This window comes from Neorhizobium sp. BT27B (genome assembly GCF_050455485.1).
Lineage (GTDB): Bacteria > Pseudomonadota > Alphaproteobacteria > Rhizobiales > Rhizobiaceae > Neorhizobium.
The window spans coordinates 55,722-139,556 of sequence record NZ_JBCIYT010000016.1 but is presented as its reverse complement, the minus strand read 5'-3'; the positions used below and the strand labels follow the sequence as shown (position 1 = coordinate 139,556).

Below are 83,835 nucleotides of genomic sequence, written 5' to 3'. Positions count from 1 at the left end.
CGACGGATTTGTCGACGACAAAGAGCTTGTTGCTCGCATCAAAGCAAAATCTCCGCGGTAACAACCGGGCGGTTACCTTTGAACTTCGGTGTCTTCGAATTAGATCGGCCTGACTTTTTAAAAACACTGAGGCTTGGTCAATTGGAGAAGCTTGGCCTCATTGAAAACCGCAAGCGGAATTTCGACCTTTCGCCGCTGGCCGAATGTAAGTCACTGCAAAGTCTTTTCGTTAACGGCCACTCGAAGAATATCGATGTATTGGTGGGGTTGCAGCAACTCAGAAAACTGAGCTTAGGTGCCTACGCAAAGAAAAACCGGCTTGATTTTCTCAATGGCATGACGTCGCTCAAGGATCTGACACTGATCCTTGGTGGTCGTTCGGACATTAACGACCTGATGAGCGAAACGCTCGAAATTTTACAAATTCTCCGTGTGCAAGGCGTTGAGACACTGGGCGATCTGTCTCGTATGCCGGCGCTAGCTGCACTTCGGGTCGAAGACCAAATTAAACTCAGGCATCTAGATTTGACCGGAGCGAAACTGCAACGACTTGCGCTATTCAACTGCAAAAACCTGACGGAATTGTCGGGGCTGGATATGCAGGGTGATATAGAGGAATTCGCTGTCTCTCGCACGGCGCTCGATCTCGATAAATTGCGTGACAGGGACTGGCCTGTATCGGCGCGATCCGTGCGGCTTTTCTCGGGAAGCAGAAAATGGAACGATGCTGCCGAAGCTCAGATGAGCGCCCGGAATCTGAACCAGAAGCCTGACTACTGGTTTTAGCGTGATTAACGACAGCAGCCCTAACGTCTCGCCGCCTCCAGCAATGCCACCATTTCCCCATATCCGCGCGCCTTCGCGTGCTGCATCGGCGTCACGCCATCCTTGTCGGCAAGGTTTTGCCTTGCGCCGGCATCCAGCAGCAGTTTGACGATCTGCTGATGGCGCAGGCCGCCGTCGCTGAGAATGATCGCCTCCAGAAGTGCGGTCCAGCCGAGCTTGTTGACGTGGTTCACGTCCACGCCCGCCTCGATCAGCGTTCGGACCGTTTCCACATGGCCGCGTTCGGAGGCGGGAATGAGCGCCGTACCGCCGTAACGGTTGGTGCTCTTGAGATCGGCGCCATGCGACAATGTCAGTTTCAGGATTTCGAGATGGCCGCGTGCGCCTGCATAGAGATAGGGACTGTCCTCTATCTCGTCCCTGGCGTTGACGTCGGCGCCGGCCTCGATGAGCAGCCTTGCCGCCTCGATCTGGTTGGCATGGGTGGCGATGAGGAGGGCGGTCTGTCCATGGGCGTTGCGGCTGTCGATGCCGGCGCCTTCGCCGATCAGCGTGGTGACAGACTGCGTGTCGCCGTGGCGCGCAGCATCCATGAGTGCCGCATCCTTCGTGTCCGACATGGCAGGCTCCTTCATCATCGACAATGTCAGGGCAGCGAAGATCAGGACATGAAGCGATGTTTTCAAGTCCGGTCTTTTTGATCGCATCGTTTTCATCATGATCTTAGGGGCATTCGGTTCGCGTCTACGAATATGTGCGGATGAAAGCGCATGGTCGCAGGCGTTGCAAGCGGCAATGACCGAGGCGAGCCGATCTGCCCGCGAACACCGGTATGCCTTCAGACAAATACGGGAAAGCATGATGCCAAAATGCGGTGGCTGGTGGTAACGTTGCTTCGATAGGGCTTTGGCGATGGATCGGGGGGATATCATGAAACTTCTGCTGGTGGGGGCAAGCGGGCTTGTCGGCAGCCATGTGCTGAAGCTGGCTCTCGCCGATCCGCGCGTCACGCATGTGGTGGCGCCCGGCCGCAAAGCCCTGGCAGCCCATGCCAAGCTCGAGGCACCCATATGTGATTTCAGCGGGATGACCGGAGACGAGCCTTTCTGGCAGGGCGGTGCGGTGATCTGCACGCTCGGCACGACGATCAAGGTGGCGGGGTCGCAGGCGGCATTCGAACGGGTCGATCATGACTATCCGCTGACCGTGGCCCGCCTGATGCACAAGCGCGGCGCGCAGGTTTACGTGCTCAATTCGGCGATCGGTGCCGATGCGAATTCGCGTTTTTTCTACAATCGGGTGAAGGGCAGGCTCGAACAGGATCTGGCAGCGATCGGCTTTCGATCGCTGGCTTTTGTGCGCCCCGGCCTGATCGGCGGCGAGCGGGCGGAACGCCGTCGTGGTGAAGGCATCGCCGAAGCGGTTCTGAAAATCGCCGCGCCGGTGCTGCCGAAGCGTTGGCGCATCAATCCGGCGCCGGTGATCGCGCAATCACTGCTGGATTGCGCTCTTGCAGCAAAGCCCGGCATTCGCATCGTGCCGTCAGAAGAACTGACCGGACAGGTATAACGTCCGCTTTACTGGAATTCCGGCGGGCGCGGTCTTGGCAGCGGCACGTCCGCGACATTTTCCGTGGCCCATGTGTTGATCGTGTGCACGAGGCTCGGCAATTCGCCCTGCAAAAAGCTTTCGTGGCCGGGCAGGCCCATCGGGTACATGGCGTTGCGCTCGGCCTCATAAGCGACACTTGCGCCGGTGCACAGTTTGACGCGCATGTCGGGTGCCGACAGGTCCGTGCGGTTGACGATGGTCTCGACCCGGCCGGTGCCGGTGGGCAAGCGGTTTTCAAAGGCCTGCGTGAGATATTGGGCGGCGCGCTCGTTGCGCTCGCGTTCGGTGGTGGCGCCCATCATGACGACCATGACGCTACGGCCATTGCGCTCGGCAAGGCCGACATAGTTGCGGCCGGAGGCACAGAGAAAACCGGTCTTCATGCCGACCGTGCCGGGATAGCGGGTGAGCAGCAGATTGTTGGCCTTGATCTCCTTGCCATCAATGCTGACCGCCGTTGCCTGGAAGAAGCGGCGGTATTCCGGGAAAACGCGGTTGATCTCCATGGCGAGAATCGCGAGGTCGCGGGCGGTGGTGTAATTGTCCTTGTCGAACAGACCGTTGGGGCTGGCGAAATGCGTGCCGGTCATGCCGAGGCGGGCCGCTTCCGCATTCATGCGGCGGATGAAGGCGGGCAGATCAGCGCCGACCTTTTCGGCCAGTGCCACGGCGACATCATTGGCGGAGGCGACGATGGTGGCGTAAAGCGCGTCTTCCAATGGCATGGTACGGCCGAAGGTGAGGCCGGATTCGAGAAAGGCCTGTTTTGCCGCGTTGCGGGTGATCATGACCGGCGTGTCGAGACGCACGTCACCGGCGCGTAGCGCTTGGAAGGTGATCAGCGCCGTCATCAGCTTGGTGGTGGAGGCCGGATACCATGGCGCACCGGCATCTTCCTGATAGAGCACTTCGTGGCTGGCGGTATCGACGACCAGCACGGGCGTGGCATTGGCTGCCGTTGAGGACAGAAGGGTGGCCACCGCCAGAAGGGTTTTCAGCGAGCGTCCGGGATGAAAATTCTTGATCATGCGCAGTCTCCGACAGGAGACCTGTCCTAGGGAAAATATCAGCGACTGGCAACGGTCTGACGCCGGCCGCATTGTCGGCAAAGTTATGGATAAATTTGTGGTTTAGAATAGGTTAGGAATATCGCTATGAAAATATCCGCAAGTCTGTTGTCGTTGCTGCTTGCCGCAACGTTGGTTCCCGTTACGGCAGGTGCTGCACCGGCCAAGCCAAAAATATGCAACGCGCAGGCGGCGCAAAAGCTGATCGGCAAGAAAAAACCCAGCGATGCGCAGGCGAAAAGGCTGACGGGCGCGACAAACGTGCGGCAGATCGGGCCGGGCGACATGGTCACGCGCGATTTTCGGCAGGACCGGGTGACGATCGAGACGGATCCTGCAACCGGCCGGGTGACGCAGGCAAGCTGCGGGTGAGGGCGTCTGCGACATGGGGGTCACGCAGGCCATAGCGTTCATTACCTTCAACATCATCGCGATTGTCGTGGCCTGCTGGGTTGCACGCCAGCCGAAAAGCACTCCCGCCGGCGTGGCTTTGGGGGCCGGTTGTGGGGTGGTCCTGATGGCGGCTGGCTCCGCATTGGTGGGGCTTTTCGCGCATGTCCTGCCATTCGGACAGATGGATTTCTGGCTGGCCAGCTGGATCGGCCCTTTGTGATGTGAGGGATGGACGGCCCAGCCGTTGCCGGTGGCGAGGTCGCACCGGAGCATTGCCGGGATGTTCGGCTGAACCGTCGCAGGCCACATGTCGTTAAGCGTGCGCGCAGAATTATGATCCGGATAGGTTGTAAAACACCTTCCGCCGGGAGATGCTCGACCTGCCATTTGCTTTGGGAAAGGGGAGCCCTCTCGCATGTCGGAAAAACGCCCGCGCCGCCTTGCCGTGCTGATCGACGCAGATAATGCGTCGGCCAGGATCGCCAGTGGATTATTCGAGGAGATCGCCAAGATCGGCGAGGCGAGCGTCCGGCGCATCTATGGCGACTTTTCCGCGCCCCAGACAAAGTCATGGACCGACGTTCTGGCAAAATTCGCGATCATTCCGCAGCAGAATTTTGCCTATACGACCGGCAAGAACGCCTGCGATATCGCGCTCGTCATCGATGCCATGGACTTGTTGCACAGCGGCCGGTTCGACGGGTTCTGCCTCGTCTCGTCCGACAGCGATTTCACCCGGCTGGCGGCGCGCATTCGCGAACACGGTGTCGATGTCTTCGGTTTCGGGGAGCAGAAGACACCGGAGAGTTTTCGGCAGGCATGTCTTCGGTTTATCTACACTGAGAATTTGTTGCCGCCGGTGGCGACGAACGAGGCGGCAACTGTTCTGGCCGTAACGCCGCTAAAGCCGCCGAAAACTGCGACGGCGCTGATCAAGAAAGCGATCGCCCAACTGGAGAGCGAGGACGGTTGGGTGCATCTGGGACCGGTGGGCGCACAACTGTCGAACTTGACCTCCGATTTCGATCCGCGAACCTATGGCGCCAAAAAACTGAGCGATCTCGTGCGTCAGACCAATGCCTTCGATTTGGAACAGGCTGATGGAAGACCTTTGAGAATTCGCATCAGGCAACCTTTGCCACAGAAAGTCATTGCCTGAACAGGGCGGTCTGTTTTGTCCGCTGGCAATTGCTTGAGCAGGGAGAAGCACGATGTCCGAGATCACCGGTGGCTGCCGCTGCGGCAATGTCAGGCTCGTTGCGACCGGCAATCCCTATCGCGTCGGGATCTGTCATTGCTTCGATTGCCGCAAGACCCATGGCGCGCTGTTTCATGCCTCGGCGATCTTTCCCGAGGCGGCGGTGACAGTGCAGGGCGAGACACGTGACTATCGTGGCCGGCATTTTTGCCCGCATTGCGGTTCGCAGGTTTTCGGGCGCAGTGAGGACGAGGTGGAGGTCAATCTTGGTGCGCTGGACGAGATCGACCGGTTTGAGCCGACCTATGAATTATGGACCGTTCGCCGCGAAAGCTGGCTGCCGGATTTTCCGGTCAAAAGGCGGTATGAGCGCAATCGTGAGGGAGAAGGCCGCAGCGAGGATTAACCCCGCACGGCCGCTTCTATTGCCGCAACATCGATCTTTTTCATCGTCATCATCGCGTCAAAGGCACGTTTGGCCGGTGCGCCGCCTTGGGTCAGTGTTTCCATCAGGATGCGCGGGGTGATCTGCCATGACACGCCCCATTTGTCCTTGCACCAGCCGCAGTCGCTGGTCTGCCCGCCATTGCCGACGATGGCGTTCCAGTAGCGGTCGGTTTCGGCCTGATCCTCGGTGGCGATCTGGAAGGAGAATGCTTCCGACTGCTTGAAATGCGGGCCGCCATTGAGCCCGATGCAAGGGATGCCAAGCACGGTGAATTCCACGACAAGTACATCGCCTTCGTTTCCGTCCGGATAGTCGCCCGGTGCCCGCGTTGCCTTGCCGACGCTGCTGTTCGGAAAGGTGTCGGCGTAGAAACGGGCCGCATCTTCCGCGTCCTTTTCGTACCAGAGGCAGATGGTGTTCTTTTCCATGACCGGTCCTCCCTGTCATCGCTGAAATTATCCTCTGTAATGGAGGTAAGGAGCATGCGGCATTTCGCCAGTGCAAATGGAGCACATTAGACTTTTCGGCTGTGGGAAAGCCGGAAAGGCCCGATGACAGTGCGGCAAGTTCGGATTAACCAAGGTTTTTGCGAGCCGATAGACGCCACCGACGACTGATGCCGGTCGCCTATCCGCGAAGCGCAGTTTTAAAAAGATCAACGCCTCCGACCGAAATGCAAAACAGGTGCGCCGTCAAAACGCATGCCCGGTCGTCTGGCGAAACCAAGAGATGGGGCGAAACATGAGCGAGACGGGTGGTTATTTTCCGCGGTGGCGGCTGAAGACGGAAGGGCGCATCCTGCCCGACGAACGTCTGCCGGCAGGCCAGACAGTGGTGCTGGGTTTTCAGCATGTGGTGGCAATGTTCGGCTCGACCGTTCTTGCGCCGATGATCATGGGGTTTGACCCGAACGTCTCGATCCTGTTTTCCGGTATCGCGACGCTGATCTTCTTTATCGCCGTCGGCGGCCGTGTGCCGAGCTATCTCGGTTCGTCCTTCGCCTTCATCGGCCCGGTTCTGGTGGCAACCGCTGCCGCAGCCGGCGCCCCCAATCCGAATATCGCGGTGGCGCTGGGCGGCATCATCGCCGCCGGTGCGCTTTACACGATGATCGGCATCATCGTGATGATGGCCGGTCACCGCTGGATCGAAATGCTGATGCCGCCGGTTCTGACCGGTGCGATCGTTGCCGCCATCGGCCTTGTGCTCGCGCCGATCGCCATTGCCAGTGCATCCGGCACCGGCGCGGCCTCGCCCGATGGCAGCCAGCTGTCGCGCTGGGTGGCCATCGCCACCGTCACCGCTGTTGGCCTTGTCGCCGTCTATGCGCCGGGCCTGACGCGCCGCCTGCCGATCCTGATCGGTGGCGCCTTTGCCTATCTGCTCTATCTCGTGCTGGCCAACGGCATGGGTTACGGCACGCCGATCGATTTTTCCGGTGTTTCCGCTGCCGCATGGTTCGGCCTGCCGACCTTCACCGCACCGGTCTTCCACGCCTCGGCAATCACCCTGATTGCCCCGGTCGTCGTCATCCTGGTTGCTGAAAACCTCGGGCATATCAAGGCGATCGGCGCCATGACCGGCCGCAATCTCGATCCTTATCTGGGTCGCGCCTTCATCGGTGACGGCGTCGCCACGATGTTTTCCGGCGCCTTCGGTGGCACCGGCATGACCACATACGCGGAAAACATGGGCGTCATGGCCGTGACCCGCATCTTCTCGACGCTGGTCTTCCTCGTCTCGGCCTTCGTTGCCATCCTGCTCGGCTTCTCGCCAAAATTCGGCGCACTGATCCAGACCATTCCGGGTCCGGTTCTCGGCGGTCTGTCGATCGTCGTGTTTGGTCTTATCGCTGCCACGGCCGGCCGTATCTGGGTGGAAAACAAGGTCGATTTTTCCGAGCCGCGCAACCTGATCACCGTCGGTGTGGCACTGGTTCTGGGCGCCGGCAATTTCAAGCTCGATGTCGGTGGCTTCACGCTCGATGGTATCGGCACGGCGACGATCGGTGCGATCGTGCTTTACCACGCGCTCGGCTGGGCAAGCCCGCGCAAGGATGCCGACAACGTCTGATATTTCGAAGCGTTAAGATCGGTAGGGGCCGGCTTGTCCGGCCCTTATTCTTTTCTGGAAGGCGTCATTCCCCGCCGATCAGTTCCTTCACCCGGCGACCGAGCGCATCGGCCACGAACGGTTTGGTCATGACCTGCATGCCGCGCTCCAGATGGCCGTGGTTGAGGACGGCGTTTTCGGCATAACCGGTGACGAACAGCACATTGAGGTCCGGGCGTTCGACGCGCGCGGCATCGGCCAGCTGGCGGCCGTTCATGCCGTTCGGCATGCCGACATCGGTGATCAGCAGGTCGATGTCGGGTCGGGTGTTGAGGATTTTCAGTGCCGTTGGGCCGTCTTCGGCTTCCAGAACCGAATAACCGAGATCCTGCAAAATCTCGACCGCCACCATGCGCACCAGCGGCTCGTCATCCACCACGAGGATGAGGTTCTGGCCGCTGGCGACCGGCACTGGTGCATCCTCGACCGGCATGTCCTCGAAATCGCCATCGACGGTGTGGCGCGGCAGGTAGATGCAGATCATCGTACCCTTGCCGAGTTCCGAATAGATGCGCGCGGCACCACCCGACTGACCGGCAAAACCATAGACCATGGAGAGGCCAAGCCCGGTGCCCTGGCCAATGGGTTTGGTGGTGAAGAACGGATCAAAGGCGCGCTCGATGATATCTGCCGGCATGCCGGTGCCGGTATCGCTGACGCAGAGCGAAATATACTGGCCCTGCGGCAGGCCGCGCTGGGCGGCGGCCCGTTCGTCGAGCCACCGATTGCCGGTCTCGATCGTCAGTTTTCCGCCTTGCGGCATGGCATCGCGGGCGTTGATGCACAGGTTGAGAAGCGCATTTTCCAGCTGCCCGGCATCGACGAAGGCGGTCCACAGCCCGCCGGCTGCCACCGTTTCGATGGCGACGCCCGGGCCGACGCTGCGGGCAATCAGATCCTGCATGCCGGCAACGACGCGGTTGACGTCCGACGGTTTCGGATCGAGCGTCTGGCGGCGCGAGAATGCCAGCAGGCGCTGGGTGAGGGCGGCGGCGCGTTTTACGGCCGACTGCGCGCCGGTGAGATATCGGTCGATATCGCCGATGCGGCCCTGCGCAAGCCGTGTTTTCATCAGCTCTAGGCTGCCGCTGATGCCGGCGAGAATGTTGTTGAAGTCGTGCGCAAGACCGCCGGTAAGCTGGCCGACGGCCTCCATCTTCTGGGCCTGACGCAGCGCTTCCTCGGCCGCTAGCAAGGCGGTGGTGCGTTCTTCGACGCGCTGCTCCAGCGTATCATTGAGCGTGCGCAGGGCGGCAAGCGCCCGGTCGCGTTCGGCCTCGACGGCACGGCGGTTCTCGATGTCGAGCAACACGCCGGGAAAGCTGAGCGGCTTGCCGTCCGGCGAAAGATCGACGCGGCCGTTGGCTTCCAGCCAGTAATATTTTCCGTCCTGTCGGCGGGTGCGGTACTGATGCGCATAGGCGCCGCCGCGCGACAGAGCTTCGCGCATGGCGGCGGCAAGTCCCGCCTGGTCATCCGGGTGCACGGTTTCGACCACCTGTTGCAGGCTCAGCCCGACACGCCCGAGCGCCGGATCGATGCCGAAGGCGATGGCAAAGGCTTCGTCGACGGTGAACTTGTTGTTCGGCACATCCCAGAACCATGTGCCGATAATGGCGCCGGCTTCGAGCGCAAGCTGAACACGCTGTACGGCATCACGGGCGCGGGTTTCGCTTTCGCGCAGGGCCTTTTCGGCATTCTTCCGTTCGGTGATATCGCGAAACAGGACCGAGACCTGCCGCAGGCTGGCCGGTTCGACGCGGGTTGCCGAGACCTCGATAAAACGGCCGATCGACACGAATTCCTGCTCGAAACGCACGACATTGCCGGTCTTCAGCACGCCGCCATAGATATCCAGCCAGACGTCGGCATTGTCCGGCTCGATCTCGCGCAGCCGCTTGCCGATGATATCGGCAATGCCGGTCTGGCGTTCATAGCCGGAATTGGATTCGATATGGACGTAATCGCTCAAGGGACCATGCGGACCGTCGATGAATTCGATGATGCAGAAACCGTCGTCGATGGCCTCGAACACGGCGCGGCGGCGGGATTCGCTGCCTGCCAGTTCTGTTTCGGCGATGGTGTTCTGACTGGCCTGCAATGCCCTCAGGCGGACCACTTCGTCTTGAAGCTCTTCGCGAGAGAGCGATGCAATGTCTGGATTCACAGGGCAACCTTTCGAGCAGGCGTTTTGATTAGCATATACGCTTGAAGAGGGAAGCGGGTTGCATGCGCAGGGGCGCCGTAGTGCTGATTTTCGGCGAAAATTTACCGGAATAACTGCGCCCGACACGCTGGCCGTGCCGCCGCGTGGTGTTGCGCGCGCGGATGGTGTGGAGTGTTGCAAAATTCATATATTGTTCATTTCTAATTGATGAAGTTATCACTAATTAAGCGATTGCTGAAATGATAGCGGTGTTCTTCACCTGCGAGTGTCTTCAGCATGCGACATGTCCGACAGAAAATCCGCGCTCTCGTATTGGGCCGGGATGGCAATTTCAGCGTCATGACGGCGCTGATCATGCCTGTCCTTCTTGGTGTGGCCGGCATGGCCATCGATGCCACCAGCATGGTGCTTTCGAAGGCGCAGTTGCAGGACGCCACCGATGCGGCGGCGCTGGCGGTGTCGTCACGTCTGGCGGATAAAAAGATCGACGGCACGACCGGCTCTGATTACGGCAAGAATTTCGTGGCGGGACGTTTTTCCGGCACGGCGGATGCAGCCACGGTCACCGCGATCAAGGCGGCCACGACGGTATCCATCACCACGACGGCGCAAGGGTCTTCGGGGAAATCCTTCACTGTGGCGGTCAATTCGCGGCTGCCGGTGCCCTTGAACCCTCTGACCCGGCTGATTTTCGGGCAGCAGGTCAATGTTGCGGCAGCCAGCAAGACAGTGAGCGGTTACGGCGGCCCGCAGGGGCTCTCGATGGAAGTGCTGCTGGATACGTCCGGTTCGATGGTGCAGCCAACCACGACGCAGCGAACCAAATGCACACTGCAGATCCTCAACATCTGCCTAAGTTATACGACCTTCTACCTGACGAAAATGGACGCTGTGAAAGAAGCGGCAACGGCGATGTTTGACGGGCTCGACAAGGTTGACCCAACGCCGAAATTCATCCGCACCGGCGTCATAACCTATGCCAACGGCATGGTCGGGCAGTCTGCCATGGCATGGGGAACGACCAAATCCCGCAGTCAGGTGAACGCCATCGCAACACCGGTTGGCGGTACGGATGCGACCAACTCGCTGGATACGGCAACCAGCAACATCAAGGTCAACACCGGTAAAACCGATACGGAAAGCGTGGAGCAGAGGAAAAATGGTAACGATCCGGTAGACCGCGCGATCGTCCTCATGACCGATGGCGAAATGACCGGTAACAGCGCATTGTGGGATTCGACCATCGACAACAACGTCCGCCTGAAATGCGCAGCTGCCAAGACGGCCGGTATCAAGATCTATACCGTGGCCTTCATGGCGCCGTCGAAAGGTCAGGATCTCTTGAAATATTGCGCCACCACCGAGGCGAATTATTATGAGTCGAATTCGGTGGATGCGCTCGTTGCTGCTTTTGCCGACATCGCCGCAAAGGTGACAGCCCAGCCGAGCCGACTGACAAACTGATTGCTGGCCTGCCAGTCATTTCGCCAGCAGGCCTACTTTCTCCGCGATGAAGTCAGCGATCATATTCGTATCGTCGAGATCGAAAACCGGGATCGTACTGCCCTCGACGGCATGGTCGGCGGCAATGGCGACGATATGCGGGTCGTTCGGGGCAAGCGGCTCGCGATTGGCGGATTCCAGACGGCGTGCCTCGATCTTCGGCACCGGCTCGCGTTTGTAGCCTTCGATCAGAACGAGATCACAGGGCGCGATGCGGGCGAGAATGTCTTCAAAGCTCGGTTCCGGTTCTCCCCGCAATTCGTGCATGATGGCAAAGCGCGTGCCCGACACGATTGTGACCTCATGCGCGCCGGCCTCGCGATGGCGAAAGCTGTCGGCGCCGACCTTGTCGATATCGAAATCATGATGCGCGTGCTTGATCGTCGAGATGCGGTAACCGCGGCGGGTGAATTCTGCAACGAGGCGGACGGCAAGCCCGGTCTTGCCGGAATTTTTCCAGCCGGAAATGCCAAAAATGCGCTGGGTCATCACTGCTCCAGAAATGTTTGCGCCAGAGTAAAATCCTCAGGCGTATTGACGTTGAAAAACGGATCGCGCGAGCCTGCCGGCGTGTCCTCCGGTTCGAAAGAAACCGTGACATTCGGGTGGCGGGCCAGAAACGCCTTGACGCGGCGATTGCCGGGATCCTTCAGCCACTGTTCGAGATCGTCGGCGAGGCCAAGCGGCCAGAGCGCATAGACCGGATGCATATGGCCTTCGGACGCTGCGATGGCGATCGTCTCACCATTGGGGCAGGCGGCGACGAGGCGGGCGACGAGGTCGCGCGGCAGGAATGGACCATCGCCGGCAGCGCTTGCCATATGTGTATGGATGCCCTTTGCGGAAAAATGGCGAAGGCCTGCAAGAATGCCGGCAAGCGGCCCCTGATGATTTTCGAGCGTATCGGCCACGACCGGCAGGTTCTGGTGCTGCGCGAAATCGGGAAGGGCGTTTACGGCAAGCGCTGCGACCTGCGGCATCAGGCGATCGGCGACATGGGCGATCATCGGTCGCCCCGATAGCGCCATCGCCGTCTTGTCACAACCCATGCGGCTGGAACGGCCGCCCGCGAGAATGAGGCCTGCGATGTTTTCGGGACGTGGTGTTTCAATGGTCATGACGGCGTCTCATCATGCCGGTGGTGCCGGATCGGTTTCGCCGGCCGTTACCTGCCGGCGGCGGCTTTCACGGTAGAAGGTGTAAAGACCGGAGCCGATGACAAGGGCGATGCCGAGGAACATCCACGCATCCGGGATTTCACCGAAAAACAGGAAGCCGATGCCGAGCGCCCAGACCAGTGCGGTGTAACGGAAGGGCGCAACGAAGGAGATTTCGCCGGTGCGCATGGCAAGGATGATCGATTGGTAGCCGGCTAAGACAAGCAGCGATGCCAGTGCGAGAAGACCGAATGCACCGCCATCAAGCGGCTGCCAGCCACCCATCGGCACGATCAGCAGTCCGCCCAGCACGGTGATGACGGTGGTAGTGAACATGCTGACGGAAATGGAGGGAATGGACGGATCGACACGTTTGGTGGCGAGGTCGCGACCGGCGGTGAAAAACACGGCGGCAACGGCGAACAGGGCGTCGGGCACAAAACCGGCAGGGCCGGGTTTGAGGATGATCAGCACGCCGATAAAGCCGACGGCGATGGCCGACCAGCGGCGCCAGCCGACCTTTTCGCCGAGGAACAGCGCCGCTCCCAGCGTCACGGCAAGCGGCAGCGATTGCAGGATGGAGGAGGCATTGGCGAAGGGGATGCGGCTGAGCGCGGTGAGATAGGTGAGCGTTGCGCCGATCTCGAAGAAAACGCGCAAAAGCATGATCCTGTCGGTCAGCATGCGGCGGGTCGGAAGTGCGCCGAGATGGCGGGCGATCAGGAAAACGAGGATCAACGTCATGGCGCCGCGCACGAACATGATCTGTGCGACCGTTGCCTGCGAGGAGACGGCTTTGACCAGCGCATCGTTGCAGATGAACACCGCCATGGCGAGCACCATGAAAAGCGCGCCCCTGGAATTCGCCGATCGTACCATCCGTCCCACTCCCCCACGCCGAATCACGCATCATCGGCCTGAACTGAGAATCGGTGGCCGCAGCGATGGCGTGAAGGCCGGCTCTCCTTAAAGTGGTTTTGGCGAAATGGAAACGGCTGGTCTGCCGATCGTCAGGTGGCGACGATCTGCCGCCGGAAAATGAAGCTTTTCCGTGCATTGTTAACGGTTGCTCAATCCAATTTTCCGAGTGTTGCTAGAATTTCGCATGAGGCGAAAATAATGGCTGTGCGTCGCCGATGGGAGGCTGGTGTACGGGCACATTCGCGGGGGGAACCGCATGTCCTTTATCGACCGGCTTTTGCAGAGCCGCAGGATCGTCACCAAAGTTCTTCTGTTCGTCGTGCCACTGGTGCTGCTGATCGCCGGCGTCGGGCTGGCGGGCTATTACACCTCGACGACGCTGAACGGCCATATGACCGTCACACGCGCGACGATCGAAAATATCGGCGACTTCGAGCGCCTTCAGACCAGTCTGCAGGATTTTTCCAATGCGCCCGGCGACAAGACGCTGGCGGCCTTGAAGGCTGATATCGATGCCCAGGAAAAGGGTGTTGGCGCATTGCAGGGCCTGCTGGTCTCCGACGGTGACCGGGAACGTATCGCCCCGGTGATCGGCCTGGCGGCGGCCATGCGGGCGCATGCGGATGCGCTGTGGGCCGTCAAGGGCCGGCGCGACCAGAACGGCCGCGAGATGGATCTCGGCATGTCCAAGGTTCGTGCTCTCGGCACCGGCGTGCAGGGGCAGGTGGGCACGCTGCGCAAGCAGATGGAAGGCAAGGAAAAATTTGCCAAGGGTCTGCTGCTGGAAGCTTTTGCCTATAACGCCGTCTCCGGCCGCATCGGTGATCTGCGCGAAGCCATGCGCCGCGCCGAAAGCGATGATGCCGCCGTCAATACGGCAAAACTCTATCTCGCCACACTGAATGCCGAATTCGACAAGGTCATCGGCCTTGTGCCCGAGCGGGCCCAGAAGGGTTTTGCACCGGCACGGGAGGCCGCCGCCAATCTCGACAAGGTTCTGGCGAGCGATGCGCCGATCGCAGAAAAGGGACAGGCAGCCCGCGTCGGCACCAGTGCCTTCATGCGCATCCAGGGCGACCTCTCCAACCTCGCCACCACCAAGGCGGTGACGGCAGCCGAACGATTCGTCGGCCTCGAGGCCGACGTGGTGGCGCAGCGTGAACTGCTGACCCAGAGCGAGGAATCGCTGCGGCGGATCGATGAATTGCAGCTTCTCGTCGAGCGCCTGCGCATGACCGCCACCGAGGACAGCCGCAAGGCGGTTCTGGGCGGCATGACGACCCTGCGCAAGGCAAGCACACGCGTTTCGGAACTGTCGGCCACCAATGTCACATTGGCCGAGTTTGCCGGAAAGACCGAGGCGCAGCTTACGGCACTCGATAAATCCTCGGTCAAGCTGATGGACATCACGGCCGACTGGCAGAAACAGAAGGCCGAGGCCGCGCAGACGCTTGTCAACGGCATGGCCGGTCTGAAGGCTTTTGTGGCGCAGGCGCAGGAAACCGGCAAGCAGGACAGCGAACGTTCTGCGACGCTGTCCGTCATCGCGATGGTTGTCGGCACCGTGCTGGCGATTGCAGGCGGCCTGATGCTGGTCGAGACGCTGCGTGGTCCTCTGCGCCGCGTCAACGATGTGATGAAGCGTCTTGCCAATGGCGACCTCGATGTGTCGATCGAAGGCCGCGAGCGTGGCGACGAGATTGGTGACATGGTGCGTTCCGTTACCGTGTTCCGTGATGCCGCTGTCGAAAACGTGCGGCTGGAGCAGGAAGCGGCATCTGCCCGTGAGCTTTCGGCCGAAGAGTCCGAGCGTCGCAATGCCGAGCGTGCCCACGTGGCATCGGAGCAGCGCCGCGCGCTCAACGCCCTGTCGCACGTGCTCGGAAAGCTCGCGGAAGGCGATCTGGAAGAGGGCATGGCCGAGGATCTGGCGGAAGACTTTGTCGAGATGGCCCGCACCTACAATCAGGCCGTCGAGGCTCTGCGCACGACGCTTGCCGATGTGCGCAGCACCGCCGACGAGATCGAAGGCGGCACCGGCAATCTGGCAAGCTCCGCCGATGATCTGGCCCGCCGCACCGAACAGCAGGCGGCGGCTCTGGAGCAGAGTTCGCGGGCGCTGCGGCACCTCAGCGAGATCGTCGTGTCGACGGCCGAAAATGCCAAGCGCACCTCTGCCTCCGTCAGCGAGACGGAAGAGTTCGCGGTACGCTCCGGTCAGGTGGTTGAACGGGCCGTCGGTGCCATGGGCGAGATCAGCAAGTCGTCAGCCAAGATTGCCACCATTATCGGCGTGATCGACGAAATCGCCTTCCAGACCAACCTTCTCGCCCTCAATGCCGGTGTGGAAGCCGCGCGGGCAGGCGAGGCTGGGCGTGGTTTTGCCGTCGTGGCGCAGGAAGTGCGTGAACTGGCGCAACGGTGTGCCGGTGCTGCCCGCGAGATCAAGGATCTGATTTCGGCCAGTGCGACGCAGGTGAAGAGCGGCGTGCATCTGGTCGAAGAGACCGGACAGGCGCTATCATCGATCATCACCCATGTCGGCGAGGTGCGCAAACTCGTCTCCGACATTTCGGCAGCGACCGGCGAACAATCCACCGGCATCCGCGAAGTGACGCATGCGGTGCAGGAAGTGGAGCTGATCACCCAGCGCAACGCCGCGATGGTCGAAGAAAACAACGCTGAGATCCATGGTCTGCGCCGCCGTGTTGAAATGCTGTCGGAGAAGATCGAGCATTTCAAGACACGCGATCCGCAGATGCAGGTGGAACTGGGCGATTACGATCGCCGGCCGGGCTGGGGGCGTGAGGTGGCGTAATATCCGATAGCTTTATAAATGGCCGGGACGATGTTTCGGCCATATTTTTTGTCGGCTCGATGGTGCCGGAGTTGCGAAGACGGAGGTGTTCGAGTTACCACCGCTTTCGAACGTTCCAGAGTTCACCGATTAGCCGAACTCACGATGCGATCAATATCCGGCCTCACGCTGATAGCGAAACGCCAGAATATAACCGGTATTGTCCGCCGGCTCGAACCGATACAAGGCGACATAACCACTACTACCGAAGGGAATCAGCAACTCTCTCAGAGGTTCGTTGTCTGAAAATGGGCGACCGATATGCGGCGTCTGCGATAGTAAAGAAAAGTGGCGGGAGATTGCACGCTTGGCCTCGGCGGAAGACCGTCGCCGGCCTTATCCAGAAAACGCCGGCATCGCTCAAGCCCGGTCAACGCACCGCGAGTGACAATTACCTGTGGCACTCCGGAGGACCCTTTTCCTGGTCTGTGCCCCAACTCTCAAGCCAGTCCTGAACTTCTTGTCCGGTGAGGTGAAGTCCGCTCTCCTGATAGTCGGCCCAAGCGGCATGGGCCTCCTGACGAAAACCTTCTCGGTATTCTTCGCGCTCGACATATTGCCAGATGGCATCGCCGATCATGCCATCGGTTGATTGGTTGCGGACTTTCGAAAGCTTGTCGAGCCTTTCGCCAAGCTCATCGTCGATTTGGAGTGATGTGCGCATGATAATCCTGCCGCGTAAGGCTTGCAGCCTAACAAAATGGACAGCACAAATCCACCAGCCTCAGCCGCCCGTCACGCTCATATGCCGTGACACCGCCGGCCGGTTATTCCGGTCGATGATGAAGTCATGGCCCTTCGGCTTGCGGGCGATCGCCTCGTCAATTGCCGCGGCCAGATGCGTCGGGTCGTCACTTTCGCGCAAGACTTCGCGCAGGTCGGCGGCGTCGTTCTGGCCGAGGCACATGTAAAGCGTGCCGGTGCAGGTGAGGCGGACGCGGTTGCAGCCCTCGCAGAAATTATGGGTCATCGGTGTGATGAAACCCATGCGGCCGCCGGTTTCCATCACTTCGACATAACGGGCAGGGCCGCCTGTCTTGAACGGGATATCCTTGAAGGTGAATTGCTTCTCGAGGTTTTCGCGCAACACCGAGAGCGGCAGGTAACGGTCGGTGCGGTCTTCCTCGATCTCGCCCATCGGCATGGTTTCGATGACGGTCAGATCCATGCCGCGACCATGCGCAAAACGCATCATCTCGGGGATTTCGTCTTCGTTGAAACCTTTCAAAGCCACCGCATTAAGCTTGATCTTCAACCCGGCCTTCTGGGCGGCATCGATACCTTCCATGACCCTGGAAAAGTCACCCCAGCGGGTGATTTCCTTGAACTTTTGCGGATCGAGCGTATCGAGCGAGACGTTGATGCGGCGCACGCCGGCATCGTGGAGTTCCTGCGCGAAGCGGGCGAGCTGCGAGCCATTGGTGGTGAGCGTCAGCTCGTCGAGATGGCCGGTTTCGATATGGCGGCCAATCGAGCGCACCAGATGCATGATGTTCTTGCGCACCAGCGGTTCGCCGCCGGTCAACCGCAGTTTGCGCACGCCCTTGGCGACGAATGCCGAACAGAGACGGTCCAGCTCTTCGAGTGTCAGCAAATCCTTCTTCGGCAGAAACGTCATGTTTTCCGCCATGCAATAGGTGCAGCGGAAATCGCAGCGGTCGGTGACGGATACGCGCAAATAGGTGACCGCACGACCGAACTTGTCGATCATCGGAGCGATGCTGGCGGCCGGGGCGGCGACAAGCGGTGGGGTCACGAAAGAATTCACGTCGTTCTACTCCTGTACGTCAAATCTGGTGATTGTCCTGATCGACGTCAAGCATGCATATGGTCTGCGACTTTGGATCGTCTTGCTGCCGTCAACGCACTTGCAGCGAATTGACGAAATCCATAATCGTGAGCGGACAAAATTGGAAGAGCAGAGATGACCGACCCCATCACAGATAGTTGGCCGACCGAGATCAAGGTATCGCAGGACAAGCTCGTGCTGACGGTAACCTTCGACGATGGCGCAAGCTTTGCGCTGCCGGCGGAAATGCTGCGCGTTCTGTCTCCCTCGGCCGAAGTGCAGGGGCATGGCCCCGGCCAGAAGGTGACGGTGCCGGGCAAACGCCTGGTCGGCATCCGCAATGTGGTGGCCACCGGCAATTACGCGGTGCGCATCGCCTTCGACGACGGCCATGACAGCGGTATCTTTACCTGGCGATATTTGCGTGAGCTGGGCCTCGAGGGCGACGATAAATTCAGGGAATACGAGGGTGAGCTGTCAGCCAAGGGGCTGAGCCGCGAGCCTGTCATAAAAGCACGATAACAGATCGAAACGAAACAGAGGGGTAACAGAGTGGCGGCAGAATCGAATGCGGGAGAACTGGTCCAGGTCGTGGCACTGCTGGGGGCGGGCGTCATTGCCGCGCCGCTGTTCAAGCGGCTGGGCCTGGGTTCCGTTCTCGGCTATCTCGCTGCCGGTCTGGTCATCGGCCCATTCGGGCTGAAACTGGTATCGGATCCGCAGGCCATACTGCATATCGCCGAACTCGGCGTGGTGATGTTCCTGTTCATCATCGGCCTTGAAATGCAGCCGTCGCGGCTGTGGAACATGCGCAAGGACATTTTTGGACTGGGGGCTTTGCAGGTTCTCGTCTGTATCGCAGCGTTGATGGCAGTGGGCCTTGCCTTCGGGCAATCGGCGCCGGTCGCCTTCGTTGCCGGTACCGGCTTCGTTTTGACCTCGACGGCGATCGTGATGCAGATGCTGCAGGAGCGCAATCACCTGCATACGCCCAAGGGGCAGCGGATCGTTTCGATCCTGCTGTTCGAGGATCTGGCCATCGTGCCTCTGCTGGCCATCGTGGCGCTTCTGGCGCCGCAGGGCGAGACGGTGTCGTTTGTCGAGCGGCTGCAATCGCTGGGCATCGGTTTTGCCGCGCTCGCCGCGCTGGTGATCGCCGGGCGTTACCTGCTCAACCCGTTCTTCCGTCTGCTCGCCCAGTCCGGCGCCCGCGAAGTGATGACGGCGGCCGCCCTGCTGGTGGTGCTCGGGTCGGCATTGCTGATGGATTTTGCAGGTCTTTCCATGGCCATGGGCGCGTTTCTGGCCGGCGTGCTTCTGTCGGAATCCTCGTTCCGCCATCAGCTGGAAGCGGATATCGAGCCGTTCCGTGGCATCCTGCTCGGCCTGTTTTTCCTGGGCGTCGGCATGGCCGTCGATCTGGCGGTGATCTTTGCCAACTGGAGCCATGTGGTTCTTGCCGTGATCGCCTACATGATCGTCAAGGGCGTGATCATCTATGGCGTGGCGCGGCTTTTGAGGGCGCCGCATGCGGAAAGCCTGGGACGTGCGATCCTGATGGCGCAGGGCGGCGAGTTCGCCTTCGTGCTTTATGCCGCGGCTGCCTCCGTCGGCATTCTCGATGCCGATACCAATGCAGTGCTGACGGCGACCGTCGTGATCTCCATGGCGGTGACGCCGCTGGTGGTGGCGATCTACGTGCGTCTGGCGCCCAAGCCGACCGTTGACACAAGCGGTCTCACCGAGCCGGAAAACATCGAGAACACCGTGCTGATCATCGGTTTCGGCCGTTTCGGCCAGATTGTCAGCCAGCCTCTGCTGGCGCGCGGCTATACTTTGTCGATGATCGACAAGGATGCCGAATTCGTGCGCGATGCGGGCGATTTTGGGTTCAAGGTCTATTACGGCGACGGCTCGCGGCCGGAAATCCTGCATGCCGCGGGTGCGGCCACCGCCAAGGCGATCCTCATCTGTATCGATGACAGGGAAGCCGCCATCAAGATCGCCGAAATCGTCAAGGAAGAATATCCCTTGGTGCCGGTTCTGGCGCGCGCCTATGACCGCGGCCACGCCATCGATCTGCTCAAGGCCGGCGTCGATTACCAGATCCGCGAAACCTACGAATCCGCACTCGATTTTTCCGGCGAGGTCATGCAGGTGCTGGGCGAGGAGGAAGAGCTTGTGGCTCAGATGGTGGAGGAATTCCGCGAGATCGACCGCGAGCGTTTTGCCATGGAACAGGTCGGCGGCATTTATGCCGGCCGTTCGCTGATCAAGGGCAATGCCCAGCCCGCCGATATCATCGCCGCCAAGACGGCGCGAGAACGCGAACGCAAGGCAGCGGAAAAGGCAGCAGTCAAAGAGGCGACGACATGAGTGCGAGTGCGCAGGACGGAATCATTACCTCGATCGAGGGGCTGCGCGAGATCTACGGAGAGAGCAGCCCGGCATCGATGGTCAAGGTCACCGATTACCTGACGGCTGAATACCGGCAGATGATCGAGGCCTCGCCCTTCGTGGCGCTGGCGACTGTCGGGCCTGAGGGCATGGACTGTTCGCCGCGCGGCGATCTCGGTGGCGTAGTGCGCGTCGAAAACGAGCGCACACTGACGCTGCCCGATTGGCGCGGCAACAACCGTATCGACTCGCTGGAAAACATCGTGCGCGATCCGAGGGTAGCTCTGATGTTTCTCGTGCCCGGATCGAACACCACGATGCGCGTCAACGGCCGCGCAGTGGTGTCGGCGAAACCGTCGCTGCTCGACAGTTTTGAAATGGATGGCAAACATCCGCGCAGCGTGACGGTCGTCACGATCGAGGAGGTTTATTTCCAGTGCGCGCGGGCGCTGATGCGATCGGAATTGTGGAACCCGGAACGGTTCGTCGATCCGAAGAACCTGCCGACGCCGGGTACGTTGCTGAAAGCGGCCAAGGCGGATTTCGACAAGGAAACCTATGACCGCGAATGGGCGGCAAGGGCTGCCGCCACGATGTGGTGATGGAAGGCCGGCTGGTCGATCACTTCTTGTAGATCAGCCAGCCTTTGCCGAGATAATCCTTGCGCATGCCCTCTTCGAAGATCTGGGTGCGGTTGCGGCCATTGCCCTTAGCGCAATAAAGCGCGACGTCGGCCTGCTCGTAGAGTTGGCCCGGATCCTCGGCCTGGACGGCCATGGAAAAGCCAAGCGAAATGGTCACCGGACCGTAATCGACGCCGGTGCGCGAGTTGCGGAAGGGGCGGCTTTCGAGCGCGTGGCGCACGCGTTCGCAGTTGGCAAGGACCTCCTCGGGCGTATTGCCCTGAATGATCATTGCGAATTCCTCGCCGCCCGTGCGGGCGACAAAGACATCCTTGCGGACATTGCTGCGGATGACAGAGGCGACCGTGGCGAGTATCTTGTCGCCGACCGGATGGCCGTAAGTGTCGTTGATGCGCTTGAAATGGTCGATGTCGACCAAAATCAGCGCGGTCACCGCAAGGCTCATCTGATCGTCGTAAAGCGATGCCAGTTTTTCGTCGAAGGCGCGGCGATTGGCGAGCCGCGTCAGCGAGTCCGTGTTGGCTATGCGCTTGTATTCGTCGAGTTCCTTGCGGACATCGTCCATTTCCTGCGAGCGCTGCGCGACATTTTCGACCGTCTTTTCGCCATGTGCCATGGTGTCGCCGGTCGCTGAGGTCAGCAGGTCAATGGCGCTCGCAAGGAGGTCTGCGGAGAAATGGGATTTGGTGTTGATGCGTGAGGCGGTTTCCTCGAGCAGGCGATTGTAGCTTTCCAGCGAAGTCTGTTCCTGCCGGATCACCCGCAAAACACCTTCAAGTTCAATCGCGAGCCGCGTATGGGCGCGCTCGATGACCACCGCCTGCGGACGGCCGAGATACTCGTCGGCCAGATGATCAAGTTCTTCCTGCGTTGCCCGTGTGCCGAGCGCAACAAGCTCTCGCGACAGCTGTGCATTGCTGCCGATATAAGCTTCATAGAAAAGCTGGTAATTGCGAGGAATAGGAGCAACGCCCATCGACCTCAATGCATAAACGATCTGCCCAGCTAAATCAGAAGCATGCGCCTTTTGCGCTGTCGCCGTGTTCATCGGCTACTCCCGTGGTCCCACCCAAATTTAAACCTATGATTAGGGTCAAAGTCTTGGGAAAAGATTAAAAATATGGTTTCCACGACGTAATACTTAGATTCTGATAATCGCGACAAGCCTTGAATTGCAAGGCGTGCGGTGTTTTTTCTTTAGTCTATTTCTAAATAGGACCAGAAAAGGTATTTCCCGAAAGAGTTGCACCGGCTCATGGCTGTCCATGAGTCGGTGCTGATTTTCACGTCTATGGTGTGATCAGGTGTAACGGCGAACGTTACTTCGGGCCGATCATGTTCTCCGGGCGGACATACTGGTCGAACTCTTCGTTCGTCAGGTAACCGCCGCCGACTGCTTCTTCGCGCAGCGTCGTGCCGTTCTTGTGGGCAGTCTTGGCGATCTTGGCGCAGGCGTCGTAGCCGAGCTTGGAGTTGAGCGCCGTCACCAGCATCAGCGAGTTTTCGACACCCTTGCGGATGTTGTCTTCGCGGGCTTCGATGCCGACCACGCAATTGTCGGTGAAGGACACGGCGGCGTCGCCGAGCAGCTGCACCGACTGCAGGAAGTTATAGGCCATCATCGGATTGTAGACGTTGAGCTCGAAATGCCCCTGGCTGCCGGCGAAGGTGAGTGCCGCGTGGTTGCCAAAAATGTGGGCGCAGACCTGGGTGAGGGCTTCCGACTGGGTCGGGTTGACCTTGCCCGGCATGATCGACGAGCCCGGCTCGTTTTCCGGCAGCGACAGTTCGCCAAGGCCGGCGCGCGGGCCGGAGCCGAGGAAACGGATGTCGTTGGCGATCTTGAAGAGGGCAGCGGCAGCAGCATTGATGGCGCCGTGCGAAAACACCATCGAGTCATGCGAGGCGAGCGCCTCGAACTTGTTCGGGGCGGTGACGAAGGGCAGGCCGGTGATCTTGGAGATCTCGTCAGCAACCTTCTCGGCAAAACCGATCGGTGCGTTGAGGCCGGTGCCGACGGCGGTGCCGCCCTGGGCGAGCTTGGACAGGGCCGGGATGGTCAGTTCGATATTGGCGATGGCGGACGCCACCTGCGCGGCATAACCGGAGAATTCCTGACCGAGCGTCAGCGGCGTTGCATCCTGCGTGTGGGTGCGGCCGATCTTGATGATATGCGCGAATGCCTTGACCTTGGCCTCGAGTGCCTGATGCAGGTGTTTCAGCGCCGGCAGGAGGTGATGGTGGATCGTCTCGACGCAGGCGATGTGCATGGCCGTCGGATAGGTGTCGTTCGACGACTGGCTCATGTTGACGTGATCGTTCGGGTGTACCGGCTTCTTCGAACCCATCACGCCGCCGAGCACTTCGATGGCGCGGTTGGAGATCACTTCATTGGCATTCATGTTCGACTGCGTGCCGGAACCGGTCTGCCAGACGACGAGCGGAAAGTGGTCGTCGAGCTTGCCGTCGATCACTTCCTGCGCCGCATCGACGATGGCCTTGCCGACGGTGGCGTCGAGACCGGAAAGCTCCATGTTGGCGCGGGCTGCTGCCTGCTTGACGATGCCGAGCGCACGAACGACGGCCAGCGGCTGTTTTTCCCAGCCGATCTTGAAATTGCCGAGCGAGCGCTGGGCCTGTGCGCCCCAATAGCGGTCGTTCTGAACTTCGATCGGGCCAAACGTATCGGTTTCGGTGCGGTTCGTCGTCATATGCCTCTGTCTCCCATCGCCCGCCGTCGCGGGTTGAACTTGCCGGCCTGAATAAATGAAGGTGAAAATGAGCCTGAGCCGGCGGCGCATTTCTATACCATTGTCAAATGACTGCAAGCGGAAGAGGGCTGTTGAAGACTGCGAGAAATCGGGGTTTTACCCTGTTTGCGGTGGTGTTCGTGCCATTATTGCCACGATGCGGTGAATAGAGGTTTTGCGAGAAAATCTCGGAACTGGAAAGAATTGCGGATGTCAGTAAAAATTTAACGAATGTTTTCTTAAGGTTCTGGAAACGATTTGACGTACGGTCCGTCGAGCGAGTGGCTGTTGTCACGTTTTCGTTTTCTTTTCATGGCGCGCATGTTCGGCTACAGACGTGTCCGCATTTATTCGAGGACGATCATCAAGCGAATCGCGATGATCGTAGAGCTAGAACGGGGAATACCTTGCTGAAATTGCGGAAGACCACCACCACGCTCGCGCTGCTTTCGGGGATTTCGATGCTGGGCGGCGCCATGTTGCCGGTCGATGCTCAGGCCTACACGCTGATGGACATGCTGAAGGTCCGCTCGCGTGAACAGAGCGCCAGGAATTTGCCGGGCGTGGTCACCGAAATTCCGTCCGAGCGCGCCATTCGTGATCCGGAGCCGCTGCCGAAGGTCGCCCCGCCAAAATACTTCACTTACCGCGCCGATGCTCTGCGCGCCGTGAAGACCACCGGTTTTGCCGCTGCGTCTGCAGCCGACCAGACCCGTTTCCTGGCTGAGGCCCGCGTTTCCGCGCCGGCCGAGGTCGCAACGGCCGTCGAAGCCTATTATGCGCGCAACGGTGCCCCGCTGTGGGTGGAAAATGGTGAGCTGACGGAACGGGCACGCGCCGTTCTGGCAACGCTGAAGAAGGCTGCCGATTACGGTCTCGATCCGGCCGACTACGCTGTCGACGAGCCGCAGCTGACGACCGCAAGCGTTTCGCCTGACGCTTCGGGTGCTCATGCTCCCGACGCCGTAAAAACCTATTCGACAACGAACACGGCCGAGGCCGCACCGGCAACGTCTGCGCAGACCGCACCGCCGGCCGGCACTGCCGAGGCAGCAACGGCTGCAACGACGGAAACGGCACCTGCTGTGACCACCGAACCGGCGCCGGTTACCACGACCGAAGCAGCGCCTGCCGCTGAAGCCACTGCTCCGGCCGCGGCGCAGGCACCTGCCGCAACCGTTCCGCCGGTTGCTGTGGAAAACGCACCGGCCACCCAGCCGGCCGTGACCGAGCCGGCAGCACCGCAGGTAGTCCTCGACGACAGCCATGCGAAAGAGCTGATGCAGTTCGACGTGGCGCTGTCCGCCAAGGTCATGCTGTTTGCGCAGGACATGGTGCGTGGCCGTCTCGACCCGAACCGCATTTCCGAGTTCCACGATTTCAAGCGCAAGCCGGTGCAGCTTGCCGCCATCATCGATGGCGCGAAGACGGCACCTGACGTTGCTGCCTATCTCGACGGTCTGGCGCCCAATAATGCCGAGTTCAAGGCACTGAGGAACGAGCTGGCGCAGCTGCGCGTCGCTTCCGAGCAGGACGACGCCATCAAGCTGCCGGACGACCTGCTGTTGAAGCCCGGCATGAGCAGCCCGGACTTGTCCAACGTTGTCGCTGCGATCCAGAAAAAGGCATCGGAAGACTTCAAGACACGTCAGGCGGAGGTGATCGCCACCTACCAGCAGACGCCGGAATACACACCGGAACTGGTTGCCTTCGTGAAGGACTTTCAGAAGGAAGCCGGTCTGAGCGCCGATGGCGTCATCGGTCGCGGCACCGTGCGTGCGCTGATCGGCGACAGCAACGAGGACAAGGTCGGCAAGCTGATCGTTGCCATGGAGCAGCTGCGCTGGCTGCCGGTTGATCTGGGCGATCGCCACGTCATGATCAACCAGCCATCGTTCCGCGTCGCCTATTACGAACACGGCACGGAACAGTTCTCCATGCGCTCGGTGATCGGCTCCAAGGCGCACCAGACCTTCTTCTTCCAGGACAAGATCAAGACCGTCGAGTTCAACCCGTCCTGGGGCGTGCCGCAGTCGATCATCGTCAACGAGATGGTGCCGAAGCTGCGCAAGGACCCCAGCTATCTCGATCGCCAGGGTTATGAAGTCGCCGTCAACGGCCGTGCCGTATCGTCGACCAGCGTCGACTGGTACAGCTCGACCAACAACATCTCCGTTCGCCAGCCGCCGTCGAGCGACAATGCGCTGGGTGATCTGAAGATCCTCTTCCCGAACGCGCATGCCATCTACATGCACGACACCCCGGCCAAGAGCTTCTTCAAGCGCGACATGCGTGCGCTGAGCCACGGTTGTGTACGTCTGGCCGAACCGCGCAAGATGGCTGCAGCACTGCTCGGCATCAGCGAGAAGGAAGTCGATGCCCGCATCGCCAATGGTCGCAATGCGCCGACTCCGGTGACCGCCGACATCCCGGTCTATGTTGCCTATTTCACGGCATGGCCGAACAAGGACGGCAAGGTCGAATACTTTGGCGACGTATATGACCGCGATGTGGCGACCATGAAGGCGCTGGCAGCGACATCCAAGGCACGCAATCCGCAGGCGTGATGCCTGCGAAACGATAGAATGCAGAAAGGGCGCCCTCGGCGCCCTTTTTCGTAATCGCTATTTTTTCTCGATCAGCTGCAGAACCATTTCCGGCGTCAGTTCATCGAAACCGTCGATGATCGCCGTCGGATTGAGTTCGGCCACCGGCACGTCCGAATACCCGAAGCTGACGCCGACGGACGGGACATTGGCGTTGTGGGCGGCGAGGATGTCGTTGACGCTGTCGCCAATCATCACGCTGCGGGCCGGGTCGCCGCCGGCCTTTTCGATCGTTCCAAAAATGTGGCGGGCATCCGGCTTGCGGAACTCAAACGTATCGCCGCCGGTGATAGCCACGAAATAGCGCGTGAGGCCAAGTCCTTCGAGCAATGGCAGGGCCAGCGTTTCCTGCTTGTTTGTGCACACGGCAATCGTCATGCCGGCCGCCTGCAGGCGATCGAAACATTCGGTAAGGCCGGGATAAGCGTGGCTCTTGCCCGGCATGCCGGCCTTGTAATGGGCGATAAAGCGATCGAACAGCGGCTCAAGATCATCTTCGGAAAGCGGTGTGTTCTTCAGGTCGAAGGCGCGGCGGATCATCACGCGGGCACCCTGGCCGACCAGATGCGTGAGGTCGTCATAGGTCACCGGTTCAAGGCCAGCAGAGGTGATCGTGTGGTTGAGGCTTTCGATGAGATCGGCATGGGTGTCGATCATCGTGCCGTCGAGATCGAAGACGACCAGGGGAGCTTTCACGTCGGGATACCTCGGATTTCTGACGCCATGGGAAGGTTTGGCGGGGAGGGGAATGAAGTGGTTCAGCGCTTCCGGTTTAGGCAAAGCGGTGAGCGAATGCAAATGGCGGCCAAGTAACCATAAGCCGTCAATCAAATGAAAAGCCTGTCGAAAACGTAACATCCGGGGCCTTTTGTTTATGGCACGAGCCGTGTAAACAGCAGCGGACCAAACGACTGGACGATGAACAGGGGAGCTTCTCGCGCATGGACGCCCGGGAAATGAAGATCAAGGCGGCTGCCGCCGCGCTTGAACATGTCGAAGACGGTATGCGGCTCGGCATTGGCACCGGATCCACGGCGGAAGAATTCGTGCGCCTGCTCGCCGAAAAGGTCGCAGGCGGCCTCAAGGTCGAAGGCGTGCCGACATCCGAGCGCACGGCGCGACTGTGCGTCGAACTCGGTGTTCCGCTGAAATCCCTTGATGAACTGCCGGAACTCGATCTGACCATCGACGGTGCCGACGAGCTGGATGCCAATCTGAGCCTCGTCAAGGGTGGCGGCGGCGCGCTTCTGCGCGAAAAGATCGTGGCCGGCGCATCCGCGCGGATGATCGTGATCGCCGATGAAAGCAAGGTCGTGGATACACTCGGCGCGTTTCCGCTGCCGATCGAGATCAATCCCTTCGGTTCCGTGGCGACACGCATCGCCATCGAGAAACTGGCTTCGAAGCTGGGACTTTCCGGTGAACTGAAGCTGCGCCGCAGTGGTGAGGACATTTTCACCACGGACGGTGGACATCATATTTTTGACGCATCTTTTGGCCGTATTCCTGATGCAGAGGCGCTTGCAGGCGCCCTCAACTCCATTCCTGGAGTCGTGGAGCACGGGCTTTTCATTCACATGGCGTCGCTTGCGATCATTGCCGGACCGGCAGGGGCGCGGACGCTGAAAGCGAACAACACAGGAGCTAACCTTTCATGATCAGACTAGCGGTTTTTGGCCGTGCTGCCGCAGTGGCAACGCTCGTTTCCGGCCTCGCTCTCAGCGCCGGTGCGCAGGCACAGGAAATTTCCGCCTCGCATCTGCAGGCAGCGCGTGACACGATCAATGCGATCGAGGCAACCCGTCAGTTCGACAACATCCTGCCGAACCTTGCCGAGCGTCTGAAGGCCGAGTTCATCCTGTCCTCGCCGAATTTCCAGGACAAGATTTCCGAGACCGTCGATAACGAGGCCATCGCTCTGGCTGCGCGTCGCTCCGATCTCGAAAAGGAAGCCGCAACGGCTTACGCCAAGGCTTTCACCGAAGATGAGCTGAAGGCGATCGCTGCTTTCCACAGCTCGCCTGCCGGCAAGAAATTCCTCAGCACGCTGCCGCTGGTTCAGCGCGAACTGGGCCGTGCCGCCGAGATCTGGGCAAATGGCATTTCGCGTGATCTGACCAACCAGAGCACAGCCAAGCTGCGCGACGTGGTTGCGGTTGCTCCGAGCCAGCCTTCGGGCGCCGAAGCCGTCAACCCGGCACCGACTCAGCCGTAAGCGGTTGCGAAATTCGAGTTCATCGAAAGCCCGGCTTCGGCCGGGCTTTTGCATTTGCGAAATCGCACATTATATCCATGCCGTTCTCTTCGATTCCTCCCTCCCGAATTCCTGACTGGAGCCTTTCATGACCACCGCTGCGACCACTTACGACTACGATCTTTTTGTCATCGGCGGCGGTTCTGGCGGCGTGCGGGCAGGGCGTGTTGCCGCCTCGCTCGGCAAGAAGGTGGCGATTGCCGAGGAATATCGTTTCGGCGGTACCTGCGTCATCCGCGGCTGCGTGCCGAAAAAGCTGTTCGTTTATGCCTCGCAGTTCCCCGAGCATTTCGAGGATGCGGCCGGTTACGGCTGGAGCGTTGGTGAAAGCACCTTTGACTGGGGCAAGCTGATTGCCGCCAAGGACAAGGAAATCGACCGTCTGGAAGGTCTCTATCGTCGCGGCCTGGAAAATGCCGGTGCCGAAATTCTGGCAACACGCGCCGAGCTGGTGGATGCGCATACCGTGCGTCTCACCGCCACCGGCAAGACGGTGACGGCCGATCGTATCGTCATCGCCACCGGCGGCACGGCGAACCCGCATACCTCGCTGCCAGGCCATGAATTGTGCATCACCTCCAATGAGGCTTTCCACCTCGAAACCCTGCCGAAGTCGATCCTGATCGCCGGTGGCGGTTACATCGCCGTGGAATTCGCCAATATCTTCCATGGCCTCGGTGTCGAGACGACGCTGATCTATCGCGGCAAGGAAATTCTTTCGCGCTTCGATATCGACATGCGTCGCGGCCTGCATGCGGCGATGGAAGCCAAGGGCATCCGAATCCTGCTGACCGACGTGATCGAGGATGTGGCGAAGAACCCGGCGGGCGGCCTGACGGCACGCACCAAGGCCGGCGAAACGCTGCAGGTGGAAACCGTCATGCTGGCGCTTGGTCGTGACCCGCATACCAAGGGTCTTGGTCTGGAAGCTGCCGGTGTGAAGACAGACGAGCGTGGCGCCATCATCGTCAACGAATATTCGCGCACCAATGTCGAAAATATCTATGCGCTGGGCGATGTGACCGACCGCGTGCAGCTGACGCCTGTGGCGATCCATGAGGCGATGTGCTTCATCGAGACCGAGTACCGCGGCAACCCGACCTCGCCGGATCATGACCTGATCGCGACGGCGGTGTTTTCGCAGCCGGAAATTGGCACGGTCGGTCTTTCGGAAGAAGAAGCCGGCAAGAAGTTCGAAAATGTCGAAGTCTACCGCGCCGAATTCCGGCCGATGAAGGCGACGCTTTCGGGCCGCACCGAGCGCACCATCATGAAGCTGATCGTCAATGCCGAAGATCGCAAGGTGGTGGGCGCGCATATTCTCGGCCACGAAGCCGGCGAGATGGCGCAGCTTCTCGGCATCACGCTGAAGGCCGGCTGCACCAAGGATGATTTCGACCGCACCATGGCCGTACATCCGACCGCTTCGGAAGAACTGGTGACGATGTACAAGCCGAGCTACCTGCTCAAGAACGGCGAACGCGTCGAGGGCTGATCAGGCCGGCAAGGCGCGAAACTATCCGATCCGCCACACAGGTGGCGGATCGTACCGATCGGCGGCACCGCCGGTCTATGCAAGGAGGAGGCGAAGGGTTATAAGCCGCCTCAAATTTCGAAAGGCACCATGGCCGGGACGGCCATAACGTGCAGATTGGGTGAGTATCATGGCACAGAACTGGACACCGAGCACCTGGAGGCAGAAGCCTATTCAGCAGGTTCCGGACTATCCGGATGCCGATAAGCTGCGCGAGACCGAGCAGCAGCTGGCAACGTGGCCGCCGCTCGTCTTCGCAGGCGAAGCGCGCCGGCTCAAGAAGTCGCTTGCAAACGTGGCGGAAGGCAATGGCTTCCTTCTGCAGGGCGGCGACTGTGCCGAAAGCTTTGCCGAGCACGGCGCCGATACCATCCGCGATTTCTTCCGCGCCTTCCTGCAGATGGCCGTGGTCCTGACCTATGGCGCCCAGCTGCCGGTGGTGAAGGTCGGCCGTATCGCCGGCCAGTTCGCCAAGCCGCGCTCCTCTGGCATCGAAACCCAGGGCGACATCAGCCTGCCGAGCTACCGTGGCGATATCGTCAACGGCATCGAGTTCAACGAAGCTGCCCGTATTCCAGACCCGGAACGCCAGATCATGGCTTACCGCCAGTCTGCTGCGACGCTGAACCTTCTGCGCGCCTTCGCGATGGGTGGTTATGCCAACCTCGAAAACGTGCAGCAGTGGATGCTCGGCTTCATCAAGGATTCACCGCAGGCGGATCGTTACCGCAAGCTGGCCGACCGCATTTCCGAAACCATGGAATTCATGCGGGCGATCGGCATCACCTCGGAAAACAATCCGAGCCTGCGCGAAACCGATTTCTTCACCAGCCACGAAGCGCTGCTTCTGGGTTACGAAGAAGCGCTGACCCGCGTCGATTCCACTTCGGGTGACTGGTACGCTACGTCCGGCCACATGATCTGGATCGGCGACCGCACACGCCAGGCCGACCACGCGCATATGGAATTCTGCCGTGGCATCAAGAACCCGCTTGGCCTCAAGTGCGGTCCTTCGCTGCAGCCGGACGACCTGATCAAGCTGATCGATATCCTCAATCCGGCCAACGAAGCCGGCCGTCTGACGCTGATCTGCCGTTTCGGTCACGACAAGGTTGCCGACCATCTGCCAAAACTTATCCGCGCCGTGGAAAAGGAAGGCCGCAAGGTCGTTTGGTCCTGCGATCCGATGCATGGCAACACGATCACGCTCAACAACTACAAGACCCGCCCGTTCGAGCGTGTCCTGTCGGAAGTCGAGAGCTTCTTCCAGATCCACCGTGCCGAAGGCACGCATCCGGGCGGCATCCATGTCGAGATGACCGGCAAGGACGTGACCGAATGCACCGGTGGCGCACGCGCGGTGACCGGCGCCGATCTACAGGATCGTTACCACACCCATTGCGACCCGCGCCTCAACGCCGATCAGGCGCTCGAACTGGCCTTCCTGCTGGCCGAGCGCATGAAGACCGGCCGCGATGAAAAGCGCATGGTTGCTGCTGCGGTCTGATTTCGTATTGGCTTGAAACAAAAAAGAGGCCGGCGTCGGGGGTGGACGCCGGCCTTTTCAGTTTGCCCGTACGCGAAACGCTGAACAGGACGGGCGCGGGGTGGATGGGGAACCCGCGATTACAGTCTTCGAATACTCGGCCCGCTAGATTGGGGGGTGGGGTCCGGCACTGGCTTTATATTCGAAGATGATAATATAATGCCAAGCAGCCATTAACAAATCCTTTCTTTAGCGATAACTAATTTGCATCTGTCATTTCGCGTCTCACGGCATTCGTGGGAAAAGTTGGGCGCTGCCTGTCGAGACCTTGCCGGATTTGTGTGTTACGCGTGCCGGTACGATGAACAGGAGTGCCGGATTTGCTGCGCAGCTCGATCGAGATCTTCAACATCCGTACCCGTGAAAGCCGTGTTCTGTGGCAGACGGAGCAGCTTTTCGAGGCGCCGAACTGGTCGCCGGACGGGCGTTATCTGATGCTCAACTGCGATGGCCGCATGTATCGGCTGGCATTGGAAGATTCGAGCGTGCCGCAGCCGGTCGATACCGGTTTCGCCATCCGATGCAACAATGATCATGGTATTTCGCCAGACGGCACGCTGATCGCCATTTCCGACAAATGCGAATTCGATAAATCGGCGATCTATGTTCTGCCCGCCGTCGGTGGCGAGCCGAAACTGGTGACGAAGAACCTGCCATCCTATTGGCATGGCTGGTCGCCGGATGGGACGCGTTTCACCTATTGCGGCATCCGCGATCAGGTTTTCGATATCTATTCCATTCCGGTCGATGGCGGCGAGGAACGCAGGCTGACCTTTGGCGAAGGTCGCAATGACGGGCCTGATTTTTCCGCCGACGGCAAATGGATCTATTTCAATTCCAGCCGCACGGGCCGCATGCAGATCTGGCGTTTGCCGGCCGAAGGCGGTGCTGCCGAGCGCATCACCGACAGCGATTACGGCGACTGGTTCCCGCATCCGTCGCCCAAGGGCGACAAGGTGGTGTTCGTGTCCTATGACAGCGACGTTTTCGACCACCCGCGTGATCTTGATGTGCGGGTGCGTCTGATGGATATGGATGGCGGCAATGTCGAGACGCTGTTCGATCTTTTTGGCGGGCAGGGAACGATGAACTCTCCCAACTGGGCGCCCGGTGGCGACGAGTTTGCCTATGTCCGTTATTTCCCGCTGACCTGAAGATTTTTGAAGAATGCTGACGAAACCGAACCCCGAAAAAGGGCTGGCCGAGGCTGGCCCGTTTGCCCGCGACGAACTGGCGGCCGTCTACCGCGCCATTCATTCCCGCCGCGACGTGCGCGACCAGTTCCTGCCCACGCCATTGCCGGATGATCTGCTGCAGCGGTTGCTGGAAGCCGCGCATGCGGCACCATCCGTCGGTTTCATGCAGCCGTGGAGCTTTATCCTCATCCGCGACGAGGCGACGCGTCAGGCAGCCCACGAGGCGTTTTCCCGCGCCAACGAAGAGGCTGCCGGATTGTTTTCCGGCGAACGCGGCGACATCTATCGCAGCCTGAAACTCGAAGGCATCCGCAAGGCGCCTCTGTCGATCTGCATCACCTGCGATCCCGACAGGGCGGGATCCGTCGTGCTGGGCCGTACCCACAATCCACGCATGGACGTTTATTCGACCGTCTGCGCCGTGCAGAACCTGTGGCTCGCGGCCCGCGCCGAAGGCGTCGGGGTAGGCTGGGTCAGCATCTTTCACGATGCCGACATCAAGGCGCTGCTCGGTATTCCCGAACGCGTCGAGATCGTCGCCTGGCTCTGTCTCGGTTATGTCGACCAGCTTTACAGCGAGCCGGAACTGGCGCTCAAAGGCTGGCGCGAGCGTCTGCGGTTGGCAGACCTCGTGCATGAGGGGCGCTGGCCGCAGGACAAGGCCTGACGGGCTTCACTGGCGCTGCTGGGCGCTTCTGTCGGCCGGGTTGGCGAGATCGATATCGGAGGCATCCGGCAGAAAGACCGGGCCGACCATGCGCACCGGTTTCGACGGATCATAGTCGCGCTCCGGCACAGGCGGCAGTTCCGGCGCCTTGGCCTGTTCTTCCACAGGCGGCGGTGTGTTGAACTGGATGATCGACGATTCTTTAGGCGCAGTCAGCGTGACGACGGAAGACGATGTGTCGGCCGGGGTTTCGGTATCGGCCGCTGGCAAATCCTGCTGCGGGTCGACGGAGACGGTTGTCGCGTCAAATTCGGGCGGTGTGCAATTGTTGGCCTGAATATCGGCGCGGATCAGCCTGGTCTCGTGATTGGTGATAACGAGGCTGCGGGCCTGATTGCGGGCCGATAAAATGTCCTGACGGTTCTGCTCCATGCCGCTCAGCATCTGCCGCAGAACGCGGCAGGCCGCATCATTGGGGCCGCCGAGTGGCGTGATGCTGATCGAGCCGCATTCATGGCGGCGCATGTCCAACCGCAGTTTGCGGATCTCGATATTCTGTTTGGTCAGCGCCTGCGCATGTTCACGCACATTGCTGGTATTGCCGATGATGTGAGGTGCGTTGGCAAGGCGGCGATAGAGGTCTTCGCAAAGCGCGGCATTGTCCTGAGCCATTGCGGGCAACGGGCTTAAGCACATGATCAGGGATAACAGCCGGTGAGGGCGCATCCTTCATCCTCCATTCGGTCCCGTATTGCAGGGGCCGTCATCATCTGGTTGTCGAAGTCCGGAGGCGGATGGTGCCGCCTCCGGATTGACATTGTCCTAACAGCCTTACGCCAGGATGGCCGGCAGGGTCGGCTGCGATGCTTCGGCAACGGCGATCGCCGTCATGTTGACGACGCCACGCGAGGTGACGGACTGGCCGAGAATGTGGGCCGGAAGGGCAGCCCCGACGAGGATCGGGCCGACATGCAGCGCATCGGTCATGTTGCGGACGATGCCGAGCGAGATGCTGGCGGCATCGAGGTTCGGGAAGATCAACAGGTTGGCTTCACCGGTCAGCGTGCTGTCCGGCATGGCGCGCTTGCGCACCACTTCCGAAAGAGCAGCGCCACCCTGCATTTCGCCGTCGATTTCCAGATGCGGTGCCTGTTCGCGCACCATTGCCAGAGCTTCGCGCATCTTGCGGGAACTGTCCGAATCGCGCGAGCCGAAATTCGAGTGGCAGATGAGTGCTGCTTTCGGCTTGATGCCGAAACGCTGCACTTCCTGCGCCGCCAGAATGGTGATCTCGGCGATCTCGGCAGCCGACGGGCTGTAGTTCACGAATGTATCCGTGAAGAACATCGCGCCGCGCTGCGAGATCAACAGGCTGAGGCCGGACAGCGAGCAGGCGCCGGGGCGCATGCCGATGATCTGACGGATGTGGCGCAGGTGGCTGTCATAGCGGCCTTCGAGGCCGCAGATCAGCGCATCGGCTTCACCGCGCTTGACCGACAAGGCACCGATGATGGTGTTGTTGGTACGCACCAGCGTGCGGGCGGCATCCGGGTTGATGCCGGCGCGGCCGACCAGCGCAAAATAGTCGTCGACATATTCGCGGTAACGCGGATCGTCTTCCGGATTGACGACGGAAAAATCCTCGTTGGGGCGCAGACGGATGCCAAAACGCTTCAGCCGCGCCTCGATGACCGAAGGACGGCCGATCAGGGTCGGTATGGCGATCTGTTCGTCGAGCAGGACCTGAACGGCGCGCAGGACGCGTTCGTTTTCACCTTCGGCGAAGATGACGCGCTTCTTTTCGGCGGCCTTGGCGGTCGCAAAGATCGGCTTCATGACAAAGCCAGAACGCCAGACAAAACGGTTCAGCTGATCGAGATAGGCGTCGTAATCCTGGATCGGACGGGTGGCGACACCGGTCTCCTCGGCGACCTTGGCGACGGCCGGCGCAATGCGCAGGATGAGGCGCGGATCGAAAGGCGAGGGGATCAGGTAGTTCGGGCCGAAGATCGGCGTCTCGCCAGAATAGGCGCGGGCGACGACGTCCGAGACTTCCTCACGGGCCAGCGCTGCGATCGCCTGCACCGCTGCCATCTTCATCTCTTCGTTGATCGTGGTGGCGCCGCAATCGAGCGCACCGCGGAAGATGTAGGGGAAGCAGAGGACGTTGTTGACCTGATTGGGGAAATCCGAACGGCCGGTGCAGATCATCGCGTCGGGACGGGCGGCACGCGCCAGTTCCGGCATGATTTCCGGGTTCGGGTTGGCGAGCGCCATGATCAGCGGCTTTTCCGCCATCTGCGCCAGCAGTTCCGGCTTCAGCACGCCGGCAGCCGAAAGGCCGAGGAATACGTCGGCGCCGCCGATGCTGTCGGCCAGAACGCGGTTGTCGCTCTTCTGGGCGTAGACGGCTTTCCACTCGTCCATCAGCTCGGTGCGGCCTTCATAGACCAGACCTTCGATATCGTGGACCCAGATGTTTTCCTTCTTGGCACCAAGCGAAACCAGAAGGTTGAGGCAGGCAAGCGCTGCCGCACCGGCGCCGGACGCGACGATCTTGACGTCGGAAATGGTCTTGCCGGCCAGTTCCAGGCCGTTGAGGATGCCAGCGGCCACGATGATGGCGGTGCCATGCTGGTCGTCGTGGAAAACCGGGATGTTCATCTTCGCGCGCAGCTGGCGCTCGACTTCGAAACATTCCGGTGCCTTGATGTCTTCAAGGTTGATGCCGCCGAAGGTCGGCTCGAGCGCCGCGATGGTCGAGACCATTTCCTCGACTTTCGGCGCATCGATTTCGATATCGAAAACGTCGATACCGGCAAACTTCTTGAACAGGACGGCCTTGCCTTCCATCACCGGCTTGGAGGCCAGCGGGCCGATATTGCCAAGGCCCAGAACAGCGGTGCCGTTGGAAATCACGGCGACAAGGTTGGCGCGCGCCGTGTAATCGGCAGCGGTTTCCGGATTGTCGCGGATAGCAAGGCAGGGAGCGGCAACACCCGGCGAATAGGCGAGCGCGAGGTCGCGCTGGTTGCCGAGCGGCTTGGTCGCGGTGACCTCCAGCTTGCCGGGACGGGGAAATTTATGGAAATGCAGCGCCTGCTCTTCGAGTTCGCCATTGCTGGCGGGGTTGGCAGGCGTATCGGACATGTTCGATGTCATTGCGACCTCGGTCAATTTTCTTCTGGAAGGTCCCTCAATACAACAAATGTTCCGAGGGTCCAGCCGCATATTGATCAATAACGATATTTCGGGATCGGGCGTGTTGCGCTGAGGTTACTCAGGGTGGGAACCGGGGCAAAAGCGGCATTCTGTCATGCTAGTGAAACAAGACTCTGTTTTTCAGGAGCCAGGACGACGCGACGAAAGGGCGGTTTCGTGACTGGGCAAATGGAAACAAAACATTTCAGAACCCTGTTCATCTCCGACGTGCATCTCGGCTCGAAGGCGGCACGCACGGATTTCCTTCTGGATTTCCTGCGCTACCACGAGGCCGACACGATCGTGCTGGTCGGCGATATTGTCGACGGCTGGCGTTTGAAGCGTAGCTGGTACTGGCCGCAGGATTGCAATGACGTGGTGCAGAAACTGTTGCGCAAGGCGCGCAAGGGCACCCGCATCATCTACATTCCCGGCAATCACGATGAATTCCTGCGCTCGTTTCCGGGCGTGCATTTCGGCGGTATCGAAGTTGCCGACCGTATCATCCACGAGACGGCGGACGGCCGCAAATATCTGGTTCTGCATGGCGACCAGTTCGATGTCGTGGTGCGCAATATCCGTCTGCTCGCCTATCTCGGCGACTGGGCCTATGACGCGGCGATCGTCATCAATATCGGCCTTGCCGCCATCCGCCGCAGGCTTGGCCTGCCTTACTGGTCGTTTTCGGCCTGGGCAAAGCTGCAGGTCAAGCAGGCCGTCAATTTCATCGGCGAATTCCAGAACGTGGTGGCCGACGAAGCGCGCCGCGCCGAAGTCGATGGCGTCATCTGCGGCCATATCCACCACGCAGTGATGGAAGACATCGACGGCATCCACTACGTCAATACCGGCGACTGGGTGGAAAGCTGCACGGCGATCGCCGAGCATATGGACGGCTCGTTCGAGCTGATCACCTGGCGACAGATTGCAGCGACGGCGCAAGTGCATGCGCTGCCGGCGCCGGAAGAACGCGAGATGTCGGCAACGCAGGCGGCTTGATTCTTCGCAGCAGCAGATTTGATATGGGCCGGTCATGGTGACCGGCCCATTGTCATTTCAGGCATCAGGCCTTGTATTTTGCTTCCAGAAAATCGAGCAGGTTGAAGGCTGTGAGAATGTTGCCGAACAGGAAGTCGGCGGACGGCAGCTCGATCTTTTCGCCCATCAGGTTGGCGAATGTCGGCAGCGCCTTCAGTTTTTCGCTCATGGCGCCGGCACCCTTGGCGCCTTCATCCTCCAGAAGCAGGATCAGGTCGGCTTCGAGAAGATCGAGGCGTTCGAGGCTGATATTGATGAAGGCATCGTCGCCGCCGGCCTGCTGTTGCGGCGGCGCCTTGAAGCCGACATCCTTCAGCACCGCCCATGTGAAGGAATTGTCCTGCAGCATGTAGCGGACAAGATTGGTGCGAACACGGGCGACCGTTGCCGTGCCGGCCTTGTCGCCGATGATGGCGCGAACGGCCTTGGTGCAGTTGTCGTAACGGTCGAGCAGTTCTTTCGCCTCGGCGTCGCGGCCCGTCACCTGCGCGATGCTTTCAAGCGCCTTGCGCCAGTTCTTCTGGTCCACATCGATCAGCACCGTCGGAGCGATCTGGCTGTAACGGTCGTACATGCCCTGCTGGTCAGGCAGGTCGTCATTGCTCATCAGGATAAGGTCGGGCTCCATGTTGAGCACGGCCTCGTAATTCGGCTCCTCGGATGTGCCGATGTAAGCGATATCGGCGGGCAGGCGTTCGGCCACGCCCTTGGCGAAACCACCGGTAAAATTCGGGCGCGAGGCGCCGACCGGCTTGATGCCGAGCGCGACGGCCGGCTGCAGCACGCCATCACCATCGGTCACGACGATGCGCTTGGCCACCTTGGGGATTTCGACCGGGCCGATGAGGTCGGTGACGGTGATGGTGTCTTGCGCGAGAACGTCCTGTGTGAAGACGGTGCTGGCAGCGAAGGCAAGCGAGGCCGCGATCATGTCGCGGCGCGTCAGGGAAATGGGCATGGGCATTATCCTCTCGTCAGTCTTTTGAAACGGCGGGGTGGGAATTGTCGTGCAGGCCGCGTGGCACTACCAGCGGTGTGCCGAAGATCGGATCGGCGATGATGATGCTGTCTAGGCCGAATACGTCGCGCACCAGCGCCTCGGTAACGATATCGGCGGGGCGACCTTCAGCGACCGCATGGCCGCCGCGCATGGCGATCATGTGGGTGGCGTGGCGGCAGGCCTGATTGAGGTCGTGCAGGACGGCGGCGATGGTGTAGCCGCGTTCGCGGTTGAGCTTTTCGAGCAGCAGCATCAGTTCCATCTGATGGGCGATGTCGAGGAAGGTGGTCGGCTCGTCGAGCAGCAGCAGCGGCGTTTCCTGCGCCAGAACCATGGCGATCCAGGCGCGCTGACGCTGGCCACCGGAAAGTTCGCTGACACGACGTGCTGCGAGATCGTTCATGCCGGTCGCCTGGATGGCTGCGGCAACGGCCTGTTCGTCGGCCCGGCTCCACTGGCGCAGAAAATTCTGGTGCGGATAGCGACCGCAGGCGACCAGTTCGGTGACGGTGATGCCGTCAGGCGCGATCGAGCTTTGCGGCATCAGGCCGACGCTGCGAGCGAATTCCTTGGTCGGGATGGAGGAGATGGCGCGGCCATCCAGCAAGACGGAGCCCTTGCCGGGGGCAAGCAGCCGCGCCAGCGCCTGCAGGAGCGTGGACTTGCCGCAGGCATTGGGGCCGACGATAGCGGTGAAGGAGCCGGACGGGACCGTGACGGTCAGGTCCTGGGCAATGACCGACTTGCCGTAGGCGAGTTCGACGGCCTGCGCTTCGAGGCGGGGGGCGGCGTGTGTGGTCATGTGCGGCGGGCCTCCTTGACGATCAACCAGAGGAAATAGGCGCCGCCGATGCATAGCGTGACCACGCCGACCGGCAACTGGATGGGACTGAAACTGTGCTGCGCGACGTAATCTGCGGCGGAGAGGAGAAGCGCGCCGGTCAGCATGGAGGCGGCAAGCGACGTGCCGGCCGTGCGGGTGATGGCATGGGCGATCGGTGGGGCGGCCAGCGCCACGAACGGGATGGGGCCCGCCATGGCGGTGACCAGTGCCGTGGCGACGATGGCGAGCGCCATCAGCGACAGCCGCACGGTTTCGACCCTGATGCCGAGCGCGCGGGCGCGCGCATCGCCCATTTCCATCAGCCGCAACGGCCGTGACAGGACCAGCGCCGCAATGATGACGGGCACGGCGACCCAGAGCGCCGGCAGCAATTGCTGGCTACTGACCCTGGCAAGCGAGCCCATGCCCCATGTGTTGGCGGCCATGGCGGTGGACAGCGTCGACTTGATGAGTATCCAGTGATTGGCCGAGGTGAGCATGGCGCTGACGCCGATGCCGACGACGATCAGTTGGAAACCCTGAATACCCTTGTGCCAGGTGAGCAGGTAGACGGCGAAGGCGGTGAGCAGACCGCCAGCGATGGCGCTGCCGGCAAGCACCAGCCAGCCGCCGCCGGCAAAGGTGATGGCGAGGATGGCGCCGGTATAGGCCCCGGCATCGAAACCTACGACATCCGGGCTGCCGAGCGGATTGCGGGTGATCGACTGGAAGACGGCACCACCGAGGCCGAGCAGCGCCCCGAAGAGGGCGGCGGCTGCGGCGCGCGGCATGCGCCATTCGAGCACGACCAGCCGGGTGCGGCGCTGGCCATTGCCCAGCAGCACGTCGATCACGTCCATGACCGGAATGCGCACCTGTCCGCTGACAAGGGCGGCGATCACGATGGCGAAAGCAAGCGTGACGAAGATGGCGTAGGCCAGCAGAAGCCGCTTGTCGATGCTCATGCCGACACGATCGCCGAAGGCGCGGATGGTGAGGCGCCGGCGCATGAAGGAGGGATGCAGGTTCATAGGGCCGTTACCTTGCGGGCGCGCACCAGCCAGATCAGCACCGGCGCACCGATGAATGCGGTGACGATACCCACCTGGATTTCCGCCGGGCGCATGCTGAGGCGGCCGATGATATCGGCGGTGAGCAGGATGATCGGCGCCAGAACCAGCGTATAGGCAAAGATCCAGCGCTGGTCGTTGCCACCGATCCAGCGGGCCACGTAGGGCACCATCAGGCCGAGAAAGCCAAGCGGGCCGGCGGCGGCCGTGGCGGCGCCGGTCAGAAGCATGACGGCGATCACGACCATGATGCGGGCGCGGCCGAGGCCGGCGCCGAGCGAGCGCGCCTGATCGTCACCAAGTGCCACGATGTTGAGGACCGGTGCCGATATCAGCGCAAGCACGATGCCCATGGCGACAAAAGGCGCGGTATAGGTGAGGTTGTCGTAGCCGGTGATGGCGAGCGAGCCGACTTCCCAGTTCAGCATGTGGTCAAAGGTGTTGGGATCTAGAAAGATCAGCGTCGAGGTGAGGCCACGCAAGACGGAGCCGATGGCCACACCGGCCAGCGTCAGCCGCAAGGGCGTCGCACCGGCGCGACCGCCCATGGCAGCGGCATAAACGGCGATGGCCGCCAGTCCCGTGCCGGCGAAGGCGAACCAGATCAGCGACAGCGGATGCGAGATGCCGAGCAGGCCTATGGCGACCACCATGGCGAAGGCGGCACCCGCATTGATGCCCAGAATGCCGGGATCGGCGAGCGGATTGCGGGTCAGCGCCTGCATCAGCGCGCCGGAGAGTGCAAAACCGATACCCGCCATCAGGCCGAGCAGTGTGCGCGGCAGGCGCAGCGACCAGATGGTTTCGCTGTCGATGCCGGAATCAGGCGAGATGAGCGCGGCCGCGACATCGCTGACGGGAACAGTCCGGGCACCGATCGCAAGGCTGAAGCAGATGATGGCGGCAAGCGCCGCAATGGCGACAACAAGGCCTATGCTTTTGCCATTCCGGCCTGTTGGGCGGGAGATATCGGCCGCAAGCGCAGCATGTTCGACGGGACTGGAACTCATGAAAACGATCGCTCGTCCTTCGTGAGATCGCCTCCCGTCGATCTTTTGATGACAAATTTCGTCATCTTTTGATCATCTGACTTTCGTCAAGTCAATCACTTCGGTGTAGTGTCATGTTTTACCCCCACAGTTCCGGCAGTGGCGCGCTGACCAGCGAACCGTCATAACGCAGGCCCGGAACGCGGTCGCGCGCCAGCAGCAGCGGGCCGTCGAGATCGGCGTATTCGCAGCCGTCGGCGAGCAGCACTGCCGGCGCCATGGCCAGCGACGTGCCGACCATGCAGCCGACCATGATCTTGAAACCCAACCGCTTTGCTTCCGCCTTCATCAACAGACCTTCGGTGAGGCCACCCGTCTTGTCGAGCTTGATGTTGACGGCATCGTAACGGTCGCGAAGCGCGGCAAGATCGGCCGTGGCATGAACGCTTTCGTCGGCGCATATCGGCACCTTGCGGCGGATGTCGGCAAGAATGGCGTCGTTTCCGGCCGGCAGCGGCTGTTCGATCAGTTCGATATTGGCCTGTGCCGCGACCGCCAGATGACGTTCGATATTGGCCTCGGTCCAGCCCTCGTTGGCATCGATCACGATGCGGGCGTCGGGGGCTGCTGCACGCACGGCGCGGATGCGCTCCGCATCGTTTTCCGTGCCGAGCTTGATCTTCAGCAGCGGCCGATGGGCATTGGCGGTAACCTGTGTCGCCATGGTCTGTGGATCGGATAACGAGATCGTGTAACAGGTCACCATCGGCGCCAGATCCGTGACGCCGAGCAGAGCCGCGACCGATACGCCACGCGTCTTGGCCTCGAGATCAAAGAGAGCGCAATCGATGGCGTTGCGGGCAGCACCCGGCTTCATTTCGGTGAGCAGCGATTCGCGGGTCAAACCTTGTTCGATGGCCGGCGTGGCGGCGCGAATCGCCTCCAGAACGCCCTCGATCGTCTCACCATAACGGCGATAGGGCACGCATTCGCCGCGTCCGGTCATGCCATTCTCGCTTATGGTGCAGGTCACGACCTCGGCTTGCGTCTTGGAACCCCGTGAAATCGTGAAGGTCCCGGCAATCGGGAAGGATTCTGTTGTGGCTTCAAGGTGACGCCGCATGGTTTTAGCTTTCCCGCTCATGGCAATTCGTTAACAGGTGTTTATATTGCCGTTTCCCGATGGTGCGATCAACGGGCGTTTGAGCAGAAGAAGATTTATGCAGGCACAGCCGAACCCCGCCGAAACGTCGGACGCGGATATCAGGATCGAAGAGATCGACAATGGCGGCCAGCGTATCATTCTGTCCGGCAGCTGGCGCAGCCATGGCATCTCCTCGGTTCTGCCGAAGCTGGCAAGCCTTGAAACCGGCAAGGCCAATGGCCGGCTGGAAGTGGATGTCAGCGGCATAGACGGCATCGACACGGCAGGCGCCTGGCTTTTGCGCCGCATGATGACGCGGCAGAAGGATGCCGGCGGCGAAGCCGAACTGGTTGGCGCCGATCCTAAGCTGCAGGAACTGATGGACGTCCTGCCGGAAAGGACGCCCGAGCCGGAAAAGATCGTCGACGACAGCACGCGGTTCCAGCGCATTTTTGCACCGCCCGGCGAAGCAATGGTGGCGCTCTATCAGGACCTCGTCGCGGCGATGAATATTCTCGGCTCCGCGGTGCGCGGTGCGCAGATGAAGCTCGGCCATGGAACCGGCGTTTCGCCGGCCTCGGTCGTCACCCAGATCGACCGCATGGGCGTGCGCGCCACGCCGATCATCATCCTGATGTCTTTTCTGATCGGTGCGATCATCGCCCAGCAGGGTGCGTTCCAGCTGCGTTATTTCGGTGCCGAACTGTTTGTCGTCGATCTGGTCGGCATTTTGCAGTTGCGCGAAATCGGCGTGCTTTTGACCGCGATCATGATCGCCGGCCGTTCCGGCAGTGCGATCACCGCCGAGATCGGCTCGATGAAGATGCGCGAGGAGATCGATGCGCTGACCGTGATCGGCCTCAACCCGATCGGCGTGCTGGTGTTTCCGCGGCTGGTGGCGCTGACCATCGCGCTGCCGCTTCTTGCCATCATCGCCAATTTTTCGGCGCTGACGGGTGCTGCGGTGATCACCTGGGCCTATTCGGGCATCACCTTCGAAACCTTCCTCGGTCGTCTCAACGAGGCAATCGACTATTCTTCCGTCGCATCCGGCATGATCAAGGCGCCGTTCATGGCGCTGGCCATAGGCATCGTGTCCGCCGTCGAAGGCATGAAGGTTGGTGGCAGTGCCGAGTCGCTCGGCCAGCATGTGACTGCATCCGTGGTGAAGTCGATCTTTGCGGTCATCCTGATGGATGCGCTGTTTGCGATCTTCTATTCCGCGATCGATTTTTGAGGTGGATATGACGGCCGACAGCGAAACACTGGAGAGAAAAGCGCCGGCGACCAGCGATCGCGACGTCATTCTCGAAGTGCGCGATCTGACCGTCGGATTCGGGTCGAAGATCGTGCTAGACAATCTCAACCTCGATATCTATCGCGGCGAAATTCTGGGCTTTGTCGGTGCGTCGGGTACCGGCAAGTCGGTGCTGATGCGCACGGTGCTGCGTCTTTTGCCGCACCGCTCCGGCACGATCAAGATCCTCGGCGTCGATTACGACACCGCCGACGAGCAGAAACGTATCTCGCTCGACACGCGGCTTGGTGTTCTTTTCCAGCACGGCGCGCTGTTTTCGGCGCTGACGGTGAAGGAAAACATCCAGCTGCCGATGCGCGAGTATCTGCAACTGCCGCAGTCGCTGATGGATGAGCTGGCCTATCTCAAGCTGGAACTCGTGGGCCTGCCGCCGGATGCGGCCAACAAATATCCATCGGAACTGTCGGGCGGCATGATCAAGCGTGCAGCGCTTGCGCGCGCGCTGGCGCTCGACCCGGATCTCGTTTTCCTCGACGAGCCGACATCCGGTCTCGACCCGATCGGCGCCGCCGATTTCGATGCCCTGATTGCCAAGCTGCGCGACACGCTGGGCCTGACCGTCTATATGGTGACACACGACCTCGATAGCCTGTTCTCCGTCTGCGACCGTATTGCGGTTCTCGGCCAGAAGAAGGTATTGGTGGAAGGAACGCTGGACGACATGTTTGCCTGCGACGACGCTTGGGTTCAGTCCTATTTCCGCGGCAAGCGCGCACGATCGGTTGTGACTGAGCCGGTCGACCGAGCCACCGAACACCCAGAAAAGTGACCGGAATTTATGGAAACCAAAGCCAACTACGCCCTCGTCGGATTTTTCACGCTTCTGGTGGTCGCTGCCGCATTCGGCTTCGTCTACTGGATGGCGCAATATGGCCGCGGTGGACCGACCGGTGAGCTGGCGATCCGCATTCCGGGCTCGGCCAACGGCCTGTCTGTCGGTTCCGCGGTTCGCTTCAACGGTATTCCGGTGGGCACCGTGCGCAACCTTGCCATTGATCCGGACGACCCGCGTTTCTCCATCGCCTTCACCGAAGTGCAGCTGGAAGCGCCGATCTATCCGTCCACCAAGGCCGTTCTCGAAGTGCAGGGCCTGACGGGCGCTGCCTATATCGAACTGTCCGGTGGCCGCGTCGGTGAAGAAAACATCGTCAAGAAGGCGCAGGAGGCCGGAAAGCCGGCCGTGCTGATTGCCGACCAGTCGAGCGTGACCAACCTTCTGGCAACTGCCGACCAGATCCTCAAACGCGCTGATACCGCGATTGGCGACATCCAGGGTTTTGTCGCCGATGCCCGAGGACCGCTGACGCAGACGATCAAGCATGCCGAGACGTTTACCGCGTCGCTGAGCGAAAACTCCGGTGCGATCGACGAATTCCTGCAGAGCCTGTCGGCATTGTCGGGCACGTTCAACACGGTTTCGCAGCGACTGGATTCGACGCTGGAAGCGGCTGAGCAGCTCGTACGTGCCGTCGACGCCAACAAGGTCAACAACATCCTCAGCAATGCCGAAAAGGTATCGGGCGACATCGCCGCCTCGACCGGCGAGCTGCCGGCGATCATTGCCGAGGTCAAGGACACCGCCACTAGCTTCAAACAGGCTGGTGTCGATGCCCAGAGCGTGCTGAAGCGCGCCGATCAGCTGATGGCCTCGGTCGATCCCAAACAGATCGGCTCGGCTGTCGATAATATCACCCAGGCGTCTTCCGATGCACGCGGCGCTGTCGCGTCTGCCCGAGAAGTCGTTGATGGCGTGGCTGCCCGTCGTGACGAGATCGATCGGGCGATCGGTGACTTTGGCGAACTGGCCAAGAAGCTGAACGAGGCATCGAGCCGCGTGGACGGCATCCTCGCCAAGGTCGATACGATGGTGAGCGGCGACAGTTCCGAGGGCATGTTCGCGGAAGCGCAGAAAACGCTGCAGTCGATCCGCGCCGTCGCCGACAATCTCAATGGCCGCATCGGCCCGATCGCCGACAATCTCAACCGCTTTTCGTCGGCGGGTCTGCAGAACGTGCAGACACTGGTCGGCGACATGCGCCAGACGGTTGATAACCTCAACCGGGCGATCACCAATTTCGACAACGACCCCCAGCGGCTGATCTTTGGCGGCGAGGACGTGAAAACTTATGACGGCAGGACCCGACGTTGATGGCGTATCAGGCGTTCAAGTACAGGGCTGATGGGAGCGTGAATATGGGTTCGAAGTCTTTTGGGTTTGCCCGACACGGCGCGGTGCTGACGCTGCCTATCCTGGCAGCGCTCTTAAGCGGCTGCGGCAGCAAGGCCAACAACGACACGTTCGACCTGTCGCTGACACCGGTCGCGAGCACCAGCGATTCCGCCAAGGCGAGACAGATCCTCGTTCCCGAGCCGACCGCGCTGAAATCGCTGGATAGCGAGCAGGTCGTGGTGCGGGTCTCGCCCTCGGAAATCCGTTATCTCGGCAAGTCGCAATGGGGTGACCGTCTGCCGCGCATCGTGCAGTCGAAGCTTGTTCAGGCGTTCGAGAATACCGGCAAGCTCGGCGGCGTCGGCAAGCCGGGGCAGGGTCTTGCGATCGATTACCAGGTCGTCACCGACATCCGCGCCTTCGAGATCAATGCATCCAGCCCCAAGGCGGCCGTCGTCGAGATATCCGTCAAGATTCTCAACGACCGCAACGGCTCGGTACGCGCCCAGAATGTTTTCCGCGCGACGGTTCCGGTCTCGGGTGAAGAGAATGCCACCTTCATCGCCGGCATCAATCGCGCCTTTGCCAAGGTCGGCGCCGACATCGTTGACTGGACGCTGAAGTCGATCTGACGTCCATTCGATATCACAAACGCTGAACAGCCCTCGGATTACCGTCCGGGGGCTGTTTTGTTTTCGGCCTGGCCTTGTCATTTCCGCAGGATGTTTGCGCTGTCCGTCAGGAAGGCAGCGTGTCATTGCCTCGGCGGTCTGAGTAGACACAAAAGTCGGAAGAAGTGCAGATGCCAGCCCGGTAGCCATTGGACGGTGTAGCCTTACGACTGCAGCAACTGATCTCCGTTGACCGGATCGTCCTCATCTTCGTCGCGTGCACAGATAAGCGCGTGAAAAGCATCCTGGGTCGAGTGCAGCAACCGCATCGCCTCGTGCTCGCTGCGCAACGGTAAAGCCGACCGGCGGATGTCCCGCAGGTGGCTGAGTTTCAGATCGATTTCATCCGAATAGCGATGCGCCACAGAAACCTCCTGGTTCCTGTGGCGCACTTTATCATAAAATGATGATGTATCAACTATTGATCAGCAACTAACGCGACAGTTGATCAGTTGAAGCGACCTGCTGCGTGTGCCAGCATGGTGTAGACCTTGCCGGTGTCCGATGTCAGGTAGCTCTGCGTGACGCTCTTGTCGCGGTCGGTGCGTGCGACATCGGCAAGCAGCTTTTCGAAATCAGCAATATAGCGATCAACGGCAGTCCGGAATTCCGGTTCACGATCGTATTTGCTCTTGATGTCGTCGAAGGTCTGCTGGCCCTTGAGCGTGTAGAGGCGACGGGTGAAGACGTCGCGCTCGCCGCGCTGGTAACGCCGCCACAGGTCGACCGAAGCTTCATGGTCGATGGCGCGGGCGATATCGACCGACAGCGAGTTCAGCGATTCGACCATGTGACGCGGGTTGCGGTTGTCACCATGGCGGGTCGACGGCTCCTGCGGTGGACGCTGGCGCGGTGCGGATTCGGCCGGCTGTTCGTCACGCGAAGCGCCACGCAGCAGATCGCTGATCCAGCCACCGTTTTCATCGCGGCGCTGCGGTTCGGCAGCGCGCGACGGCTGCTGTGCCGGACGGTCGAGCGGCAGAGAGCCACGCAGGCCGCTGGCCAAGCCACCCGAGATGCCGCCCGACAGGATATCGCGCGGGGACTGGGTTGCGGCCGGAGCCGGCTGTGCGACGCGCTGCTGCAGAGCCGGGGCAGGCTGCTGCGGTGCAATCGGTGCCTGGGTGTAGACCGGCTGCTGTGCGATTGGCTGGGGGGCGATTGGAGCAGGAGCAGGAGCCGGCATCGGAGCAGGCGCCGGGGCCGGACGAACCGGTTCGGCGACTTCGAGCTGCTGGGCCGAACGGCCGACCAGTGTCGAGATATCCTGCAGGGCCTTGATCTGCTCGGAAACGGCGCGACGCATGGCGGCAGCGCTTTCCTTGGCTTCTTCCGGCAGGTCGAACGCACCGCGCTTCAGTTCCGAACGGGTGGCGTCCAGTTCCTTGCGGATGTCGCCGGCCGAGCGGCGGATCTCGTCGGTCGCACCGGCGAAACGGCCGATCGCGTCATCGACCGACTGGCGCAGCGTTTCGCGCAGCTGATCGGCGGCCGTGTCGGACTTGCCGGCAGCGTCTGCGAGCATGCGCTCGACATCGGCAAGCGAGCCGGCAATACCACCGCGCATGCGATCGGACAGTTCACGCGAGCGGCGTTCAGCATCACCCAGCGTACCTTCAATGGCGCGGGTCGCTTCCTGACCGGCGTTGAAGAAGGCGTTGCGCATGTTTTCCGCCGTGGCTTCGGCACGCTGCTGTGTTTCGCCAAGCGAGCGGCCGATATCGGCGAAGGACGACTGCAGGCCTTCGCGAAGGCGCGAGGAAACCTGCGAGGAACGATCCTCGGCGCGGTCGAATGCGCCTTCGACGAGGTTCGTCAGGTTGCGCATGGTGAGTTCGATCTCTTCCGAGCGTTTGACGAGGCCGACCGAAAGGTCGCGCAGAGCCGTCTGACGTTCGTCGAGCGTGCCGACGAGGTTGGACTGGGCGGCACCCAGCAGTTCCGACGCCTGGCCGAGAACACGCGAGTGGTCGTCGAAGCGGCCGACGATATTGCCGACCTGGGACAGAGTTGCAGACGAAACGGTCGACAGACGCTCGACATTGTTTTCGAGAAGACGGCTGGCGCTCGATACGACGTCGGCAGACTGGGCGGCAGACTGCGAGAACCGGTCGGCAGTGGCGCCGAGACGTTCGTCGGCGGCACCAAGCTGTTCAGCAGCGCGTTCGATCGTGCCACCAAGCTCGGCAGCGGTGCGCTGAACCAGCGAGGCGATGCCCGTGTTGCTGTCTTCAAGGCGCGAGATAAGGCTGTGGACGCTGGCGGCCAGACCCTGCTCGACGCCCTGCATCTTGCCGGCAACTTCGTCGCCGCGCTGGCTGATGGCCGACAGCGTGTCGTTGGTGCGGGCAGCAAGTGCCTCGACCAATGCATTGTTTTCCTGGCGCAGGCGCTGGCTGGTTTCTTCCGCGGCTGCGGAAAGACGGCCGGCCGTCTGTTCGGCGGCAGAGGTCAGCTGCTCGGCAGCGAGGCGGCCGGATTCGGCAGCCTGTTCGAGAGCCGGGCGTGCCTTTTCGTCGATCAGGCGCGAGAATTCGGCCGAACGGCTAGCCAGCATCGAGTTGAGGTCACGCGAACGGTTGTCCAGCGACGAGCGGATGGCTTCGCCGCGGGCTTCCAGTGCCTTGTCGACCTGATCTATGGCGGCATTGATTTCACCGGCAGTCTGCGACAGCGCGCTGCGGACATTGTCGCCGCGCTCGCCGAGCGACTTTTCTGCGTCGCCGAGTGCTTCCGTAATGGCGGCGACCTGACCCTTTACCAGCGCATCGGCTTCGGCAACCTTGTTGACGATCGAATTGCCGGCTTCGGAGAATGCCTGTGCAACGGCTGCGGCCTGACCGGAAAGACGGCCCTGCGTTTCGGAAATGCGGCCGACGATCTCGTTGGAACGGTTCTCGATCGACTGCGTGAATTCGGCATTGCGGGCGCCGAGTTCCTCGGAGAACTGCGTGCCGGCACGCGACAGCGATTCGACGGCGCGCATGGCTTCGCTGTCCATGCCTTCGGCAGCCGTTGTGACGGCGTCGCGCATGGCGGAAGCAAGCGTTGCTGCCTTGCCTTCGATGGTGCGGCTGACGGCATCGAGGCCGACATTGAGGGCGCGGTCCATCGTGCCGAGGCGCTCTTCAAGGCGACCGGTGCCGGTTTCGAACGTACCGTCGATGCGGGCTGCAGCCGTTTCGCTGGCGGCTTCGAGACGGCTGCTGCCGCCGTCAAGGCTCGCTTCGATACGGGTTGCGGCTTCGCCGGCAATGCGCTCCAGATCGGATGTGCGCTCGGCAAGTGTTTCGCCGAGATTGCGGCCAACGCCATCGACCAATTCGGAGACCGAACCGAGCTGCTCGCGCATGCGGCCTTCGAGGCCGGTGAGCGTGCCATCGACGCGTTCGCTGGTCTCGTTGAGGGCGGTGGAAACGCCGCCGACGGTTTTTTCGATACGGCTGGAGAACTGGTCGGCAGAGCGGTTGATCTCGGCAGCGGCCGTGCTCAGCTTGGCGGCGATTTCGCCGGCGCTGGAGGTGAGGCGGCCTTCGAGATCGTTGCCGACGCCATCGACGAGACCACGCAGGCCTTCCTGCTGCAGTTCAAGCGTCATTTCCAGCATGCTGGCGCTGGTGGCGATCGAGGTGCCGATCGACGTTGCCTGGTCGGCGAGCATTTCGCTGAACTGGCCTTCGGCTTCCGTCAGCGTCGCCGAGATCATGTCGCGGCGATCGTCGAGCGTGGTGCGCATGCGCTCGTAAGAGCCATCCAGCGTTTCCGACAGACGCTCATTGCCGGCATCCATGGTTTCGGAGACCCGCTCATGGCCGGTGCTCATCATGGTTTCCATGCGCAGCAGGCCGTCGGTGATCGTGTCTTCGAAACGTTCGGCATTCTGGCCGAGCGCCATTTCGATACGGCCGGCACCGCCGCCGACCGAGCGGTCGATCTGTTCGGCACCCTGCTCGAGAGCGCGGGTGATTTCGGCACCGCGGTTTTCGAGCGTGGCTTCGAGGCGCTGCTGGTTTTCCGAATAGACGCCCTGCAGGTTTTCCGTGCGCGCAATAAAGGCGGCTGCGACGCGTTCGTCGGCATTGTTGACGGTTTCGAGAAGGGCGTTTGCCTTGTCCTCGATGGCGCTGTTCAGGCGGTCTTCGCCGAGTGCCAGCGATGTCGCCATTTCCATCGACTTGTCGTCGAAGATTTCGCCAAGGCGTTCGCTGCTCTTGGACACCATGTCGCCCATGTCGGTCATGCGGCGGCCGAGATCCTGCTCGATACGCTGATGACCGGCAGACAGAACGGTTTCCATGGCCGCAACACGATCGTCAAGAACACCGGCAAGACGCTCAGGCGCTCCGCCGACGGCATTTTCGATACGTGCGGTGCGCTCGTCCAGCACTTCGGCCAGACGCTCGTGGCTGCCGCTGACGGCGTTGACGATGGCAGCCGAATGACCGGCCAGCGTGTCGTCGAAGCGCGTCTGGCTGTCGGAAAGGGCGTTGAAGAGCGCGCCGCTGCGTTCCGCCATGACGGCATCGATACGCTCGTGCGCTCCGCCAAAGCTGTCGGTGATTTCCGCTGCGCGTGCGTTGAGCGCCTCTGTGAATTCCTGGGCGCGACCTTCCAGTGCGCCGGAGAGTTCGCGGCTCTTGGCGTCGAAATCGGTGGAGAAGGCGCGGCCCGATGCTTCCAGGCTTTCGTTCAGAGCGCGGCCCGAAACTTCGAGATTTTCGGTCAGGCTGCGGCCAGAATTGTCGAGCGTCTCGGCAAGCACGCGGCTGCGATTGTCTATCGCCTGCTGGAATTCATTGGTGCTGGCGTCGAGGCCTTCGGTCAGCGCTGCTGCGGAGGTCGCAAGGCCGACCGTCAGCGCGAGGCTGCGATCATCGATGGCCTGCTGGAACTCGGCCGTGCGGGCATCGAGGTTTTCGGCCAGGGCTTCGCTTGAGGTGGCTAGGCCGAGGGTGAGCGCAAGGCTCTTGTCGTCGATGGCTTCCTGCAACTCGGCGCTGCGTGCGTCAAACGCTTCGGTGAAGGCACGGCTGCGCGCGTCAAGCGCATCGCTGATCTGGGCGGTGCCGGATTCAAGCGTGCTTTCGAGGATTTCCTGGCTGGTACCAAGCGTGGTCGCAAGTGCGAGCGACTGATCGGTGAAGGCCGATCCGATGCGGTCGATGCTGGAGGACAGAATGCCTTCCAGAGCCTCGGAACCGCCCGTGACGCTTTCCTTGATACGGATAAGGCTGTCGCTGAGCTTGCTGTCGAGCGAGCCGGAGCGCTGATCGAAGGCCGTGGTGAATTCGTCGAGGCCCGAATCGAACGTGGTGCTCAACTGACCGATCGTCGCTTGCAGGCGTTCTTCGAACAGGCCGGTGCGCAGGTCGAGATCCATGACCGCGTCGTCGGCAGCGTTCTGCAGGCTCTGACGGAAGGTCGAACCGCGCTCGTCGAGAGCAGTATTGAGCGACGAGATGACGCCGTCGAGCGTGCCGGTGATGGCACGTTCGCCAGAGGTCAGACCCTCGGTGATTTCGCGTGTGCGAGCGACCAGGGTTTCGTTCAGCTGACGGGTGCGATCCGAGAGGGCCGCGTTCAGCTTCTCGGTGTTGGCATCGAGCGTCGAAGCGCGGGTTTCGAACCGGCCAAGCAGATCCTGACCGCGTTCGGCCAGCGTCTTCGACAGGTCGTCGAGGCGGACGTCGAATTCGCCGGCGAGCTGCTTGCCGGAGGCCTGCAACGTCTGGACCATGCTATCGGTCTTGGCCGTCAACAGCGAGCCGAGGGCTTCGCCTGCGGCGTTCGAGCGTTCCATCAGGGTGGCTGCGCGCGTCTCGATCATCGAGGCAAAGGCTTCGCCCGAAGTGGCCAGACGCACCGAAATTTCCTCGGTGGCCAGCGACAGATCTTCCTTGAGCTGGTCGTGAGCGCCGACGATGGAGGAGCGGATACGATCGGCATGGTTGACGATGGCGTCACGTTCCGTGCCGAGTTCATGCACGAGACCACGTACGCGCAGCTCGTTATCGGCATAGCTGCGCTCCAGCGCGTTCACTTCCGAATGGACGAGGGTTTCCAGCTCGGTTGCGCGGGCAATGGTGCGCTCGATGCCCTCGTTCATCGCCATGACTTCGCGGCGCACGGCCTGGCCGACGGACATGATGCGGTCGGTGGCGATCGTTTCCGGCTCGGACAGGCGCAGAGCCACTTCAGCCATCGAACGGGCCGCAGCGCGCAACTCGTGCGCACGCGCCATCATGATCGAGAAGGCATAAAACAGCATGATCGGCACGAAAATGCCGACGCCAATGGCAACGACGCCCGGCGTTTCGAGAATCTGCGCGACCGAGGTGAACTGCCAGATCTGCGATCCATAGATCAACTGGCCAAGGCCGAGGCCACCAATTGCCCAGAGGGTGGAGAGAATCGTGGAGTTGCGCAGCGCATTGCGCATCGCGCCACCATCGAGCGTGCGCAAAAGGGCTGCGGTCGGGCGGCGGCTGGCATCGTTGGCAGGCGAGAATGTCGGGGATTTCGGCGCGGTCGGTTCGGCTGCTGCAGGGCGCGCCTGTTCGGCTGCGGCCTTGCGGACTTCGGCCTGGCGTGCGGCCGCCTGTTTTTCACGCGGTGATGCTTCCGCTGCTGCGGATGGCTGTCGCTGCTGCGGAGGCTTTTCGGACACGGTCTTCTCCCGCGCTTGGGAAGTGGAGCCAGAGCGAGGCTTGGGATCGTCTTCGAAATCGTTGTTCAGCGCATCTTCCAGCGCCTGAAACGCGGTTTCGTCGATCGCATCGCTATTGTTGTTCTTCACCATGCGGTTACGCCTCGTTACTAACACCGGTCATATCATCCAACCCGGTGCCGCATGCAAATGGGTACGGGTGACATGCCTGTCGGTTGAAGCCGCCGCCGACGGTTGCCGGCGATCGGATCGTCCTAATCTTTATTCCAGTCCGGAACGCTTTCATTTCAAAGGGATGATAAGGAATGCTTACCGACCCGCCTTCCGGTGCGTGAAAATTTGGCCGAAACCGAGGCACACGCGCTTGCCAAGCGTATTGTAGTGGCACATTCGCCGTTCCGTTACAATTCGGAGCAGCCGCACAAGCCATACAGCGCAGGCCTGTTAACAGAAAATATACCATATCGGGACGTCAAAACCCTTCAAAACACGAGGCTTAGTCAAAATTAACCATGACTGCAGAAAAGCCGTCGGGATTGTGCCGGATTTTAGGTGGATAAGCATTTTCGCCCGGCAAAATCGGGAAATTGCCTCATATCCAACAACAGGACGAATGCCCATGTCTGCCGCCGTATCCGCTCACCAGATGCCCGACAATGCGACAGATGTCGGACCCTCCGCCACCCGTCCCGTCGATCTCGTTCATCTGGCCCGCCAGACCATGGGGGACAAGGACCTTGAAGTCGAGATCCTGTCACTGTTTGCACGCCAGGCGCGGGCTGCTCTGACCGAAATGGGTGAGGGCAGAATTCCGGCAGCAACCGTCGCTCATCGAATCAGGGGCGCGGCCAATGCTGTCGGCGCCTTCAAGGTTGCGGCCGTCGCCGGCGAAATCGAAGCCGGGCAGGATGACGCGGCAACCTTCTCGCGTTTCGGCGCGGCGGTGATCGAGGCTGAAAACTTTATCAACAAGCTCTGCCGCTAAAGCATGTCGCGATCCTTCGGATTAGCTTTCACGCTTTAGATCTGTGTCGTCGCATGTCGTTATCGCAAAACCGCTACACACTTTTGCGCGACATGCGTCAGGCGTGGCGAAAATACCCCGAACCACCGCAAAAGGCGGCGGTTCTGGCCGTTCCGGGTCGCGGCCGTTGTTGACTGACCAAGGGTTTTGTCCGAGAGAGATGGGCTTTGCATCACCCCATAAAGCCCGGATACGCAGATCATGACAAAGCTCACAATCGTTGCCTTCGACGGTACCCGTTTCGAACTCGACGCCGCTGACGGCTCTACGGTGATGGAAAATGCCGTGCGCAATTCCGTGCCGGGCATCGATGCCGAATGCGGCGGTGCCTGTGCCTGTGCCACCTGTCATGTCTATGTGGACGACGCATGGACGGAAACGGTCGGCGGGCCGGCGCCGATGGAAGAAGACATGCTCGACTTTGCCTTCGACCTGCGCCCCACCTCGCGGCTCTCCTGTCAGATCAAGATGACGCCGGCCCTCGACGGGCTGGTCGTCAGCGTGCCCGAACGTCAGGGCTGACGCGTATTTCCCAAATTTCGGTTGGCCAAAAAAAACCTCGCTGCGCCGGAGCGAAGCGAGGTTTGAGGTAGGCACGTCGCTGCAGGTGAGGGAGGGAACACCAGCAGCAATGGGACGCACCGGGAGAACACCGTACAAAGCCCGATAGGGGGCCAGAAGAATGGCGCGCGATCCGAAACCGACTGTCGGTTATCAGGATCGGCGCACCTGCTGCGCATTCGCACCGCCTTGCTCGGCGCCGCAGGATTTGAAACCCGATCAACTGAAATTGATAATATAAGCGATCGTTGAAATATGCCAGCCGAAGAAATTACCTCTGATTGATCGCAGAGGACGAAAGGCTCGCGTAAGTTTCAGATTGCAGCTGGCATTGCCGCATTGTGATGCAGCCGAGTCCCGCAATGATGCAGGATCCTGTGATCAGGCGGTGGCTGATGCGCAGGGCGATGCCGGATTGCGGAAACTGGCGAACAACCGCCGCACGCAGCCGCAGCCTTCCGAATCCAGATCGAAATTGCGGCCGCCAAGCAGCCAGTCCCAGCATATGCCCTTGATCATCCACTTGACCGCATAGCAGGCAGAGGCGGGCGTCCATCCTGTGGCCAGCTTGCCGTTGGCTTGCGCGCGCTGCAGGATCTGTTCGAGCTGGGTATTGTGAAGCTCTTCGAGTTCCTTCATCGCCTGCTGAACGGGCGCGAATTCCTCGGTGAAATTGGTGCGTAGAAGGATGGTCAGCATGCGCTGGCGCTGCTGGTCGGTCGCCATGACCTGCATCCATTCACAGGCCGAATCCTCGATCATGGTCAGAGCATCCATGCCGCAACAGGCAGGATCGCGCAGTTCCAGCATGTTGAGGAGCGGCAGTCGGAACGTGTTGTAGAGTTCGAGAAAAATATCGGTCTTGCTGTGAAAGTGCCAGTAGACCGCGCCGCGTGTCACGCCCGCGGATGCCGCGATTTCATCAAGGGTCGTCGATCCGACGCCCTTTTCGAAAAACATCTTTTCGGCTGCATCGAGAATGGCTGCGCGGGTTTCCGCTGCTTCAGCCTTGGTCCGTCTCATTTCTCCTCCTTCCCGCCGACTTTCGGGGCACCTCGAAAAAAGGCGCCCCGAAAAACCTGTCGACGATGATCCTCCATCACGGGAAACGCTGGGGCTTCCCGTGAAAGTGTCAGTGCGCCGTCGTGCCGGGCTTGTCTTCGCTCTTGCTGGCTTCCAGCGGTTCCTTGCGGGCGTCCTTGGAGAACAGCCGCATGATGAACACGTAGAAGACCGGGACGAAGAAGATCGCCAGGATGGTGGCGGAGATCATGCCGCCGAGAACGCCGGTACCGATGGCGTTCTGGCTGGCGGCGCTGGCGCCGGTGGCGATTGCCATCGGGACAACACCGAGCGTGAAGGCAAGCGACGTCATCAGGATCGGGCGGAAGCGCAGATGCGCTGCCTCGACGGTAGCATCATAGACGCTGCGGCCTTCGGCACGCAGGTCCTTGGCGAACTCGATGATCAGGATGGCGTTCTTTGCCGACAGGCCGATGATGGTGATCAGGCCGACGAGGAAGTAGACGTCGTTCGGCATGTCGCGGATCATCACCGCAGCGACCGAGCCGATAACGCCGAGCGGCACGACGAGCATGACCGACAACGGGATCGACCAGCTTTCATACAGCGCCGACAGAAGCAGGAAGACGAACAGGATGGACAGCGCGATCAGCGCCGGCGCCTGTGAGCCCGACTGAATTTCCTGCAACGACTGGCCCGTCCACTCGTAACCGAAACCGGACGGCAGCTGGTCGGCGAGACGCTCCATTTCGGCGATCGCGTCACCCGAGGAATAGCCCGGACCGGCCTGGCCGGCGATACGGATCGAGGGATAACCGTTGTAGCCGATCACCTGCGAGGGGCCACGCACCCATTCGGCAGTCGCAAAGGAGGACATCGGCACCATGCCGCCGCTGGCGTTGCGAACGTTCAGCTTCAGAAGGTCGTCGGTCTTCATGCGCTGGTTGCCTTCCGCCTGAACGGTGACGCGCTGCATGCGGCCGTTATTCGGGAAGTCGTTCACGTAGGACGAGCCGAGGTTGGCGGTGATGGTGGAGTTGATGTCCGCGAAGGTAACGCCGAATGTGTTGGCCTTTTCGCGGTCGATCAGCAGGTTGACCTGTGCGGCGTCGGGCATGCCTTCGATACGCAGGCCGGCAAGGATGGGGCTCTTGCCCGCTTCCGCCATCAACTGATCACGTGCTGCACCCAGTGCCGTCTGACCCTGACCGGAACGGTCCTGCAGACGGAAGGTGAAGCCGGACGAGTTGCCGAGACCCTGGATAGGCGGCGGCGACAGCGAGAAGGCGATGGCATCACGCAGGCCAAAAATCTGGCTGTTGATACGTCCCGCAAGGGCATCGGCGGAGTCTTCCGGACCGCGCTCGTCCCAGTCCTTCAGGGTGATGAAGGCAAGGCCGGCATTCTGGCCGGAACCCGAGAAGGAGAAGCCGTTGATGGCGATGATACGCTCGACGGCCTTTTCCTTCAGCGCGATCTTCTCGATCTGCGAAATGACTTCCGTGGTGCGGTCGGTGCTGGCTTCAGCCGGCGCCTGAACGTCGACGATCAGGAAGCCCTGGTCTTCGTTGGGCAGGAACGAGCTCGGAAGCTGCGTGTAAGCCCAGCCGAGGCCGACCAGCAGTGCGACATAGATGATCATGAAGCGACCGGAGCGCTTGATGAGCTTGCCAACACCGCCAGAATAACCGTGCGACGCCTTGTCGAAGCCGCGGTTGAACATCCCGAACAAGCCCTTCTTGTCGTGATGATCATCGGCAACTGGCTTGAGGAAGGAGGCGCACAGCGCCGGTGTCAGAGAGAGCGCGAGGAACCCCGAGAACAGGATCGATACGACCATGGTCAGCGAGAACTGCTGGTAGATGATGCCGACGGCGCCGGGGAAAAAGGCCATCGGGATGAACACGGCCGACAGGACCATGGTGATGCCGATAATGGCGCCGGAAATCTGGCCCATCGCCTTTTTCGTCGCTTCCTTCGGCGACAGCTTTTCCTCCGCCATGATGCGTTCGACGTTTTCGACGACGACGATGGCGTCATCGACGAGAATGCCGATCGCCAGAACCATGGCGAACATCGTCAGCACGTTGATCGAGAACCCGGCGACGAACATGATCGCGCAGGTGCCGAGCAAGGCTACCGGCACGACCAGCGCCGGGATGACGGTGTAGCGAAAATTCTGCAGGAAGATGAACATCACCACGAAAACGAGGATCATCGCCTCGATCAGGGTGTGAATGACCTTTTCGATGGATACTTCCACGAACGGGCTGGTGTCATACGGAATTTCGTATTCGACGCCCGAGGGGAAATATTCCTTCAGTTCTTCCATGATCTGCTTGACGCCTTCCGACGTCGCAAGCGCATTGCCGGTCGGCGACAGCTGCACACCGATCGCCGCGCTCGGCTTACCGTTGAGGCGAGACGAGAAGTTGTAGCTTTCCGCACCCACTTCGATGCGGGCAACGTCGCGCAGACGAACCGACGAGCCGTCAGGGTTGGCGCGCAGAACGATCGCACCGAACTGTTCAGGATCGGTCAGCTGGCCCTGAACGTTGATCGTCGCGGAAATCTGCTGGCCGATCGGGTTCGGGGTGGCGCCGATACGACCGGCAGCAACCTGAGCATTCTGTGCGGTGATCGCGGCGGTGACGTCGGCGGCAGTCAGGCTCAAGCCGACCATCTTGTCCGGGTCCATCCAGATACGCATGGAGCGCTGGCTGGCGAACAGCTGGGCCGAGCCGACGCCCGGCACGCGGCGGATTTCGCCGATGACGTTGCGCTGCAGATAGTCACCGAGGCCGATAGCGTCCGTCTGGCCGTCCGTCGAGGTGAGCGACACGACCATCAGGAACGAGGTGCCGGCCTGTTCGACGCGCAACCCTTGAGAGGTCACGGCGCTCGGCAGGCGCGGTTCGGCGCGGGCGATGCGGTTCTGCACTTCGACCTGGGCTTCACCGATATTGGTGCCGGGCGCGAACGTGACGTTGATCGACACGCGGCCGGAGGATTCCGACTGCGATTCGAAGTAGATCAGGCCCGGAACACCGTTCAGTTCCTCTTCGATCGGGCGTGTCACGCCCTGATAGATGTCTTCGGGCGAAGCACCCGGATAGTTTGTGGAAACGGTAATCTGCGGCGGTGCGACATTCGGATACTGCGCAATCGGCAGCATTGGAATGGTGATCACACCCGCCAGCATGATGAAGATTGCGACGACCCACGCAAAGATGGGCCTGTCGATAAAGAAACGTGCCATGAAACCGGGTCCTTACTGCTTCGCGGGCTCAGCCGGCTTTTCGGCGTTGTTATCCGGCGCGGCTTCTTCCGTTGCCGGCTTTTCCGGCGACCAGGGCTGCGGCTTGACGGTGGCGCCGGGCCCGGTCTTCTGGAAACCGTCGGCGATGACGCGGTCGCCAGCCTTCAGGCCGGCGGAAATGACCCAGCGTTCGCCGAGTGCACGACCGACCGTGACCGGGCGCTGCTCGACCTTGTCTTCGGCGCCGACAACGAGAAGGCTTGCCTTGCCGCCGGCATCACGCTGGATGGCCTGCTGCGGCACGGCGAAGGTGTCGCGCTCGAGACCCTGTTCGATCTGCACGCGGACATACATGCCCGGCAGAAGATCGCCGTCCGGGTTGGGGAATTCACCACGTAAGGTGACCTGACCGGTCGTCTCGTCAACGGCGGCTTCGGAGAACAGCAGGCGGCCGTCCTGCGGATACTTGCTGCCATCGTCGAGCATCAGCTGTGCCTTGGCCTCATTGGGGCCGGTCATCAGCTTGCCGTTCTGCAGGGCACGGCGCAGGCGCACGAGATCGGCGGCCGGCTGGGTAAAGTCGGCATAGATCGGGTCGAGCTGCTGGATGGTGGCGAGATTTTCAGAACCGGTCGAGCTAACCAGTGCGCCTTCGGTAATCAGCGCACGGCCGATGCGGCCGGAGATTGGCGCGGTCACATTGGCATATTGCAGGCTGAGCTTTGCCGAGGCGACACCGGCGCGGGCGACAGATACCTGGGCATCGGCCTGTGCGAGCTGGGCGATGGCGGTGTCGAATTCCGCGCGGGATGCAACGTTGGACTTGCTCAGCTGGGTCTGGCGGTCGGCCGTCTGGCGGGCCTGCAGCTGCTGTGCCTCGGCGCTGCGCAGTGTCGCTTCGGCGCGGTCGAGTTCTACCTGGAACGGTGCCGGGTCAATGCGATAGAGCACATCGCCTTCCTTGACCAGCGAGCCCTGCTCGAACACACGCTCGACGATAATGCCCGAAACGCGTGGGCGCACTTCGGCAAGACGCGTCGGGGCGATGCGGCCCGGCAGATCGCTGTTGATCGGCAGCGTTTCGGGCTGCACGGTGATGACGCCGACGGCAGACGGTGGGCGGGCAGGGGGCGCCCCCGCCGCCTGATCTTCCTTCTGACAGGCGGCAAGAACGGAAAGGCTGGCAACCAACAGACCAGCGACGGGCAGTTTCATTCGCATAGAGAACCCCATGGACCCAAAGACGGCAATTTACATACGTGTTAGTCTGTATGTAAAATTGCTGCAAGGCAACATTTGCGTGATGTCAAGTTTACGGCAGGCAGACAGGCGCCTGCGGCTTGGCGGGTTTTGTGCTCGCCAAGGCGTGGCGAGGCAACGCCGAACCTGCCGGTTCGGTTCCACTGCGACAAAATTGCGCGGCTTGTTTTGCTGAGACGTGAAGGATTTGGGCCGATCGGGCGCGATCTTACTGCGCCGAAACACCCCTGTTTTTCAAAACACGCATGATGCGGCTGTCGAAATTCTTCGATTCGACCGCATCGAAACGCACCTGTTCGCGGTCATGCGAATCGATCGCCTCGCGGCTGATCTCGCCGACGCGCTTTTCGAGGATATCGCAGTCGCGGGCCGGGCGAATGGCCAGCAGCCGTGCTTCCAGAGTGCGTGCGTGCGTGCGGGCAATTTCGGCGTGGCGTTCCTCATGGCGTTTGATATCTGCCGAAAGCGCATCCCAGATCGATGCCAGCGTGCCGGATGCCGCGCCGCGATTGCGCCAGCGTGGCAGGATGATGTGGGTGCGCACCGTGACCTTGACAGCGCCGATGGAACAACGGCCGCCGCGTTCCACATAGCTGACTTCACCGCCGAACTTGATCTCGGTCGCGCCGGGATGCCGGGCACCGGTATGGCGGGTCAGCGGGCCGCGACGTTCCAGTTCGGCGTCGAGATCTTCTGCTGTCTTGCCGCCGATCGAGAAATAGGAATAGGTCTTGGTGACGACTGGCTGCGCGGCAAGCGGTGCCGTCAGCGCCAGCAGGATCGTCAACGTCGTTGCTGATTTGAGGACCGGCACCCGGGGCGAACGGCGAAAGCTGCGCATCAATGGTATTCTCGGGTGCTGGCAGATTGAACTGGCGCAAAGCTTGGGGCATAGCCCACCCGAGCGCAACAGAAGCCACGCAATTTCACGTGTACAAAGCAAGGATTGGGATGACCGTGAGTCTCCTCGGCAACAACGTTTCCGGCAATGGCGTCTGGCAGGTCGGTCATGGTCGGTCGCTGGATCTGGCCACGAGCGGCCATCTGATGGCGATCGTCAACGTGACGCCCGACAGCTTTTCCGATGGCGGCCGGCACGACAATGTCGATGCGGCAGTGGCGCATGCCAAGGCCTGCATCACTGAGGGTGCCGTCATCATCGATATCGGCGGCGAATCGACACGGCCGGGTGCCGAACCGGTGAGCGAAGCGGAAGAACAGCGCCGCGTGTTGCCGGTGATCGAGCGCCTCGCGGCGGAAACCGATGCGTTGATTTCGATCGATACCTATCGCGGAGCCACCGCGTCGGCGGCCGTGAACGCCGGGGCGCATATCATCAATGACGTCTATGGCCTCAGCCACGATCCGTCGATTGCCGACATCGCGGCGAAAACCGGCGCGGGCCTCTGCATCATGCATACCGGTCGCGGTCGCGAGGCGGAGAAGCTGCCGGATGTGATCGAGGACCAGTTCCTGTTTTTCAGAAATGCGCTTCGGATCGCCGATGCGGCTGGCGTGGCGCGCGAAAAAATCATGCTCGATCCGGGTTTCGGATTTGCCAAGACCCGCGAAGACGAAGCCGAACTGATGGCGCGGTTTGCCGAACTGCATGCGCTGGACCTGCCGCTCCTGATCGGCACCTCGCGCAAGCGCTTCATCGGTGCGATGACCGGCCGCGAGCGTGCGGACGAGCGCGACGTCGGAACTGCGGCGACGACCGCCGTTCTGAGGCTGGCGGGCGCGCATGTTTTCAGGGTTCATAACGTGGCTGCCAATCGCGATGCGCTTCGCGTGGCGGATGCGATTCTTTTGGCAGCGAAAGCCGGAAACCGGGATAGCGTGGAGACAAGGCCATGACGCTCTATACGATCTATCTGAAAAACTGTTCGTTCTTCGCCCGCCACGGCGTGTTGAGCGAAGAAGAGCGGCTCGGCCAGCGCTTCTTCGTCGATGCCGAACTGGAGGTCGAGGGCGGCAAGGCGCTGCACACCGACGAGATCGAAGACACCGTGCATTACGGCATCGCCTTTCAGGTGATCGAGGCGGTGGTGACCGGTCAGCGCCGTTATCTGATCGAGGCATTGGCGCAGGATATCGCGCTGGCTCTGTGCAAGCGTTTCCCGCAGATCAGGCGTGCCGCAATCGCCGTGCGCAAGCCGAGCGTGCCGATCCCCGGCATTCTCGACTATGTGGAGGTCCGTATTGACCACCGTCCCTGACAACGTCTGGAGCAAGGCGACGCTCGGGCTCGGCGGCAATATCGGCGATCCTAAGGCGGCGATGGCGCAGGCGCTGCGCCTGCTCGACGGTCGTGACGACTGTCGTGTGCTGGCCGTATCAAGACTTTACAGCACGCCGCCCTGGGGGAAGACCGATCAGGCGGACTTCTTCAACTGCTGTGCCCTGATCGAAACCACGCTCGCGCCGGAGGATCTGCTGGCGACGGGTCTGTCGATCGAAAAGACGATGAAGCGGGAGCGGCTGGAGCGCTGGGGGCCGCGCACCATCGATATCGATGTGCTGACTTACGGGGACGTGGAGAAGGATACGCAGCCGCTGCAACTGCCGCATCCGCGCATGACCGAGCGTGCCTTCGTGCTGATGCCGCTGGCCGATATCGCCGCAGATCTCATGATAAAGGGCAAGCCGGTATCATCCTGGCTCGCCCTTGCAGATGTCGGTGGAATATCCGTCGCGGACGAAAGCCGCGACTGGTGGAGATGAAGATCAGTTCTTGATCGAACCGACGGCCATCTGGTCGAGGTCGCGCGTCAGGGTCAGGCCGATGACCGGGATCATCTGCTCCTCCACCTTCACCGAGATGGTGATGTTCATGTCGTTGTCGCTCTTCATGCTGGCAACCATGGCGCCGTTCAGCTTGGCGCGGTTTATGCCGAGAACGATGCGCTCGCCGTTGAGCGAGCCGGTGGTGATGTCGAGACCCTTGCCTTCGGCGCCATCCAGAAACTTGCCGGTATAACCCTTGGCCGTCTTGATGATGGTGGCATTCATCGGCTGCTTGAAGACGCCGACGCGGCAGGTGCCGTCGAGTTTCAGGCCGGCGTCACCCTCTGAAGTCGCTGCACCGATGAGATTGCAGGTGAACTTGGTGCCCTTGTATTTTCCGGCGACGATTTCGCCGGGACCTTTCCAGGTGCCGGCGGCGCTTTCGAAAAAGACCTGATCGCGCGACGCAGCGCCAGCCTCGGGAGCCATCGCAACCGTGGCGACGGAGATGGCGACGGCAAAGCCACCGAACAGCGAAAAGATGCGCGAAACCATTCAAAAATTCCCTGGCAAAGGCCAACTGGTAGAGCCCGCAAATTAGCGGAGGATGGTTAATGAGTGGTTTCTTTTGCTGTTCGTCGGGTGTTTCACGCCGGGTCTTTTGGTTTCGATGTGGCGACGATATCCCCCATGAAATCGCCTATTCCCGGCCGTTTCAGGGCTCGGAAGGGCAAAGGCCGGCACAGATCCATGGCGGCGATACCGATACGGGCGGTCAGCAATCCGTTGATCACGCCTTCACCGAGTCGGGTGGAAAGCCGGGCGGCCAGACCGTGTCCAAGCACCTGCTGGGCGATGCCGTCACCCACCGCAATCGAGCCGGTGACGGCAAGGTGCGCAATGACATCACGCAGCAGCCGGAACATGCCGAGCGTGCCGGGCCGGCCACCGTACAGTTCCGCCATGGCGCGCACCAGGCGCGACACTTCGAACAGCACATAGGCAAGATCGACCACGGCGCGCGGGCTGATGGCGGTGACGACCGAGACGCGTTTCGAGGCGGCGAGAATCAGCAGCCGCGCCTCGCGGTCGAGCGGCGTCATCAACTCGCGTTCCGCGAGGTCGAGGTAATGCGGGCCGTCGATGATCTCGTCCTTCGTCGCGTCCAATGCGGCACGGCCGCGCGCGGTCTCGGCGCGGTGTGACAGGATTGCGGTGAGGCGTGTGACGAGGGCGCGGGTCGATTTTGCGCCCGTTGCCGAGTCGGTGCCGGTCTCGATCGCGACAACATCGGCCTTGAGTGACTGTACGGCACCGATCCGCAACAGGCCCAGCACCTCGCGCGCCACAACGACGGCAAGCGCGGCCAGCGCGACGGAGAGAAGGCCGATGGCGGTGTAGCCGAGCCAGTCGGATCGGGAAAAAAGATCGCGGATGACGCTGTCTGCCCACAGGCCGAAGGCGAAGGAGGCGAACACACCAAAAGCACCTGCGGCGAGTTTGCCGAACGAAAAACCGTGGTGACGGGGCAGGGCGACAGGCACATTCGCGAGATCCGCGTCGGTGGCGCCGAGGAAGGGATCGTCGGCATCGGCCGTGGCGGTTATGCCATCGTCAAAACTGCGCGGCGGGCGGCTGGCGGCTAACGGAAGATCGCGCTCGCTTTCGACCGTAAACGCCGTCGGGCGACGGCGCGGCGTGTCGGAGGATGGTGATGCCGGGGGCTTGCTGTGTTCGTCGGATGGGGTCATGCGAGACGGTCTCCGAACAGGAACTGCATGGCGCGGTCAAGGCGGATATGCGGCACGGACAAAGCGATGCCGCCGGTGTTTTCTTCGACTGCGGGAGGGCGAAAACGTACGATATTCAAATCAGGTAGATCCGTTTTTTCATCCACTTTATCGATTTCGCGAAAGAACAATTCCGGGCTGTCCGGCAAGTCGCCGGGAAAGATCGCAGTTTTCTTTATTCCGTCGAAAATTTCGTCGCCGATCCGCTCGCCGGCCATGGGCGTGCCGGTGATGACGGGCAGCAGGTGACCATCCTCGCGGACTGTTGCCTCGCGGGTGGCCCGCACGGAGGCGAGCGCCATCACGTCGATGCCGGCGCCGGTCATGCCGATACGGTGGATGGCGCGATCGACGAGGCGGCGGGTAATCGCCTGCAGCCGGTCGTGGCTTTCGTGGTGCAGATGGTCGGCCTTGGTGGCGGCAACCAGCACCTTGTCGATACGGCGGCCGAGCAGCGAGCTGAGAAAGGAATTGGTGCCGGGGCGGAAACAGGCGAGCACATCGGACAGCGCCCTCTCCAGATCCTGCACCGCTTCCGGGCCACGGTTGACCGCCTGCAGCGCATCGATCAGCACGATCTGGCGATCAAGGCGGGCAAAATGTTCGCGGAAGAACGGTTTTACGACGACGCTCTTATAGGCTTCGAAACGGCGCTCCATCATGGCCCTCAGCGAGCCTTTTTCGGGACGCGTCTCCGCCACGTTCGGCATCGGCGCAAAGGTCAGCGCCGGCGAGCCGTCCAGTTCTCCGGGCAGAAGAAAACGGCCGGGCGGCAGGGTGGAGAGCGAGCGTTCGTCGGATTTGCAGGCCTTCAGATAAGTGGCGAAACTTTCCGACAGACGGCGTGCCGTCATCTCGTCGGCCGGGCCTTCCATGTCGATGCTGGCGCAAAGGCCGAGCCATTCACGCGCCAGCTCCGCACGCACGCCACCACCGGCGAGCGTTACGGCATTGTCGGAAAACGTTTTGTAATCCTGCGCCAGAAGCGGCAGATCGAGCAGCCATTCGCCGGGATAATCGACAATGTCGATCGACAGGCGACCGGGCGAAAACATGCGGTTCCAGCCACTGGCGCTTTGATAGTCCAGCGTGATGCGCAGTTCGGAAATGGCGCGGGTCGAATCCGGCCATATGCGTTCGCGCACCAGTGCCTGGATGTGATCCTCGTACTGAAACCGCGGGATGGCATCATCCGGCTGCGGTTCAAGACGGATGGCGGAAACGCGGCCGGAACGCACCGGCTCGAACAGTGGCAACCGGCCGGCGTTCAGAAGATTATGGACGAGCGAGGAAATGAACACCGTCTTGCCGGCACGGGACAGGCCTGTGACGCCGAGACGAAGCGTCGGGTTGACGAGGCCGGTGGCGCGGTCGGTCAGCGTGTCGAAGGCGATACGGGCGTCGTCGGTGAAACTGGTCAGAGAAGGCGGCAAGGCGTGATCCCGGTTGCTGGCGGCATCTCAAGGCGATGCCTGTCCTGCATATAGGGAGGGCAAGCGCCGGAAGGAAGAATGTCCCTGCCGGATCATTGCAGGATGGAGCAGTTCGGCTCTATTGCCTCGGCCTCAGGCGAAAATGAAGTCGTGCAGAACCCAGCTTTCGCCGGCATGGTCAAGGACGGCAAGGCCGGCGGTCGGATAGCCGCCGGGAATGGCCGAGCGCAACTGCTCACGGCCAATCAGGCTTTCCAGCGTTTCCTCGATCGACGGATTATGCCCGACCAGCATGACCGAGGGTGAGGGCGCCTGTCCGGCCAGCAGCGCCAGATAGGTCTCGACCGTGCCGTTATAGATTTCGTCAACCGCCTGCATGACGCATTCGCCTGCCATGGCCCGGTGCATTGCATCCGCCGTCTGGCGGCAACGGGTGGCGGTGGAGGACAGGATCAGATCAGGGCGATACCCTTTATCCACAGCCTTTTCACAGACCAGTTCGGCCTCGCCGTACCCGCGATCGTCCAATTCGCGATCAAAATCGCGCTGGCCTGATTGCGCCTGTGCGGCACGAGCGTGACGCAGGAGATAGATTCGCGAAGGTGGCGGTTCGATGATCGTCATGGAGGCCTCTGCCGGTCAAAACGCGTGGACATCAGGGGTAACGCCATGTCGCGATCCGCGTCAACTACCCGTCATGCACAGCTCGGTTGCAGGTCGGCGGCGCAGGGTATTTTCCGAATCAATCGGTGGAAGTGCTTTAAAATTAGCCGTTTAGCCGATTTTTGTGTCAGTTTTAAAAATGCATTAACGACGCGTATCAGACTTGAATCGCTGCCACCCTAGGGATATAGAGCGCCGCATAAGTTCTGTTCTTCAGGAGAAATCGCGTTGAGTGAGAAGATCGATCTTAGCAGCTTCGTCCTTTCGGAAGAAGACGAGTTCATGAATGTGCGACAAAAGGCCTATTTCAGGGCCAAATTGATCGCCTGGAAGAATGACATCCTCAGAGAAGCGCGCGAAACGCTCGGCCACCTGGCTGAGGAAAGCGCAAACCACCCCGACCTAGCAGACAGAGCCTCTTCCGAAACCGATCGCGCTATTGAATTGCGTGCCCGTGACCGTCAGCGCAAGCTGATTTCCAAGATCGACTCCGCCCTACAGCGGATCGATGAGGGCACATATGGATACTGTGAAGAGACAGGAGAGCCGATCGGCTTGAAGCGTCTCGACGCCCGTCCGATCGCCACCCTGTCGATCGAGGCGCAGGAACGCCACGAAAGACGCGAAAAGGTCTATCGCGACGAATAGGACCTGGCGGATGGCGAGAAATCCCTGAATGCCAGACAGACGACAAACAAAAGGCGCGGATTTTTCCGCGCCTTTTGTGTTTTTGGGGCCGTTGAGGCGTCTTTCTAAAAATTACCGGTCGTCTTTCGTCACCGACATCTCGCCAAAAATCCGCGCAATCTCGTTCTGCAAGGCCGGTTCCTGGGTGGCGCCGGTCACGCGGGCAAGGCTGGGGTCGCGACGTGGCAGCTGGCCGGGAGCATTTTGTACGGCCGGTCCAACGGCCGGGGCCGCATTGCCGCTTGCGAGATTGCTGGCCATTTCCTCCTCCAGAATACGTTCGAAATCGGAGCCAAGTGGTTTTGCAGGCGCGGCTGCGGTTGCAGTGGCAGGGGCGGGCTGGCGTGCCGGGGTGACCGGCATCTGCACCACAGGTGGTGTCGGGCGTTGTGCCGGTGCCGGCACGGCCTCTGCGCGGGGCTGCTGGAACACACGCTCGCGGGCGGCGTCGAGAAGATCGGCGGCATTGTCGATTGTCGTCGGCTCGCTGGTCGGGCGTGATGCGACGATCTCGAAATGCGGTTCAGCCGCTTTCGGCGTTTCATCGATGCTGACCGATGGCGCCGGTTCGCTCTGGAACCTTGACGGCGAAGCGACCATCGGTGCCGCAGCCGGTGCAGCCGTTGCAAACGCGGTCGTCATCGGAGTTGGACTTGCCGGCGCGGCAACTTCGCTGCGCGGTTCGGCGGACGGGAACTCGATCACAGGTGCCGGATCGACGGGCCGCGGCGTTTCAGGCGAACGCTGCTCGGCTTGCGGCGTGATTTCCGAAACATTGGGCTCAGCTGGAACTGCAAGCGGTGCCGGTTGCACCGGTGCCGGTGGAGTTTCGGAAAACTTCGGCGTTTCCGGATTGCGCGCTGGCGGCTCTGCGGGCGCGGTGGAACGGACGGGTTCGGAAACCTTTGCGACAGGCGCGATATCGACAGGCTCGGCGCTGAGCCAGGCGAATTTTTCCTTCTCTTCCACCACGGCGGCCGGCTTTTCCGGAGTGGCGGTAACAGGCGCGGCACGCGGTGCGGGTGCAGAAAGGCCGGCAGCGCGTGCGGCCGGCTCGGGCACGCGGGGCGGTTCATCTGCGACAAGTGCTGGCTGTTCCGGCTCCGAAACGGTCTTCATCAGTGTGTGGTAAGGCGGGCTGCGGCCATCGACGATACTGCTCTCGATGACGATGTCGGTCGGGCCGCCGATCATGATCAGATGTTCGACATCGTCCCGGCGCACCAGAACCAGGCGTCGGCGGGCATCGACGGCGGCCGCATCCAGCACCTGCAGGCGCGGCTGGCGATTCTTGCCGCCACGCAGGAACGGCGACGGGCCGCCGCGACCGCGTATCAGCCACAGCACGAGGATCAGGCAGAGAAAACCTGCGGCGACACCCACCACGGCGATGGTAAGGTTGCTGCCATAGGCACCCAGCATCTCATCAAGCATAAGCCACTCCTTCAGCAATTAGACGCCGTCGTTAGAAACGGGCTGTGTCAGGATCATGACGCCAGAGAAACGCGGTGCATAAGTGAAACGCGGGGCATATCTGTGACATTCTGGAACCATGGGACAGGAATATGGATCGAAAGCAAGGATCGGCAATCGTATCCCTTCGTTCTTCAACGGGTTTCTGTGTCTTCTGAGCTTTTTGCCGGTGCCGCAAATTGCTAAGAAGGATCAGCCGACCGATTCCGATCCGCGCCGATTGTCAAGGCGAGGCGCTTGCGGCCGACATGTGAGGGTGAATGACGAAGATGCAGCAGAGCGGCCTGAACGACGCGCCGCTGGTGGAACACGGAGCGCGCGGCGGAACCGTGATCCGGCTGCTCGTCCTTGCCGCGGTGCTGATCGCGGTGGCGATTAGTTTCGTTGTTTTCAAGGAAGCGCTTGATAGCGAACTTGTGCTGGGTGTGCTCGGCATCCTAGCCATGGTCGGCATCTTCTTTCTGGTGTCCTCGGTCATCGGTCTGGTCGAAGTCATGCCGCAATCGCGCTCAGACGATCTGGCCCGTGGTTTTCTCGGCGGTCATCCGGACGGCATTCTGATCACCGATTCCAAGGGCCGTATCATTTACGCCAATGCCGCTTATGGCCGGCTGACTGGCGCCACCAATGCAAGCCAGGCGCAATCGCTCGAAACACTGCTGTCGAAAAACCGCGAATCGACCGAGGCGCTCTATCGGCTGACCACGGCTTTGCGCGAGGGTCGCGAAGGCCACGAGGAGTTTCGCCTGCTGAAACCGCTGGGCCGGCCTGGTGATAACGGCTCCGGCGCGCACTGGTATCGCCTGAAGGCGCGGTTGCTGGCCAATGGGGCTTCGCGAAAGCCGCTCGACATCTGGCAGATCACCGACATCACCTCGGAGCGCGACGATCAGGAGCGGTTTTTCCGCGAGTTGCAGAACGCCATCGATTATCTCGATCACGCGCCGGCCGGGTTCTTTTCCGCCGGTCGCAAGGGCGAGATCTTTTATCTCAACGCGACGCTGGCCGAATGGCTCGGTTACGACCTCACGAAATTCGTGCCGCGTTCGCTGACCATGCAGGATCTCGTGGCCGGCGAAGGCATGGCGCTGATCCAGTCGGTTCAGGCGACGCCCGGCCAGACGCGCACGGAAACGCTTGACCTCGACCTGCGCCGCGCCAACGGCCAGAGCCTGCCGGCACGCCTTGTCCACAGCGTCAGCACCAGTCGTGATGGTGCACCCGGCGAAAGCCGCACCATCGTTCTGGCGCGGCCGAAGGGGGAGGGTGCGGACCTTTCCTCGTCGGCCATGCGTTTCACCCGCTTTTTCAACAACACGCCGATGGCGATCGCCTCCGTCGATGGCAATGGCAAGATCCTGCGTGTCAACGCGCCGTTCCTAAAACTGTTTTCCGGTTTGGTGTCGCGCGACGAAGCGGAAGCCGGCGCGCCGCTCGAGGTGATCTTTAACGAGGCGGTGCGGCCGCAGTTGACCCAGGCGCTGGCCGAGGCCAAGGACCGCCAGAGCGACATCGCCCCGCTCGAAAGCCGCCATCCGGGTGACGAAAACCGTTACCTGCGCTTCTTCGTCAATGCCGTGATCGACGAGAGCGATGAGGCGCCGGAAGAGGTGGCCATCGTCTATGCCTTCGAGACGACCGAGCAGAAGGCGCTCGAAACGCAGATGGCGCAGACCCAGAAGATGAATGCCGTCGGCACATTGGCGGGTGGTATCGCCCACGATTTCAACAACGTGCTGACAGCCATCCTTCTGTCCTCCGACCATCTGCTTTTACAGGCGCGGCCGGCGGATGCCAGCTTCGCCGACCTGATGGAAATCAAGCGCAACGCCAACCGCGCCGCGGTTCTGGTGCGCCAGTTGCTGGCCTTCTCGCGCAAGCAGACGATGCGGCCGAGCGTGCTGAACCTCACCGATGTCGTTGGCGATCTGCGCATGCTGGTCGACCGTCTGATTTCCGGCACCAACGTCAAGCTCGATGTCGATTACGGCCGCGATCTCTGGCCGGTGCGCACCGACCTTTCGCAATTCGAGCAGGTGCTGATCAATCTTTGCGTCAACGCCCGAGACGCCATGCCGGAAGGCGGGCGCATCACCATCCGCACCCGTAACGTGACGGCGGAAGAGGGGCGTGCTTATGCTGGCGCCGATCTGCCGGAAGAAGATCTGGTGATGGTCGAGGTCGCGGATGCCGGCACCGGCATTCCGCCGGAAATCATGGACAAGATTTTCGAGCCCTTCTTCACCACCAAGGAAGTTGGCAAGGGCACCGGTCTTGGCCTGTCTATGGTCTATGGCATCGTCAAGCAGTCGGGCGGTTACATCCATCCCGAATCGGAAGTCGGCAAGGGCACGACCTTCCGCATCTTCCTGCCACGCCACATTCCGGAACCGGTCGTCGTTGCGGAAAATGGGACGGGCGGCGAGGTTGCGGCGGTTGCGGCAGCGCCAAAACCTGAATCGGCATCGGCCAATGCCGATATCGATCTCACCGGCAATTCGGCGGTCGTTCTGCTCGTCGAGGACGAAGAGGCAGTGCGCCGAGGCGGCAAGCGCATGCTGGAAACCCGTGGTTACACCGTGCATGAAGCCGGATCCGGCGTCGAAGCGCTGGAGATTATGGAAGAGCTCGAAGGCAAGGTCGATATCGTCGTCTCCGACGTGGTGATGCCGGAAATGGACGGACCAACCCTGCTGCGCGAACTGCGTAAAAATTATCCGGACATGAAGTTCATCTTCGTATCGGGTTATGCGGAGGATGCGTTTGCGCGCAACCTTCCGGCCGATGCCAAGTTCGGTTTCCTGCCAAAGCCGTTCTCGCTGAAACAGCTGGCGGTGACAGTGCGCGAGATGCTGGATCGGCAGGACTGAGGTGGTGAGCGGGCGGCGAATCGGCCGTCCGCCTTGACATGAAACGGCGGCAGAATACCGCTGAAATGGCTGTTCCAGGAACAAACAGGAACAGCTTATCTGCTTGAGAACATTAATAGAACGAAGGATCAAAAGATTCATTTGAATCAATCGCATCGTGCCCACTTGTTAAAATAGAACAAAAAGAGTACGAATTGGCCATCGGTTACAACATTGATTGCGTGGCGGCGATAACCTAAAGGGGTGGTTCAAATGGCTCAGAATTCTTTGCGGTTGGTAGAGGAAAAATCGGTGGATAAAAGCAAGGCGCTGGAAGCGGCACTCTCCCAGATCGAACGCGCGTTCGGCAAGGGATCGATCATGAAGCTCGGCTCGAACGATAGCATCGTCGAGATCGAGACCGTATCGACCGGTTCGCTCAGCCTCGATATTGCTCTCGGCATTGGCGGTTTGCCGAAGGGACGTATTGTCGAAATCTACGGGCCGGAAAGCTCGGGTAAAACGACGCTGGCGCTGCAGACCATTGCCGAAGCCCAGAAGAAGGGCGGCATCTGCGCCTTCGTCGACGCCGAACACGCGCTCGACCCGGTCTATGCCCGCAAGCTCGGCGTCGACCTGCAGAACCTTCTGATCTCGCAGCCGGATACCGGTGAACAGGCTCTCGAAATCACTGACACGCTGGTGCGTTCCGGTGCCGTCGACGTTCTCGTCGTCGACTCGGTGGCAGCACTGACGCCGCGCGCTGAAATCGAAGGCGACATGGGCGACAGCCTGCCGGGCCTTCAGGCCCGTCTGATGAGCCAGGCACTACGCAAGCTGACCGCTTCGATCTCCAAGTCGAAGACGATGGTCATCTTCATCAACCAGATCCGCATGAAGATCGGCGTGATGTTCGGTTCGCCGGAAACCACGACCGGTGGTAACGCGCTGAAATTCTACGCTTCCGTCCGCCTCGACATCCGCCGTATCGGCCAGGTCAAGGAGCGCGAGGAAGTCGTCGGTAACCAGACGCGCGTAAAAGTCGTCAAGAACAAGATGGCGCCTCCCTTCAAACAGGTCGAATTCGACATCATGTATGGCGAAGGTGTTTCCAAGACCGGCGAACTCGTCGATCTCGGCGTCAAGGCGGGTATCGTCGAAAAGTCGGGTGCGTGGTTCTCCTATAACAGCCAGCGTCTGGGGCAGGGTCGTGAAAACGCCAAAACCTTCCTGCGCGACAATCCGGAACTGGCCAACGAGATCGAATTGTCGCTGCGCCAGAATGCCGGCCTGATTGCCGACAAGTTCCTGCAGAATGGTGGCCCTGATGCCAATGATGGCGACAGTGCTGACGACGCTTAATCGACCTTTCCCGCATATCTGATCAACAAACCGGCCGCGCATCGATGGATGTGCGGCCGGTTTGTCTTTGTGCGGCTGGACAGGGCAGGGCGCGGACGATAAAAGCCGGTGGTTTCTGGCGAATTGGCCCGCACTGGGCGGTAATGAAGGGCGTAGCATGAGCGGCGTGAATGAAATCCGGTCGACCTTCCTCGACTATTTTGGCAAGAACGGCCACGAGATCGTATCGTCGAGCCCGCTGGTTCCGCGCAACGACCCAACGCTGATGTTCACCAATGCCGGCATGGTGCAGTTCAAGAACGTCTTTACCGGTCTGGAAAAGCGCCCCTATTCGACGGCAACGACCGCGCAGAAATGCGTGCGCGCCGGCGGCAAGCATAACGATCTCGACAATGTCGGTTATACCGCCCGTCACCACACCTTCTTCGAAATGCTCGGCAACTTCTCGTTCGGCGACTATTTCAAGGAAAACGCCATCGAGCTTGCCTGGAACCTGATCACCAAGGAATTTGGCATCGATGCCAAGCGCCTGCTGGTCACCGTCTATCACACCGATGACGAGGCCTTTGGCCTGTGGAAGAAGATCGCCGGCCTGACCGACGACCGCATCATCCGCATTCCGACCAGCGACAATTTCTGGGCGATGGGCGATACCGGCCCCTGCGGTCCCTGCTCGGAGATCTTCTATGACCACGGCGATCATATCTGGGGTGGCCCTCCGGGCTCGCCGGATGAGGATGGCGACCGGTTCATCGAGATCTGGAACCTCGTCTTCATGCAATACGAGCAGGTGACGAAGGAACAGCGCATTGATCTGCCGCGTCCGTCGATCGACACCGGCATGGGCCTTGAGCGCGTTGCAGCGCTTCTGCAGGGCAAGCACGACAATTACGATATCGATCTTTTCCGCGCCCTGATCGCGGCCTCGGAAGAAGCCACCGGCGTCAAGGCCGAAGGCGAACGCCGCGCCAGCCACCGCGTCATTGCTGACCACTTGCGTTCCGCCTCGTTCCTGATCGCCGATGGCGTTCTGCCGTCGAACGAAGGCCGCGGTTATGTTCTGCGCCGCATCATGCGTCGCGCCATGCGCCATGCCGAGCTGCTGGGTTCGCGCGATCCGCTGATGTACAGGCTGCTGCCGACGCTGGTTGCCCAGATGGGCCGCGCCTATCCGGAACTGGTGCGTGCCGAAGCCTTGATCTCGGAAACGCTGAAGCTGGAAGAAAACCGTTTCCGCAAGACGCTGGAACGCGGCCTCAACCTGTTGTCCGACGCTACCAATACGCTCGCCAAGGGTGACATGCTGGATGGCGAAACCGCCTTCAAGCTTTACGACACCTATGGTTTCCCGCTCGACCTGACGCAGGACGCGCTGCGCGCCCGCGAAATCGGCGTGGATATTGCCGGCTTCACTGACGCCATGGAGCGCCAGAAGGCCGAAGCCCGCTCGCATTGGCAGGGTTCCGGCGACAAGGCGACCGAAACCATCTGGTTCGAACTCAAGGAAAAGCTCGGCGCTACCGAATTCCTCGGTTACGACACCGAGACCGCCGAAGGCGTCGTGCTGGCAATCGTTGCTGACGGAAAATCCGTCGAAACCGCCAAGGCAGGCGACACCGTTCAGGTCATCGTCAACCAGACGCCGTTCTACGGCGAATCCGGCGGTCAGATGGGTGATACCGGTATCATCCGCGGCGAAGGTTTTGCCGTCGAGGTGACCGACACCCAGAAGAAGGGGGCAGGCCTTTTCGCGCATCTGGCTGTTGTAACCGAAGGTGAGGTCAAGGTCGGCGAAGCCGTCGCGCTCGCCGTCGATCACGCCCGCCGGTCGCGTCTGCGCGCCAACCACTCGGCAACCCACCTTCTGCATGAAGCGCTGCGCGAAGTGCTCGGCACCCACGTTGCCCAGAAGGGCTCGCTGGTGGCGCCCGAGCGTCTGCGTTTCGACGTCTCGCACCCGAAGCCTATCTCGGCGGAAGAGCTGCAGCGCGTTGAGGATATGGCCAACGCCATCATCCTGCAGACGGCACCTGTCACCACCCGTCTGATGAGCGTCGATGACGCCATTGCCGAAGGCGCGATGGCACTGTTCGGCGAAAAGTATGGCGATGAAGTGCGCGTCGTGTCGATGGGCCGCGGCATTGAAGGCTCCAAGGCCGGCAAGGCTTATTCGGTCGAACTCTGCGGCGGCACGCATGTGGGAAATACCGGCGAGATCGGCCTCGTACGTGTTCTCTCCGACAGCCCCGTCGGCGCCGGTGTACGCCGTATTGAGGCGGTCACGGCAGAAGGCGCACGCGCTTATCTGGGCGAGCAGGATGAGCGCATCAAGGCGCTGTCCGGCGTTCTGAAGGTTCAGCCGGCAGAAGTTCTCGCTCGTGTTGAGACGCTGGTCGATGAACGTCGCAAGCTGGAGAAGGAACTTGCGGATGCCAAGCGCCGTCTCGCCATGGGCGGCGGTGGCCAGGGTGACGGTGCTGCCGACATTCGTGAGGTTGCGGGCGTCAAGTTCATGGGCAAGACGCTGAATGGCATTGATGCCAAGGACCTCAAGGGACTAGCCGACGAAGGCAAGGTTACGCTCGGTTCGGGTGTTGTCACGCTGATCGGCGTGTCGGAAGATGGCAAGGCAAGCGCCGTTGTGGCCGTCACCGAAGATCTGGTCGGCCGTTTGAGCGCCGTCGATCTGGTCCGCATCGCATCTGCCGCGCTCGGCGGCAAGGGCGGCGGTGGTCGCCCGGATATGGCGCAGGCCGGTGGCCCGGATGGCGCCAAGGCCGACGAGGCGCTTGAGGCAGTCGCCGCGGCGCTCGGCGCTTAAGATTGAAGCGGGCCGCAAGGCCCGCTTTTTCGCTTCAAGGGGATTTTTTCATGGGCGTGAACGCCGAGATTGCGGACGAACTGGAGCAGGTAGCCGAAGGGCTGGCGCCGGGGCTTTTCAGGGATGCGCCGGACAGCGTGTCGTTCAACAAGCTGCGCAAGCGCCTGCTGCGGCAGGTGCGCCAGGCATTTGCCGATTTCGACATGCTGAAAGGCCAGAAACGCTGGCTGGTCGGCCTGTCGGGCGGCAAGGACAGCTATTCACTGCTGGCGATCCTGCTCGATCTGCAATGGCGCGGCCTGCTGCCGGTCGAATTGATTGCCTGCAATCTCGATCAGGGCCAGCCGAATTTTCCAAAACACATCCTGCCGGAATATCTGGCGTCGATCGGCGTCAAACACCGTATCGAATATCGTGACACCTATTCGATCGTGAAGGAAAAGGTGCCGGCCGGCGCGACTTATTGTTCGCTCTGTTCACGCCTGCGCCGCGGCAATCTTTACCGCGTGGCGCGCGAAGAGGGCTGCGACGCATTGGTGCTCGGCCATCACCGCGACGACATTCTCGAAACCTTCTTCATGAACTTTTTCCACGGCGGACGTCTCGCTGCCATGCCGGCGAAACTTCTGAATGACGAAGGCGACGTGATGGTGCTGCGGCCGCTCGCCTATTGTGCCGAGGACGATCTGACGAAATTCTCTGCCGCCATGCAGTTCCCGATCATTCCGTGTGATCTCTGCGGGTCGCAGGACGGGCTGGAGCGCAATGCGATGAAGACGATGCTGTCGGGCATCGAACAGCGCATGCCGGGCCGCAAGGATACGATGCTGCGGGCGCTGTCGCATGTGAATCCGTCGCACCTGCTCGATACCGGACTTTTCGATTTCAGCAATCTGATGACCGCCGAAAGGAAGTAGTTTTGCCTGACATGCCCGTTGACGTCTCCGCCCTTGCCGATCTTCTGCGCCGTGCCGCCAAGGCGGAAATCCTGCCGCGCTTCCGCCGTCTCGGCAGCAATGACGTACGCTCCAAAAGCGAGCCGACCGATCTGGTGACGGAAGCCGATGAGGCCGCCGAGCGGATGATGAAGCGGGAAATGGCGGAACTGGCGCCTAACGCGCTTTTTATCGGCGAGGAGTCGGTGGCTGCTGATCCCGCACTGCTGGACAAGCTGAAGGATGCGGAACTCGCCGTGATCGTCGATCCGGTCGATGGCACGTTCAACTTTGCCTCCGGCATCCCGGCCTTCGGCGTCATGGCCTCGGTTGTCTGGAAGGGCGAAACCGTGGCCGGCATCATCTATGATCCGATGGGTGACGACTGGGTAATGGCGGAAAAGGGCGCAGGCGCTTATCTGCGTCGCCCGGATGGCGATGCGGTGCGTCTGAGTGTGTCGGAGCCCCGGCCAATCGGTGCGATGATCGGCATGGCGTCGGCCGGCTATTTTTACGGTGAGGAACGCGAGAAGGTTCTGGCCAATCTGGCCAAGGTCCGCTTCTTCGCGAACTACCGTTGCGCCGCGCATGAATACCGTACGTTTGCCGGCGGCCACGTACAGTTCATGATCTACAACAAGCTGATGCCCTGGGACCATCTGGCTGGCGCGCTGATCGCCACCGAAGCTGGTGGTCATGTTCGTCGCCTGGACGGTTCGCTCTACGAGCCGCATCAGTTCGACGGTGGCCTTCTGGTGGCCACCGATCCCGACAGCTGGCAGACCCTGCACGACGAAATCTTTGGCGCCTAAAGCTGACAGGTTGATGGATTTTGTTCGCTGTCGAAGATAGGCTTCCTGAAAAAGGGGAGCCTATCTTGATGAGCATATTGCCAGACATTTCAATACGCAGAGCAGGCAGGCAGGACGCTTTAGTGGTGCGTGAGATTGTCCGTGCCGCCTATGCCAAATGGGTGCCCGTCATCGGTCGCGAGCCGATTCCCATGACGGTGGATTATGCCGAGGCGATCGTTACCAATCGTATCGATCTGCTGGAAAACGCAGGCGTTGTCGTCGGGGTGATCGAGACGATCCTTCGCGATGATCATCTCTATATCGAAAACGTTGCCGTTCGGCCGGAATTCCATGGCCAGGGTTATGGCCGTGGCCTGCTTGCGCATGCGGAGGATATTGCTTCCTCGGCGGCGCGAAAGGAAATCCGCCTGCTGACCAACGCAGCGTTTACCGCCAATGTGGTTCTGTATGAACGGAGCGGTTATGTCCTCACCCATACGGAACCGTTCATGGGCGGAACGACGCTCTACCTGAGCAAACGGCTGACAAGCCGTATTCAGGAGAGCGTCTGAAGCTGATCACACCCGCGGATTATGCGGCTGAAACAGCTTTCCCTTTTCCGCGATCAGCACGAAAATCAGGCCGATGATCGAGACGGCGAAAAAGCCGGCGACCATCGGCAGCGCTGTGCCATCGAACGCCTGGCCGATAACCGCACCGATCGTGGCGCCGCCGATCGTACCCATGAAACCGAGTACGGATGACGCTGTGCCGGCTACATGGCCGAGCGGCTCCATTGCCAGCGAGTTGAAGTTCGAACCGATCCAGCCGAACTGAAACATCGACAGAGCAAACAACGTGAGGAACAGGGCAAACGGCATTGGCTGCGGCCCAAAAATCTGGATCATCAACCAGATGAAGGTCACTGTGATGAAACCCAGCAGCGATGCATGCGAGAGCTTTCGCATGCCGAAACGGCCGACGATGCGCGCATTGATGAATGATGACAGCGACATGAACACGGCGACTGCCGCAAAGGCGACTGGGAACCAGACGCCCAGGCCATAGATCTGGTTATAGACCTGCTCGGCGGAGTTGATGAAGCCGAACAGTGCGCCGAAGATGAAGGTGCTGGCGATCGTGTAGCAGAGCGACACGCGGTTGGTCAGCACGATGCGGAAACCGGCGATCACCGACTTCACGGTGAAGGGACGAATGTCTTCCGGATGCAGGGTCTCCGGCAGGCGCTTGTACATCCAGAACACGACGGCCAGTGCGCCGACCGCCATGAAGACAAAAATCAGGTGCCAGTCGCCGAATAGGAGAATCAGCTGACCGGTACCCGGCGCGATGACGGGCACGACCATGAACACCATCATGATCAGCGACATGACTTCCGCCATGGCGCGGCCGCCGTAAACGTCGCGAACGATGGAAATGGTGATGACGCGGGTGGCGGCTGAGCCAACACCCTGGATGAAACGCAGGACAAGCAACGCCGTGAAGGAGGGGACGGCAATCAGGCCGACAACCGCAAGTGACGACAGAATGTAGATGGTCAGGCCGACGATGATCGGCTTGCGACGGCCAAAACGGTCGGAGATGGGGCCATAGAAAAGCTGCGCCAGGCCGAAGCCGAAGAGATAGGCCGAAACGACGTACTGGCGATGATTTTCATTGACCACATCCAATGCCGCGCCGATCTGCTGCAGACCGGGAAGCATGATGTCGATGGCAAGCGCATTGAGCGCCATCAGCATCGCCATCAGTGCAATGAATTCGACCTTGCCCATGCCCTTGAGGCGCTCGGGCGTGGTTTTTGAAGGGTATGTCACAGCTTTTCCTAAACAACGTTAAAGGCGCCGTGGATGCGGCGCCTTTGATAAATGCAAAGTCTAGAGTCGGGGCTGGCGCGCCCCGAAAATCAGGCCGCGCGGACGGCGATCCCCTGTTCCTCGAGCTGCGTCTTGAGTTCGCCGGACTGGAACATTTCGCGGACGATGTCGCAGCCGCCGATAAACTCGCCCTTGACGTAGAGCTGCGGAATTGTCGGCCAGTTGGAATAGTCCTTGATGCCCTGGCGAAGGTCGCCATCGGCCAGAACATTGATGCCCTTGTAGTCGAGCCCGAGGTAATCCAGAATTTGGACGACCTGACCCGAGAACCCACACTGCGGGAACTGCGGGGTGCCCTTCATGAAGAGTACCACATCGTTGGTCTTGACTTCGTTGGCGATGAAATCGGTCATTCCGCTCATGTCTCAAATCCTTTCACACGCGGGTTCAAGGGCCGCGGCGCTGTTCGTTAGCCTTAAATAGCAAGCTCCCTGCGCAAATTCCAGCGCGGAAGCATGTAGATGCATGTAATTTCAGTTGCGCTGTGTCTCAGCGGCTGCGCTGCTTGCTGCGGCTCACCGCTGTACGGCGGCGACTGACCTGCTTGCGAGCGGGCTTTGCCGCTTTCTTCGTTGTCTTACGGGTAAAGCGGCCGGTCGTCGTGGAACGGGTAGCCGCTTTTGCCTGCCGCTTCCGGCGTTTGGACGCGGTGCGGCCATGCGACTTGCCCAGCAATTCCTTGACGACGCTTTCGACGACACCCGACACGATTTGATTGATCAGGCTGGTCATCGCGTCACTTCGGAGCTGAGGTCTGCAAGGCGAGAGCGTGAAGAACGCCGCCCATATTGCCCTTCAGTGCGTCATAAACCATCTGGTGCTGCTGAACACGAGACTTGTCGCGAAAGGCTTCGGCCACCACTTCGGCAGCGTAGTGATCACCGTCTCCGGCCAGATCACGAATGGTAACGGTTGCGCCGGGAATGCCGGCCTTGATCATGTCCTCGATATCGCCTGGGCGCATGGGCATGCGGATAAGTCCTCTTGTCTGGTGGCGTGTTGTTGCCGCTATCAACTTAGATTGCCTCAAAGAAAGGCCGCGGTCAAAGGACCGCGGCCGCTTTCTTCAAGTCTGACGCGCTGTTGTAAACGCGTGTTCCTGGGCTCAGTTCATGAAGCCGGGGAACCAGCCTTCATGGGCCTTGCCGAGATCGCCAACCGGTACATTGATGAGGTCATCGATGACGACGGTATCGCCGCCGACGGTGCCCAGCGCGCGGAACGGAACCGCGGCACCTTCGGCATTGGCCTGCAGGAAGTTGGCAAGATCTGCCGGAACGGCCAGAACGTAGCGCGCCTGATCTTCGCCGAACAGCAGCGCATGGGGCAGGCCCTTGCTGCCCTTGAGGCTGATATTCAGGCCCTTGCCCGAAGACATGGCCATTTCGGCAAGTGCCAGCGCGAGGCCGCCGGACGAGATGTCGTGGCAGGCGGTGACCTGACCGTTGCGGATCGCCGTGCGAACAAAATCGCCATGGCGGCGTTCGGCCGAGAGATCGACTTCCGGGGCAGGACCTTCGGTGGAGCCAAGAATATCGCGCAGGTAGATGGACGAACCGAGATGGCTGCCATCGACGCCGATCATGATCAGCTTGTCGCCGTCATTGGCGGTGCCGATCTTGGCCATTTTCGACCAGTCGGGCAAAAGGCCGACGCCGGCAATGGTCGGGGTCGGCAGGATGGCGACGCCATTGGTTTCGTTATAGAGCGACACGTTGCCCGAAACGATCGGGAAATCCAGCGCCTTGCAGGCCTCGCCGATACCCTTGATGGCGCCAACCAGCTGGCCCATGATTTCGGGCTTTTCCGGGTTGCCAAAATTCAGGTTGTCGGTCGCTGCCAGCGGCTCGGCGCCGGTCGCGGTGATGTTGCGCCAGCATTCGGCAACCGCCTGCTTGCCGCCTTCGAACGGATCTGCCTCGACATAACGCGGCGTCACGTCCGACGAGAAGGCGAGGCCCTTGGTGGCATGGCCCTCGACGCGCACGACGCCGGCGTCGCCGCCCGGATGCTGCAGCGAATTGCCCTGAATGAACGTGTCATACTGTTCGTAGACCCAGCGGCGGCTGGACTGGTTCGGCGAACCGACCAGCTTGATGAGAGCGTCATTATAGTCTGCCGGTGCCTGCACCTCGGAAGCGGGCAGGGCAGCGCGCTTGGCTGATTCCACCCACGGGCGATCGTATTCCGGAGCCTCGTCACCGAGTTCCTTGATCGGCAGGTTTGCGACTTCCTCGCCCTGATGGATGACGCGGAAACGCAGGTCGTCGGTGGTCTTGCCGACAATGGCGAAATCCAGCCCCCACTTGACGAAGATCGCCTTGGCAACCTCTTCCTTGGAGGGTTCGAGAACCATGAGCATGCGCTCCTGGCTTTCCGACAGCATCATTTCGTAAGCCGTCATGCGGTCTTCGCGCACCGGTACGGTGTCGAGCAGCAGTTCGATGCCGAGGCCGCCCTTGGCGCCCATTTCGACGGCCGAGCAGGTGAGGCCGGCTGCACCCATGTCCTGAATGGCGATGACCGCACCGGTCTTCATCAGCTCAAGGCAGGCTTCCAGCAGGCACTTTTCGGTGAAGGGGTCGCCGACCTGAACGGTCGGGCGCTTCTCTTCGATCGATTCGTCGAACTCGGCCGATGCCATGGTGGCGCCACCGACACCATCGCGACCGGTCTTTGCACCAAGATAAACGACCGGCAGGCCAACACCTTTGGCTTCAGAAAGGAAGATGCCGTCAGCCTTGGCGAGACCGGCTGCAAAAGCGTTGACGAGGATGTTGCCGTTGTAGCGCTCGTCGAATTCGACTTCGCCGCCGACAGTCGGAACACCGAAGGAATTGCCATAACCGCCAACGCCGGCAACGACGCCGGATACGAGATGTTTGGTCTTCGGATGGTCAGGCGCACCAAAACGCAGCGCGTTCATGGCGGCAATCGGGCGTGCACCCATGGTGAAGACGTCACGAAGGATACCACCGACGCCGGTCGCCGCGCCCTGATAAGGCTCGATATAGGACGGGTGGTTGTGGCTCTCCATCTTGAAGACGACGACGTCGCCGTCATCGATATCAACGACACCAGCGTTTTCGCCCGGACCCTGGATAACGCGCGGGCCCTTGGTGGGCAGCGTGCGCAGCCATCTCTTGGAGGACTTGTAGGAGCAGTGCTCGTTCCACATGGCGGAGAAGATGCCGAGCTCGGTAAAGGTCGGCTCGCGACCGATAAGGTCGAGGATCCGCTGGTATTCATCGGCCTTCAGGCCGTGGGATGCGATGAGTTCAGGCGTGATCGGGCGGCTGTTCGAAATCGTCATGGTTTTCCCTGATGGCGAGGGGCTCTTAATTTGGGGTCTCTTTAGCGTAGATACGAAAAGGGCGCGACAGGAAAATACCTGTCACGCCCCATATCCCACTGCGATACGCCAGATAAGGCGCATGCTTGTTGCTTAGAACTTGTAACCAACCAGAACGCCGGCGCGGGTCAGGCCATTGTTCGGCTCGCCGCAGAGATTGGCGTGGCTGGAATGCTCGATCTGACCGACGATGCGCCATTTCGGATCGAGATTGACACCGACGGCGGCATATT

73 protein-coding genes (1 of these 73 cut by a window edge) are annotated in these 83,835 nt (G+C 61.0%); 36 read left to right on the top strand and 37 right to left on the bottom strand.

Annotated features, from left to right (window positions below):
* On the top strand, positions 1-786 hold a 786-nt coding region (locus tag AAIH70_RS28305; protein ID WP_430037232.1), incomplete at its 5' end, for a hypothetical protein.
* A gap of 20 nt (positions 787-806) precedes the next feature.
* On the opposite strand, the gene AAIH70_RS28300 is transcribed toward AAIH70_RS28305, so the two are convergent.
* Positions 807-1,406 carry an ankyrin repeat domain-containing protein gene (locus tag AAIH70_RS28300; RefSeq protein ID WP_430037229.1) on the bottom strand — a complete coding sequence of 200 codons (600 nt, stop codon included), beginning with the start codon at positions 1,404-1,406 and terminating at the stop codon, positions 807-809.
* A gap of 310 nt (positions 1,407-1,716) precedes the next feature.
* Between AAIH70_RS28300 and AAIH70_RS28295 the strand changes: the two genes are divergently transcribed.
* Entirely contained in the window at positions 1,717-2,355 is a 639-nt protein-coding gene (locus AAIH70_RS28295; protein ID WP_132273548.1) for an NAD-dependent dehydratase, read from the top strand.
* 8 nt (positions 2,356-2,363) lie between these two features.
* Here the strand turns inward: AAIH70_RS28295 and AAIH70_RS28290 are convergent, their stop codons facing one another.
* Positions 2,364-3,425 (bottom strand): D-alanyl-D-alanine carboxypeptidase family protein, encoded by a 1,062-nt coding sequence (locus AAIH70_RS28290; RefSeq protein ID WP_165931997.1) that lies wholly within the window; start codon positions 3,423-3,425, stop codon positions 2,364-2,366.
* 126 nt (positions 3,426-3,551) lie between these two features.
* Between AAIH70_RS28290 and AAIH70_RS28285 the strand changes: the two genes are divergently transcribed.
* The 4 genes from AAIH70_RS28285 to AAIH70_RS28270 all read left to right on the top strand — a co-directional run bounded on the left by AAIH70_RS28285 (position 3,552) and on the right by AAIH70_RS28270 (position 5,461).
* A complete protein-coding gene (locus tag AAIH70_RS28285) occupies positions 3,552-3,836 on the top strand; it encodes an I78 family peptidase inhibitor (protein WP_132273550.1) in 285 nt (94 codons plus the stop codon).
* 13 nt (positions 3,837-3,849) lie between these two features.
* Positions 3,850-4,077, top strand: coding sequence for a hypothetical protein (locus tag AAIH70_RS28280; RefSeq protein ID WP_132273551.1), 228 nt, complete (start codon positions 3,850-3,852; stop codon positions 4,075-4,077).
* 195 nt (positions 4,078-4,272) lie between these two features.
* A complete protein-coding gene (locus tag AAIH70_RS28275; RefSeq protein WP_132273552.1) occupies positions 4,273-5,016 on the top strand; it encodes an NYN domain-containing protein in 744 nt (247 codons plus the stop codon).
* A 52-nt stretch (positions 5,017-5,068) separates the two neighbouring features.
* Positions 5,069-5,461, top strand: coding sequence for a GFA family protein (locus AAIH70_RS28270; protein ID WP_132273553.1), 393 nt, complete (start codon positions 5,069-5,071; stop codon positions 5,459-5,461).
* On the opposite strand, the gene AAIH70_RS28265 is transcribed toward AAIH70_RS28270, so the two are convergent.
* Positions 5,458-5,931 carry a VOC family protein gene (locus AAIH70_RS28265; RefSeq protein ID WP_132273554.1) on the bottom strand — a complete coding sequence of 158 codons (474 nt, stop codon included), beginning with the start codon at positions 5,929-5,931 and terminating at the stop codon, positions 5,458-5,460. The two genes, AAIH70_RS28270 and AAIH70_RS28265, sit on opposite strands and share 4 nt — an antisense overlap.
* 313 nt (positions 5,932-6,244) lie before the next feature.
* Here AAIH70_RS28265 and AAIH70_RS28260 point away from each other — a divergent pair, with 313 nt between their 5' ends.
* Positions 6,245-7,576, top strand: coding sequence for a solute carrier family 23 protein (locus AAIH70_RS28260; protein WP_132273555.1), 1,332 nt, complete (start codon positions 6,245-6,247; stop codon positions 7,574-7,576).
* A gap of 64 nt (positions 7,577-7,640) precedes the next feature.
* Here AAIH70_RS28260 and AAIH70_RS28255 read toward each other — a convergent pair whose 3' ends face one another.
* Entirely contained in the window at positions 7,641-9,725 is a 2,085-nt protein-coding gene (locus tag AAIH70_RS28255; protein ID WP_430037242.1) for a response regulator, read from the bottom strand.
* Positions 9,726-10,058: 333 nt separating this feature from the next.
* On the opposite strand from AAIH70_RS28255, the gene AAIH70_RS28250 reads away from it, so the two are divergent.
* Positions 10,059-11,246, top strand: coding sequence for a vWA domain-containing protein (locus AAIH70_RS28250; protein ID WP_132273557.1), 1,188 nt, complete (start codon positions 10,059-10,061; stop codon positions 11,244-11,246).
* 15 nt (positions 11,247-11,261) lie between these two features.
* Here the strand turns inward: AAIH70_RS28250 and mobB are convergent, their stop codons facing one another.
* From mobB to AAIH70_RS28235, 3 genes are read right to left on the bottom strand one after another with little or no spacing between them, the layout of a single operon-like run.
* Positions 11,262-11,774: a molybdopterin-guanine dinucleotide biosynthesis protein B gene (gene mobB, locus AAIH70_RS28245; RefSeq protein ID WP_430037222.1), complete on the bottom strand. Its 513-nt coding sequence runs from the start codon at positions 11,772-11,774 to the stop codon at positions 11,262-11,264.
* Positions 11,774-12,403 carry a molybdenum cofactor guanylyltransferase MobA gene (gene mobA, locus AAIH70_RS28240; protein WP_132273559.1) on the bottom strand — a complete coding sequence of 210 codons (630 nt, stop codon included), beginning with the start codon at positions 12,401-12,403 and terminating at the stop codon, positions 11,774-11,776. Before mobA ends, mobB begins: the two co-directional genes overlap by 1 nt.
* Before the next feature lie 12 nt (positions 12,404-12,415).
* Positions 12,416-13,321 carry a DMT family transporter gene (locus tag AAIH70_RS28235; RefSeq protein WP_132273560.1) on the bottom strand — a complete coding sequence of 302 codons (906 nt, stop codon included), beginning with the start codon at positions 13,319-13,321 and terminating at the stop codon, positions 12,416-12,418.
* Positions 13,322-13,619: 298 nt separating this feature from the next.
* Between AAIH70_RS28235 and AAIH70_RS28230 the strand changes: the two genes are divergently transcribed.
* The gene (locus tag AAIH70_RS28230) at positions 13,620-16,181 is read left to right on the top strand and encodes a methyl-accepting chemotaxis protein (RefSeq protein WP_430037219.1); all 2,562 of its coding nucleotides are present in this window, start codon (positions 13,620-13,622) and stop codon (positions 16,179-16,181) included.
* A 150-nt stretch (positions 16,182-16,331) separates the two neighbouring features.
* On the opposite strand, the gene AAIH70_RS28225 is transcribed toward AAIH70_RS28230, so the two are convergent.
* From AAIH70_RS28225 to moaA, 3 genes are all read right to left on the bottom strand, one after another.
* Positions 16,332-16,481, bottom strand: coding sequence for a type II toxin-antitoxin system RelE/ParE family toxin (locus AAIH70_RS28225; RefSeq protein WP_245519153.1), 150 nt, complete (start codon positions 16,479-16,481; stop codon positions 16,332-16,334).
* Between the two features lie 130 nt (positions 16,482-16,611).
* Positions 16,612-16,884 (bottom strand): CopG family ribbon-helix-helix protein, encoded by a 273-nt coding sequence (locus tag AAIH70_RS28220; protein ID WP_132273562.1) that lies wholly within the window; start codon positions 16,882-16,884, stop codon positions 16,612-16,614.
* 60 nt (positions 16,885-16,944) lie between these two features.
* Entirely contained in the window at positions 16,945-17,931 is a 987-nt protein-coding gene (gene moaA / locus AAIH70_RS28215) for a GTP 3',8-cyclase MoaA (RefSeq protein ID WP_132273806.1), read from the bottom strand.
* A gap of 225 nt (positions 17,932-18,156) precedes the next feature.
* Here moaA and AAIH70_RS28210 point away from each other — a divergent pair, with 225 nt between their 5' ends.
* From AAIH70_RS28210 to AAIH70_RS28200, 3 genes are read left to right on the top strand one after another with little or no spacing between them, the layout of a single operon-like run.
* Entirely contained in the window at positions 18,157-18,531 is a 375-nt protein-coding gene (locus tag AAIH70_RS28210) for a gamma-butyrobetaine hydroxylase-like domain-containing protein (protein WP_132273809.1), read from the top strand.
* Between the two features lie 30 nt (positions 18,532-18,561).
* Positions 18,562-20,385 (top strand): monovalent cation:proton antiporter-2 (CPA2) family protein, encoded by a 1,824-nt coding sequence (locus AAIH70_RS28205; RefSeq protein ID WP_132273563.1) that lies wholly within the window; start codon positions 18,562-18,564, stop codon positions 20,383-20,385.
* Entirely contained in the window at positions 20,382-21,008 is a 627-nt protein-coding gene (locus AAIH70_RS28200; protein ID WP_132273564.1) for a pyridoxamine 5'-phosphate oxidase family protein, read from the top strand. The genes AAIH70_RS28205 and AAIH70_RS28200 overlap by 4 nt, the downstream gene beginning before the upstream one ends.
* 19 nt (positions 21,009-21,027) lie before the next feature.
* Here the strand turns inward: AAIH70_RS28200 and AAIH70_RS28195 are convergent, their stop codons facing one another.
* Together AAIH70_RS28195 and fumC are read right to left on the bottom strand one after the other, a co-directional pair.
* A complete protein-coding gene (locus AAIH70_RS28195) occupies positions 21,028-22,098 on the bottom strand; it encodes a GGDEF domain-containing protein (RefSeq protein WP_132273565.1) in 1,071 nt (356 codons plus the stop codon).
* A gap of 271 nt (positions 22,099-22,369) precedes the next feature.
* Complete coding sequence (gene fumC / locus AAIH70_RS28190; RefSeq protein WP_132273566.1) at positions 22,370-23,761, bottom strand: class II fumarate hydratase; 1,392 nt, start codon at positions 23,759-23,761, stop codon at positions 22,370-22,372.
* A 446-nt stretch (positions 23,762-24,207) separates the two neighbouring features.
* Here fumC and AAIH70_RS28185 point away from each other — a divergent pair, with 446 nt between their 5' ends.
* Positions 24,208-26,367, top strand: a complete 2,160-nt coding sequence (locus AAIH70_RS28185) for a L,D-transpeptidase family protein (protein WP_430037214.1) — start codon at positions 24,208-24,210, stop codon at positions 26,365-26,367.
* Between the two features lie 57 nt (positions 26,368-26,424).
* On the opposite strand, the gene AAIH70_RS28180 is transcribed toward AAIH70_RS28185, so the two are convergent.
* Positions 26,425-27,063: an HAD family hydrolase gene (locus tag AAIH70_RS28180; protein ID WP_245519154.1), complete on the bottom strand. Its 639-nt coding sequence runs from the start codon at positions 27,061-27,063 to the stop codon at positions 26,425-26,427.
* 284 nt (positions 27,064-27,347) lie between these two features.
* On the opposite strand from AAIH70_RS28180, the gene rpiA reads away from it, so the two are divergent.
* The 6 genes from rpiA (at position 27,348) to bluB (ending at position 33,603) form a co-directional block, all read left to right on the top strand.
* Complete coding sequence (rpiA, locus tag AAIH70_RS28175) at positions 27,348-28,064, top strand: ribose-5-phosphate isomerase RpiA (protein WP_132273568.1); 717 nt, start codon at positions 27,348-27,350, stop codon at positions 28,062-28,064.
* Positions 28,061-28,621, top strand: coding sequence for a DUF2059 domain-containing protein (locus AAIH70_RS28170; RefSeq protein WP_132273569.1), 561 nt, complete (start codon positions 28,061-28,063; stop codon positions 28,619-28,621). The genes rpiA and AAIH70_RS28170 overlap by 4 nt, the downstream gene beginning before the upstream one ends.
* A gap of 127 nt (positions 28,622-28,748) precedes the next feature.
* Positions 28,749-30,155: a glutathione-disulfide reductase gene (gene gor, locus AAIH70_RS28165; RefSeq protein WP_132273570.1), complete on the top strand. Its 1,407-nt coding sequence runs from the start codon at positions 28,749-28,751 to the stop codon at positions 30,153-30,155.
* Positions 30,156-30,324: 169 nt separating this feature from the next.
* Positions 30,325-31,701, top strand: a complete 1,377-nt coding sequence (locus AAIH70_RS28160; protein WP_132273571.1) for a class II 3-deoxy-7-phosphoheptulonate synthase — start codon at positions 30,325-30,327, stop codon at positions 31,699-31,701.
* A gap of 362 nt (positions 31,702-32,063) precedes the next feature.
* Positions 32,064-32,894, top strand: coding sequence for a TolB family protein (locus AAIH70_RS28155; RefSeq protein WP_132273814.1), 831 nt, complete (start codon positions 32,064-32,066; stop codon positions 32,892-32,894).
* Between the two features lie 13 nt (positions 32,895-32,907).
* Complete coding sequence (bluB, locus tag AAIH70_RS28150) at positions 32,908-33,603, top strand: 5,6-dimethylbenzimidazole synthase (protein ID WP_132273572.1); 696 nt, start codon at positions 32,908-32,910, stop codon at positions 33,601-33,603.
* Positions 33,604-33,609: 6 nt separating this feature from the next.
* Here the strand turns inward: bluB and AAIH70_RS28145 are convergent, their stop codons facing one another.
* Both AAIH70_RS28145 and AAIH70_RS28140 read right to left on the bottom strand, forming a co-directional pair.
* Positions 33,610-34,275: a hypothetical protein gene (locus tag AAIH70_RS28145; protein ID WP_132273573.1), complete on the bottom strand. Its 666-nt coding sequence runs from the start codon at positions 34,273-34,275 to the stop codon at positions 33,610-33,612.
* Positions 34,276-34,434: 159 nt separating this feature from the next.
* A complete protein-coding gene (locus AAIH70_RS28140; RefSeq protein ID WP_132273574.1) occupies positions 34,435-36,765 on the bottom strand; it encodes an NADP-dependent malic enzyme in 2,331 nt (776 codons plus the stop codon).
* A gap of 228 nt (positions 36,766-36,993) precedes the next feature.
* Here AAIH70_RS28140 and AAIH70_RS28135 point away from each other — a divergent pair, with 228 nt between their 5' ends.
* Positions 36,994-37,803, top strand: a complete 810-nt coding sequence (locus AAIH70_RS28135) for a UDP-2,3-diacylglucosamine diphosphatase (RefSeq protein WP_165931998.1) — start codon at positions 36,994-36,996, stop codon at positions 37,801-37,803.
* 64 nt (positions 37,804-37,867) lie between these two features.
* On the opposite strand, the gene AAIH70_RS28130 is transcribed toward AAIH70_RS28135, so the two are convergent.
* From AAIH70_RS28130 to dgcA, 5 genes are all read right to left on the bottom strand, one after another.
* A complete protein-coding gene (locus tag AAIH70_RS28130; RefSeq protein WP_430037207.1) occupies positions 37,868-38,800 on the bottom strand; it encodes an ABC transporter substrate-binding protein in 933 nt (310 codons plus the stop codon).
* A gap of 16 nt (positions 38,801-38,816) precedes the next feature.
* Complete coding sequence (locus AAIH70_RS28125) at positions 38,817-39,644, bottom strand: ABC transporter ATP-binding protein (RefSeq protein WP_132273577.1); 828 nt, start codon at positions 39,642-39,644, stop codon at positions 38,817-38,819.
* Positions 39,641-40,696 (bottom strand): FecCD family ABC transporter permease, encoded by a 1,056-nt coding sequence (locus tag AAIH70_RS28120; protein WP_245519128.1) that lies wholly within the window; start codon positions 40,694-40,696, stop codon positions 39,641-39,643. Before AAIH70_RS28120 ends, AAIH70_RS28125 begins: the two co-directional genes overlap by 4 nt.
* A complete protein-coding gene (locus tag AAIH70_RS28115; protein ID WP_430037203.1) occupies positions 40,693-41,745 on the bottom strand; it encodes a FecCD family ABC transporter permease in 1,053 nt (350 codons plus the stop codon). Before AAIH70_RS28115 ends, AAIH70_RS28120 begins: the two co-directional genes overlap by 4 nt.
* A 118-nt stretch (positions 41,746-41,863) precedes the next feature.
* Positions 41,864-42,847 (bottom strand): N-acetyl-D-Glu racemase DgcA, encoded by a 984-nt coding sequence (gene dgcA, locus AAIH70_RS28110; RefSeq protein WP_132273579.1) that lies wholly within the window; start codon positions 42,845-42,847, stop codon positions 41,864-41,866.
* Positions 42,848-42,944: 97 nt separating this feature from the next.
* On the opposite strand from dgcA, the gene AAIH70_RS28105 reads away from it, so the two are divergent.
* From AAIH70_RS28105 to AAIH70_RS28090, 4 genes are read left to right on the top strand one after another with little or no spacing between them, the layout of a single operon-like run.
* Positions 42,945-44,105 carry an ABC transporter permease gene (locus AAIH70_RS28105; RefSeq protein ID WP_132273580.1) on the top strand — a complete coding sequence of 387 codons (1,161 nt, stop codon included), beginning with the start codon at positions 42,945-42,947 and terminating at the stop codon, positions 44,103-44,105.
* 7 nt (positions 44,106-44,112) lie between these two features.
* Complete coding sequence (locus AAIH70_RS28100; protein WP_132273581.1) at positions 44,113-44,955, top strand: ABC transporter ATP-binding protein; 843 nt, start codon at positions 44,113-44,115, stop codon at positions 44,953-44,955.
* A 9-nt stretch (positions 44,956-44,964) separates the two neighbouring features.
* Positions 44,965-46,335: an MlaD family protein gene (locus AAIH70_RS28095; protein WP_132273582.1), complete on the top strand. Its 1,371-nt coding sequence runs from the start codon at positions 44,965-44,967 to the stop codon at positions 46,333-46,335.
* A 44-nt stretch (positions 46,336-46,379) separates the two neighbouring features.
* Entirely contained in the window at positions 46,380-46,988 is a 609-nt protein-coding gene (locus AAIH70_RS28090; RefSeq protein WP_132273583.1) for an ABC-type transport auxiliary lipoprotein family protein, read from the top strand.
* A gap of 203 nt (positions 46,989-47,191) precedes the next feature.
* On the opposite strand, the gene AAIH70_RS28085 is transcribed toward AAIH70_RS28090, so the two are convergent.
* Positions 47,192-47,392: a hypothetical protein gene (locus AAIH70_RS28085; protein WP_132273584.1), complete on the bottom strand. Its 201-nt coding sequence runs from the start codon at positions 47,390-47,392 to the stop codon at positions 47,192-47,194.
* Between the two features lie 83 nt (positions 47,393-47,475).
* Positions 47,476-53,826: a hypothetical protein gene (locus AAIH70_RS28080; RefSeq protein WP_430037197.1), complete on the bottom strand. Its 6,351-nt coding sequence runs from the start codon at positions 53,824-53,826 to the stop codon at positions 47,476-47,478.
* Positions 53,827-54,313: 487 nt separating this feature from the next.
* On the opposite strand from AAIH70_RS28080, the gene AAIH70_RS28075 reads away from it, so the two are divergent.
* Positions 54,314-54,679 (top strand): Hpt domain-containing protein, encoded by a 366-nt coding sequence (locus AAIH70_RS28075; RefSeq protein WP_132273586.1) that lies wholly within the window; start codon positions 54,314-54,316, stop codon positions 54,677-54,679.
* Positions 54,680-54,919: 240 nt separating this feature from the next.
* Positions 54,920-55,240 (top strand): 2Fe-2S iron-sulfur cluster-binding protein, encoded by a 321-nt coding sequence (locus tag AAIH70_RS28070; RefSeq protein WP_132273587.1) that lies wholly within the window; start codon positions 54,920-54,922, stop codon positions 55,238-55,240.
* A 420-nt stretch (positions 55,241-55,660) separates the two neighbouring features.
* Here AAIH70_RS28070 and AAIH70_RS28065 read toward each other — a convergent pair whose 3' ends face one another.
* From AAIH70_RS28065 to AAIH70_RS28050, 4 genes are all read right to left on the bottom strand, one after another.
* The gene (locus tag AAIH70_RS28065) at positions 55,661-56,302 is read right to left on the bottom strand and encodes a TetR family transcriptional regulator (protein WP_132273588.1); all 642 of its coding nucleotides are present in this window, start codon (positions 56,300-56,302) and stop codon (positions 55,661-55,663) included.
* A gap of 109 nt (positions 56,303-56,411) precedes the next feature.
* The gene (locus tag AAIH70_RS28060; protein ID WP_132273589.1) at positions 56,412-59,561 is read right to left on the bottom strand and encodes an efflux RND transporter permease subunit; all 3,150 of its coding nucleotides are present in this window, start codon (positions 59,559-59,561) and stop codon (positions 56,412-56,414) included.
* 12 nt (positions 59,562-59,573) lie between these two features.
* Positions 59,574-60,794 carry an efflux RND transporter periplasmic adaptor subunit gene (locus AAIH70_RS28055; protein ID WP_165932000.1) on the bottom strand — a complete coding sequence of 407 codons (1,221 nt, stop codon included), beginning with the start codon at positions 60,792-60,794 and terminating at the stop codon, positions 59,574-59,576.
* A gap of 235 nt (positions 60,795-61,029) precedes the next feature.
* Complete coding sequence (locus AAIH70_RS28050) at positions 61,030-61,662, bottom strand: DUF922 domain-containing Zn-dependent protease (RefSeq protein ID WP_132273591.1); 633 nt, start codon at positions 61,660-61,662, stop codon at positions 61,030-61,032.
* Positions 61,663-61,772: 110 nt separating this feature from the next.
* On the opposite strand from AAIH70_RS28050, the gene folP reads away from it, so the two are divergent.
* From folP to folK, 3 genes are read left to right on the top strand one after another with little or no spacing between them, the layout of a single operon-like run.
* Positions 61,773-62,678 carry a dihydropteroate synthase gene (gene folP, locus AAIH70_RS28045; RefSeq protein ID WP_132273592.1) on the top strand — a complete coding sequence of 302 codons (906 nt, stop codon included), beginning with the start codon at positions 61,773-61,775 and terminating at the stop codon, positions 62,676-62,678.
* The gene (folB, locus tag AAIH70_RS28040; RefSeq protein WP_132273593.1) at positions 62,675-63,040 is read left to right on the top strand and encodes a dihydroneopterin aldolase; all 366 of its coding nucleotides are present in this window, start codon (positions 62,675-62,677) and stop codon (positions 63,038-63,040) included. The genes folP and folB overlap by 4 nt, the downstream gene beginning before the upstream one ends.
* Positions 63,009-63,545, top strand: a complete 537-nt coding sequence (folK, locus tag AAIH70_RS28035; protein ID WP_132273594.1) for a 2-amino-4-hydroxy-6-hydroxymethyldihydropteridine diphosphokinase — start codon at positions 63,009-63,011, stop codon at positions 63,543-63,545. Before folB ends, folK begins: the two co-directional genes overlap by 32 nt.
* A gap of 3 nt (positions 63,546-63,548) precedes the next feature.
* Here the strand turns inward: folK and AAIH70_RS28030 are convergent, their stop codons facing one another.
* The 4 genes from AAIH70_RS28030 to AAIH70_RS28015 form a co-directional block, all read right to left on the bottom strand.
* Positions 63,549-64,103, bottom strand: coding sequence for a hypothetical protein (locus AAIH70_RS28030; RefSeq protein WP_132273595.1), 555 nt, complete (start codon positions 64,101-64,103; stop codon positions 63,549-63,551).
* 92 nt (positions 64,104-64,195) lie between these two features.
* Positions 64,196-65,299, bottom strand: coding sequence for a YcjF family protein (locus AAIH70_RS28025; RefSeq protein ID WP_132273596.1), 1,104 nt, complete (start codon positions 65,297-65,299; stop codon positions 64,196-64,198).
* Positions 65,296-66,771, bottom strand: a complete 1,476-nt coding sequence (locus AAIH70_RS28020; protein ID WP_132273597.1) for a YcjX family protein — start codon at positions 66,769-66,771, stop codon at positions 65,296-65,298. Before AAIH70_RS28020 ends, AAIH70_RS28025 begins: the two co-directional genes overlap by 4 nt.
* Positions 66,772-66,903: 132 nt before the next feature.
* Positions 66,904-67,395, bottom strand: coding sequence for a SixA phosphatase family protein (locus AAIH70_RS28015; protein ID WP_132273598.1), 492 nt, complete (start codon positions 67,393-67,395; stop codon positions 66,904-66,906).
* A 267-nt stretch (positions 67,396-67,662) separates the two neighbouring features.
* On the opposite strand from AAIH70_RS28015, the gene dksA reads away from it, so the two are divergent.
* Positions 67,663-68,082 carry an RNA polymerase-binding protein DksA gene (gene dksA / locus AAIH70_RS28010; protein ID WP_112733364.1) on the top strand — a complete coding sequence of 140 codons (420 nt, stop codon included), beginning with the start codon at positions 67,663-67,665 and terminating at the stop codon, positions 68,080-68,082.
* Between the two features lie 111 nt (positions 68,083-68,193).
* Here dksA and AAIH70_RS28005 read toward each other — a convergent pair whose 3' ends face one another.
* On the bottom strand, positions 68,194-69,555 hold the full coding sequence (locus AAIH70_RS28005; RefSeq protein ID WP_132273599.1) for a flagellar biosynthetic protein FliO: 1,362 nt from the start codon (positions 69,553-69,555) through the stop codon (positions 68,194-68,196).
* Positions 69,556-69,854: 299 nt separating this feature from the next.
* Here AAIH70_RS28005 and cckA point away from each other — a divergent pair, with 299 nt between their 5' ends.
* The 6 genes from cckA to AAIH70_RS27975 all read left to right on the top strand — a co-directional run bounded on the left by cckA (position 69,855) and on the right by AAIH70_RS27975 (position 78,927).
* Positions 69,855-72,464, top strand: coding sequence for a cell cycle histidine kinase CckA (gene cckA / locus AAIH70_RS28000; RefSeq protein ID WP_132273600.1), 2,610 nt, complete (start codon positions 69,855-69,857; stop codon positions 72,462-72,464).
* A gap of 252 nt (positions 72,465-72,716) precedes the next feature.
* Complete coding sequence (gene recA / locus AAIH70_RS27995) at positions 72,717-73,805, top strand: recombinase RecA (RefSeq protein ID WP_132273601.1); 1,089 nt, start codon at positions 72,717-72,719, stop codon at positions 73,803-73,805.
* Between the two features lie 157 nt (positions 73,806-73,962).
* Complete coding sequence (gene alaS / locus AAIH70_RS27990) at positions 73,963-76,626, top strand: alanine--tRNA ligase (RefSeq protein ID WP_132273602.1); 2,664 nt, start codon at positions 73,963-73,965, stop codon at positions 76,624-76,626.
* A 50-nt stretch (positions 76,627-76,676) separates the two neighbouring features.
* The gene (gene ttcA / locus AAIH70_RS27985) at positions 76,677-77,543 is read left to right on the top strand and encodes a tRNA 2-thiocytidine(32) synthetase TtcA (protein ID WP_132273603.1); all 867 of its coding nucleotides are present in this window, start codon (positions 76,677-76,679) and stop codon (positions 77,541-77,543) included.
* An 11-nt stretch (positions 77,544-77,554) separates the two neighbouring features.
* The gene (locus AAIH70_RS27980; RefSeq protein WP_132273819.1) at positions 77,555-78,373 is read left to right on the top strand and encodes an inositol monophosphatase family protein; all 819 of its coding nucleotides are present in this window, start codon (positions 77,555-77,557) and stop codon (positions 78,371-78,373) included.
* A gap of 125 nt (positions 78,374-78,498) precedes the next feature.
* Positions 78,499-78,927: a GNAT family N-acetyltransferase gene (locus AAIH70_RS27975; protein ID WP_245519129.1), complete on the top strand. Its 429-nt coding sequence runs from the start codon at positions 78,499-78,501 to the stop codon at positions 78,925-78,927.
* 6 nt (positions 78,928-78,933) lie between these two features.
* Here AAIH70_RS27975 and AAIH70_RS27970 read toward each other — a convergent pair whose 3' ends face one another.
* The 6 genes from AAIH70_RS27970 to AAIH70_RS27945 form a co-directional block, all read right to left on the bottom strand.
* Positions 78,934-80,148 (bottom strand): multidrug effflux MFS transporter, encoded by a 1,215-nt coding sequence (locus tag AAIH70_RS27970; protein ID WP_132273821.1) that lies wholly within the window; start codon positions 80,146-80,148, stop codon positions 78,934-78,936.
* A gap of 131 nt (positions 80,149-80,279) precedes the next feature.
* Positions 80,280-80,612: a Grx4 family monothiol glutaredoxin gene (gene grxD, locus AAIH70_RS27965; protein WP_132273605.1), complete on the bottom strand. Its 333-nt coding sequence runs from the start codon at positions 80,610-80,612 to the stop codon at positions 80,280-80,282.
* A gap of 127 nt (positions 80,613-80,739) precedes the next feature.
* Entirely contained in the window at positions 80,740-80,982 is a 243-nt protein-coding gene (locus tag AAIH70_RS27960; protein WP_132273606.1) for a hypothetical protein, read from the bottom strand.
* A gap of 4 nt (positions 80,983-80,986) precedes the next feature.
* Positions 80,987-81,220 carry a BolA/IbaG family iron-sulfur metabolism protein gene (locus AAIH70_RS27955; RefSeq protein ID WP_132273607.1) on the bottom strand — a complete coding sequence of 78 codons (234 nt, stop codon included), beginning with the start codon at positions 81,218-81,220 and terminating at the stop codon, positions 80,987-80,989.
* A gap of 135 nt (positions 81,221-81,355) precedes the next feature.
* Positions 81,356-83,563 (bottom strand): phosphoribosylformylglycinamidine synthase subunit PurL, encoded by a 2,208-nt coding sequence (gene purL / locus AAIH70_RS27950; protein ID WP_132273608.1) that lies wholly within the window; start codon positions 83,561-83,563, stop codon positions 81,356-81,358.
* 132 nt (positions 83,564-83,695) lie between these two features.
* On the bottom strand, positions 83,696-83,835 hold the end of the coding sequence (locus AAIH70_RS27945) for an acyloxyacyl hydrolase (protein ID WP_245519130.1). Its footprint extends 448 nt past the window's final position; only the last 140 of its 588 coding nucleotides appear in the window; the start codon falls outside the window, past its right edge — the gene reads right to left on this strand; its stop codon occupies positions 83,696-83,698.

Coding starts and splice junctions, on each gene's coding strand:
- AAIH70_RS27970 (WP_132273821.1), bottom strand. CDS start 80,148: ATGGGCAAGGTCGAATTCATTGCACTGATGGCGATGCTGATGGCGCTC.
- AAIH70_RS28200 (WP_132273564.1), top strand. CDS start 20,382: ATGAGTGCGAGTGCGCAGGACGGAATCATTACCTCGATCGAGGGGCTG.
- AAIH70_RS27955 (WP_132273607.1), bottom strand. CDS start 81,220: ATGCCCATGCGCCCAGGCGATATCGAGGACATGATCAAGGCCGGCATT.
- bluB (WP_132273572.1), top strand. CDS start 32,908: ATGCTGACGAAACCGAACCCCGAAAAAGGGCTGGCCGAGGCTGGCCCG.
- gor (WP_132273570.1), top strand. CDS start 28,749: ATGACCACCGCTGCGACCACTTACGACTACGATCTTTTTGTCATCGGC.
- AAIH70_RS28220 (WP_132273562.1), bottom strand. CDS start 16,884: ATGCGCACATCACTCCAAATCGACGATGAGCTTGGCGAAAGGCTCGAC.
- AAIH70_RS28060 (WP_132273589.1), bottom strand. CDS start 59,561: ATGGCACGTTTCTTTATCGACAGGCCCATCTTTGCGTGGGTCGTCGCA.
- AAIH70_RS28285 (WP_132273550.1), top strand. CDS start 3,552: ATGAAAATATCCGCAAGTCTGTTGTCGTTGCTGCTTGCCGCAACGTTG.
- AAIH70_RS28180 (WP_245519154.1), bottom strand. CDS start 27,063: ATGATCGACACCCATGCCGATCTCATCGAAAGCCTCAACCACACGATC.
- AAIH70_RS28250 (WP_132273557.1), top strand. CDS start 10,059: ATGCGACATGTCCGACAGAAAATCCGCGCTCTCGTATTGGGCCGGGAT.
- AAIH70_RS28065 (WP_132273588.1), bottom strand. CDS start 56,302: ATGAGACGGACCAAGGCTGAAGCAGCGGAAACCCGCGCAGCCATTCTC.
- AAIH70_RS28275 (WP_132273552.1), top strand. CDS start 4,273: ATGTCGGAAAAACGCCCGCGCCGCCTTGCCGTGCTGATCGACGCAGAT.
- rpiA (WP_132273568.1), top strand. CDS start 27,348: ATGGACGCCCGGGAAATGAAGATCAAGGCGGCTGCCGCCGCGCTTGAA.
- folB (WP_132273593.1), top strand. CDS start 62,675: ATGACGCTCTATACGATCTATCTGAAAAACTGTTCGTTCTTCGCCCGC.
- AAIH70_RS28265 (WP_132273554.1), bottom strand. CDS start 5,931: ATGGAAAAGAACACCATCTGCCTCTGGTACGAAAAGGACGCGGAAGAT.
- fumC (WP_132273566.1), bottom strand. CDS start 23,761: ATGACGACGAACCGCACCGAAACCGATACGTTTGGCCCGATCGAAGTT.
- AAIH70_RS28145 (WP_132273573.1), bottom strand. CDS start 34,275: ATGGCTCAGGACAATGCCGCGCTTTGCGAAGACCTCTATCGCCGCCTT.
- AAIH70_RS28090 (WP_132273583.1), top strand. CDS start 46,380: ATGGGTTCGAAGTCTTTTGGGTTTGCCCGACACGGCGCGGTGCTGACG.
- AAIH70_RS27960 (WP_132273606.1), bottom strand. CDS start 80,982: ATGACCAGCCTGATCAATCAAATCGTGTCGGGTGTCGTCGAAAGCGTC.
- purL (WP_132273608.1), bottom strand. CDS start 83,563: ATGACGATTTCGAACAGCCGCCCGATCACGCCTGAACTCATCGCATCC.
- AAIH70_RS28030 (WP_132273595.1), bottom strand. CDS start 64,103: ATGGTTTCGCGCATCTTTTCGCTGTTCGGTGGCTTTGCCGTCGCCATC.
- AAIH70_RS28100 (WP_132273581.1), top strand. CDS start 44,113: ATGACGGCCGACAGCGAAACACTGGAGAGAAAAGCGCCGGCGACCAGC.
- AAIH70_RS28005 (WP_132273599.1), bottom strand. CDS start 69,555: ATGCTTGATGAGATGCTGGGTGCCTATGGCAGCAACCTTACCATCGCC.
- dgcA (WP_132273579.1), bottom strand. CDS start 42,847: ATGCGGCGTCACCTTGAAGCCACAACAGAATCCTTCCCGATTGCCGGG.
- AAIH70_RS28055 (WP_165932000.1), bottom strand. CDS start 60,794: ATGGGGTTCTCTATGCGAATGAAACTGCCCGTCGCTGGTCTGTTGGTT.
- AAIH70_RS28170 (WP_132273569.1), top strand. CDS start 28,061: ATGATCAGACTAGCGGTTTTTGGCCGTGCTGCCGCAGTGGCAACGCTC.
- AAIH70_RS28130 (WP_430037207.1), bottom strand. CDS start 38,800: ATGCCCATTTCCCTGACGCGCCGCGACATGATCGCGGCCTCGCTTGCC.
- mobB (WP_430037222.1), bottom strand. CDS start 11,774: ATGACCCAGCGCATTTTTGGCATTTCCGGCTGGAAAAATTCCGGCAAG.
- AAIH70_RS28140 (WP_132273574.1), bottom strand. CDS start 36,765: ATGACATCGAACATGTCCGATACGCCTGCCAACCCCGCCAGCAATGGC.
- folP (WP_132273592.1), top strand. CDS start 61,773: ATGACCGTGAGTCTCCTCGGCAACAACGTTTCCGGCAATGGCGTCTGG.
- AAIH70_RS28160 (WP_132273571.1), top strand. CDS start 30,325: ATGGCACAGAACTGGACACCGAGCACCTGGAGGCAGAAGCCTATTCAG.
- AAIH70_RS28230 (WP_430037219.1), top strand. CDS start 13,620: ATGTCCTTTATCGACCGGCTTTTGCAGAGCCGCAGGATCGTCACCAAA.
- moaA (WP_132273806.1), bottom strand. CDS start 17,931: ATGATCGACAAGTTCGGTCGTGCGGTCACCTATTTGCGCGTATCCGTC.
- recA (WP_132273601.1), top strand. CDS start 72,717: ATGGCTCAGAATTCTTTGCGGTTGGTAGAGGAAAAATCGGTGGATAAA.
- AAIH70_RS28280 (WP_132273551.1), top strand. CDS start 3,850: ATGGGGGTCACGCAGGCCATAGCGTTCATTACCTTCAACATCATCGCG.
- AAIH70_RS28295 (WP_132273548.1), top strand. CDS start 1,717: ATGAAACTTCTGCTGGTGGGGGCAAGCGGGCTTGTCGGCAGCCATGTG.
- AAIH70_RS28115 (WP_430037203.1), bottom strand. CDS start 41,745: ATGAGTTCCAGTCCCGTCGAACATGCTGCGCTTGCGGCCGATATCTCC.
- AAIH70_RS28300 (WP_430037229.1), bottom strand. CDS start 1,406: ATGTCGGACACGAAGGATGCGGCACTCATGGATGCTGCGCGCCACGGC.
- AAIH70_RS28120 (WP_245519128.1), bottom strand. CDS start 40,696: ATGAACCTGCATCCCTCCTTCATGCGCCGGCGCCTCACCATCCGCGCC.
- AAIH70_RS28095 (WP_132273582.1), top strand. CDS start 44,965: ATGGAAACCAAAGCCAACTACGCCCTCGTCGGATTTTTCACGCTTCTG.
- folK (WP_132273594.1), top strand. CDS start 63,009: ATGTGGAGGTCCGTATTGACCACCGTCCCTGACAACGTCTGGAGCAAG.
- AAIH70_RS28270 (WP_132273553.1), top strand. CDS start 5,069: ATGTCCGAGATCACCGGTGGCTGCCGCTGCGGCAATGTCAGGCTCGTT.
- AAIH70_RS28105 (WP_132273580.1), top strand. CDS start 42,945: ATGCAGGCACAGCCGAACCCCGCCGAAACGTCGGACGCGGATATCAGG.
- ttcA (WP_132273603.1), top strand. CDS start 76,677: ATGGGCGTGAACGCCGAGATTGCGGACGAACTGGAGCAGGTAGCCGAA.
- AAIH70_RS28080 (WP_430037197.1), bottom strand. CDS start 53,826: ATGGTGAAGAACAACAATAGCGATGCGATCGACGAAACCGCGTTTCAG.
- AAIH70_RS28135 (WP_165931998.1), top strand. CDS start 36,994: ATGGAAACAAAACATTTCAGAACCCTGTTCATCTCCGACGTGCATCTC.
- AAIH70_RS27980 (WP_132273819.1), top strand. CDS start 77,555: ATGCCCGTTGACGTCTCCGCCCTTGCCGATCTTCTGCGCCGTGCCGCC.
- grxD (WP_132273605.1), bottom strand. CDS start 80,612: ATGAGCGGAATGACCGATTTCATCGCCAACGAAGTCAAGACCAACGAT.
- alaS (WP_132273602.1), top strand. CDS start 73,963: ATGAGCGGCGTGAATGAAATCCGGTCGACCTTCCTCGACTATTTTGGC.
- AAIH70_RS28050 (WP_132273591.1), bottom strand. CDS start 61,662: ATGCGCAGCTTTCGCCGTTCGCCCCGGGTGCCGGTCCTCAAATCAGCA.
- AAIH70_RS28015 (WP_132273598.1), bottom strand. CDS start 67,395: ATGACGATCATCGAACCGCCACCTTCGCGAATCTATCTCCTGCGTCAC.
- mobA (WP_132273559.1), bottom strand. CDS start 12,403: ATGACCATTGAAACACCACGTCCCGAAAACATCGCAGGCCTCATTCTC.
- AAIH70_RS28075 (WP_132273586.1), top strand. CDS start 54,314: ATGTCTGCCGCCGTATCCGCTCACCAGATGCCCGACAATGCGACAGAT.
- AAIH70_RS28235 (WP_132273560.1), bottom strand. CDS start 13,321: ATGGTACGATCGGCGAATTCCAGGGGCGCGCTTTTCATGGTGCTCGCC.
- AAIH70_RS28260 (WP_132273555.1), top strand. CDS start 6,245: ATGAGCGAGACGGGTGGTTATTTTCCGCGGTGGCGGCTGAAGACGGAA.
- cckA (WP_132273600.1), top strand. CDS start 69,855: ATGACGAAGATGCAGCAGAGCGGCCTGAACGACGCGCCGCTGGTGGAA.
- AAIH70_RS28070 (WP_132273587.1), top strand. CDS start 54,920: ATGACAAAGCTCACAATCGTTGCCTTCGACGGTACCCGTTTCGAACTC.
- AAIH70_RS28195 (WP_132273565.1), bottom strand. CDS start 22,098: ATGAACACGGCGACAGCGCAAAAGGCGCATGCTTCTGATTTAGCTGGG.
- AAIH70_RS28125 (WP_132273577.1), bottom strand. CDS start 39,644: ATGACCACACACGCCGCCCCCCGCCTCGAAGCGCAGGCCGTCGAACTC.
- AAIH70_RS28290 (WP_165931997.1), bottom strand. CDS start 3,425: ATGATCAAGAATTTTCATCCCGGACGCTCGCTGAAAACCCTTCTGGCG.
- AAIH70_RS28025 (WP_132273596.1), bottom strand. CDS start 65,299: ATGACCCCATCCGACGAACACAGCAAGCCCCCGGCATCACCATCCTCC.